This is a genomic window from Arthrobacter sp. Y3221087 (assembly GCF_059089905.1).
Genome location: NZ_JBNHFE010000001.1, coordinates 1,297,818 through 1,412,372 on the forward strand (window position 1 = coordinate 1,297,818; position 114,555 = coordinate 1,412,372).

Below are 114,555 nucleotides of genomic sequence, written 5' to 3' on the forward strand. Positions count from 1 at the left end.
GTCGCCGTATATGCGGGCAACGAGGTTTGCGGAGCGGATTGAGCCCCAGCTCAAGTCCCAGAACCTGGAGTCGCGGCTGCTGCATACCGGAGAGCAGACAGCTACCCCGTTCGGCCCGCTCGAAAGGATTCTGCGTCCCGTCATACGCGACCTGCTGACCGCGCTCGGAAAGTTGAATCCCTCACCGGGGGCCACCGTCCGCCGGCTTGCGCAGGCCGGAATCGGCAAGCCGACCATCGATTTCAGGGCAGAACAACTCCTTTGGGCGGCAGCGGGGTTTGCGGCGGCCCTGGGTTTGACGTTGGTCGGTGCAGCCGCGGGACGGTTCAACGCGCTGTTCGCGGCCTTGGCCGTCCTCGGCAGTGCCATCGGCGGCTTCATGCTGCGGGACTATTGGCTGGGGGTCCAGGTCCGGCGCCGGGAGGCGAAGATGATGGCTGAATTCCCAAGCCTGGCAGAACTCATGGCGCTGGCTGTGGGTGCAGGGGAGAGCGCGACCGGCGCCCTGGACCGGGTCTCCCGGAGCGCCAAGGGCGAACTGGCCAAAGAGTTTTCCAGGATCCTTGCAGAGACGAGGGCCGGCAAGCCACTCGTGCTGGCACTGCAGGAGTTCTCAGCACGAACCGATCTGGCCCCGCTGGTGAGATTCGTAGACGGCATCATTGTGGCGGTTGAACGCGGCACGCCTTTGGCCGATGTGCTTCGCGCCCAGGCACAGGATGTGCGCGATACCGCCAAGCGCGACCTGATGGAGTCCGCCGGCAAGAAGGAAATCGCCATGATGGTGCCCATTGTCAGGCGCTAGTAGTATTCTCGAACTATGGGCACCTATGCCGTCTACGTGAGGCAGTCCGAAGACAAAACCGGCCGTGAGGCGGCGGTTCAGCGGCAAGAGGCCGACTGCCGCCTGATGGCCCAAGCCAAAGGCTGGGACAGCGCGGTTCTTTACGCGGATAATTCGATTAGCGCTACTACCGGGAAGACCCGTCCCGCTTTTGAACGGCTACTGGCGGCTATCGATAGTGGGATGGTTTCCGGCGTCGTGGTCTGGCACCTTGACCGCCTGACGCGGTCGATGAAGGACCTCTCTCGCATCATCGACGCGGGCCAGAAGCACCGCGTGAACATCGCCTGCGTCCATGGCGTCTCCCTTGACCTCGGTGACGCGACCGGCGTGGCGGTTGCTCAGATTCTGACCGCCATCGCCGCCATGGAGACGAAGCACAAAGGCGACCGGCAGAAGGCTGCTAATGCCCAGCGGGCCGGGAAGGGGGAGGCCTTTTGGTCCCGCCGCCCCTTTGGCTATGACCGCACTGAGGCCGGCAAAGTATTCACGGTGCCGGAGGAAGCACAGGCCATCAGGGAAGCGGCCGATATGGTTCTCGGTGGGGCGACCCTGTCAAGCGTCGTGAGGAAGTGGAACACGGCCGGTCTCCGCACAACGGCTGTCAGCCGTGACAAGAAGGACAAGACGGTTGTCCTCAAGGAAGGGGGCCCCTGGGGTGTCACGCAACTCCGTCGGGTTCTCCTGAGTGAACGCTACGCGGGAACGCGGACGTATAACGGGGTGCCGCAGGAGGCTGCCGGGCAGTGGGAGCCAATCCTCGACGAGGAAACGTCCCGCCGGTTGAAGGAAGTCCTGACGGACCCACGCCGCAGGACTGCCCCTGATGATCTCAACTCCAAGTATCTTCTGTCCGGAATCTTGGTCTGCGCCAAATGTGGAGCGAAAATGTTCGCCGCACCCGCACCCATCAAAGCCGGGGGGAAACGCATGGTCTATCGGTGCTTCGGCGGATACTGCATGCAGCGGGACCTGGAGCAGATCAATGCCCTTGTTCAGAGCGTGGTCGTGACCCGGCTCGGGATTCCGGACGCCGCTCGAATCTTCGCTGTCGGGGACACGACGACAGAACTGCGTGTCAAGGCGCAGGATCTGCGGAACCGTAGGGACGGCTTGGCCGCGTTGTTGGCGGAAGGCGTCATGTCTGTTTCGGCTGTGCGTGAGCAGGCCGGAAAGCTGACCAGAGAACTCGGCGAAATAGAGAAACTGATCAGCAGCGCCGAGGGCCTGAATCCGGCCGCCGCACTTATCGGCGCCGACGATGTCGCCAAAGCGTGGTCGGCGTTGCCGCTGGGCACTCAGCGGCAGATCATTCGGACCCTGCTGTCTGTGACCGTGCTGCCCGCAGGCAAAGGGCGCGCATTTGACCCAGAGCAGCTCCAGATTGATTGGCGGTCTGCAGCATGAGCAGCAATGAAGCAGAGCTCGAAGTAGCCCTGCGTCGGCTGACCGAAACGGAAGCCTTTTTCAGCCTCGGCGATGCAGATGCAGGGACCTTCACCTGGCCGAGCGAGCCCACCCCCACGTCCTTGAAATGGCCGGTGGTGACCCTGAAGTGCTCAAGGGGACACGATCTGGGATTTATGAACTTAAGCTTCGATCAAACGTCCCAACGATGGGCAATGCACAGCGACACTGACTTAGAAGCCAGGCCCGGTGGGTTGGGGAACCGCGACTCCCGTCCAATAGTTAGCCTGGTTCGCACCGACTTCTCCTGTAGCACCTGCCAACAAAAGACCGGCAGGGCAGTGAACGCCCGACTGTCTGGGTCCCGCCTGATTTTCCTTTACGCCGAGGCGGTCATCGCCAAAAAGAGTGCCCTTCGGCTGCCATAGGGCTTTGATGCTCTCTGCAAGTGGCGCTATGCTCGTATACGGCGAAATTGATAATATTTCCGCCCCCTGACCTAAGGCAGCGGATCACCCCTTAGGTACGCGCACAGCGCCGGTTCTAGTCGGGCCGTTTCCTTAGATGGAGACGCCCTCATGAACGAGGTCCAACACCACAAGTGCCGTAGGTCGGCATTGTTGAGGTCACGTACCAGCAACGACCCGGAAGTCCTCGACGCCGGACGCGCACTTAGGGCCGCGAAGCTCGCTGCATACGTCGAGAAGGCTGTGTCCGAAGCGCCGCCCCTCACGCCCGAACAGATCGACCGGATTACCGGTCTGCTCCACGCTGGTGTGGTCGGTGGGAAGCAATGACGGCAGAGAAAAGCCGCCCAGCCCTGCAACCTGGGCGGCCATCACGTGAGGTTCTGACGGACCTGCAAGATAGCTATCCCTCCGCTTCTTCGGGTTCTCCAAGTGCCGTCTTCCTCACCGAAAGCGATGTCATCAGCCGCATCGAAGCCAGCGATACGGACTTCCAGGTCTGGCGCAACGGCTACGAGCGTGGCCTCATCGAGGGCGTCCTGCGGCAGAGTTTGAATGACGACGCGCTCGCTGATCTTGCGGCACGGATCGCCATTTCTCGCGTCGAAAACCAGAACGACGTACGAGCGACTATTCGCAACGCCATCAAGATGATTGACGTGCTGGTTGCTCGCGAGGCTCAAGCTAAGGCCGCTGCCCGGTCATCCATGAGGAAGCCCGGTGCCCTATGACGACCAACTGGTTTCCTGGCCAAACTCTCACTGACGACTTGACCAAGTTCATCTCGGAGGGAGAACAGCACCACGGGCAAGTGCGTATGGCGTATCGGTTCGCCGCTGCCTACCGGTCCCACTTCATGTATGTCAAGGGACTCGGCTGGTTCGTTTGGGACGGCAAACGCTGGGCCGAGGACGAGAAGGACGCCGCTAAGAAAGCTGTCCTCGATATCCTGCGGTATGCGTTATCAGAATCTCTTGGAGGCAACAAAGAACTCCGCGCCGACGTCCTCAAGTGCGAATCGTCTGCAGGCGTAGCCGGCGTCCTTAACCTGGCCTCGGCACTCCCTGGGGTGCGTGTCGCTATTGAGGCCCTTGACGCTGACCCCTACCTTCTGAACTGCGCCAACGGCACGCTGGACCTGCGTACCCGTGAACTGCACGCGCACAACCCGGCTGACCGCATCAGCCGCTTAGCACGGGGGGCCTACGAACCTGCTGCAGATCGGACTACTTGGGACTGCTTTTTAGGCACTGTACTGCCCGATGAGCAGGATCGTGCCTACCTGCAGCGGGTGATCGGGCAGAGTGCCTACGGGCGGGTCAGGGAGCATTTGTTCCCCGTCCTGTCCGGCAGCGGCTGCAACGGGAAGGGGACCGCATATGGCGCCATCGCCAACGCCTTGGGTGACTACGCAACCGTCATCAACCCGAACCTCCTTATGGCAGCGGAGCGCGGAGGGGGCGGCCCGGAAATGATGATGCTACGGGGTGCTCGCCTTGTTATTGGTTCCGAGACCGAGGAAGGGAGGCAGCTGGACGCCGCTCTCATGAAGCGGCTAACTGGCGGTGACCAGCTCACAGCGCGCCGGCTCTACCAGGAACCGGTGACATGGACTCCATCCCACCAGCTTCTGTACGTCACGAACCACCTACCCAAGGTCAAGGGCAACGATCCAGCGCTGTGGCGGAGGATACGTGTGATCCGGTTCGACGTAGTGGTGCCTGAAGCTCAGCGGGACCAGACGTTACCAGAGCGGCTTGAGCTTTCGGCTGATGCGATCCTAACGTGGGTCGTGGACGGTTGGTTTGCCTACGAGGACCTCGGCGGCATGCATGAGCCCTGCAGCGTGCAGCGGGCGACAGATTCCTATCAAACGGAATCGGACGCCGTAAAGCGGTTCATCCAGTCCGAATGCGTCACTGCACCTCACGTCTCTGTGATGACCCGGCAACTTTATGGAGAGTGGACACGCTGGGCAGTGAACGATGGGGTCGACATCTTGACCGAACGGGCGTTTGCGAAAGAACTGGACCGGCTGGGATTTGAGGCTCGGCGCACCAACACGGGGGCCTCTCGCGCCGGTATCGCACTCAGGACTGAACAGCCGGGCAACGAGGAGAGGTGACGGAAGTGACGCTACCTTACAAATTCTCTTACGAGCAGACACTTGGGAAGTCTGCAGCAATCCGTCACTACTGTCACTCAACCGGTTTTTTTGAGAATGGAGACGCCAGGTGGACTTATTGAAGAAGCGCAACCGGGGACGTCAACCCCACGAACACAGCCCCGTTTTTTGCACAACAAGGCAACCGGTAGACCGCGCCGTGTACCGCTCTTTCTCCCCGGCATGTCCTGAGGTTGGCGCGCCATGAGGCGGGTTATTAGTGAATCGGGATTTGTTCATGGCGCTAACGGTTATCGCATGGGCTGCGGCTGTGCCAGGTGTACTGAAGCACATCGGGCCCGGTCGGAGGCCTACAAGGCAAAGAAGCGTGGGGAAGGGCATGTAGCGCCTCTGAGGCCCGTACGTGATGCCTGGGATGCCGACAGCGCGAACACCGGCCCGGGCCGGGTAGTGGGGACTTTGGAGGCGAAGGCGGGGGCGGCTGTGGCAGAGATCGGCGTTGCGGGCGCTGAGGCGGAGCTGTTGCGGGAGCAAGCATTGACGGCGGCGAGGCTCGTGGATGACGCTGTCGCTTCCGGGCGTTCGCACCAGGTAGCTCCAGCCAATAGGATTCTGAATGAGGCGCTCGATCGGTTGAAAGCCCTAAAAGAAGGAGCGCGTGCGAAAGCAGATTTTTTTGAGGGTGACGAGTGGCTGAATTCCGTCGCAAAAGGTTTTCCGGGCCAATCAGACTGATATGCTGCCGACAACTAAAAGGGCCGGCTCTTTGTCGCCTGCCGGGTCCGGGCAAATCACTGTCCTCATGGGGTCGCCTCGAAAATGGGTGTCGGCACCAACATTCAAAAGCGTGCCGTGCATGAGAATCACGAGCCGGGGGTAGAAGCTGGCTAATGACGCTTACCGGGTGAAGCTCCCCGCAGAGAACATGAATCCCTTCTTCGCTAACGCGGGTAGGCCTAGCTACGGAGCGGAGACAAGGGAACTTTTGAACCCTCGCTGCAGAGATGGACCAACACACCGATGATTAGGCTGATTGGCACCACTGCCTTGCTGCTGGCCTGTATGCCATCATCGGACTCATGAATGACAACGAGCCATATGTAGTCGCTGGCAGAGATATTGGGCCCTTCGTATCCGACTGGGCTGCTGTTCTCATGTCAGGGGGCGGGGCGTCTAGAGGCCTGCTCGACCACGCTGTTGATGACTCCGACTACTCCTACGGCGGCCTGTTCATGATGGGCCAACATTGCATCACAGGCCACCTCACCTGGCGGTTTCCAACCATCGTCGCAACAGGCTCGATTTGGAGGTAACAGTATCCCTGTTTGGCCTCTGCCGGCACCGCTTTGCCTTGGACGATCTACTGATTCACTGTGTGTTGGAGAAAGGTCCTTCGCGCTGCGTTTCACCGGACAGGTCCTACGGGAAGGGAGACCACGAGTTTGAGACGGGCCCCGTGGTGAGCTTCGTCAGCTCGTCCGAGGACCCCTAACGGGACGATGCGAAGCGTCTATACGGGACACCCCTTACGGGATGTGTGCGGAAGAAATCGTCACTTGGCCTGGCATCAGAGTTGGGGGTTATCCTCCCTCTGGGCCTACCGCGCTATTCAGGCGGGCTGTTTAGCAGTTGTGGTTCACTGCCGGCCGTGGCACCGGGTGGTCCCTGCCACATCTTTATGAAACGTGGCAGGCTCTTGCCGCGTTCTGATTGCGATGACAGGACAGACACCGGCGATGGTGGCTCCTTCCAAAACTGGACCAGGTGACGCTCAACTGGCGACTCCACGACATCATCAAAGGCGGTGTCGCGGCCGGTGGCGTGAAGCCGGACGCGGTATGTGCCCTTCTCCTCGCCCTCAATGGTCCCTACATCCTTCCTGTCCCGGCCTGTGGGCTCGTTGAAGTACGCCTTTCCTTCAGGGAACGTCAGGGACAACTCATGAATGTCCTCCCAGGCAGTGCCGTGAATCTCCGGTCTCTCGCTGAGGACCTCGATAACCAAGTCAACTGGCCCCACAGCGACGCCGGTGTAAATCAGTGGAACCATCAATGGAGTTTCCTGCCTCTCACCACGCATCGCCGCCTGCAGGGCGGCTGCGGGATCTGGAGGAGGAAAGGGCTCCACGACGAAGTCCACGACATGCTCGAATGCCTTGATCACAAACGCTGCTGATTCGATCAAACTGCCACTGCCTCTCATTGGATGTCGACATCAAATGCGTCTGTGCCTGGCGGTCGCTCATTGAGGCACAGGAAAACTTCCTCCGCGTTCCTCATCATCATTCCGGAATCGAACTGACGCACTACCGCGTACCAGAGCAGGGAAGCAAGCGTGAAGATCTGCAAAGTCTTCCATTGTCCGCTCACTCATCCCCCTCGGCAGTGATTGATCTTCGGATCACTATGACACAGCCTGAGCACCCTGTATGTGGCTACAGCGGGTGGCCATCCCTCTCCTGATCGTCCCGGTCCGGGTTCCCCTCGGGAGCTGACCAAGGCCCACGAGCTGGCTCCTGAAGTACGCTGGCAAGGTCCTTTCTGGACAGCTAAATCTTTGGGGGAAGAATCATGGATATCGTCCTGCCGGTCGTTTTCGCGGCTGTCTTTTTTTACGTCCTTTATGGAGTCATCCGGGCGGCGACACGAGACGGCATCATTGCGGCTAAGCAGGTCGAAAGAGATCGCGCTGCCAGTGAAGCCGATTCGCTGGGCCGTAGCTGAACCGTCGCTGTCTCGGTAGAGGATTCCGCAACGGGAAGCTCCGGCCTGTCTTCCGCTGCCCACGGTTGGGGTCAATTCGGGTTATCCACGGCTGGAATTGGGAGCCGGTGGGGTAGCTCCTTGGTCGCCGTAGCGGTGGATAACCCTATTGAATTGTCCCCGGTTGGGGGCAACGGCGCGGTTCTCACGGTGCCATCGGGAACCGCACTGGTTTGAAGCGCAGCAACGGTTTGGAGGGAAGCAAACCGTGAGGTTGCGCTATCCCAGTCGAGGACGGCTCGGGGCCGTCCGTTGATTTCATCAGTGGCGAAGCGGACTTCAGCCTGTTCTACGGTGCTGAGGTCTGCACCCTTACGAAAGTACTGGCGGAGCAGGCCGTTGGCATTCTCGTTCGAAGCACGTTGCCAGGGGCTGGCCGGATCACAGAAGTACACGAGCGTTCCCAGCGCCGCGGTGACTTCGGCGTGCTTGGCCATCTCGGAGCCACGGTCCCAGGTCAAGGTCCTCCGCAGCGTGGCCGGCAGAATCCCCAGGGCCTCAATGAGCTGGTCACGCATGCTATCGGACCTGGTGCCTGGGCGGAGCGCAAAGGCGATGAGGAGCCGGGAAGAGCGTTCCACCAGCGTCACTATCGCTGATTTGTTCCCTTTTCCCATGATGAGGTCGCCTTCCCATGGCCCGCTTCTTCTCTGGTAGCGATGTGGGCTGGGCGGTCACCAATCTTCAGAGCATCAGCCATGTACTGGCGTGGCTTCACCTTGGTCCTAAACCGCGGGCGCCTGCTGAACTTACCCGATCGCAGCAACCGTGCTGACCCGGCTGGAACGGGGCGGATGCTCAGATGGTAAAGCGCACGGTAGACCGTTTCGTGCGCCAAATGCCGGTGCTTCTCTCCTGGAAACCGTTCCTTCAGGGCTCGGCAGACCTGCTGAGGGCTCCACCGCTTCGACAAGCACTCCACGACGTATTGCCGCAACTCGTCATCACCGGCAAGCTTGGTAAGCCTCGGCCGCGGCCTTCTCTTCTGTGCCATTTTCTGGGCGCGGAACGGATGATAGCGACGTGAGTCGGGACGATTCCGAGCTAACTCCCTGCTGATTGTGGACGGTGACCGGCCAAGATCACGAGCGATGGATTGAAGACTCGCCCGAACCAGCAAACGGTCGGCGATGAAAATCCGTTCGTCCTCTGACAAATAGCGGCTGGACACACCTGTCGCAGGAACCGCCTTGCGGGGCCTTGGATCTAAGCCTTGCTGCACCAAGCCCTCCACCCCGTTGCGTCCATGCAACCAGCGATGGCCCGTGTTGGGGTTGATCCCAAGAATCTTGCATGCTGCCCGGTTGAGTGCCCGTCTTTCATGAGCTGAACGTACAAGGGTCTCTTCTCAACCAAGCCCGGAGGCCCCGTTTTCCTCGATCGGCGCGTCGAATTGCGCATGAATCAACGCCACTTTCAGTAGGTGTTGCGACGTTGGTGAGAAACCGCCCCTACAGCGACAGAGGACGAGCTGCTTCTCTTTGCCGTGCTGTTTGTCTTTCAAATGAGCGATACCCCTGGCGTTGACCCCGCGCATTGGGAAGGCGTGGACGCGCACCTGGATTATGCCTTCGCGTACTTCAGAGAGATTGGCGAAAAAGAGGCTGCGCGCAAACTCCGCGAGGACGTAGTGCGACGCAGCCTGCGGGAAGACCCGCCAGCATGGAAGGCGTTGAAACAACGTCAAAATAGCAACCCTGCTCGCCAAGCGCTTCATGACCAGGATATGGCGTCGATGGATCAGCGAAGCATCCGTGCGGCTCTCCTTCTCGACCCTGGGGGCGACTTCGATAGCGAATTGAGAGCATTTCCCCCAACCTGAGCTCCGGCCATACTCATGGACTTGTGAACTTCCCCTCCAAAAGCAGCGGTATTTGACGGCGTTCTGTCGCCGCTATATGGCGCGGCTTCCTAATAGAAGCGCTCATTTCTCCAGACACCGTGCCGAATCGAGCCAGGTGCGCCCGCCGTGGAGGGCGACGATTTCACTTGCCGGACCGTTGAAGAATTTCGTATTGCCCGGGAAGATGTTGTCGCCTTCCGTCTCAAGAAGGACCTGCGTACCCCGTTCGGCAGTAATCACGAATTCATCCTCGACGAAACCAGTCGTGTAACTCAGCTCGACCTTCGGGCAGCTTGCGTTGATGCGGTCGGCCTTGTTGATGTACGGGTGCGACTCCGGGCTATCAATGTCGTACATCTCGGAGACGATCTCAGTGTGGCCGAACTCGTCAGTATGTGGACCTGCAGGCCACTGGCAGGATTCGAACGTCTGGCGCCAGATTGGGACAAAGCGGTCCCCGGCAACCGAATCAGGATTCTCGACCTTTGTGGATTCCGGGTTCGATTTCATCCCGAACCGGTCCATGCAGGTGGCAATCTGGTCCCTCCTGCTCTCATCCCTGGATCCCCAGGACTGAGCGAGGTCGGGGACGATACTGAAGAGGGCAGCGCCCAATGTAGCTGCCGCGGCGATGGCGGCAGGTATCCAAATAGCGCGGTGTTCATGCCACCACGCCCGGGATTCGTCCTGTTTCTGTTTAGCTGCCATGGCGGCACCTTTGTCAGCGCGTGTCTCCTATTATGGGCCGGGTCGCGGTGGTGGAGAAGAGTATTAACCCGCATGGTGCCGAGCTAAGTGAGGCCGGGAAGTAGGCTTGAAAGTCCTTTCACAATCCCAAGAAGAAGCTCGATGCTGTCCCCAAGGTCGTCGTCGGACAGATCCACGGATGTGGGCAAGGTGGTCTGCTTTCGGGTCTCAGTGCCGTCCGGCCTCATCTCCCAGTAGGTCGTTGCTTGCGCAAGTCCACGGTTCGCAAGCCAGTTATCGAAAGTTTTCACGCTGCCGACGCCAGAATAGTCATGCACCGTGAGGCTAGAGTTCCAAACGGGGGCTGTTGGGACGCCGGCATCAAAATAGGCATGAGGCTGCCCGGTGAGTCAGGAAAAGGGGAACAAATGAACAGGGACGAATTAGTGTTCGGCGTGGCGGGCAGCACAGCGACTCCTGCAGTGCCGATCACATTGGTCGAGGCCGGTCTTCGCGAACGCGAGCATTTGCAAGAGTGGGTACTGGCGCATCCGGAGATGCTGGGCACTGATGTTCTAGTTATCACCAGTGAGTTCGGCCGGTGGATGTCCCGGGAGGGGCGCGAAGCCGACCGACTCGACGTGCTGGGCCTCGACGCGGACGGGCGACTGGTCGTCACCGAGTTGAAGCGTGATCAAGCCCCGGACTTCGTCACTCTGCAATCGATCAAATATGCCGCTATGGCATCACGGTTTGAGGTAGAGCAGTTGGCCGACGCTTACCTTAACTTTCATGCGCGGGAAGACGACGCACCCACCACAGCAGAGGAAGCATTAGCCGTCCTTCGAACGCACGCACCCCGTCTCTCCTCGGAAACCCTCCGATCACCACGAATCGTTCTCATCGCTGGAAGTTTCCCAACCACGCTGACATCATCGGTGGTCTGGCTCGGCGAACAAGGGATTGATTTCACCCTGATCCAAGTAGGGGCCTACCGACTCGGAGACAACCACCTGGTGACGGTGTCCCAAGTGTGGCCACCCCCTGAGGCTGAGGATTTCGTCGTGGCACCTTCTCGCGCGGAACGAAGCACGAAGACAACGGTCACTGTGCCCGAGGAAACCTGGACCCTGGACGATCTCAAACGACTCACACGCGGAACAGCAAGTCCAACCATCCTCGCCACCATGGATCTGTGCGCCGCAACACCGGGAGAATGGATAGGTGGTGATCAGGTCATGGAACGCACCGGCCGGGAGAAAAACGCTCACCGCGGGGACTATGGAGGTTTCTCCATTACACTGCGCCGTCGATTCAATCGCAGCAACGCCCCCTATGAGATGAACTACGCCGTCGGCGAAACGCCCCAGCAGTACTATCGCCTTTCGCCGGAGATTGCCGAGATGTGGCAGCGCATACGCCAGCCACATGAGCCCGGCGGCACGTTCGAAGAAGAGTGAGGAAAAATGATGACAATTCCGGGCTTGCGGTTTGCAATCTAACCATTTGGGATGCGCGCACGGCAGGGGACATCAAGCAGTTGAAGGTAACACCCCCTGAGGCCGGACGCGATCCGTGGTGCCACCGGACTTCTCCTCCGAGAGAACGGTCTCGATGCCGGGGCCGCCAAGGCGTCCAACTGCCGGGCGAGGTCTTGCTTCACCGTGTGATACACGGCCTATCCAATTTCTGTGCACAAACCGTACCGCAATTTGTCGCTGTGACAGACCAGAGGCGGGGGTTTTGGAAGAACATACGGGACAAAGAGGTATATCCCGATGTGTGGGGGAGTGTCCTACTAGGACTGTCCCAGTTCTAAGCGGCCTAGCGGCGCTGCCGGGCCGTGGGGTATGAAAATGGGGCCTGGTTGGCTTCCCGGCCCTGGTTTCCTGCGGGCGTCGGGTGCATGATGGCCGTGTCTATCGCGGATGACGCCGGATTTCCTTGGTGCCGAGGTTGAGCTCGCTTCTAAGCGTGGTGTGAAGGACTCCCACGGGAACCGTGGATTGTTGCTTCGAGCACGAGTGCTAGATTCCTGAATTTTTCCCTGTCCTTCCCGCGGTAGGCATTCCGCTGCATGTAGGGAAAGCAGAGCAATGGATATTGTGCACGAGCGCGCCGTCAGCATGGATATTTCCAAGCACGACGCGAAGGTGTGCGTGCGGGTCCCGGGAGGCCAACGGGGCCGGTTCACCTCGACGGTCACACCACCTGGGGCTCAACGACGAATCAGATCCTCCAATTACGGTCTTCCTCGAGGAGCAGCAGGTCACAACGGTGGTGATGGAAGCGACCAGTGACTATTGGAAGCCGTTCTACTATCTGCTGGAATCTTCCCTGCCGGTGATGCTGGTCAATGCCAAGGCTGCCAGGAACATCCCGGGACGCAAGACCGATGTTTCCGACGCGTCGTGGCTGGCCCAGCTCGCCGCCCATGGTTTGTTGAGAGCTTCCTTCGTTCCGCCAGAACCGATCCGGGAGCTGCGGGATCTGACCCGGGCCCGGGCCATTGCCGTGCAGGACAGAACGCGGGAGATCCACCGCCTGGAGAAGTTTCTGGAGGGCAGCGGCATCAAGCTCTCCAGCGTTGTGAGCAACCTAACCGGTGTCTCTTCCCGGGCGATGCTCGAGGCACTCGTTGGCGGAGAACGGGACCCAGAAGTGCTGGCGGAATACGCGCAGAAAAGCATGCGGTCAAAGATCCCAGAGCTGGTCGAAGCGCTCACCGGCAGGTTCGGGGAACACCAAGCGTTCATGATCCGAGTGCACCTGGACCAAATCGATCACCACACCAGCGCCATCGCTGCCTACACCGAGCGCATCCAGATGGCCATTGAGCCCTTTCGTGCAGCCCGACAGGCACTAATTCACAATCCCTGGGGTCTCCATTCTGGTTGCCGACGTCATGATCGCCGAGACTGGCGCGGACATGAACATCTTCCCTACCTCGGCGCACCTGGCCTCATGGGCCGGCGTCTGCCCGGGCTCAAACGAGTCCGCTGGACACATCAAATCCACCAGAACCCGACCGGGCAACATCTATCTGAAGGCGGCACTGGGCACCACTGCGCTGACGGCAGCCCGGCTCAAGGACACGTTCCTCTCCCAGAAATACCGGCGCATTGCTGCGCGCCGGGGTCCAAAGAAGGCCCTAGTCGCGATTGAACGCGTCATTCTGACCGCAGTATGGAACATGCTGACCAACGGCGAGGTCTGCACCGACCCTGGCGCCGACTACTACCTCAAGCGCGATCCTGAACAGGCGAGGAGCCGAGCCGTCCGCCAGCTCAAAACCCTCGGCTACGAGGTCAGTCTCACGCCAGCTGGTGCATAATCTCCTGTTAATTTACGTACTAGGAAGTGGAACGGGGCCGTGCAGCGTTTAGGGCACCTTCATCGGGCAGTTTTGCGGGCGGCTTTACGGGAATTATTGGCCCCGTGCCGACGAGGCTTCCTGAATCAGTGCGCAAAGTGCGTGTGGAGGAGCGGCTAACGGGCGCCTTCGCCGGTGGCTCAGCGGGTATAGTTCCCTCGGTCTTGCCGGTACGGCGGGGCGAGCGAGACTGCCACTATCGGGGCGAAGGCTGCCCCAAACCTGTGGCGCCCTTGTTATTGCCCATGGCGCCGTCTATGTGACTAATGAATTTCCCTATCGTGTTTTCAGCTATCTGCTGCTGATCGTGGCCGTGCCCAATGCCGGATGAAGCCACCAGAGCTTCATCTCCAGCTTCATCGCCCTCGCCGAAAGTAAGAATAATGCTAACGGCATCGTTGCTCGGCGAGGGAGATGGGTCGACTCTCACGTTAGTAGTGGACGGGATTCGGAAGCCTGATGGATTTTGAACCGAACATTCACTGATGTCTTTGAGCAACCCTACCCGCGGTTGTCCTCGGCGGATGTCCGCCACCAAACAGTCTTCATCAGTGAATGTAAGAAAGCGCTCGTCATGGATGGCAGCAAAGCCATTGACCAGGTCACCTGATCGGAAGAGCACGCAACGCATAAGACAGAATGCAGGGGAACTGGCCCGATCATCGACGTCGGGGAAGTATCGGCTGAGACCGTTGAGAAGTTGTTCCACACTTTGCCCGACGGATCCATCATCATCGCTATAGTCTTCCTCCGCGTCGTCTTCCTGGCGCCACTTGTCCATCTGCTCCTGCCACTCGTCCATGAGCGCAGAGGGACTCAACCGGAGGTTGTCTTTGAGCAGCTGCATTTGCTCTGCATGTAGGTCACGTGCTGCTGGGGGCCAGTTCCCGGAGCGTCCAAAGAGGTACTCCATTATGCCCAGTAGCGCGGCAGCATGCTGGTCGTAGCTATCCAGGTCGTTGGGATCTTTGGTGTCTCTGGACAGCCGGCTCAGCCTTTGCCACCGGAATACGAACGGCCGGGACGCGCGCCACAGCCGAATGAGTCTGGCCGTCGGATCCGAGCGCACAAAGCCCTCAATACCGAGATACTCCTCCCGCATGACGTGGGGAAGCTCCCCAAGGTCCTCCCCGGTTGCCAGGGCAAGCACCTCAAGGGAATGCAGCCACTTCTGCCACTTCATAGCCTCCCGAAGACCGCCGTCACTGTACGGGCTAAAGTATGGGAGGTCCCGCGCGATGTTGCACTCCTCTCCTGTGAGGACCTTGATTGAATCAACCATGATAATGAGCACCGTGCCGACGTCGATCTTGCTCATCTCACCGGTATACGGTCGGGCCGATAGAGATGTGGCAGCCTCAGTCAGGACGTCAAGCATTCGCTCGTAGTTCTTGGACTTGGCCGCGCGCTGAAACTTCCTGTAGATCAAGTCATCGAGCATCGCCGGGTTGTCGTCGTCCATCATGCTCCAAGGTTAGAGCCTGATTGCACAGCAAATTCCGACCGCGTCTGATCTATCCTCACCAAGGCGGAAGGATGCGGATTGTCCTTCGCGTCTACCTCTCGTATGAAGTCGAACCATCAGTCGTCCTTGCGGCACTCAGCGGCCAGGAGAACCGGGCCGGTGTTGCAGCCCCAAGGAAGTGGGACGGCCGGTAGCGTGCCCGGTGAACTCCCCAGCAAGCCCATCAGGGCCGCTGACTGCGTAACGGCAGACAGAGAGCTCACCAACCTGGGTTCATCAGCACTTGAAATTCACGAATGGGGAATTGTCGGTTCTTCCGACTTTTCGCTTGTCTCCTGCCCAGCATGGGCGCCTATATAACGAAGAAAGCAACCAAGTGTCGGCTACCAGCGCCATCGCGTCAGCGTCAAAACCCTCAACTCCTGCATGGCGAGATCAAGAAAGCCAACCGATGGGGGACCGGTGGGCTTGCAGTAGACCTCACTCCGACATCGTTGGGGGGTGTCCCCTGTCCGGTTGTTCACAGGCGGCGGTTGAAACGGCCGCTAAGGTTAGGGGGTCTAGACGCGCCGATCGGTACTCCTCTGGTCGACGATGGAGCCAGTAATTTGCCGGACTTCCTGGGCGAGGCAGGCGATCATCTTGCGACGTCCAGATGATGATATCAAGCAGCCGCAGATCAGTTGTTTCTCTTATATCCGGGACGGCAAGGGCGACTTCTTGGCGGATATGGGTGAGTTCTGCTTGTTGATGGCGAAGGATGCTGCGAAGTGCCAGCAAGGTCTGCCGTATGCGCTGCCAGCGCGGTTCCTTCCCGGAACTAAATCCATTCCGCGTAAATCCCATGGCCATTGCAACGTAACCATCAAGAACAGGAACGGCCTCGGGCCTATAGAGGGCAAGTACCTTCGTGATCTTGGGAGCCCAGACTCCGGAGAAGCCAAAGCGGCATAGGAACGCGAGACTGTCCACGCCGCTGTCATCCATATTGGCTAGGTCCATGGCGGGCACTGCCTGCAGCCGCTGCACCAACTCCGACCGCAGATCGTGCGTGAAGCCGGCGATATCCGAGACGGACAGCCGTCCGGCCAGCGTGTCGGCCCATAAAAGTGACCAGGGCGCGAGTTCGTCAAAGTGCCCGAGACCCCGGGCCGTCGCACCGAGCATGTCGTACGTGTGCCATCCGCTCGTAGGTTGCGTGCAGAAAGACACCACACGTGCCACTGCATCGCGGGACGGAACGCAGCCTATGCCGTCTGGCATGCCGGGGGAGAGATCAAGGTAGCCTCTTGTGCTCATTGGTGTCCTTTGGGGTTGTTGGTTGGCGCTACTTTTGGGACAACCTACACGACAGTCAGATTAATCAGGACTAGAACAAGTGAGCTCGACTAATTGCGGCGTAATCGTGAAGCTGCCTTGTCCCTTGTTAGTCCGCTTCCTTTTAACGACGATGAGGGAATGGGATTCCTAGATGGTGCTGCAAATGGTTTGAAGCTTCGCTTGGAGGAACTGGGAGTACCACCCGCAATCGCTTTTTCTGTCGGTCAGGTCGCCTACATTGGGCGAAAGAATCGCCCTCAATGCCCCCACTACTTTTCTTTCCGCCCTCGCAGCAGGACATCGACACCCTCGGCCCGTCAGGCAGTGTCGACCAGTAAAAGCCAGGCGAGGCCGGCACCAGGTGCGTTCCCGGCTCCGGCGCGGGCAGAACCTGGCCCGCGTTCCCGGGAGCGGACAATTACCGTTCGCAGGCGATGCCGTCCTTATCCCCGTCCAGTCCGGGCCGGTAACCTGGCTGGCCGGCGTGAAGAGGCGCAGCGCCTGCTGCTTTGGCCGCAGCGCAGTTCGCGTAGTAGTCGGACACGGGTGGTGCGGGGGCGACCGGGGCCGGGGCAACAGGGACAGGGGCCGGTGCCGGAGGGGGAACAGGAGCGGGCGCAGGGGCAGGAGGCGCAGGTGCTGGTTCCGGCGCAGGAGCCGGTGCCGGGGATGGCTGACTCGTGGGCGCAAGCTGGTCCGGGCAATTCCCGAGGACCCGTGCCATGGCATCGTGCTCTGCCTGGGTAACCCACAGGTTGTAGGTCGCTTTCACCGAGATCTGGCGTGCGACGTATTCGCAGCGGAAGCCCGTGTTGGGCGGCAACCATGTTGCAGCGTCGCCGTCACCCTTTTTCTGATTTGTAGGGCCGTCCGTCGCCTGAAGATTTAGAGGGTCGTTGCCGAAGGTCGTCCTTTGCGCCAGGGTCAGTTGTTGGGCGCCCTTCTGCCACGCGTCCCCCAACGCCACAATGTGATCAATCTGAACAGAAGCGCTCGTTGTGGAACCGCGGACAAACTTGATGCTAGTTCCGGTGTAAGGATCAGCGAGAAGGCCCGTCTGGACCTTACAGGGAACGCTGTTGGTGTACGTCACCTGGGTTAGGTCCCGTTTAAGGATGTCGTTGCGAGTATCGCAACCGTTCCGGTCTACGTCGGCCCAAGCCTGGCCGAACAACTCCCGGTCGTAGCCGGTCTTCGGTGCCCGGCCCTTGATGGGGAGAGTAGCTAACAGTTCAATGGCCTTGGTTCCATACGCAGGCTGTTGCTTTGGTGCCGCGAGCTCATCTCCGCCCATCACAGAGGTGGCGCCGTCTGGATCCAGAGGCGCACCCGTATCTACTGGTGTCGGTGTAGTGGTCGGCGTCGGAGTGGGACTCGGCGCTGCTGTCACCGTGACCGTGACAGTGGCGGCAGGCGACGCTTCCGCAATTGTGTCGGTAGGGGAACTGCATCCGGTTATTAGCCAGACGATAGCAGTCAGGACGCCAACGACGCTGTGGGCGTGCAGGACTGAGGGCATGACGACTCCGGAGAAGTAAATGGAGCACCAATGCTATGACTGGCCGAGGCTAAAAGCTAGGTGAAGCTTGACTTTAGAAACCTCCTTTGCACCTAGTTGGCATGAGGGGACGGGATCTGCAATGGCCGAGCTGATCTGTGTTTGGCGCCACGAAAAACTGCACGTGGGCGGCCACGAAGATGCCCATTGACAGCCAGGAGAACGGCCCATGAGGCCACGAGATCTGCCCAGTTCCCTTACTGTCCTGCCGCTTACTGTCCTGCCGGTCTCAAGCGGCGGGGCCTCTGACTTGCGCAGCCGCTGCGGTGAAAGGGCGGCTGCCCTGCCGGTAACCCATCCCATAGCCTGCGGCCGAACGGCTTGAAGAAAAGTCCGCTCATAGGGGGCCTTCCAGCCAGTTTCGTGAGTACCGTTAACAGTGGGCGTTGCGCGAATTCGATGAACACCACTTTCCGGATCCGGAGCGAACAGAACTAAGGGAACCAATGGGCTGGACAACAGGCGGTGAACGAGCGGCGAGAACTAACGCGAAGACGGCCAAGGCCAATCGCGAACATCAGGAACGCCAGCGCGAGCTCAACCGCAAGAACCAGGCAAGGCAAGCTGACGTCAACTGGGAACGAAAACTCCAGGCCGACTTCGCCGCCCGAAACCAGATCCACAAACTCGCGGCCTTTGACACCGAACGGCAGGAAGCTCTGCGGGAGAACCGCCCACCACGCTTCAGAAGTCCCGAGGATGTGCCGGACCTGCAACCGCCTCCGGAGTTGGTTAAACAGCCGAAAAATCTACCGTGGCTAAAGTGGATCGGCATCATTTTTGTTATGCTGCTGCCGATTAGTCTCGCGCGTACGGCTTTCGGTTGGCTTCCTGAAATCATCTACCTCCCGATCCTGGCGGTAGTGGTAATTACCGAGATCTGGGTGCTGCAGCGCATCCGTGCCAAGGGCGACCCGGAAAAGCTCGCGAGCGCCGAGAAATGGAACCCCAAAAAGATCGCCACGAAGTATCTCGCCTGGGCAACCGGGCGCCGCGCTCCCAGTGCCATGCCGCCGCAGGACCCACAGTCGAACCCAGACAAACCCAGCCAATAGTTTGGTGGCGGCGAAAGCACGGCCGAATGGACGGTTGCCCTCGAACGATGACTCCATCCATGACCGAAGCCGCCAGCAACTGCGATGCCATGGAAAAACCATAAAGGAGGCGGCCCAGATACTCAGTGTTAGCTACTCGTCACTGACTTGGGCCCCTCAGCCGGAATGACGGCCCAGAGAAGTTGCAACTGCGCCTACGTAGCCGCGCGTCTAGCTTTAAAATAGCTTCTGGGGACGCCCGGATTGCCGCAGCAGCCAGCATCAAAGGGTTCAGATAGTACTTCCTTCCCAGTCCCTTCAGGAATCCTTGCAGGGCTTCATTCTTGAGGATCTCTTGGAACTGTCTCCTGCTGGATGCTCCAATGAGCTCGGCAAGGCACTCCAGTTGCCCGCCCGCATATTCGCTGAGGACACCGAAATCCTGCCTTCCTCCGGCGGCTTCTCGAGGGTCCGTAATGCTTCTCCTAGAACTGAAGGGTTCGGCGGTTGGCCCGTAAAGCGTGGGTCATTGACGGTGTGGGCATTAGCCCAGGCTGAACCTAGTAGTTCGTAGGTGCGTGGGTGAGGCCCGCGACTGCCCATGAAGGGCAGCAGCGTGCTGGGAGTTGGAGAAAGAAGGGGCTGTCACAGCGGCCTCCGGTTGACCTAATGGGGCCTGCTGCTGGACTTAGTTGAGCTATAGCGCGGGGTTCACCTGTAGTCAATAGCGACCAGGCATCGTCAGGTCCGGTCGGGCCGCCTGTCAATTACAACTGTTTTTGAGGTCAAAATGGCTTTAAGTCGCCCCGCTTGGGGCCAGCTGTCCCGTATGGCTCGCGCAGAACCCTGACTTCGACCAGCAGGGCCTGGAACCCGGTTACCTGAGAATTTACCCTCGTCGTCTCAATTGCCCCGATAAGGAGCGGCAGTTCCCATGAACTTTCGCCTGGCCTCGGCGATACCGTCGGCGGAATGGATCTCGGCCCATGACTTCTTTCGGTCCGTCTGCAGTTCTTCGGGAACCGTGGGCCGCTTGTAAAGCGGTCTTTCCTTTGGCGCAACAGCAGGTGGCCGTTGCTTTTGCGGCGTGCCCTTCCGCGGATCATTCGGGCCCTCCGGTTTCGCGGGTCCGGCCGTAGTTGTCTGTTTCTTCAGCAGCGGGGCGCTGATCAGGGACCACTTTTCTGGCCTAAGGCAGGAGATGAACATTTGGCCGATCAGTGCATCGCATTCCGGGCAGACGAAAGCGCTGTATTCAGCAGCCTTCTTCTTGCTGCGGCGGAGCTTGATGGTGGCCTTTTGCACGTCGGCGCGGACTGCGTGCATCCAGGTGTCCAGCACCGCATGGACGCCAGCATTGCTCTCGTATCGCTTCGTTCCGACCTCACGTTTGACGTCCAGGGTAGGGACCGACAGGTACTGTCGGCCGGGTGTGGAAGGCTCTGCATCCCAGAGGAGCATAGGGTGCTCGCATCTCCAGCATTCGGACAGGGATGCCCAAATGAAGGGACCGTCCTCGGTGAGGACGGTATGCGCTCCGAAAGCTGCCTCGGGCGCCGCGCTATCCATGCTCATCTCCTGGATGCGCTCATTAATGGCCTCCTGACGGCGCCTGGCCTCATCCCGGAGTCGAGCATCGCGCTCCGCTCTTTTCCTGTGTCGTGCAGCCTGGTCTTCGGGGCTGCCGTGGTTCCAGCTGTGGCCGCGCTGCAGCAGATTGTCCACCAAGGTCCCGAGGGTATCCTCCTCCTGGAAGTCACAAGTGACATCCAGGTCCATCAACTTGCCTGGTTCGGCCGGAATCTCCGAGCTCTTCCCAAAGCCTGTTACGACGAGTGGGACGCGGATCAGGTTGTCCTCCAGCCGGCGGGGCACGATCCAGACGGGGAAGAGGCCATCACCGAAGTAGCGCTGGCTCCGGTGCTGGTACTTCGCTGGGCTTTGCGGTGAGAGCTGAACCTCGAAGGCTACGCGGCGCCGGGAGTCATCGGACTCCGCCAAAACATCGATGATCCATTCCCTAGAATCGTGCGGATGCTCTACGATCGCGTGCCAGCCGTCGACGGCGTTGATCCGGTCCCGCAGTGCTCCTTTCATAGCGAGATGCTGTGGCGACTCCCCGCCGTGGTCCACCTTGCATCCCCTCACACTGAGGTGCGCGAAATACTGGGTCGACTCCCCGCGGGGTTTCGCCACGGCACGGATACCGCAACCTGGCAATATCAGCCGCTTTCGCTCCTCGGAATTCTGCAGCTCCAGCCATGACGCTCTGGACAGGTCGTGGCATCGATTCGCTGGCCGTCGAGCAAGGCAACAAGCAGCATGGTCCCCCTTAGTTTTCAGCTCCTTTGGTGCTGGAAGTGATTTCACCACACAGACCCTCCTGTACGGCAACAGACAGCACAGCAGAGAGCTAAGTGACTAGCGTCAGCAGGTGCGGGTAAATCGCAAAATGCGAATACGTCAGAAGTCCGAGCACCCAACCTGTGACCGATCCCATCGTGCCTTGCACATCTTTTTCACGCGAGGGTTCGGACCACTTTTCGTTCAGCTCCTCGGAAAGGTAGAAAGCAAGCACCAAGGGCCCAAAGATCCAGACCAAGAAGCAGGCACCCTCTGCAAGGAACTTTGCTGTTGCGAGCCACCAAGGCTGGCCAGCGGTGTCGTAATCGAACCAGTGGAGATTGACGGCGAAATCGACAAGGAGCATGAAGCACATGGCAAAGGCCATCGTCCCGAGGAGCCAGGCAAAGGACGTGTTCTGGCGGGGTGCGGCGGGTGCGAAACTAGTGCTTTCCCACGTCCGCCCGGGCGTAGCAGAAGGTGCTGTGTGTAGGGGTGCGCGTTTCAAGCGCACTCCCGCCGCTTCGAGTCGTCGTGCAAGCACACCTTCTGCGACCAGGACAAGAAGGTAAGCCAAGAATGAAGTCGCTGCCCACGGCGTGCTTTTGAACATCCAAATCAGATAGGCAACTAACACAAGAACGAGGATATTTAGCAATGGTTTCAAGTAGTCCCCCTTTGTCCGGCGGGTGCCGTGGAGTACGGCCAGGTACGCCCTAGCGTGGCACTGACGGTACCGGGGAGGTTCCCTTTAAAACAGAACTTCCCGGATTATTAACGAGCCGGTATCGCAGCACGTAGACCGCGTGTTCCGTCACGGCGGTGGTGGTGGTCAGAAACGACCCCCTATTGCCGGCTTTTGAGTGCACGGGACGATTTCGGCCTTGCAAGCAATGTCTGTGGGGTTAAGACCACCAGCTGATTCCGCCGTTGATTTCGTCGAGGTCACCACAATGCTCTCCCACAGGGATGAAACCTTCGCCGCGGGCGCGCATGGTTAAAGCATTCGATGACATCACCCAATTCTGCTGCCAAGGGGTGTCCTTGCCACGCCGATGCAGTTCAAACATGACCGTTCGCTGACTTTGAGGGGAGCCTGGATTTTTTGGTTCCTCAATAGATGCGGATAGGTGCAGCGACTCTTGCCGCGCCGGAGTTATTCAGAATCAGGTTCGATTCGCTTTAGGACTCGAAGCAGTAGATCTGCCAAGAGGATGACTTCGGCAGCCAGAGTAGCGTCGTCATAGCTCACACGGCGGTGGCTAGAAGGATTCTTGAAAAGCCCAATCGCGCCGGCAAAAAGGTTCATTTGAGCTATTGATTCACCCCTATGGAGTGAATTTCTCCAGAGTGGCCCACCCACGCGGAAAGCTTGGTTCATAAGATCGACACCTAGCTTGTCGTCGGGTAGTCCTGCGGTGCGCCGGACAGCAACTTCTACTTCTTTCATCGCCGCGAAGGCCGCTATATCGAAATCGCCGCGTAGGAACTGTGGACGCGCCTGATACTCCAGCTCAGGCACCAGATCCACGTCGAGCCGTTCCACTGCTCGCAGATATGGCAGGCCGATCTCAAGCGCCTCATGTCCGCGGCGCGTGACCATGACTGCATGGGGGCTGGTCTGACTGGGGTCCATAGCAACAAGAACCTTTGAATGAAGCCACTGCCACGCCTCGGTCAGGGCTGCATCTCCTGGTGAGCCGCTACGCAACTCCGTAGCTTCACGCATGAGAAGCATCCAGTTGCGCCAGTCCCGGGTATTAGTGCGAACGGCATCTGCTAAGACTGCCAACCCGAGCTCATCGAGGGAGACAGATGCTAGCTCCGATTCCGTCATATTCCTTATATCCACAGCAACCTCACTATCTAGAGTGAGCACACTGTAGCCGGGAACACAAGAATGCCTAGCGCCAAGATGTATCGCCCCGGATCCAAGATGGTCAATAACGACCGTTAGATGGATGTTTTCTTGCGCCAAAAGGGACTATCCCCGCTACTGCACAGACCGGGCCTCATCTAATCCAAAGCGAGGAGCATTGCGATGGAGAAGATAGCAAGGGCGCCGACCAGGACATACTGACCTGTCCTGAAATCCCTCACTGCCGCACGAAGCCTTCGCACGGCTCCCTGTTTCGTGGGCTGTTCTGACAGGTCCGCGAACTTTGTACCTAGCTTAGCGGGGCCATGCGCGGCTCGAAGTAGGAACCAGAGGCTTACCAGACCGCCTATGGCGGCCACTAAAACCAGCCATCCCGGGGGCACGCCCAACAGAACCGGGAGCTGCGTAAAGGTCGTAGGTTTGGCGTCCTTAATGATCAAGGTCGCGAGAACGGCTGTAAAGATAGAGCCAACACCGTTACGCCAAGCCGCTGCACGATCCCGCACATCTTGGGTTGCTTGTTGCACTTTTTCTATAGAAATCTTGTCATAGTCAGGTTCCGTCGTTCTGAACCTGCGGCTTTGCCTAGAGCCGGAGGGTGGTTCAGGCTTCATCTCGTCCGCCGGAAACAGGTTGTTTTCCGCAGCGGGTGGTTCAGCATCTTTGATTTGGTCTTGAGTCATCGTGCGTTCCCCTTCGCAACATGCCTATCCAAAAAACGGGTTCACCGGGGAGTGCTGTCATGGTTGGGCGTCTAGGCGCGCCGACCTGCCACATCGCACAACGATCGTTTCTGCTTCTGGGATATGAGCTTCAGGATGGCGATCAATGCTTAGTCGCGGACCTGACCAGGCTTGGCCGTAGTACGGCCGACCTTGCGGACATTGTCACAGTGCTGGGTCAGCGGGGGCTAGGCTTCCGTTCCCTGGCTGAACCTTGGCTGGATACGACCAGCGCGTACGGCAAGCTCATCTTTGACATGTTCGCTTCCCTTGCAGAATACGAACGGTCGCGGCTGTCGGAAAGAACGAAGCTGGGCTGGCAGCAGCTAAAGCGCGAGGTCGCCTCGGCGGCCGTCCTCGCTCGATGACGCCAGGAAACTCGAAACGGCCCGGCAGTTGCGCAGCGAAGGAAAGACTTTGAAGGAAACGGCTGAGCGACTCAGCGTCAGCGTTTCATCTTTGACGCGAGCTCCGAGCCGCCCGGACAGATAGTACGTGATGTCACCAACAAGATCCCAAGAGTCGTGAGACGACCTGGGTAACAGTGAGCTTTCACCCTGGCAGCTAATCTGGCCGGTTATACTGCATGCCATCTCCAGCATGTACACAGACAGCCGCAGGGAGGTGGGGCCGCTTGATGATTGACTGGCAAAGGGAGGGTCGACAGTCGGAACGGTGCAGTCAGGCAGGGTAGGATCCATATATGGGAAAGGGGGGTCCGGGGTGAAGCCACGTCGTTTCGCCGTATCTCCTGATGTCCTTATCTGGGCTCGGAATTCTGCTCGTCTCGCGAGTGCGGAAGCCGCTCGACGCATTGGGGTGCCTGAGGCGCGTGTTGAGCAATGGGAGCGCGGCGAGGTTGAACCCACCATTAACCAGCTCCGGCATGCCGCCGAGGCCTATAACCGGCCGTTGGCTGCACTGTTTCTTCCAGCTCCGCTCGAGGAAGAGGCTGTTTTCGACTTGCCGGACTTTCGCCGGCCGGAAGCAGAAGGGGAGGAATCAGCTCCGCTCAGGCGGGCGATCCTACGTGCAAAGAGCCAACAGGAAGCTCTTCAAGACATCAGAGATGAACTCGGGGATGTGGCGCTTCCGCCGCTTCGCATTGTTGAAATTGATCGTAGCGATGCTGAGCACGCTGGCCAGCACCTGCGTGATGATCTCGGTTTTGACGAACTGCCGGCACGTCTATGGTCTCAGCCCGAAGAGCTATTGCGAGAGCTTGTGCGCCGCGTTGAAGAGCGCGGATACCTGGTCATCCAGGTTCAGCGCGTCCCGGTGAGCGAAATGCGAGGTTTTTCGATCGCGGCGGAACTAGCGCCGCTGATCGCTATCAACGGTGCCGATTGGCCTCGGGGCAAAGTATTCACACTGCTGCACGAGCTTGCTCACCTCGGTCTACGACATAGCGGACTGTGCGATCTCAGTCGTCAGTCGTCCGTTCCTGAAGAGAGATTCTGTGACCAGGTCGCCGCAGCCGCTCTGATGCCCAGCCGAACATTTCGATCGATAGCGCAAAGGCTCGCTACCAAGCCAACCTCCTACGCCGACCTTCGAGACCTGTCAGACCGATTTGGGGCAAGCGCTGAAGCCGGCCTTATCAGGATGATCCACCTCAAGTTAGCGACCTGGGATGACTACTCCATGCTGCGCGGGGAATTCCGCTCGGCGTATGACCGGCATAAGCAGGACGAGAAGGATGCTAGATCGGGTAAAGATGCCCCGATCTACTACCAGCTCAAAGTCCGCGATCTCGGTCGTCCATTCATTGTGTCTATGATTCGCGCGCATAACGAAGGCGCACTCAGCTCCAGAGACACTGCCCGCCTGCTTGACGTCTCGTACGACAAGATTCCAAAGCTCATCGAACGAGTCGCTTCAGCGGAGGTTCTCGCGTGACCGCATTGACCTATTCACTCGACACCAGCGCGCTAATCGATGGTGTCGAGCGTTTCTACCCTCGCCGGCATTTCCCGCAGTTGTGGGAGCGTATCGACGCCCTGATCTCAGATGGTCGCCTCCACATCTCTGAGGAAGCATGGGCAGAGGCAGTCGCAGTGGATGCTCCGGTTCGTGAATGGTGCGAGGAAGAAGGCATGGGTCGTGAGCAAAGCATGTATCTTACGACGGCTGCAGTTGCGGCTGTTGCCGGCGAGATTGGCGCAGCCTTCCCCCAGTGGTCGACTCAGGGTGGTAAGAACGGTGCCGACCCGTTCGTAATCGCCGTCGCAGAGGTCGAATCCGGGATGGTCATTTCAGGGGAAACCAACGGTGGCCCTGCCAAGCCTAAAATTCCCTATGTATGTGCTCAGCGCCAAATAGGTCACGGAAAAATCATCGACCTCATTCGTGCCGAGGACTGGATCATAGGATGAGTTTGCACATGCCAGCTGGATCTCTGGGCGGTCTGCGATCCAGGAATTTGGCGTTAGCCTTCAGCTCTGTCCCTGATGCGCCGCCAACCCACAATCCCCATGGAGATTCGCGCAATCCTATGTCTGACGCCGACGAGCACAGGGAAGGCTAAGTGAGCGCTGCGGATGCGCATCATCGATAACATTAATGCGGTGCTCGGCGAAGATCTTAAAGCAGAGATTCGCCCTGGGTCGAAGCTACGTATCGCCGCTTCTACTTTTTCCATCTTCGCCTTCGAAGCGCTCCGAAAGGAGCTAGAACAAGTTTCCGAACTTGATTTCATTTTCACTTCGCCCTCCTTTGTGACAGCCCAAGCCACTGACCGACTACCGAAAGAACGACGACAGTTCTTCATTCCTCAGGCCCGAAGCGGCGAGTCGACCCTGTACGGGTCTGAGTTTGAGATCCGCTTGCGGAACCAAATGACGCAGCGGGCGATCGCTCGGGAATGCGCTGATTGGATCCGCCGTAAAGCCCGGTTCCGGTCGAACAAGACTGGTGCGCCGATGCAACAGTTCGCGGTTACTAACGGCAACGCTGTCTACCAGCCCCTCCAGGGGTTCACGTCGGCTGACCTTGGTTATGAGCGCGGTGATGCCGTTTCCAACTTCGTCACCAAGCTCGACGAGGCCCCAATGACCACGCAGTACGTTCAACTATTCGACCAGATCTGGCATAACGCGGAGCAGCTGACCGACGTGACTGACGCTGTGCGTGAGCACATCGAAAGTGTCTACGTAGAGAACTCCCCGGCACGGATCTATTTCCTGATGCTTTACAACGTCTTCGCGGAATTTCTCGACGAGATCAGCGAAGATGTGTTGCCCAACGATCGTACGGGCTACCAAGACACGAAAATCTGGCAAAGTCTCTACAACTTCCAGCAGGACGCTGCTACGGGGATCATCAACAAGTTGGAGACATACAACGGTTGCATACTTGCTGACAGCGTAGGACTTGGTAAGACCTTTACCGCGCTTGCCGTCATTAAGTACTACGAGTTGCGCAACAAGTCGGTGCTGGTGCTCTGTCCTAAAAAACTCGCTGAGAACTGGACGAACTACAACGCCAACCTCACGACCAACATATTCGCCAGTGATCGCTTCAACTACGACGTACTGGCCCACACCGACCTGTCCCGCACTCGTGGTGAGTCTCTCGGACTGAGGCTCGATCGGATCAATTGGGGCAACTACGACCTAGTCGTTATCGATGAGTCACACAACTTCCGCAACGCGGACTACGCAGAGGAGAAGGAATCACGTTACCAACGGCTCATGCGGCAGGTGATCCGAGAAGGCGTGAAGACAAAGGTGCTGATGCTGTCGGCTACCCCGGTGAACAACCGGTTCAATGACCTGAAGAACCAGCTTCAGCTGGCGTACGAAGGTGAGTCGGATAACCTCGCGCAACAACTGAACCTGTCCACTACGGTTGAAAAGGTTTTCAGCGACGCCCAGCGGGTCTTTAACGAATGGTCCAAGCTTGACCTGGAGAATCGGACGACAGACCGGATTCTCCAGATGCTTGATTTTGACTTCTTCGAACTGCTCGATTCAGTGACAATTGCCAGGTCGCGCAAGCATATCCAGGCGTTCTATGACACTTCCGAATTCGGGGCGTTCCCGGAGAGGTTGGCGCCCAAGTCCGTCCGGGAGCCCCTGACTGATCTTCCGGCGGTCCCGAGCTTTAACGAGATTTTCGAGCAACTCCAGGAACTCACTCTCGCGGTGTACACGCCTTTGGCGTATGTGTTCCCCAGCCGGATCAGCAAGTACGAGGATCTATACAACGTCACCATAGGCAACGCCCGCTCAAATATCGGTCAGAAGGGACGCGAGCAAGGCCTCAAGAAGCTAATGACCGTTAATCTACTCAAGCGACTGGAAAGCTCGGTTGATGCCTTCCGGCTAACAGTCGGCAAGATCGAGGAAACAGTTGACCGTACCCTTGCTCGCATCAGCTCACGGGGGTCCAACTTGAACGATCTGAACGCCGACCTGACCGACCTCGATCTCGACGATGAGGACGATGCCGATGTCGAAGCGCTCTCCTTCGGAGAAAAGATCAAAATTGACTTCGACGATGTCGACATCGAATCTTGGCGCAGAGATCTGTGGAATGACCGCGAAACTCTGCGTGAATTGCTCGATGAGATGCGTAAGGTGCACCCCGACCACGATCTCAAGCTCCAGAAACTCAAGCATTTGATAACTGAAAAGGCGGCCAACCCCATAAACGCCGGCAACCGCAAGGTGCTCGTTTTTTCGGCTTTTGCCGACACTGCTGAATATCTGTACCGCGAACTGGCGCCTGCCCTCGCCAATGCGGGACTGGAAACGGCCCTCATCACAGGCGGTAACGGTGCAAAGACAACTTTGGGTGGCGGATTCGACTTTCAGCAAATAATGTCGCTGTTCTCTCCCCGTTCAAAGCAGCGCCACCTCACAATGCCCGAAGAAACCCGTGAGCTCGACGTGCTTATAGGTACGGACGTCATTAGCGAGGGCCAAAACCTCCAGGACTGCGACTACCTGATTAACTACGACATCCACTGGAACCCTGTTCGAATCATCCAGCGCTTCGGCCGCATCGACCGCATCGGCTCCAAAAACCAATTCATCCAGCTCGTGAACTTCTGGCCAGACATCTCCTTGGACGAGTACATCAACCTCAAGGAACGCGTCGAAAACCGCATGGTCATCGCCGACATCGCCGGCACCGCTGATGACAACGTTCTCACCCTCGAAGACGTTGACGCTGCCTTCCGAAAGGAGCAGCTCCGCAAACTCCAGGATGAAGTCATCGAGCTTGAAGACGTGCGAGCCGGTGTCTCCATAACGGACCTCGGGCTCAACGACTTCCGAATGGACCTTCTCGGCTACATCAAGGAATATGGCGATCTAGCCAGCGCACCTAAGGGCCTCCATGCTGTCATCCCGTCCGACCCAGACAAAGGCCTAAGACCTGGGGTGATATTCGCACTACGCGATGTCAATGGAGACGAGGATATAAACCGCGGAAACCGCCTCCACCCGCACTATCTGGTCTACCTGGACGATGACGGCAACGTTATCGCCGATCACACCGAAGCTAAGCACCTGCTCGATCTACTCCGTGCTGGTTGCCGCCCTTATGACCAACCCGTCGCTGATGTAGCCCAGGCTTTTAACATGGCAACCGGTGATGGCGCGGAAATGGGAAAGTACTCCGAGCTACTAACAGACGCGATCCACTCAATGATTGATGTCGTCGAGGAGCGCGACATCGACAGCCTTTTCACCGGGGGGCCCACTACCGCTCTTACCCAAACCATTTCGGGCCCACAAGACTTCGAACTCATAGCTTTCATCGCCGTTGTTGACCGTAACTTAGCGGAATCGCAGTATGGCTGACCTGCTGTACCACTGGCCAGTCGCAGCCAAGTTCGGTAGTCGCGTTCCTAAAGAAAAGTTCTATGCGCACGGCACCGTCAGACCTGCTGTGCGGGAAGACTTTGTCGCGCAGGTCCAACGTGTCATCTGGGCCTACAAGCTGGCCGAAGCTACCATCAACCTCCCCAGTGACGCCGCGGTTCCAGAGGTACAGGTGTTCCAGATTGACTCCAAGACATGCGACATTTCAGAGCCGGTCTTGGCAGCGATCGATAAAGCCATTCAGTTCCCCATTATTTTCGAGATCCACCGAGGAACGGATGTCAATCGGGAAGTGCGTATGGTGGCGGCCCACAAGCAACTCGGCGGGGGAGCGCCCAAGCTCAGCCCGTACTACTCGACCGCTTGGCAGCCGGCCGACGTCCAACGGCAGCCACTTCCGCCCGCAATCGCCCTGTCTGCCCTTTATACCGCCCTCTTGGCGCCGCTGGTTCCGGTAGCGATGCGGCCAGGCGAGGAAGTGTCGGAGGTCGCCGCCCGCCTAAAGACGGTAGACAAGCTGGAGCGCGAGATCGCGGTGTTACAGCGAAAACTCCGCACCGAACCGCAGCTTAACCGCCGTATAGAGCTACGCCGCACTCTTAAAAAGAAGCAATTAGAACTCGAACAACAGAGGTAATCCGTGGAGAAACTGCGCATGACATCACCCGACCTGACAAAGGCCAATATCAATAAACTTGCAGAACTATTCCCCACGGTTATCACTGAAAGCGCCGATAACGCGGGGAAACTTGTACGTGGCATCGACTTCGACTTGTTGCGGCAGGAACTTGCTGACTACCACGTTGTTGACGGACACAAAGAGCGCTATCAGCTGGATTGGCCCGGCAAGCGCGCCGCGGCGTTCACTGCCAATGCCCCTGTTGCTAAGACCCTCCGACCTGATCGTGAGACGTCCGTCGAATTCGACACCACAAAAAACCTCTTTATCGAGGGTGACAACCTCGATACCCTAAAGCTCCTCCAAGAGTCTTACTTGGGCAAGATCAAGCTCATCTACATCGATCCGCCATATAACACCGGCAATGACTTTGTTTACCCGGATTCATTCGCGCAGAGCACGGAGGACTACCTTCGCGAGTCGGGGCAATCCGACGAGAACGGTGTGCATCTGGTTACCAATGCCGAGTCGAATGGGCGGTATCACTCTGACTGGCTGAGCATGATCTATCCGCGGCTGAAGCTTGCCAGATCGCTCCTAACTGAAGACGGTGCCCTTTTCGTGAGTTGCGATTATCACGAGAGCGGTAATCTACGATCTATTCTGGACGAAGTATTTGGCCGCTCAAACTTCGTCGCGGAATTGATCTGGCAGCACAGCGTACAGCCCAAGGGATATACAGACACGGTGTCCGTGCATCACAACACGATTTTCTGCTATCGCCGCGGCGAGGGATTTGCGCTTCAGCCATTGGAGCGTACTGCGGAACACAACAAAAACTACCGAAACCCGGACAATGACCCGCGCGGTCTATGGAGAGCAGGGGATGTCCGCAACGCACTTTACAGGCCAAACCTTCGTTACCAACTAAAAACCCCAAACGGTAACCTCATCGACCCACCTGAGAATGGTTGGCGTTGGAGCCGGGAGACCATGCAGGCGAAGATCGAAAGCGGCGAGATCGTTTTCAATTCTGATCAAACCTCAATCACTAGAAAGATCTATCTCGATACGCTTGAAGGCCGTGCCGTTGAATCACTGTGGCTAGGCAGTGAAGTTGGCACCACACGAGAAGCGGCAAATGAGGTCAAAAAGCTCTTTGACGGCAAGGCAGTTTTTGACACTCCTAAGCCCACGAGGCTTATCGAACAGCTGCTGTGGATAGCGGGCGTGTCTGACGGAGACGTCGTAATGGACTTTTTTGCCGGGTCAGGGACCACTGCTGATGCAGTCCTTCGTGCCAACGCAAAGGATGGGAAGGATCGATCCTGGATACTCGTGCAAATCCCGGAGCCTCTACCTATCACCAGCGAGGCCTCGAAACAGGGTTATAGCGACATTGCTGAGCTGGCTCGCGAGCGGGTCCGTCGTGCAGGTCTTCGCATCACCGAAGAAGCTGGGCTGACGGCAGAGCACCTAGACACAGGGTTCCGAGCCCTGACAGTAGACACTTCAAATATGGTGGATGTCCTCCGGTCACCCGATGAGACTGAGCAGCTTGCCCTTTCGGACTTTGAGAGCAATATAAAGGCTGATCGGACCAGCGAGGACCTGCTCTTCCAAGTGTTGCTGGACTGGGGGCTCGAACTAACCATGTCAATCAGGATCGAGACGCTTGCCGGCCAGGAGGTTTTCATCGTCGAAGACAGTGCTCTTGTCGCGTGCTTCGATGAACATGTCACTCCAGACCTAATCCGCGCTATGGCCAAGCGCGAACCACTTCGTGCTGTTTTCCGTGACTCCGGCTTTGTGTCCGACGATGCGCGGATCAACGCTGAACAGATCTTTCATGAGATGTCTCCAACGACCGACGTGAAGGCAATCTGATGGGCATGAAGCTCCAATTCAAGGTACAGCCGTACCAAACCGATGCCGTTGACGCTGTAGTTGATGTGTTCGAAGGCCAACCTAGGCACGACGGCATCTCCTACCGGGTTGATCCCGGGCGACACGAAACGGGACAAGAATCCCTATACGCGGATTCGGGCCTCCGCAACGCTGAGGTGGATCTCAGCGAGGCGCAGCTCCTTGAAAACGTCCGCAAGGTACAGCGGTCGCGAAACCTCCCGCTCTCGGCAAAGCTTATCGAGAGCAAAGCCGCTCCAGGAGCTCCTAGCTTAACGGTCGAAATGGAGACAGGAACGGGCAAGACTTATGTCTACATCAAGACCATCATGGAGTTGTACAAGCGCTACGGCTGGTCCAAGTACATCGTCGTCGTTCCTTCGATCGCAATCCGTGAGGGCGTGAAGAAGAGCTTCGATGTAACGGCTGAACATTTTCAGCAGCTGTACGGCACCAAACCACGCTCGTTCATCTATAACTCGTCGCAGCTGCATGAGCTTGAACGGTTCAGTTCGGACGCAGGCGTGCAAGTGATGATTATCAACATCCAAGCCTTTAACGCGACGGGGAAGGATCAGCGACGGATCTACGACGTGCTCGACGACTTCCAGTCCCGAAAGCCCATTGATGTCATCAAGGCTAACCGCCCCATCGTCATCATTGATGAACCACAACGTTTTGGAGAAGAGTTCGACACCAAAACTGGAAAACCGAAGAAGGCGTCCACTTCGATAGGTTCACTCGCGGAGTTCAACGCGCTACTGGTTTTGCGCTACTCGGCGACACACAAGCCACATCACGAGTACACCAAGGTTCTTCGGCTGGACGCGCTCGATGCCTACAACCAGAAGCTGGTCAAAAAGATCTCCGTCCGGGGCATCACCGTAAAGGGTCTAGCCGGTTCGACCGCCTATCTCTACCTGGATGCGGTAGAGGTAGCAAGAGGTGCGAAGCCCCGCTGCCGAATAGAGCTTGAGGTGCAGACCAAAGCCGGTCTAATTAAGCGAGTAGTCAAGCGCCTTGAAGCTGGTGCAAACCTGCACACCGTCTCAAACGGAATCGAAGCCTATAAAGGACTCTTCATCACCGATATCGATGCGAATCGTGACGTGATATCGCTAAGCAATGGTGATGTTGTCGTTGCAGGTCAGTTGGCCGATAGGGACCTAACAGAGGAGACCAAGCGGCGCATCCAGATTCGAGAAGTCATTCGCGCTCACTTAGACAAGGAAAGAGAGCTGTTCATCCAGGGCATCAAGGTGCTCTCCCTATTTTTCATTGATGAGGTCGCCAAATACCGCGACTACGACCGTGCAGACACCTTGGGTGACTACGCCCGTATCTTTGAGGAAGAGTACGGGCGTATCCGGGATGAAGCGCTCGGGGAGCTTTCCATCAACAGCGCGACGGCTGCCTATCAGGAATACCTTCAACGCGATGACGTGCGCGCCATACATGAGGGGTATTTCTCAATTGACAAAAAGACCAAGCGCCAAGTGGACAGCAAGGTAAGCGTCCGCGGTGATGATAAGGGCCAGTCCACAGACACTGACGCCTACGATTTGATTCTGAAAAACAAGGAACGGCTGCTGTCCTTTGTGGAGCCTGTCCGTTTCATCTTCTCTCACTCAGCACTACGCGAGGGGTGGGACAACCCTAATGTTTTCGTCATGGGCATGCTAAAAAAGAGTGACAATACAGTCTCCCGCCGCCAGGAGATCGGTCGCGGCCTGCGCCTAGCGGTGGATCAGCATGGTGAGCGCATGGACAACCCCGTCACCGTGCACGAGATCAATGAACTAACTGTCGTTACCGACGAGGCCTACACTGACTTCGTCGCTGGCCTTCAGAAGGAGATTTCCGAGTCGCTCGCTGCTCGGCCTCGCAAGGCAAGCGTTAAGTTTTTCACGGGCAAAACCATCCAAACGCCGTCTGGTGATCTGGTGGTGCAGGAGGATATTGCGCAGGCCCTGTATAGGTACCTCATCAAAAATGACTACCTCGCTGACGACGACACCATCTCGGAGACCTATAAGCAAGCTAAGGAGAACGGCACACTTGCAGAACCGTCTTCGGACGTGCTCCGCCCGGTTATCGAGTTCCTCATGCCCCTCGTCGATTCCTTGCTTTCTGACGTCGCCGTGATTGGTGAGGACGGGCGGAAAGCGAAGAGAATTCCGCTAAATGAAGAAAACTTCGCGAAGAAGGAATTCCAAGAGCTCTGGGCACGGATTAACCACAAGGCCGTGTACCAAGTTGAGTTCGACTCAGACGAACTGATCTCCAAGTGCATCAAAGAGCTCGACAAGCATCTAAACGTAGCAGCGATGCAATATGTTGTTCAGGCGGGCCAACAGCGCGACTCGTTGCAGGCGGACGATCTCGCGAACGGTGTTGGCTTCAAGGTTTCGACGACTGAAACCCACGTTGAGTCCGTTAGTTCAGGGTCACAAGTCAAGTACGACCTGCTCGGGGAGATCACCGAAAAAACTAAACTCACCCGCCGAACCGTCGCTTCTATCCTGCGAAGCGTTGCACCCGGCACCTTCGCCAAGTTCAGGATTAATCCAGAGCAGTTCATCACCGAGGCTGCACGATTGGTCAACGAGCAGAAGGCAACCGTCATTGTTGAGCACCTGACGTACGACGCGCTGGAGGACCGCTTTGACTCGGCAATCTTCACCGAGAGCCAGACGAAGCAGGATCTTACGCATGCAGGTGGCAAGCTGACTAAACACATATATGACTACGTTGTCACTGACTCCAAGGTTGAGCGGGCATTCGTGGACGAGCTGGACACGAGCAAGGAGGTCGCTGTGTATGCCAAACTCCCACGAGGGTTTTTCATCCCCACCCCCGTCGGTAACTACAACCCGGACTGGGCTATCGCCTTTACGGAAGGTAGCGTAAAGCACGTGTATTTTGTTGCTGAAACTAAGGGATCGCTATCTACGCTGCAGCTGAAGGGCGTCGAAGACGCGAAGATTGAATGCGCCCGTAAGTTCTTCACCACCGTGAACACAAAGAACGGCGAGGACGTCAAGTATGACGTGGTCACGGACTACGGTCAGCTTATGCAGATCGTAGGAATGCCGACGACGACCGGTTGAATGGGTATGTCAACGAGCTCTGCGGCAGGCAAGGCCCTGATTCCACTGCCTTGCTCAAGCCAAAGGCCCAGGCGGGTGCAGGGCTGCAGGAACATCCTCAGTCGCAGCTGCGCTACAGTTCCAGTCGCTCGAGGTGACCTTTGAGTTGTCCTTGGTTGGGGTCAATTCGGGTTATCCACGGCTGGGAATTTGGGACCCGTCGGGGTAGCTCACTTGGCAGTCGTAGCGGTGGATAACCCATAAGGAATTGTCCCCGGCCGTGGGCAACGGCCCGGTAGTCCGTTCCGATGCCGGGCGGCTTATGCCGCGGCCGCGCCAACGTCGGAGATGGCTACGAGCAGCCACTGGTCCGACAACGGGTCGCGGCGCAGCTCGAACGTTCGAAGCACCGAGGTCGAGGTCAGACCCACTTGAAACCTCCAGTTCTCGATGTCCACGAGGTTCCCGATACCGACCGGCGCCCGCTTGGCGGTGTTCCACCAGTCCGAGCGGGTAAACCAGTGCACTGGCTCGGCGGCAACGGCCCAGATCCGGCCGTCATATTTGACGGCCAGGGGAGTGCCGGCCGGGGTGAACCGGACCTGCACCGGTACGTTGAGGGGTTTGTCAGTTGCTGTTCTTGCCACGGGTCCGCTCTCCCAAATTTCTGTTCATCATTTCTTCCTGGCGGGTGACCGCCGAGCTCCACACCCAGGTCCGGTAGGTCACCGGAGCGTCCTTCCATGTCACTTCGGCAGCTTTCGCTGTCCAGGCGAATACTTTCCCGTCCACCAGCTCGACGCAGTTCGGGAACCGGTCCACGCCCTGACCGGGATCCCTGGGATACCCGTTCTTGACCGGGAAGTGCTCGAAGTCGAGCTCTTCCACGGTCAGGCCGATCCGGCCGGCCCGCCGCGCGTACTGCGTCTGCAGGGCTGCAGCTTGCTCGGGTCCGTCACCACAACCCTAGAACATACGTTCGGATAGACACGCCAAATGATGGCGGTCAAGGTTTGACCGCCGCTTCTGATGATGGGGGAGGGGTATGACAAAGGACCCTCGCCGAACGCCGGATCGACTCCCCCCGGTCGTCAATAATGTCGCCCTCCAGTTCACCAAGGGGCTTTGTGCTGTTCGTCAAGCGGTATTGCTCGGGGAATGAACCTCGCTACTCGCACTAGGCTGAGTGACTTTGGAGAAGAACCAAAAATTGCTGGTGTTGGCTAACGGCTTTCTCGCGGCTCTTGCGGCACGCGGCGTCACTCACATCGCCACGGACAACATTGCTTTCGAGGGTCCTTTTCTGTCCGCCTGGCGTAAATGGCAGCCCAGTGTGCAGTCACCTGAGGTACTCCCCAAAATCAAATTCGGCGCCGTGAACCAGCCCCGGAACATCATCTTCCGGGTGGACAGGTCGACGTCGCCGTTTAAGAACTTCCGGTCGGAAGGCATTAACCGGACCCCGCATAATTCCACGCCCGAGGAGTTCCTTGAGGACTGGTGCTCTGAGCTGCCGATCAGACTGGCTAAGCCTGGCCGATCTTTTCTACTGGAAGTGGAAGCTAGGAACACGCGATCAGCTGATCGAAGTTAGCCGCAGGCTTCATGCGGCAGTGTCTTGGGAAGTGGATGGCTCATCGCAATCCGCGGTGTAGGCAGCGACTGCGAACCGCCGGACTGCGAACAAACGCGGCTACACTTCGGTTATGAGGACGGCATGGCATGAACCACGATGAAGAGCTGCGCTGGGTCCGACGCCGCGAGGGGACGCACCGCTCTGGCTCCAGAGAGACCCGCGGCTATGAACGAGACCTCCTTCGCGAAGACGACACTGAAAACCTCCTAGGACCGACCGAATCACGTCCAGCTAATGTCGACGACATTATTAGATCGCACTTGCCCGCCATGCCGCCCCGCCCGACAGTAGCCCAGCAGATCGCTGGCCAGGTCGTCAGCGATCTCCTGGACGTGGTCAGGCCACATATAATGCACGGTGTCGACGTTGCGGTCGACGCAAAGCTCGGCGTTCCCAAATTGGTGAAATGGGCCAAGAGTAAGTCGACGCAACGAAGGGGCGAAGTTCGCAATCAGAGCCCGTCTCCCGGTGCCCGGCTAGAGGTGGTGCCCCCAGAGGCAACTTCGGATATCGATGATGAAGCCGGCACTCTCTGGGTACAAATGCCCAGCGTGACCGCCGAACAATACCAAGCAGCCCTCCGCTCGGTTCGTGAGGCTGAGCAGTACGTGGCACAAGGGAGGCGGTGGCTCGCCAAAGTAGAAGTTCGTGATGGTGCGGAGAGCGCGACGCAGGCGGCCTTGGAGGACCCCGTTTCCTCGATCGTCGAGGCGACACAGAGGCGTGTAGTGGAGCGATTGGACAGAAGTCGCTCCCTCCATGGCGAGTTCATGCTTATCAGGAACCAGAACGCTGACACGCCGCCACGAACGGTCGACGGGCAGTTGTCCTAGCCCCCACTGGGAGCTCCAGGGGTCGCTGCGCCGACCTCGACTACACCCTTGGAAAGACGAGGAGCCAGCAACGTCTTAGGTCCACACCCAGACGGAGAGTTGTCGCGGCCGGCCTTCATGGTTAGGCCAGGCAGCAACTTTTTGATTTCGCCTTTGCGCGGCTGGACCACGCCGCATCGAAGCGACGGGAATTTGGTGAATCCTGGAAGCAGTACATCCCCATCATCCTTGGGATATAGACGTCCGGAATGTTACTCGGACTTTAACTTCAACAGATCCTCGCGGCCTCGTACGGCTGGGCGCCCTTGAACACGAGACCTTCGATGCCCGTGGCGGGCAGATCCCGCAACAGGTCTTCGCCAGTTCCATGTCCCCGGTAATGGGGGAGAGGTTCAATGGCGCGGCCAGTCCCAGGCCAGTTCCTCGAGCAGCTGCCGGCACCCGGTGAACGGCACGCCCCGGGGGTGTCCTGCCCGGCTACGGCCAGGACATCAAAGGCCACGAACGAAGCGGGCAGTTCTGTGGCCAGGGCCGGCAGCGCGGCCCTGGAGGTGACCATGCGCTGCTGCAGCGCGTCGAAGTCCAGCCGGTTCCGATTCCAGATGACGGCTTCGCCGTCCAGGACTACGCCGGGAGGCACCTGCTCCGCGAGAGCTGCAGCTACATCTCCCAGGACTTTCGTTAGTTCTTTCCCCTGCCTGGACCAAAGCGTCACCTGGCGAGCGTCAATATAGGCGGTGGCTCGGCGTGTTAACTGCACTTCGTGTTGGTCATTTGGCAATCTTCGGCGGACAGGCTGGGGTCATGACCAGCTTTCTTCGCAAGAACCAAATCAGGATAGAGGCAATCACGGCTAGTCCCGCCCACCACCAACGCTCCACCGTAGGATTTTGTAGGGCAAGAAAAATGATGTAGGCAACGCCAGCTGTAAATCCGATGGCTTGCGTGGCGAATAGAATAGTGCCCCGCCTGAGTGCCGGATGGATCCAATCCTTCATTGCAGCCATCCTCGGAATCGGTGGACTGGTTGCAGATCCACACATCGCCCTTCGTTCAGCCTGGACACCGGGCTGCTCTCCTTGTCCGTCCCGAGGTTCAACGGAGACGCCCCAACCCTAGTCAACCACCAAAACGAACCTTTGAGCCCGAGTAACCAGTACTCGGGTTTACCCAGAAATGACATCTGTCGTGGATGAGTCAAGCTTTAGGGCCGCAAGATGTTGTGCCAGAAGCTTCATGACCAGGGCTACGGGGCACAGCGAGGGGCAGACTATGTTGAGGAAACGTCGATGCCTATTGTCTTGGTGACGAAGTCCCTCCAGTCGGTGCGATCGAACCACGACTTTTCCGACAGGTGTATCGTCCAGGCCAGGAGTTTAGTTGGCGTGCGGACACGAGATACGGTAATGGCGTATGCATTTCCTTCCGGGTCAGGGTCGCATTCCGTATGCAGGACGCGCCACTGCACCTCGTCCGGCTGACTCATAATGTCGCCGAGGGTTAGCGCTCGCGCACCCACCACAGTTGGTGGGTGCTCCTCCTCCCACTTCTGCTGGGCTATCTCAGCTTGATTGACGGCCGTCATATCCAGGTGGAGGTATCCGGCGCCGTCCGCAACGTTCTCCCGGCAGACATCACAAATCCATGCGAATTCTTGATCCATGTTCATTGCTTCCCCACTTCTGTTCCCCCCAATGGTGGCTGACAGCCTACCCTTTCCCGGCAGAGTGCCCGCTGACTAATTACATGCGAATAGGCGAGCGGCGCGCGGTGCACCCACAGACTAGGGTTCCTCGTCAGCTACTTCACCGGCCGCTATCCGTTCAGAAGTAACTCGGTACGCCCGTTCAATGTAGTCCTCAAGATCTCTGGCAGCGATACGCCATATGCCGCGGCCACCGATCTGCAACGCCCGCAACTCACCGGTCTTTATTAACTGTCGGACGGTTGGGACGCCTACGCACAACTCCTCCGCTACCTGACTGATCGCCAAAAACCTCGGACGCTTCGCCTCCAGATCATCGGTCATGAGGCTACTCAGAACCATCCGCGGTTTGAGCCTCAGGGGACAACGGTAAGTCCATGTACTCGTACAACTCCCGCCATGCGTTATCCAAACGCATCTCCGCTAACAGGACTTCTTCCTTGCCGGCAGCAGCGCCACGCTGCCGCAACTCATAGAGCTCGTTGTACAACTCCTCGACCAGCTCCAAACGTTTTCTAAACTCCATATCCGCCATCGCAAAAGACTAACGGAACAGCCAGCAGACCGGACAGGCCGGTGGTCCATCAGGAGTTCGACCGGTTGCCGGACGTTGAGATCTTCGGCTACCTGCTCGATGGTCAGGAAGCGGCGCTTCTCAACCGTCACTACTTCTCCTGCCTGATGTGCTGCAATTCCCAGCCTTCTGGCACACGCTGATACATGGCCGCCCTGGGCTTCCTCATACGAAAGTGCTTCAACTTCGATGGTCCGCAGTTCCTTGGAGCGAATGACGCCGATGGGTGGACGAGCTAGAGCAGATTGCGGCGGGTCGGTGCTATTCAGGCGGCGCTGGCCCGCGCACCGATGGGCAGGTGACAAAGCCTGGATCCTCGGCCGCTGGTGCCCTTGTGTAGTACTCAGAAGCCGAGTACTGCCTCTGGCCGGGCTGAGTCAGGACTGGCAGGGCGTCGATCTTTACCAAGGCGCTGTGGGCGGCAACGACAAGCATCAAGAAGCCGATTACGGCCAGCAGCAGCCCGAACACCACTACAGTCACTGAGATCGCCCCCAGGCTGCTGTCAAGGCCGCCTGTGGCGAAGTACATTCCAACCGGAGAGCGTCCAGTGAGCTTACCTCGTGGCAACATCCCTCGCCGCAACCAAACGCATAACCAACAGCAACAGGAGACCCGGGCCGGTTCCTGCAAAGGGATTCATCTACCGCCGTTCCTGTACTTTAGATATTTTTCGTCACCGGCATTTCGCTTTTCATTTGGGGGGCCGCTGCTGAGCTGGGCTGCCTCGTTTTGTAAGGGCGTTCGCTGGTGAACGAACTTGTGGCCGTAATCGCGGCCCTCGTCGGGAGTAGTGGGATTGCCAGCATTATTGCTGGTGGCACGGAATTCAGGCGCACCCATAAGGTGCAGTCGCAGATTAAAGAGCTTGATGGCTAGTCTCGATCCTCCGTCGACACCTAAGACTTCAGACCGCCCAGTTAAGGTCACCTCCCTGGGGAGGTGACCTTAGCTGTTTTTATGCCCTCGGCAGAAAGACTCTAAGTGTTGCGCGACAGGGGTGCCACTAGTCTTCGGCGTGCTTCCGCTGACAGTCGTGTTCGCCGTTTTCCCCGGCATCGCGGCCATCAGCCTGGGCTTCTAGTTCTTGAAATCAACACCGGGTGCCTGCCCCGGCCCCGTGACACTGAAAACTGGACTACCGAAAAAGGAAGAGGACGACGGATGAAAAACCTGGGAATGCGCTGCGGGATGTTGCTTCTGGCGCTCGCAGCCGCGCGCCGCCCTGCCACCGACCACCCCGAGCGAGGCGACGTACCTGGCTGGGTGATGATCACGCTGATGTCCGCCGTCCTTGTTGCTGCCCTCCTCGCGCTCGCGGGACCAGCCCTGGAGACAATGTTTAACCAGGCAATGGACAAGGTGGGCAGCTAAAGCACATGACAAAGTCCGGCCGCGGGGCCCTAACGGCCCGCCAGGTACCCGCGCCCAGGGAACAGGGCTCGGCCGTGGTGGACTTTGTCCTGGTGGGTGGACTGCTCACAATGTTTTTCCTCGCCGTCATTCAGCTGACATTGGTTCTGCACGTCCGCAATACCCTCATTGATGCCGCCGCCTCCGGTGCCCGCTACGGGACCCTTGCTGACCGCAGTGCCGCCGACGCTGAAGAGCGCAGCCGCGCCCTCATCGCCACCGCGCTGAACCCGGGCTTTGCCGAACAGGTCAGCACCAGCGAAGTGACCGTCCGGGGCATCCGGACACTGGAAGTGACAGTGCGGGCGCCCATGCCCGTCATTGGCTTGATTGGTCCGCGGGACATGCTGGAGGTGAAAGGCCATGCGGCCCTGCAGCCCTGACGGAATGCGCCGGCTCGAAAACGGCCTGCACGATGTGCTGTTCCCGGGACCGGGGACGGACAACAGAGAGCAAGGGAGTGCCGTAGTTGAGTTCACCTTCCTTGGCCTCCTCCTGATGGTCCCGCTGGTGTATTTCATAATCACCGTGGGACAGATCCAGGGCGGTTCTTTTGCCGTTGTGGGCGCGGCAGACCAAGCCGCCAAAGTCTACGTAGCCCAGCCCGATGCACCCACGGCCCGGACCGCCGCGGAACAGGCCGCGGCCCTGGCACTTGCCGACTTCGGGCACGGCCCTGAACAGGCACAGGTTTCCATCAGCTGTAGCCCTGCCGACTGCCAGGCCCCGGGAACCGCGGTCACCACAACCGTCAGCCTTACCATCCCCTTGCCATTCATCCCCTTCGGTGACGGCCTCCGGCTCTCAGCAACCGAGGTAGAGGCATCGGCAACCCAACTGGTGGGCAGGTTCCGGTGAAAACCAGCAAGTCCAGTGAAGACGGCCAGATGATGGTGATGATCCTCGGGTTCGTTGCCGTGGCCCTGCTGGTCGCAACGGTCGTGATCGGCATCACCGCGGTCTACCTGGAGCACAAACGGCTCCTGTCACTCGCGGATGGTGCCTCCCTCGCGGCAGCAGACAGCTACACCCTCGGCGAAGTCGAGTCACAGGGGGAAAGCCCGTCTGCCATCCTTAACCCGGCCCGCGTCCGGAATGTCGCTGCTGACTTTGTCGCCAGGAGCCCGTCAGCGGAACGTTTTGATGACCTTGCTGTAGCCGGGGCAACGGGATCGCCCGACGGTTCCACCGCCGTCGTGGTCCTCACCGCTGCCGTGCACCCGCCAGTGGTGAACTTCCTGGTCCCCGGCGGCATTCCAATCGAAGCGGCGTCGACGGCGCGCTCCCGGCTGACTCGATGACCTCCGCCCGGCATCCCCACATGGCGTTCAGGGACGGGACAGCACCCGGGCAAGGGCCACGGGACGGATAGCGTAGGCTTAAACGACCATGGCCAATATTGATTTTTCCGCTGAAATCCGCGCGCTCCGCGCCACTTACGCTTCCATTGAACGCGTCACTGACGTTGAGGCACTCAAGGAAGACATCGCCGAACTGAGCGAGCGGGCAGGGGAGCCGGATCTGTGGGACGACCCCGCCGCGGCGCAGAAAATCACCTCCAGATTGTCCCACCGTCAGTCCGAGCTGGAACGCCTCACCAGCCTGGAGTCCCGCATCGACGACCTCGAGGTCCTTGTGGAACTGGGCCAGGACGAGGACGATGCCGACTCCATGGGAGAAGCGGCCACGGAACTGGAATCCATCCGCAAGGCCCTCAAGGAACTCGAAGTCGTGACACTGCTGTCCGGCGAATACGACGAGCGCGAGGCCGTCGTCTCCATCCGCGCGGGAGCCGGCGGCGTGGATGCCGCCGACTTTGCCGAAATGCTGCTCCGGATGTACCTCCGCTGGGCCGAGCGCCACGGATACCCCACCACCGTCATGGACACGTCCTACGCGGAAGAAGCCGGACTGAAGTCGGCAACCTTCGAAGTAAAGGCACCCTATGCCTTTGGCACGCTCAGCGTCGAGGCCGGGACCCACCGCCTGGTCCGGATCAGCCCGTTCGACAACCAGGGCCGGCGGCAGACCTCCTTCGCGGCGGTGGAGGTTATTCCGCTGATCGAACAGACTGACTCCATTGAAATCCCGGACAACGAAATCCGTGTTGACGTCTTTCGGTCTTCCGGCCCGGGCGGCCAGTCCGTGAACACCACGGACTCGGCAGTGCGCCTCACACACATCCCTACGGGCACCGTGGTGTCCATGCAGAACGAAAAGTCGCAGCTGCAGAACCGTGCGGCGGCCATGCGCGTCCTGCAGTCCAGGCTGCTCCTCCTCAAGAAGGAACAGGAAGACGCCGAAAAGAAGGCACTGGCCGGCGACGTCAAGGCCTCCTGGGGCGACCAGATGCGCTCCTACGTCCTCAACCCGTATCAGATGGTCAAGGACCTCCGGACCGAACACGAAGTCGGCAACACGTCGGCTGTGTTCGACGGCGAGATCGATGACTTCATCGACGCCGGAATCCGCTGGCGCACAGACAACCGCAACGCCGCGAAGTAACGGTGCCTCGGGCCCCGCCTACCAAGGATCCAGCGACACGCCCCCTGAAAACGATGTAATGCGCGGGCCTTCCTGCGTATAGTCGAGGGGCCGGGGCCCTATTTCCCCAACAGAAACCCGTGCACCGGCTGCAGAACTGGGCTGCATTCGTAAGGATCGGCCATGCCCTGCAGGGTACTTAGGGCCATGATCCGATTCGAAAATGTCACCAAGGTCTACGACCAGAAAGCCCGGCCTGCGCTGGACTCGGTCAACCTTGAGATTGACCGCGGCGAATTCGCCTTCCTCGTCGGCGCATCAGGCTCCGGCAAATCCACGTTCCTCCGCCTGGTGTTGAAGGAAGACCGTGCCACCTCCGGCGCCGTCTACGTCGCCGGGCAGAACGTGGCCAAGATTTCCAGTTGGCGGGTACCGCGGCTCCGGCGCGGCATTGGCGTCGTCTTCCAGGACTTCCGGCTCCTGCCCCAAAAGAACGTGTTCGCCAACGTGGCGTTTGCCATGCAGGTCATCGGCAAGAGCCGCAGCGTTATCCGGGACACCGTTCCCGAGGTGCTCAAGACCGTGGGGCTGGAGGGCAAGGAACACCGCATGCCCCACGAGCTCTCCGGCGGCGAGCAGCAGCGCGTGGCCATTGCCCGCGCCGTCGTCAACCGGCCCGGAATCCTCCTCGCCGACGAGCCCACCGGAAACCTCGACCCCACCACGTCCATGGGCATCATGGGCGTCCTGGACAAGATCAACCAGAACGGCACCACCGTGGTGATGGCCACCCACGACGACGACATCGTCAACGAGATGCGCAAACGCGTGGTGGAACTCAAGAACGGAGTGGTCATCCGTGACGAGGCCAAGGCCCTGTACACCTCAATGATCCCCGTCGTGGGACAGTCACGCAGGCTCAAGGACGCCAGCGGCAGGGAAGAACCCGGCGCCGGCCTGCCGGGCGACGGACGCGAAGGCGGGGCGCAGCGATGAGGCTCGCGTTCATCCTCTCCGAGATCGGCAGCGGCCTGCGGCGCAACCTGTCCATGGTGGTCTCCGTCATCCTGGTCACCTTCGTGTCGCTGACGTTCGTGGGCGCCGCCGGCATGCTGCAGATGCAGATCAACCAGATGAAGGGCTACTGGTACGACAAAGTCCAGGTGGCCATCTTCCTCTGCAGTGAAGGTTCGACGGCGGCCGGTTGCGCGGGCGGGCCCGTCACCCCGGAACAGCAGGAGAGCCTGAACAGCCTCCTGGAGTCACCGGCGGTTGCGCAGTACATCAACGACTTCCAGTACGAGTCCAAGGAAGAGGCCTACAAGCACTTCAAGGACCAGTTCTCCAACTCGCCCATTGTGGACTCCGTGACCCCGGACCAGCTGCCGGCGTCGTTCCGGATCAACATGAAGGACCCGGAGAAGTACCAGATCATCAGCGAAACCTTCTCGTCCCAGCCGGGCGTGGAAACGGTCATCGACCAGCGCCAGCTCCTGGAGCGCCTGTTCTCGGTAATGAACGGCGCCTCCCTGGTGGCTGTCAGCATCGCCGGTGTCATGATCGTCTGCGCCATCCTCCTCATCGCCACCACCATCCGGCTTTCCGCGTTCAGCCGGCGCCGGGAGACGGGCATCATGCGGCTGGTGGGCGCCTCGAAGACGGTCATCCAGTTGCCCTTCATCCTGGAGGGCGTCATCGCCGCCGTAATCGGTGCGGCCCTGGCCTCCGGAACGTTGTGGGCCGTTGCCCACTTCTTCCTGGGCGAATACATGTCCGAGCAATACCCGGATACTGCGTTCATCTCGTCCGGGCAAACCCTGATTCTCGCTCCTGCCCTGCTAATCCTTGGCGGATCCTTGGCTGGAATTTCGTCTCTCTTGACCTTGCGCCGATACCTTCGCGTCTAGGTATGCAAACCAAACAAGGAATGCCCATGAATCCAACTGATCAGACGTCCCACCGCTCCCTCCAGAGGGCGCGCGGCAGGGCGCGCCGGACAGGTGTCCTCAGCGGCGTGCTTGCCGTGGTTCTCGCCGCAGGACTGGCATCGTCCACGCCTGCGGCTTTCGCCGACGAGCTTGAAGATCGCCAGAAAGCCCTTGAGGCCGAAGCGGCACGGGTCCAGCAGTCCCTGGAGTTCGTGGATTCGCGCATTGCGAAGGCGGCGAGTGACCTGGTCATTTACCAGGGCCAGCTGCCCGGCGCCCAGCAGGCCCTCCTTGAAGCGCAGGGCCGTGTGGCCAGTGCAGTCAAAGAGGTGGAAGCCCTCTCGGCGCGGGTCGATATGGCGCAGCAGAACAAGGCGAAGATCACCCAGCAGCTGGAGACAGACAAGCAGAAGATTGCCGATACCAAGAAGCTCATCGGGCAGATTGCCACGCAGGCCTACAAGTCCGGAGGCGTGCCGTCCAACCTGTCCCTGTTCTTCGGTTCCAATAACGGCGGCAGCCTGACCGAGACCATGGATTTGGCGGACCAGGCCATGCGCAGCCAGAACGCCGCAATGGACAAGCTCTCGCAGCAGAGCGCATCGAACGTCAACTCGGAAGCCCGCCTGCAGGCCGTGGAGGCGGAGATCAAGGACCTCAAGGCCAAAGCTGACGCCGCCCTCGAGCGGGAGAAGGCAGCGCGCGACGAAGCCGAGGCCAAAAAGGCGCAGGTGGACCAGCTCATTGCTGACACTGTCCGCCTTGACGCCGAACTTCAGGCCGCCAAGCCGGGGATCCAGTCGCAGCTGGCAAACGTGCAGGCGAGCCAGAACGCCGTTGCCGCCGAAATCCAGGAACGTGACCGGAGGCTCCGCGAAGCCTGGGAAGCCGAGCAGCGGAGGAAAGCCGAAGCCGCTGCCGCAGCAGCTGCAGCTGCTGCTGCGGCGGCAGCTGCAGCCAAGGGGCAGGCGCCCCCGCCGCCCCCGCCGGTGCAGTCGTTCATGCCGCCGGTGGGATCGCCGTCGGCATTCGGACTACGCCACCCCTTTAACGGTGGTGTTCCCATCACCTCCGGCTTCGGCTGGCGGGCGACGCCTCCCGGAACCATCGACTTCTATGGCCAGGGCGGCTACCTGCATACCGGTATCGACTTCGGTGCGGCCTGCGGTACGCCGGTTTATGCCGCAGCGGCAGGCGAAGTCTTCGGCTCGGGCTGGAGCTCCGCGGACGGCGGTGGATGGCGGGTGAAGATCTCCCATGGATTGGTGGAGGGCAACACCCTGAACACCATCTACTACCACAACGCAAGCATTGTGGTGTCGAACGGCCAGCGGGTTTCCCAGGGACAACTGATTGCCTACTCCGGCAACACCGGCAACTCAACCGGCTGCCACTCCCACTTTGAAACCTGGCTTAACGGCTCCGCCGTCGACCCAATGGGACTGCTGTAGCCGCATCGCGGCCCTGCCGTAAACTGGTATGACTCCGCGCCGGACCGGCCCGGAGGACATCGGACCTGAAAACTGAGGAGCTTTCCCGTGCCTAAAGAAAGTGGCCGTAAAGTGGTGGCCACAAACCGGAAGGCCCGGCATGACTACCACGTGCTGGACACCTACGAGGCTGGCATCGCGCTCATGGGAACTGAAGTGAAGTCCCTGCGCGAAGGACACGCTTCGATGGTGGATGGTTTCTGCACGTTCTACAACGACGAGCTGTGGATGGAAGCCATCCACATCCCCGAATACAACCAGGGCAGCTGGACCAACCATGCCGCACGGCGGCGCCGGAAGCTGCTGCTGCACCGCGAGGAGCTCATCAAGATCTCCCACAAGGTGCGCGAATCGGGCTACACCATTGTGCCGCTGCAGCTGTATTTCGTGGACGGCCGCGCCAAGGTGGAGATCGGTGTGGCGCGGGGCAAGCGTGAGTATGACAAGCGCCAGACGCTGCGCGAACAGCAGGACAACCGGGAGGCGCAGCGGGAAATGCGGGAACGCAACCGGCGCAAGTAGGAATGAATCCCGGAGAACGTGCGTTACTATAGATAGTCCGGTGGGTATGCCCGCCGGTTTGGTAACAAAATATGGGGATGATCGGTTTCGACGGTGTTTGTCGCGACAGGTGAAGCGGGCCGAGGATGCAGAATTATCTCGTTAACGCTTTCTGCAAAACAATAAGTGCCAAACAAACGCGCACTGACTTCGCTCTTGCTGCCTAAGCAGTAAGACAGTCCGTCAGCCCGGGGGTGCTATCGCCCCGGTTCCTGGCGTCATTTAGATAGCCACTGCTGTTTGCTCCCGTCATCGGAGTAAACGGGACTCTTAGATGACTGGGCCCGGATCAGCCAGCTGTTTGCAGCATGGCTGGGGCCGAGAAAATCCGACGCAAACTGCGCCCGGAGAAGCCCTGACAACACGACATCGGACGGGGGTTCAATTCCCCCCATCTCCACCAAAAAAGCCCCGGATTTCCGGGGCTTTTTTAGTACCCTTTCGCGTAGGACGCCAGTGGGGGCGCCCTGACACCCCAGTCCTCGGACCGGGGTGTTTTTCGTTGCCTGGGCTATGGCCGCTGCCCGTTCACCCACGGCGTAGCCTGCACGGGACTAGGAGGCCGCCGCCGCTCGTTGTGATCGGTAAGGCCCGGGTTAGGCATTGGAGGTCCGGGCGGGCACAACCAGGAGGTGCGCCGTGGACCAGGCGCGGGAACCGGTCTTCGCCGACGACGGCGAGGTGCTGGATTCATATTCACAGACAGTCATGCGCGTTGCGGCGGCCGTCACCCCACACGTGGCGGCGATTGAGATGACGGCACGGCGGCGCAACGGCAGGATGCGCATGGGGGCCGGATCCGCAGTCCTCTTTACTCAGGACGGCTATCTCCTGACCAACTCCCACGTGGTGGCCGGGACGGAGAGGGGCCATGCGGTCTTTGCTGACGGCAGCCGGATGGAGCTTGAACTGGTGGGCAGCGATCCCTTGTCCGATCTCGCCGTGGTCCATGGCAGGCGTCCGAAGGTTCCGCCCGCTGAATTCGGGGCCGCGGAAACCCTGCGCGTGGGACAACTTGTTGTGGCGGTGGGAAACCCGCTGGGCCTTGCGGGCTCTGTCACGGCGGGGGTCGTGAGCGGCCTCGGCCGTGCCATTCCGGTGTGGTCGGGTAATAACCGCAGGGTCATCGAGGATGTCATCCAGACGGACGCGGCACTGAACCCCGGTAACTCGGGCGGTGCCCTCGCCGATACCCACAGCAGGATTGTGGGCATCAATACGGCAGTGGCGGGCGCAGGGCTGGGGTTGGCGGTTCCGATCAACGCGACCACGCGGCGGATCATCTCCGCTCTGCTTTCCGACGGGCGGGTCCGGCGCGCCTACCTGGGCCTGGTCAGCACTCCCATCCGGCTGAACCCCAGCACAGTGATCAGGACGGGCCAGCGGGAAGGGCTGCGGATCGTGGAGGTGCTGCCCGGCTCACCGGCTGACAGGGCGGGCCTGGCAGCGGGAGACATCCTCCTTACGGCGGGCGGCCGGCCCGTCAGCAATGCCGAAAGCCTGCAGCGGCTGCTCTTTGCCGACGCGATCGGCCAGCCGCTGGATCTCGCGGTACTGCGGGACGGTGCCGAGAGCCATCTGGTGGCCGTGCCGGACGAAATGACCAGCAACGGCAACTGAGCCGGAGACAGGTCCCGCGTCAGCGCCCCGTATCCGGCGCCGCCACGTCGGCGATGCCCACGAAACGCGTCCCGACGCCGTCGAACTCGCTCCGGACGAACCCAGGAGCGGCAGGCGGCACGTTCGCGGGTGAATGATGATGGCAGACAACGTACGTGAAGTCCGGCCACCATTTCTTGGGACGCGCCGCCTCCTCGTAGCCGCAGACTGCACACTCAAGGTGGACCCACACCGGCCGCTTGCCTGTCCGGTTGGCGCGGGACTGGACCAGCCAAGGCGGCGGGTTATCCAGGATCGCACCCAGTTCGGCCTCTGTCATCCATTTGGGAAGGCCATGGCGCTGGGCCATTTCCAGCGGCACATCCAGGGCAATTGCCGCGTCACGTCTGCTAATCATCACAGTCCACCATACGGGAGCCATCCAAATCAGGACCGAGCCCCGGTGGGGCCGGGCGCCCAAGCGGGCTGCACGACTAGGCAGTCAGCGCAATGCCGGCAGCAGCCGCGGCAAATCCGAGCACCAGGTTACCGGCGATATTGAGGGCTGCCGCGCCGGCGCGCGACTCCGCGAAGAGCCGTACGGTGGCCGTGGTCCAGGAACTGAAGGTGGTCAACCCGCCCGCCAGGCCGGCGGACAGCCCGGCCTCCCATTCAGGACCCAGGCCAAGCCCCGGTGCCGCTCCGTGGGACAACCCGATGATGAAGCACCCCGCCACATTCACCAGCAACGTGGCCCACGGCCAGTGCAGTTTTTGGTTTCCGCTGCCGGTCCGGATGCTGCGGGTGGAGCTGTGGTGTGCGAACCAGCTGTCCACGGCAAAGCGCAGGAGTGCCCCTATCACGCCGAAGACGCCCACCAGGACGGCGCCGATCATTGCCGGCCGCCGGGAACAGCGTCCACTGGTTGTAGGCTGAGCCGCTTGCCCAGCCGCCACCCCGCTCCTGCGGCAGCCAGGCCCAGAAGCAGCGACACTGCCAGATAGGCGATCCACACCGGGTGTTGGCCCGCCCGGGCCAGCTGGTCTACGGCGAACACCACGGCGGAGAACGTGGTGAAGGAGCCAAGCAGTCCGGGTCCCAGTCCGGCGCGAAGCCAGAACGCAGTCCGCGGCCGGGCCATCCAGGCAGTGGTCAGCGCGGCCAGGACAAAGCTGCCGGCAACGTTGATGCACAGTGTTGCCCACGGCACCGACGCGGACTGCTCGGGGAACGCCAGCGTCAGGCCGTACCGGAGTTCGCTGCCAACCAGGCCGCCGACGGCAACAGCCAGCCATGCCCGCCAGACGGGCGCCGGTCCCACGTCAGCTGTCTCCCAGCAGGCAGCCTGGATGGGGATGGTCGCTGTGGACCCAGAGGGCTGAGGTGATCTCGTCCGCCAGGTCATAATCCCTGGTCCGCCCGGAGTTCCGGATCCGCACCATCAGGGCACCGCCGAACGGCCGGCGTCCCACCACCTCTACCTCGGCGTCAAGGTCGATCTCCTCGGCGGACAGATAGCGGAGCAGGTCCGGGTTATCGTCGCTGATCCGCGTGATCCTGCCGGTGTGGCCCTTATCCAGCTCGCCCATCAGATGCGCCCTGGGCATCAGCACCTTGCCGTCCGCCGTGGGAATAGGATCCCCGTGCGGGTCCCGGCTGGGATCGCCGAGCTTCGCGGCGACGCGCTCAATGAAAGTGTCTGACACTGCGTGCTCGAGCAGTTCGGCCTCGTCGTGGACCTCATCCCAGCTGTATCCAAGCTGCTGGACCAGGTAGGTTTCGATCAGCCGGTGGCGCCGCACCATGGACAAGGCAAGCCGCAGTCCCGCGTCCGTAAGGGTAATGGCGCTGTACGGCTTGTGGTCAACAAGGCCCTGGTCCTTGAGCTTGCGGACCATTTCCGACACCGACGAATTGGCCACGCCCAGCCTTTGGGCCAGCTGCGAGGACGTGATGGGCTTGTCCTGCCATTCGGTGAAAGAGTAGATGACCTTGACGTAGTCCTCGATGGAGGAGGAGGGCGCGCTGGTCTTCACAGAACCAAGCCTACCGGGTGGCCAGGGAGCGCGGCGGGACCGCTCATACTTTGACGGCCCGCCACGACAACGTCAGGTACGGCAGCCCGATGTCCTCGTCCGGGGCATGTCCCAGGTGCTCATGCAGGTACCAGTCAAGGTTGGCGAGGACCTTGGCCCGGGTGGCATCACCTGCCCGGAGGTAATAGCTGCGCGATTTGGTCAGATCGATCAGGTCCTCGGTGCTGACGGTGTCCTGCCAGTGCGTCACGTGGCTTTCCAGCTTGCCGAATTCCGGGCCCATCACCGGCCGGTGGCCGGGCTTGTAGACGTCCCCGGCGTGCATGATCCGTGAGAGCCGGTGCACCCAGGGGACGGTGGTGTCCAGTTGGTTCCAGACAAGCCCGAGTGTGCCGTGCGGACGCAGGACGCGTGCCAGTTCGGTGCTCGCGGCGAGGGGATCGCACCAGTGCCAGGCCTGGGCAACGGTGACGACGTCGAAGGCGGACGACGGCAGGGCGGTGGCCTCAGCGGTTCCCAGGACCGCGGTGGCGCCGGGATAGTGTGCCTTCAGCTGGTCCAGCATGTCGGCGGAGGGGTCGACGGCGGTGACGGCCAGTCCGCGTTCCAACAGGAGTTCAGTAAACTTGCCGGTCCCTGCCCCGGCGTCAAGCGCATCCCTGGCGCCCGCGGGGATGAGCCAATCGGCAGAGTCAGCGGGATAACCGGGCCGGACCCGCTGGTAGTGCCTGCCGCCCTGCTGGAAGCTCTTGCCCAGCTCCCGGCGCCGCCCGTGATCCAGCTTTGGGCCACCCCGAACCACGTGCGGCCTCCTTCAGTCAATGCCCTGCGGTACCTTCCGAATTTACCGCATCTGCCGGATGGGTCAGTCGTCGGTGCAGGGAGCAGCGCCGGCGGTGCCCGGCGTGTTCGGGGCCCAGTGCGGGTAGGTGCGGGTGTCATTGGCGGGAACCCACCGCCCTGCGTCCACCACGTAGTCCCAGCCGAGCCCGTCGCGGCGCAGCTTGGCGATGCCGGCCAGGAGCCGCTGGGCATCCTCCAGCCGGGAACCGACGCCGAAGCTGGCGCGGAGCGAACCCGAAGGCAGGCCCAGCCGCTTCAGCAGGGGATGTGCGCAGAAGCGTCCGTCACGCAGGCCCACGCCGTGCTCGGCCGACAGGTAAGCAGCCACGAGGCCGGCGTCGTAGCCCTCAACCGAGAAGTTGACCACGCCGATGGTATCGGTGTCCGGGTTGGTGTCCTTGAAGATCTGGTGCACCGTGACGCCGTCGATCTCCTGGAGGCCCTCCACCAGGAAGGAACGGATGGCGGATTCGTGGGCGTGCCAGCGTTCCTGGTCCAGGCCCGCGATGACCTGGGTGGCCTTGGCCAGGGTGGCGGCACCCAGGACGTTGGGGGAGCCGCCCTCGTGCCGGGCCGGGCCGGAGGCCCAGCTGACGCCGTCGAGCCTGGCCTCCTTGACCGCGCCGCCGCCGGCGAGGTGCGGGGTTCCGGCGTCGAGCCAGTCCGGCCGACCCACCAGGACGCCTGCGCCGAAGGGCGCGTACAGCTTGTGGCCGGAGAAGGCGACGTAATCGACGTCGTCCGCGCTGATGTTGATGCGGCGGTGCGGCGCCAGCTGGGCCGCGTCCACCACAATGCGGGCCCCGTGCTGGTGGGCCAGGGCGGCAAGGGCGCGGACCGGGAGGATTTCGCCGGTGACGTTGGAGGCGCCGGTGATGGCCAGCAGGCTGACGCCGCCCTGTTCCAGCTCGGCGCGGACGGCGTCGATGGTTCCCGCGATGGTGTCGGCGGCAACAATGCTGCGGTGGGGAACGCCCTGCCACGGCAGCAGGTTGGCGTGGTGCTCAATGTCCAGGTACAGGACGTCGCCGGCGGACTGGCCGTCGTTGAGGGGCAGGCAGCCGGCCAGCAGGTTGAGCGAGTCCGTGGTGTTCCGCGTGAAGATGACGGAGTCGTTCGGGCGGCCGCCCACAAAGTCGCGGACGATGCTGCGGGCGTTTTCGTAGACCGAGGTGCTGATTTGGGACGCGTAGCCGGCACCGCGGTGGACACTCGCATAGAAAGGCAGGATCTCGTTGAGGTAGGCGGACACCACCGAGAGGGCGGGGGCGGAGGCGCCATAGTCAAGGTTGGCGTAGCGGATGTGGCCGCCGGAAATCAGCGGTGCCTGGATTTCCGCGCCGGTGACGGCGGCGAGCGGCCGGCCGGCCAGTGACTGGCGTTCGTCAAACACGGAATCAGCGGTGATGGCGGCGTTGGGGGAGACGGTGGCTGTTGTCACAGAGACCTCACTTCAAAACAGGACTCCGCTAGCAAGGGAATCCGCGCTTGCCGCATCCGCTCCGGACCGGCCTGGTCGTCACCCGGGGCACCCCACCGCGAATGGAGGGTTGCCGGCCAGCAAACCGGGGTTTTGCGCTGGCACTCGTGACCTGGTTAAGAGCGTAGAACATGGGGCGGCCAGGATTGAAGCCGGCGCAATTGTTAAGGCCTTTGTTACGTGGGAATGGAAAACAGGCTTTTCGGCGAAGAAGACGACGGCGGACACCTCCTTCTGGAGGTATCCGCCGTCTTTTGTTCGGTTGCAGGGGGCTTCAGAGTAGGTCGTCCAGGCCCGGGTTCAGCCGCTGCAGCACTTCGGAGTGCAGGATCGAATTGGTGGCCAGGGCGTTACCGCCGAACGGGCCGTCCTCACCCTCCAAAGAGGTGAAGCGTCCGCCGGCCTCCACTACGATCGGCACCAGGGCCGCCATGTCGTAAAGGTTCAGTTCCGGCTCGCACGCGATGTCCACCGAGCCCTCGGCCACCATGCAGTAGGACCAGAAATCACCGTAGGCGCGGGTCCGCCATACCGATTCGGTAAGGCCCAGGAACTCGTCCAGGTTTCCCCGTTCCTTCCACCCGGAGAGGCTTGAATAGGACAGCGAGGCGTCGGACAGGCTGGAAACGTTGGAGACCCGGAGCCGGGTGGCTGCGGCAAGCGAACGCCCCATGTAGGCGCCCATGCCCTTGGCGGCCCACCAGCGCTTGCCCAGGGCGGGGGCGCTCACGACGCCGACAACCGGCTCGCCCTCGTCCACGAGGGCGATCAGGGTGGCCCACACGGGGACGCCACGGACGAAGTTCTTGGTTCCGTCGATGGGGTCGATGATCCAGCGGCGCGAACCGTGGCCGGTACTGCCGAACTCCTCACCGAGCACTGCGTCCCGCGGGCGGGAGCGGGAGAGCTGGCCGCGGATGGCTTCCTCGGCGGCCTTGTCCGCGTCGGTGACCGGCGTCAGGTCGGGCTTGGTCTCCACATGGAGGTCCAGTGCCTTGAAGCGGCTCATGGTCTGGTCGTCCACGGAGTCGGCCAGGACATGGGCCAGGCGCAGGTCATCGTTGTAGCTCGAAGCGGGTTGGATCATGGTTCCAAACTACCGTCTGCAGGCTGTTCTGCTGGGAGATCGGCTTTGTCAGTTGACGCTGCCGAGCTCCTTTGCCTCCTGAGCTTCCTCCCGTGGATCCGCTCCGAGCAACCGGCGCAAGGACGCCAGCCGAGCCTCTCCGGTCGGGCCCGCGTGACCTTCCGCCACCCAAGCATCCAGGCCGCAGTTAACGGCAGTTGCCGTGTGCTTGCAGCCGCGTTCGCAGGCGTCGGTGCCGGGGGAGAGGTCCGGGAAGGACCGCAGGATCCGGTCCGGGTCCACATGCGCCAGGCCAAAGGAGCGGATGCCGGGGGTGTCGATGATCCAGCTGCCCGGCGGTGCGTCAACCAGCCGCAGGGCCAGTGCTGACGATGACGTGTGCCGGCCCCTGCCGGTGACCGCGTTGACGCCGCCGGTGGCACGTTCGGCTCCCGTGAGCGCGTTGACCATTGTTGACTTGCCGACGCCGGAGTGTCCCAGCATGACGGTGACCTTGCCGTCCAGGTAGGACCGCAGCGCGGCAACAGCGGCGCTGTCCAGCCGGGCGGACAGGCCGTCGTCCGAGCGGGCATCGATGCCGGACGCCGCAAGATCGGCGGTCCGGCTGATGATCACGGGAAGGTCGAGGTGAGTGTAGTTGGACAGGAGCTCCGCCGGATCCTTGACGTCCGCCTTGGTGACCAGCAGGATCGGGTCGATGCCGGCGTCGTAGGCCGCGACGAGCGCGCGGTCGATGAAGCCTGTGCGGGGTTCCGGGTTGGCGGCGGCCACCACGATCACCAGCTGGTCGGCGTTGGCCACCACGGCCCGCTCCACTGGGTCAGTATCGTCAGCGCTGCGCCGCAGGAGCGTCTTCCGGTCCTGGATCCTGACCAGCCGGGCCAGGGTATGAGGGTCGCCGGAAACGTCCCCCACGAGGGAAACGAAGTCGCCCGCCACAACGGGGGAGCGGCGGAGTTCGCGGGCCCGGGCGGCGATAACTGTACGCTCGTCAGCGGAGTCCTCGCCCACCACGGCGGTGTACCGCCCCCGGTCAACGGTGATGATCCGCCCGGTCACGGCGTCGTCGTGGCTGGGGCGGTCCTTGGTGCGGGGCCTGGACCCCTTCTTGTTGGGCCGGATCCGGACATCCGATTCGTCCCAGGAATCAGTACGCCTTGCCACCGCTAACCTTCCGCCCCGGTGCGGGCCTCCTGCTGCGGGGCACCGCCCTGGGCGAGCATGTCCGCCCAGAGCCGGGGAAAGTCGGGCATGGTCTTTGCCGTGGTGGCGATGTCCTCCACCTGCACTCCTTCCACCGCGAGGCCCAGGATTGCCCCTGCAGTGGCCATGCGGTGGTCGGCGTAGCTATGCACGACGCCGGCGTGCAGCGGGGCAGGGCGGATCACTAGGCCGTCGCTGGTTTCCTCGGCGTCGCCGCCCAGGCGGTTTATTTCCGTAACCAGCGCGGCGAGCCGGTCCGTTTCATGCCCGCGCAGGTGGGCTATCCCGGTGAGCCGGGACGGCCCCGACGCAAGGGCGCACAGGGCCGCTACCGTAGGTGCCAGTTCGCTGGTGTCGGCGAAGTGGGCACCCTTGATTTCGGGGCCGCCCGTGACCGTGAGGACGCCGTCCTCAAGTGTCACTGTCGCGCCCATCTCGGTGAGGATGCTGCGCCACAGGTCACCCACCTGCTGCGTCTGCTCCGGCCAGCCGGGAATCCGGACGGTCCCGCCTGAAGCCAGCGCCGCCGCGAGGAAGGGGCCGGCGTTGGACAGGTCCTGCTCGATCCGCTGGTCGAAAGCGCGGATGGGGCCAGGTGAGACAACCCAGTGGTTGGGCACCGAGTCATCCACCTGGACCCCGGCGCCGCGGAGGACCGCAACTGTCATGTTGATGTGGTCCAGGCTGGGCACTGGTTTGCCCACGTGCTCAAGATGCAGGCCCTCGGTGAACCGCGCCCCCACCAGCAGCAGCGCGGAGACGAACTGGGAGGACGCGCTGGCATCGATCACCAGGTGCCCGCCGCGGACCTCCCCGCTGCCTTCCACCACGAACGGAAGCGACGACGGCGTGCCCCCATCCTCAGCGGATACCGCAACCCCCAGCGCCCTCAGCGCCTCGATAATGGTCCCCATCGGACGCTTGCGAGCGTGCGGGTCGCCGTCGAACACGCTGGCACCGTTGCGCAGCGCCGCGAGCGGCGGAACGAAACGCATGACCGTGCCGGCGAGGCCGCAGTCAATCCTGGTGAGCGGCTGCGCCGCATCCTGCCCCAGCGGGACCACTTCGAGGTCCGGCCCGAACGCGCCATCGCCCGGCACTTCCGTGATGGTGGCACCGAGCTGGCGGAGCGCCTCGACCATCAGGGCGGAGTCGCGGGAGTGCAGGGGTGCACGCAGGCGTGACGGTCCGTCGGCCAGCGCGGCGAGGACGAGGTACCTGTTGGTCAGGGACTTCGAACCGGGAACCGTGAGAGTGGCGTTAACGGGCCGCGAAGCGAACGGTGCGGGCCAGTGGGGGACAGGAGCTCCGGAATCGTCCCGGGTGGCGGCTGCAGCGGTCATTCGTGCTTATGCCCCCGTGGCCTGTTCAACGGCGCGCCGGACGGCTTTGTCCGCCTTGGCCAGCTTCTTGTTGGTGGTCCTCCGGGCGTCCGAGGCGAGGTGCGAGGCACCCTTGCGGGCATCGGCCGCCAGGTGCTCGGCGCGCCAGGCCAGGCCCGGCTTGCCGGCCGTGTCCACGGAGGCGAGCAGTGCCCCGCCGCTTAGGGACAGGTTCTTCAGCAGCTGGTTGCGGCGCGTTTCGCGGCCCTCCTTGCTGCTGATGTCCGCGCTGCGCCACTCCACGAAGGTATTCAGCAGGGAGATGACGGTGAGCAGGGTGGCCGAGAGCCTGGAGAACTTGCCCAGCCCGAAGAGTACGCCGGCGCCCACCTGGGTCCCGCCGATCACACGGGCCAGCATTTTCTCGTCCGCCTGGAACGGCAGGGACGCCGCAGCCTTGCGGAGCAGGGGGGAGAGCTGCTGCGCCGTGTCGTCGGTGTTCTTGAGCTTATCCACTCCGGCAAGGACAAAGCTGGAGGCCAGCATGGGGCGGGCGAGCGTGCGTACAAAGGGCATGGATTTCCTCCTGGATGGACGAACCGCGTCTTCGGCGGGGAGTCCGTTCTAGTCTTGCACTTTTGGGGAATATTTGCCTGCGACCGGGGGTTATGGCAAAGGCGGGTCGGCAAGGGCGGCCGCTATTCGAATCATGAAATTGATGTTCCACGACATACAGAGCGGAGCTGGGCCTTGAGGCAGGTGTTGGACGGAGTGGAAGCAGTGGGCCCGTTGGCTGTTGGCCTGGTGGATGAGGATGCCTCCGGGTATGGCTCGCCGCGCGCGCGGAGCCTGACAGTAGACTTGAAGGCAATGAGCACCCTGGATCCGGCCGTCTCGGCCATGTATGAGGCTTCGAACAGCGACGTGAAGGGCACGCCCGGTGCGGCGCCCGTCTCCGCATCGGCTGGTGCCCCCGAACCAGGGGCCGACACCACGGAAACGCTGGTGGACGTCTCGACGGAAACCCCTGAACAGCGGCGCGTCCGCTTCGAGCGTGATGCCATGCAGTACGTGGACCAGCTGTATTCGGCGGCGATGCGGATGGCCCGGAATCCCTCGGATGCCGAAGACCTCGTCCAGGAGGCCTATACGAAGGCCTTTTCGGCATTCCATCAGTACAAGCCGGGAACCAACCTCAAGGCGTGGTTGTACCGCATCCTGACCAATACGTACATCAACCTGTACCGCAAGCGGCAGCGCGAACCGCTCCAGTCCAATTCGGACACGATCGAGGACTGGCAGTTGGCGCGGGCCGAATCACACACCTCCAGCGGGCTCCGTTCCGCTGAGGCAGAGGCGCTGGACCACCTCCCGGATTCCGACGTCAAGCGCGCGCTCCAGGACATTCCGGAAGAATTCCGCCTTGCGGTGTACTTCGCGGACGTCGAAGGCTTCGCGTACAAGGAAATCTCAGACATCATGAACACGCCCATCGGCACGGTGATGTCCCGGCTCCACCGCGGCCGGCGAATGTTGCGGGACATGCTGGCGGAATACGCCGCCGAGCGCGGATTCAAATCGGCCGCGGATGCACAGGACACGGCTGCAAGCACACAACAGGAGAGCAGGAAATGAGCGACTGCCAGGGATTGGGCGATTGCGACGACACCCGGATGCAACGCATCTACGAATACCTCGATGGTGCGTTGACCCGTGAAGACATCACGGAGATCAAGAACCACCTGGATGACTGCCCGGAGTGCACGGAGCAGTACGACCTCGAGTGCGTCATCCGGAACATGGTCAAACGCTCCTGCACCGAAGCTGCACCGGACAACCTGAAGAACGCCATCCTGGACCGGATCCACTCCATCCGCACGGTGGAGGCATAGGGCCCATACGCACGCCCGGACAGCTGCAGTAGAAACAAAGGACCCCGGAAGCCGATTGGCTTCCGGGGTCCTTTGCTTGAACCGTAGTCCCTGGCATTTGCCTAGGTGTTGGGGCGCTTCCCGTGGTTCGCGCCGCCACGCTTACGGTCACGACGCTTGCGTGCACGCTTGCTCATAGCTGGCCTCCTTACTGTCGGTACTCAAAAGAGCTGCCCTCAAGTCTCCCACAACATCAGTGCGCCCGCGAACCGGGAGCGCCCGCATGACCTGCGATTCGGCGCTGCCTGCCGGCGCCTACGGCTTCAGCGAGTTCCGGACGGCGATGCGGGCCTGCTCCAGCACTGTGCGCATGGTCTCCAGGGTGACAGGGCCCAGGGGCTGGCTCCGGGCGTGCAGCCGGAGTTCGGTGCGGAGATCGTCCCGGAACTCCTGGAGCATCAGCTCGGCCTCCTTCAGGGACCGTGATCCTTCCGGCGGCACCCTGCCGCCGGGAACCCGGAAGTCCGTTGCGTGGGCGGCTGTGCGGGCCGCCTCGGCCGTGGCCGCCAGGTCCGCCCTGAGGCCGCGCATGTTGCTGCGGATGTCCTCCCGCAGGCCGTCGGCCAGCCTCCGCACTGAGGCCGAGATGTCGTTCTCCACCCCGGCCAGCTCGTCCCTCCGCCGGTTCAGCTCCGCGAGTCCTGCAGCGGTGATGTGGTAGTTGGTGCGGCGGCCGGCCGATTCCGTGGCCACCAGGCCCTCTTCCTCCAGCTTTCCCAAACGGGGATAGATGGTGCCGGCACTGGGGGAATACGTCCCGCCAAACCGGTCCTTCAGGGCCTTGATGAGTTCGTAGCCGTGTTTAGGGCCGGATTCGAGGAGTGCAAGCAGGTAGAGGCGCAGTGCACCGTGCGCGAATACCGGGGGCATCAGTGCCCCGTTTCCGCATTTCCGGCATTCGAGCTGTGGAAGATGGAGGTCTTCCCGGAAACCGAGTTTGTCCGGACCAGCATCAACTGCTCGTCCGGTCCTGCAATGGTCTCAACCTTCCCGCCCACGGACGTGTAGTGCCGGTTGCCGATGACCACGGCGCCGCTGGCAGACTTGGCAACAATGTCCACACCGACGTCGTGGGGCAACCGGATGGTGACGTCGCCGGAGACTGAGTTGGCCACGAAGTCGTTGGCGAAGCCGTGCAGGTCGAAGGTCAGGTCACCGCTGACGGTGTTGGCGCGAATGTTCGTGAAGTGGCCGGACGCCGTCACTTCGCCGGAAACACTCTTTGCGGTCAGGACGCCGGTATGGTGGCGGGCAGTCACTTCGCCGCTGACGGTGTTGACGTGGAGTTCCCCGACTGTGCCGTCCGCCATGACCGATCCGGATACCGTGTTGAGCCGGGTGTGCCCGGATACTCCGGACACCAGGCCGTCGCCGCTGACGATGCCGGCCTCGACCTCCACGTTCCCGGGAACGGCGATGCTGATCACTGCGGAATTTTCGCTGTTGTGGCTGACTGCTCCCATCAGATTCTTGAACCAGCCCTGGGGGCCGTGCAGCTGGTGGCGCACTTCAAGGCGGCCGTGGTTGACGGACACCTCGACTGGATCACCGTGGACGTCGGATATTTCGATCCGGGTGACGGGCTCCTGGTGGACCACAACATCGAACCTGCCTTGGACCATGCCCAGCTTCAGGGACGTCACGCCGTCCACATCGATGGTCTGCGGGCTGCTGACGGACCAGTTCTGCTCAGACATGGGAACCTCCGAAGGCGATATATCGTGTACAGATCACGCTACCTCTGGCTGTGGAGCACGTCAAGATATATCGCGAACTGCTAGGCGGGGGCGTCCATTCCCAGCCACTGGAACCAGCCGCGGTGCAACACCAGCCACGCCATGAGGCCATACCCTGCCTGGCCGGGCGTTCCGGCGTTGGCAGCCAGGTCCTGCCGCCACTGCTCGTGGTTCAGGAGCGGGGAGAAGGTATCAACGTAGAGGTGCTTGCGCCGCGTGGTGACGTCCGCGAATGCCGTGTTCAGCTCGTCCAGCCGGCGGTTCTGGGCAGGATCGAGGGTGGGCGGCGGACCCACGACGAACACTTCGATCCGGTTCTGCGAGGCCGAGTCCAGGATGTTCGCCAGGTTCAGCCTGCTGCGCGCGGTGGAGAGGCCGAATTCGATGTCGCGGCCGGAGAGGCCAATCACCAGGCGGTTCTCGGTGTGGCTGCTGAACCTCCGTCCGGCCTCCTCCAGCCACCGGGCGGCCAGGCCCTCGGTGCCTTCCTGCGGGCAGGGGAGGGCGTAGCTTTCCAGGAGCAAGCCGTCCTGGGGAGTGCGGGCCAGGACACGGCCCAGCCAGCCGAGCGCCCGGGGATCTCCGAGTCCGGCCAGCAGTTCATCTCCTACAGCCGCAATGCGCAGCTTCCTGTCTTCCACACGATCCTCTTTACGTCGTTCCCTGGCCGCTGCCACCGTTGGTGCAAGGGGGCGGCGCTGTCCATCCATTAAACAGAACTGCCCGGCCGGAGTCTGGGATTTCGACGTCCGGCCGGGCAGCCTCAGTGCTTACTTGCGTGCAAATGCCTGCTTCAGGAGCACGTCCTGCTCCGCGGCGTGCCGCTTCATGGAGCCGGCGGCCGTGGAGGCAGACGCAGGACGCGAGACCAGGCGGATCCGGCGGTCCAAGGCGTCCGGCAGGTTCAGGCCGATGAACGGCCACGGACCCTGGTTGGCGGGCTCGTCCTGGGCCCAGACAACCTCGGCGTTCGGGTACTTGGCAAGCTCAGCCGCGATCTCGGCGTGCGGCAGCGGGTAGAGCTGCTCGACGCGCACGATGGCCGTGGTCTTGTCGCCGGTCTTCTGCCGGGTGGAGAGCAGATCGTAGTACAGGCGGCCGGAGACCAGCAGGACGCGCTCGACGGCGTCCGCGGCCAGCTGCTCATGCTCACCAATGACCGGGCGGAAGGTGCCGCTGGTGAAGTCCTCGACGGACGACGCGGCAGCCTTCAGGCGCAGGAGCTGCTTGGGCGTGAAGATGATCAGCGGCTTCCGCGGCCGGCTGTACGCCTGCCGGCGCAGCAGGTGGAAGTGCGAAGCGGCCGTGGTGGGGTTGGCCACGACCATGTTCTCTTCGGCACACAGCTGCAGGAACCGCTCAATCCTGGCGGAGGAGTGGTCGGGGCCCTGGCCTTCGTAGCCGTGCGGAAGCATCAGTACCAGCGAGGACCGCTGGCCCCACTTCTGCTCGGCAGAGGAGATGAACTCGTCGATGATGGTCTGGGCGCCGTTCACGAAGTCGCCGAACTGGGCCTCCCAGAGGACCAACGCGTCCGGCCGCTCCACCGAGTAGCCGTACTCGAAGCCCATGGCCGCGTATTCGGACAGCAGGGAATCGTAGATCCACAGCTTGGCCTGGTTGTCCGAGAGGTTGCCCAGGGGGAGCCATTCCTGGCCATTGGCGCGGTCGTGGAACACGGCGTGCCGCTGGACGAAGGTGCCGCGGCGGGAGTCCTGGCCGGCGAGGCGCACGGGCACGCCTTCCATGATCAGGGAGCCAAACGCCGCGATCTCGCCGAAGCCCCAGTCGATGCCGCCTTCGCGGGACATCTGCTCACGCTTTTCGAGCAGCTGCTTGAGCTTGGCATGGACCGTGAAGCCCTCTGGGATCTCGATGTGGGCCTTGCCGATGCGGGCCAGGGTGTCCGCCGAAATTGCCGTGGCTACCGGCGTGTTGGCATCGGCGTCGGACTGCTGGGCAATGGGCCGCTCGATATCGGAGACAGCAGCGGAATCGGCCGTCACGATCGGGATCGGGGAGGTCTGGGCTGCGTGGGTCTCCGCGAAGACGCGCTCCAGCCGCTCCTGGTAGTCGCGGAGCAGCTGCTCTGCTTCTTCCTCGGTGATGTCGCCACGGCCGATCAGCGACTCGGTGTACAGCTTGCGGACGGAGCGCTTGGCCTCAATCAGGTTGTACATCAGCGGCTGGGTCATCGAGGGGTCGTCGCCCTCGTTGTGCCCGCGGCGGCGGTAGCACACCATGTCGATGACAACGTCCTTGTGGAAGCGCTGCCGGAACTCATAGGCGAGCTGGCCGATGCGGACCACAGCCTCGGGATCGTCACCGTTCACGTGGAACACTGGCGCCTGGATCATCTTCGCGACGTCGGTGGAGTACGTGGACGAGCGCGAGGAGGACGGGGCGGTAGTGAAGCCCACCTGGTTGTTGACCACGATGTGGATGGTTCCACCGGTGCGGTAGCCGCGCAGCTGGGACAGGTTGAGGGTTTCGGCAACCACGCCCTGGCCGGCGAAGGCGGCGTCGCCGTGCACCACGATGGGCAGCACGGGGAAGGACTCACCCTGGTCCAGCCGGTCCTGCTTGGCCCGGACGATGCCCTCAAGCACGGGGTCCACGGCCTCGAGGTGGGACGGGTTGGCGGCCAGGTAGACCTTGGTCTCCTTGCCGGTATCCGAGGTGAACGTGCCTTCGGTGCCCAGGTGGTACTTGACGTCACCGGAACCCTGGACCGAGCGGGGATCCTGGGTGCCCTCAAACTCGCGGAACACCTGTGCGTAGGTCTTGCCGGCAATGTTGGTGAGGACGTTCAGGCGGCCGCGGTGGGCCATGCCGATGGCAACTTCATCCAGGCCGTCGTCGGCGGCGTCCGACATGATGGCGTCCAGCAGCGGAATCAGCGACTCGCCGCCTTCGAGGGAGAAGCGCTTCTGGCCCACGAACTTGGTCTGCAGGAACGTTTCGAAAGCCTCGGCAGCGTTCAGCTTGGAAACGATGCGCAGCTGCTCTTCACGGCTCGGCTTCGAGTAGGGGTGCTCCAGCTGGTCCTGGAACCACTTGCGCTCGGCGGGCTCCTGGATGTGCATGTATTCGATGCCGGTGGTGCGGCAGTACGCGTCGCGCAGGACGCCCAGGATGTCGCGGAACTTGAGCGTCGGCTTGCCGCCGAAGCCGCCGGTGGGCCATTCGCGGTCCAGGTCCCACAGGGTTAGGCCGTAGGTCAGCACGTCCAGGTCGGGGTGCTTGCGCTGCACGTACTCAAGCGGATCGGTGTCCGCCATCAGGTGTCCACGGACGCGGTAGGAGTGGATCAGCTGCTGGATACGGGCAACCTTGTTGATCTCGTCGGCCGGGTCCACCTGCTTGTCGGCGCTCCAGCGGACGGGCTCGTAGGGGATGCGCAGGGCTTCGAAAATCTCGTCGTAGAAGTTCTGGGCACCCAGCAGGAGCTGGTGGACAAGCTTGAGGAACTCACCGCTGCCGGCACCCTGGATGACGCGGTGGTCGTACGTCGAGGTAAGGGTAAGGACCTTGCTGATGGCGTTGTGGGCAATGATCTTCTCGCTGGCACCCTGGAACTCGGCAGGGTAGTCAAGGGCGCCGACGCCGATGATGGCGGCCTGGCCCTTGGAGAGGCGGGGCACCGAGTGGACGGTGCCGATGCCGCCGGGGTTGGTCAGCGAAACCGTGGTGCCCTGGTGGTCCTCGGCGGTGAGCTTGCCGTTGCGGGCGCGCTTGATCAGATCCTCGTAGGTGTGCCAGAACTCGGCAAAGTTGAGGGTCTCAGCCTTTTTGATGTTCGGAACCATCAGCAGGCGGGTGCCATCCGGCTTGGGCATGTCGATGGCGATGCCGAAGTTGACGTGGGCCGGCTGGACTGCTGAAGGCTTGCCGTCCACCTCGTCGTAGTACACGTTCATCGAGGGGAACTGGGACAGCGCCCGGATGACGGCATAACCGATGAGGTGCGTGAAGGAGACCTTGCCGCCACGGGCGCGGGCGAGGTTGGAGTTGATGACCACGCGGTTGTCGATCAGCAGCTTGGCGGGAATGGCCCGGACGCTGGTGGCGGTGGGCACCTCAAGACTGGTGACCATGTTGGTGGCTATGGCCTTGGCCGGTCCGCGGAGGACGGAAACAACGTCTTCTTCAGGGGCGGTGGGAGCCTTGACGTTCTTGGGCAGCTGGGCCGGAATCGGCTGTGATCCGGAAGCGGACTCAGTCTTCTTGCCGCCGTCACGGGCCACGGTGGCGGGAGCCTTTTTAACGGGCGCGGGCGCCGGTGCGGCAGCCGGCGCGGCCGGGGGAGTGGCCGGTGCTGCTGCCGGCGACGGTGCCGGAGCCGCAGGAGCCGCGTTCACAACTGGCATTTCCCGGGTAGGAGGATGGGCAGTGGCCTGCCGCGAATTTCCGTTGGAAGAAGAACTGCTGCCCGAGTCGAACGATTCAAACAGCGGCCACCACTTGGCATCCACAGCGTTCTTGTCCTGCTGGTACTGCTCGTACAGTTCGTCAACGAGCCACTCGTTTCCGCCAAATTCCTCTGGTAGACGGTGGCTTGGCTGCTCTGGCACTTGAAATACGCCTCTTCCATGAGTTTGATTTCTCTCCGGCCCCACGGTGCGTCAACACTACGTTCGAACCAGTCTCTGCGTCCTCTGAACCCAGACCTTTGCAAGTCTAGTAACCATGTTGTGCTTACTGCCAATAAGGGTGACCCAAATCATGAAGTGACGCGGGAACGGCCAAATATGGCGGCCGGAAGCGTGTGAACAAGGGGTTTTAGGGGTATGCCGTTACGGCGCTTCCGGGCCGTGCCCGGAGCGCCGGGAGGCTGGAGGCGTACCTGTAGACTGAAGTCCTTATGGACAGTAAATCTAGGTGCCGGCCTGGGGGCTGTCAGCGGAGCGCGAAGCACTGCGCCGCGCAGTCCACCCGCAGGGCCGGCAAACCCCGAACACGCGCCCATCACCCGCAGGCGGTCCCTTCGGCCGCCGCCCGCCAGGAAAGAGGCTCGGCCTCCGCCGACCATCCTCCGCCGGGCAGATATCCCGGTTACCCCGCACGCCCGTGCGCAGTACAGGCGGGATGCTGAATGGAATGGCTCTTCCTTGCCGCAGGCCTGCTGCTGATTGCGGGTACCGGCTTCTTCGTAGCCGTTGAGTTTTCCCTCATTGCACTTGACCAGCCGACGGTCCAGCGCGCCGTGGACGACGGCGACGCGGGCGCGGTCCCGCTGCTCGCCTGTCTTAAGTCCCTGTCAACGCAGCTCTCCAGCTGCCAGCTGGGCATTACACTCACAACGCTCCTCACCGGATACGTGATGGAGCCATCAGTGGGGCAACTCCTGGAAGCCCCGCTGGCCGCCGTCGGACTTCCCGACGTCGCCGTCGCCTCCATCTCGCTGGTCCTGGCCATGGTGATCGCCACCCTGCTCTCAATGCTGCTGGGGGAATTGGTTCCCAAGAACATGGCTATTGCCCTGTCCTTCCGGGTGGGCAAGGCCCTTGCCCGGCCCCAGCTGGTCTTCACCGCGGTTTTCAAGCCTGCCATCGTGCTGCTGAACGGCTTCTCCAACCGGGTGCTCCACGTGTTCGGCCTGGAAGCGAAGGAAGAAATCTCGGGCGCACGCACCCCGGCAGAGCTTGCCTCGCTGGTCCGCCGTTCGGCGGCCATGGGAACGCTCGACGCCGGGACGGCCAACTTCATCGCCCGTACCCTTAACTTCTCCTCCAGGACGGCCGCGGACGTGATGACGCCCCGCATCCGGGTGGAGACGATCGACGCCGACCAGCCCGTCGCCGACATTGTCGCCGCCGCCCGCCGGACCGGTTACTCCCGGTTCCCGGTTATTGGCGACTCCGCGGACGATATCCGCGGCCTGGTCCATGTCAAGAAAGCCGTGGCCGTTCCGTGGGAGCGCCGGCAGAACCTTGAGGCCGGTGCCATTATGACGGAGGTGCTGCGGGTTCCGGAGACCATCCACCTGGATGCCCTGCTGGCCGAACTTCGCGAAGGAAACCTGCAACTCGCCGTCGTCCTGGATGAATACGGAGGAACCGCCGGTATCGCCACGCTCGAGGATCTTGTGGAAGAAATTGTCGGTGAAGTGGCGGACGAGCATGACAAGGTCCGCCCCGGCCTGCTGCAAAGCGCTTCCGGTGACTGGTATTTCCCGGGCCTGCTGCGGCCGGACGAGCTGTCGGAACAGATCCCGGGACTGACAGTGCCTGACGAGGCTGCCTACGAGACTGTGGGCGGCTACGTCATGAGCATGCTGGGCCGGATCGGCGCGGTGGGAGACACCGTGCCGGTGGGCGGCGGAACACTGAGCGTCACGCGAATGGACGGCCGCCGGATCGACCGCATCTGCTTCCGGCCGGTTGCACCGGATGACGTGGCCGGGGACACCAACGACGGGAACGGCCGATGAGCGACTGGGCAGGAATTGTGTGGCTCGGGGTCCTGCTGCTTGGCAACGCCTTCTTCGTGGGCGCCGAATTCGCCGTGATGTCGGCCCGCCGGAGCCAGATCGAGCCGTTGGCGGAGGCCGGTTCCAAGCGCGCGCAGACAACGCTGAAGGCGATGGAGAATGTTTCGCTGATGCTGGCATGCGCCCAACTGGGTATCACTGTATGTTCGCTGCTGATCCTCCTGGTGGCGGAACCCGCCATCCACCACCTGCTGGCTGTCCCGCTGGAATCCCTGGGCCTGCCCATCGAGGTGGCCGATGTGGCCGCGTTCGCCGTGGCGCTGATGCTTGTCACGTTCCTGCACGTGACTTTCGGCGAGATGGTCCCGAAGAACATTTCGGTGTCCGTTGCGGACAAGGCCGCACTGCTTCTCGCGCCGCCGCTGGTGTTCATTTCCCGGCTCGTCAACCCGGTGATTTCGGTCCTTAACTGGTCGGCAAACCACATCCTCAAGCTGCTGCGGATCGAGCCCAAGGATGAAGTCAACTCCTCGTTCACCCTGGAGGAGGTCCAGTCGATCGTCCAGGAATCCACCCGTCATGGCCTGGTGGACGACGACGCCGGCCTGATCACCGGCGCGCTTGAATTCTCGGAACATACCGCCGGGGACATCATGGTCCCGCTGGAGAACCTGGTGATGCTGAAGGCTCCTACCACTCCAGTGGAGTTTGAAAAGGCAGTCAGCCGTACCGGATTTTCCCGCTTCCCGATGCTGGATGACGAGGACATGCTCTATGGCTACCTCCATGTGAAGGACGTCCTGTCCATCCCGGAACCGGCATATGGGTTTCCGATCGCCGAGAGCCGGATCCGGTCGCTGGCCAACCTGGCATTGGATGACGAGATTGAAAAGGCGATGTCCGTCATGCAGCGCACGGGCTCGCACTTGGCCCGCGTCATTGGACCGGACGGCAAGACGCAGGGCGTGCTGTTCCTCGAAGATGTCATCGAGCAGCTGGTGGGCGAGATCCGGGACGCCACCCAGGCCACCGGCATCCGCCGTCTGGGCCACCCGAACGGAGGCTGACCGGCCTGGCCCTTCCCGCCACTGGCGGGAAGGGCCGTCCCGGCCGTGGCCTAGATAGGAATGATTCCTATTAGGTATAGACTTGAGGGGTTGTTCTTCCCTCCCCAGTGAACCGAGGTCTTTCCGTGCGCCGTTCCGCAGCCGCCCGTTCGTCAGTCGCCGCCCTCGCCGGGTTGGGACTCCTGCTGACCGCCTGCAGCCCGCAGGTGCAGCCCTCGTCGGACTCCGCCGACGGCATCAACATCGTGGCATCGACGAACGTGTACGGCGATATCGCAAAGACCATCGGTGGAGACAAGGTCAGCGTCACCGCCATCATCAGCAAGACCAGCCAGGACCCGCACTCCTACGAGGCGACCGCGCAGGACCGGCTGGCGGTGTCCAAAGCGGACCTCGTCATCGAGAACGGCGGGGGCTACGACGATTTCCTCCACACTCTCGCCGAGGACAGCAACCTCGACGGCGGCAAGGTGCTCAACGCCGTCGAACTCTCCGGACTGGCCCATCCCGAGGAGGAGGAAGCGTCCGCCGGCGCGTCCGCGCCGGAATCTGAACCGGCGGATGCGCACGACCATGGCGAATTGAACGAGCACGTCTGGTACAGCCTGCACGCCATGGAGCAGTTGGCCGGCGACATCGCCGCGAAGCTCTCGGAACTGGACCCTGCTTCGGCGCAGACATTCCAGACCAATGCCGAAAACTTCACCTCCACCCTCGAAGGCCTGCACGGAAGGCTGGATTCCGTGAAGGGTGCTGCTGCCGGGGCGCCGGTGGCAGTGACCGAGCCGGTTCCGCTCTACCTGCTGGAGGACGCCGGGCTGGTTAACGCAACGCCTGAGGACTACACTGCTGCGATCGAGGAAGGCTCAGACGTGCCGCCGGCCGTGCTCAAGGCCGCAACCGACCTCGTAGCCTCCAAGTCGGTCAGCTTCCTCGCCTACAACCAGCAGACCGAGGGGCCGCAGACGGAAGCCTTGAAAAAGGCAGCCGAGACCGCAGGAGTTCCCGTGGTGGATTTCAACGAAACCCTGCCTGAGGGCAAGACGTACCTGCAGTGGATGACGGAGAATGTGGACAACATCAGCAAAGTTCTGGAGAGCAAATAGTTGAAGCCCGTCGTCAGCCTCACCGGAGCGTCCCTGAAATTTGGCAAGCGGGCGCTCTGGGAGGATTTGGACCTGGACATCAAGCCCGGCGAATTCTTTGCCGTGCTTGGTCCGAACGGAAGCGGCAAGACCAGCTTCCTCAAGGTCCTGCTCGGCCTGCAGGACCTGCACCAGGGACGGATTGCACTGGGCGGCCGGCCCGTTGAGCGCGGCAGCCGCCTGATTGGCTACATCCCCCAGCAGAAATCGTTTGCCCCGGACACTCCCATGCGGGCCAGGGATTTGGTAGGGCTCGGGGTGGACGGCCACCGCTGGGGACTGAGGCTGTCCCCAGCCAAGGCAAACCGCAGGATTGACGAGCTCCTTGACCTCGTGGGCGCCAGCGATTATGCAAAGGTGCCCGTGGGGCAGCTGTCCGGCGGCGAGCAGCAGCGGCTCCGGGTTGCCCAGGCGCTGGCCACCGATCCCCAGGTCCTTCTCTGCGACGAACCGCTGCTGTCCCTGGACCTGCACCACCAGCAGGCTGTGAGCGCCTTAATCAACAGGCAGTGTCGCGACCGGAACAGCGCCGTTGTGTTCGTAACCCATGAGATCAACCCCATTATCGACTACGTGGACCGGGTGTTGTACCTGGCCGGCGGGCGGTTCAAGGTGGGGACGCCGGAGGAAGTCATGACCACCGAAGTCCTCTCCGATCTCTACGGCAGCCACGTCGAGGTGATCCACGCCAACGGCCGGATCGTGGTGGTGGGGCTTCCGGATGCCACCACCCATCACCATGCCGAGTCCCATGCCCTGGCGGGGGAGGCCGCCTGATGGACGCAGACAGTATCCTGGCGGCAATCTTCAACTTCGAGAACTACGGCGAGCTGTTGGTCCTGGTTCAAAACTCGATCTGGGCGGGCGCCGTCCTGGGCCTCCTCGGCGGCCTGGTGGGCACCTTCGTCATGAAGAGGGACCTGGCCTTCGCCGTCCACGGCATTTCTGAACTGTCCTTTGCCGGGGCGGCCTTCGCCCTGCTGATCGGCGCCGACATTGTGTTCGGGTCACTCGTCGGGTCCGTTGCGGCGGCACTCCTCCTCGGCCTGATGGGGGTCAAGGCCCGGGACAAGAACTCCACCATCGGCGTCCTCATGCCGTTCGGCCTGGGCCTGGGCATCCTGTTCCTGTCCCTGTACGAGGGCCGCGCAGCCAACAAGTTCGGCCTGCTCACCGGGCAGATCGTCTCGGTGGATACGGTCCAGCTCACGGCCCTCGCCGGAACGGCGCTGGTTGTGATGGTGGCGCTGGTGGCCATCTGGCGGCCGCTGAACTTCGCCAGCCTGGACCCCGAACTCGCCGAGGCCCGCGGTGTTCCCGTCCGCCGGCTGGGCATCGTCTTCATGATCCTGCTGGGTATCAGCGTTGCCCTGTCCATCCAGGTGGTGGGGGCCCTCCTGGTGCTTGCCCTGCTCATCACCCCCGCGGCAGCCGCCTTGCGGGTGACGTCATCGCCGGTGGCCGTGGTGGTGTTGAGCGTAGTTTTTGCCGTTACTGCCACAGTGGGCGGCATCCTGCTGGCACTGGGCGGCCGCATCCCGATCAGCCCTTACGTCACCACGTTGTCCTTCATTATCTACGTGGTATGCCGTGCCATCGGCTCCGTCAGGGCCGGCAAGGGAATCAACGGCAGGGTCCTGCAGGCGCAGTAACCGTCGGCGGTTACTGCCTGCTACAGCTTGCCTGCAGCCTTCAGGGCCGTGCATTCCGGGCAGAGACCAAAGATTTCCACCGTGTGGGCCACCTCGCTGAAGCCATGCTCCGCGGCGGTGTGCGCTGCCCAGGTTTCGACGGCGGGTGCCTCCACCTCCACGGCTTTGCCGCAGTTCCGGCACAGCAGGTGGTGATGGTGGCCGGTAACGGCGCAGCGACGGTAGACCGCTTCGCCCTCACCGTTGCGCAGGACGTCCACCAGGCCTTCATCGGCAAGCGACTGGAGTATCCGGTAGGCCGTGGCGAGTGAAACGGACACGCCCTGGTTCTGCAGGATCCGGTACAGCTCCTGGGTGCTGACGAAGTCGTCCAGCTCATCCAGGGCGGCACTGACGGCCCGGCGCTGCTTGGTGACGCGCTGTTCCTTGCCGCCCGTTGCCGGGGAGGGCGTAGTGGAATCAACCTTGGCGCCGAGCGGCATGGATGGACTCGCTTCCTTGGGGATCATGGCAAAGATCAAGATTACCAGCCAAGCCCTCGTGGACACCGTTCCGGACAGGACCCTAGGCTGGCGCTATGAAGCTGACGAAATACACCCACGCCTGCGTCCGCCTCGAAAAGGACAGCCGGGTGCTGGTCCTGGATCCCGGCAACTTCTCCGAAACCGGGCAGGCGCTGGCAGGGGCCGAAGCCGTGTTGATCACGCACGAGCACGCCGACCATGTCGACGTTCCCGCTGTTGTGGAGGCACTCCGAAGCGCCACGGACCTGGCGCTTTACGCCCCGGCCGGGGTAGCTGACCATCTCAGGACCGAAGTTCCGGAAGCAACGGCCCGGATTAACGCGGTGGAACCCGGAATGTCGCTGGATGTGGCGGGCTTCGCGGTGCGCAGCTTCGGTGGCCAGCACGCCCTGATCCATCCCCAGATCCCGGTGGTGCCGAATATCGGCTACCTCATTGATGACAACGTCTACCATCCGGGAGATTCGTTCATCGTTCCGGACGGCATCAGCGTCAAGACCCTGCTGGTTCCGCTGCATGCGCCCTGGAGCAAGTCGGCGGAAGTAGTGGACTTCGTCGTCAGCATACGGGCGCCCCGCGCGTTCCAGATCCACGACGGGCTCCTCAATGACAACGGCCTGAAGATTGTGGAGGGCCACGTCAAAAGGATCGGCGCCAAGTACGGGACCGAGTACAGCCACCTGCGCGCCGGGGAGTCCGTGTACATCTAGGGGACGTCCGGGTCCCACCGTCCTGTATCGAAGAAAGTCCGGATCGCTGCTTCATAGGGCGCGGGGTCCAGGCCCTGCGCTGCCAGCCAGTCCTGGTTGTAGTAGTTGCCCGCATAGCGTTCCCCGCCGTCGCACATCAGCGTGACAATGCTGCCCTTCCGGCCTTCGGCGATCATGCCGGCGATGGTCTGCCAGACACCCCAGAGATTGGTACCGGTAGAAGGGCCGGAGTGGAGTCCTGCAAGGACGGAAAGGTGGCGCATGGCTGCCACGGATGCGGCGTCGGGGACCTGGACCATGCGGTCGATGACGGACGGCACAAAACTGGGCTCCAGCCGCGGCCGTCCAATTCCCTCGATCCGGGACGGCAGGCCCGCCGGCACGGCGTCATTCCCGCCGCGCCACCCCGGATAGAACGCAGAGTTTTCGGGATCAACCACCAGCAGTCGGGTGGGGTGGCTGTGGTAGCGCAGGTAGCGGCCAATCGTGGCACTCGTTCCGCCGGTCCCGGCACCCACCACAATCCAGTCCGGAACCGGATGCTCCTCCAGCTGGAGCTGCCCGAAAATCGACTCCGCGATGTTGTTGTTGCCGCGCCAGTCCGTGGCCCGCTCCGCATAGGTGAACTGGTCCATGTAATGCCCGTTGCAGGTGGACGCAACCTCTTCGGCTGCGGCATACACATCCGAGGCGTGCTCAACCAGCAGGCACGACCCGCCGAACTGCTCGATCAGGTCGATCTTCTCCCGGCTCGTGGTCCGCGCCATGACAGCGATGAACGGCAGTCCCAGCAGCTGGGCAAAATACGCCTCGGAGACGGCGGTGCTGCCGCTGGACGCCTCCACGATGGTGGTGTCCGCCCTGATCCAGCCGTTGACCAGGCCGAAGAGGAACAGCGAGCGCGCCAGCCGGTGCTTCAGGCTGCCGGACCGGTGCGTCGATTCATCCTTCAGGTACAGCTGGACGCCCCAGTGTTCAGGCAGCGGCACGGAGTAGAGGTGGGTGTCCGCCGAACGGTTGTTTTCCGCCCGGATGGTGCGGATGGCATGGTCTGCCCAGTCCCGGTCTGACCCCCCGCGGCCTGCCCAGTCCGTGTCCCTGCCGTTGCCGCCGTCCTCAATCTTCACCAATCCAGCCTACCCGCGGGCGGACCGGTGGCGGCTTAGAGTGGAACCGATGGTTCGACCACCCCGAAGGAGCCCGATGAACCCCCTGATGGACGTGACCACGCTGAGCAACCGTATTGCGGCCGGGCGGCGCACAGTGCTGCTGGATGTCCGCTGGGTGCTGGGCGACCCGCTGGGGCATGAGCACTACCTCGGCGGGCACCTGCCGGGGGCCGTCTTCGTGGACCTTGCCACTGAGCTTGCCGCGCCGCCCGTTCCGGCGCGGGGACGGCACCCACTGCCGGCGCCGGAGGACTTCCAGGCTGCGGCGCGCGGCTGGGGGATCAACAATGGCGACGTCGTGGTCGCCTACGACGACACTGCCAATATGGCTGCCGCGAGGGCTTGGTGGATGTTAAGGAACGCCGGGCTTCGGGAGGTTTACCTGCTCGACGGCGGCCTGGCCGCCTGGCGTGCCGAAGGCCTTGCGGTGGAGCAGGGCCCGGTGGTGGCTGAGCCCGGAAATGTGGTGCTTGCGGACGGCGGAATGCCCGGGCTCGACGCCGGTGCTGCCGCCGCCTGGCCGGACAGCGGAGTGTTGCTCGATGCCCGCGCGGGGGAGCGGTACCGCGGCGAGGTGGAGCCCGTCGACCCCCGGGCAGGCCACATCCCCGGGGCGGTGAGCGCCCCGACGTCGGACAACGTGGACGGAAACGGACGCTTCCTTCCCGCTGGCGAGCTGCGAAGCAGGTTCGAGGCGCTGGGCGTGCGGGATGGGATGCCGGTTGCTGTCTATTGCGGTTCAGGGGTGACCGCGGCGCACGAGGTGGCGGCTCTGGAAGTGGCAGGGTTTAGTGCGGCGCTGTACGCCGGCTCATTCTCCGAGTGGTCCAATAATGCGCAGCTGCCCGTGGCCACCGGTGCTGATCCCGGCGGCGGATCTTTCCCGGCTGGAAAGTTGGCTGGCCGCAACGGTAGCGTCTGACTATGAGCCCAGGACGTCCCGTACCGCCGCCCCTTGCCACGCCAATCCTGCCGTACGCCGGCGCCGGCACCCTTGCCGCTGCGTGCGGTGCCGTGTCCCCTGACAGCGGGCTTGTCCCGCTGACCGTGGCCCGGCGCGCGCCCAAGCCGGACGACGTCGAAATTGCCATTGAGTTCTGCGGCCTGTGCCACTCGGATGTGCACGCGGCCCGCGGGGAGTGGGGCGGGCAGACTTATCCGCTGGTGCCCGGCCACGAGATCGTGGGAACCGTAAGCCGGGTGGGCTCGGCCGTCACCGGTCTTGCCGTGGGCGAGCGGGTGGGCGTCGGCTGCATCGTGGATTCGTGCCGCGAGTGCGAAAGCTGCCTGGACGGCCTGGAGCAGTACTGCGAAAAAGGTATGATCGGCACCTACGGTGCCATCGACCGCCGGAATGGTGACGCCGTCACCCAGGGTGGCTATGCGACCTCCATCGTGGTGGACCACCGCTACGTGGTCCGCGTGCCCACGTCACTGGACCCGGCCGCCGTCGCGCCTTTGCTCTGTGCCGGGATCACCACGTTCTCCCCATTGCGGCACTTCGACGTCGAAGAGGGCGATGTTGTGGGCGTGGTGGGCTTGGGCGGGCTGGGGCACATGGCGGTCAAGCTGGCCAAAGCCATGGGTGCCCGGGTAGTGGTGTTCACAACGTCGGAATCCAAGGTGGCCGCCGCGTTGGAACTGGGAGCTGATGAGGTTGTCCTGTCCCGGGACGAGGATGCGATGGCCGCCGCGAACCGCACCATCGACGTCATCATCGACACGGTTGCCGCCCCGCACGATCTCAACCCCCTGTTCCGCACCCTGCGCGTAAACGGTGCGCTGTTCCAGCTGGGCCTGCCATCCGAGGCCATGCCCCCGGTGAACCCGCGCGCCCTCATCCGCCGCCGCGTCGCGTACGCCGGCTCGCTGATCGGCGGGATCTCCGAAACGCAGGAGATGCTGGACTTCTGCGCCGAGCACGGCGTGGTTGCCGATATCGAGATGGTCGGCGCCGGCCAACTCAACGAAGCTTATGACCGTATGGTCGCAGGAGATGTGAAGTACCGGTTCGTGCTGGATACCAGCACCTTGCAGGCACCCGCCAAGGAGGCAGACGCATGAGCACGCTCTTTACCAGGATCCTCAACGGCGAAATACCCGGCCGGTTCGTCTGGCGGGAGGACGACGTGTCCGCCTTCCTCACCACCGGGCCGCTGGCCGATGGGCATACCCTTGTGGTCCCCACCGAAGAAGTGGACCGCTGGACGGACGCGTCACCCGAGACCCTGGCACGGGTGATGGAGGTGGCCCGCCGGATCGGTGCCGTCCAGGTCGACATTTTCGACGCCCCGCGGGCCGGGCTCATCGTGGCGGGCTATGAGATCAACCACTTGCACGTGCATGTGTGGCCGTCACGCAGCATGGCGGACTTCAACTTCGCTTCCGCGGACCACAATCCTGATCCCGCCGTCCTGGATGCCAACGCGGAGAAACTGCGCCGCGGGCTGCGGGAGGCCGGCTGGGGCGAGTTCGTTCCCGCCAGTTAACCCACAAAGATGTCCCGGCCCGCACCGGGACATCTTTGTTTGAAGGTCGTCAGGCCGGCGCCAAGGCCTTGTTGAGTACCGTGCGGATGCGCTTTTCGGACACCGAGTAGGCCGTTCCAAGTTCGACGGCGAAAAGGCTCACCCGCAGCTCCTCGATCATCCAGCGAACCTGGGCCAACTCGCGGCCGGCGCGCCGTCCGGGGAGCAGCGCCGCCACGGCATCGTCGTACTCGTCCTCCAGCCGCTGCACCACCGCCATGTTCAGTGCGTCCCGCTGCACGTTGCCCGGCAACCGTTCAAGCCGCTTCTCGATGGCAGTGAGGTAGCGCGGCAGCTGGCTGAGCTGGGCGTAGCCCGTGCGTGCCACAAAACCGGGGTAGACCAGTTGCTCCAGCTGGCTCTTGATGTCGTTAAGCGCACTGATCAGGGCCAGGCTGGTGGTTCCCTTCAGCTGCTTTTCGATGCGCCGGGTGGCGGCCAGGATGCGTTCCACCACCGCGGTCACGCTGAACACGGTGTCGATCAATTCCGCCCGCACCACTTCGTAGAGGGCATCGAAGGCCTGCCTGTCCCAGGGCAGTTCTGCTGGAGTGAGCTTGTCGATGGCCGCGAGGGCGCAGTCTGCAATCAGTGCGGACACCGAGCCGTGCGGGTTCTGGCTGAACGTCAGTTTCTCCGTGTTGCTCAGGTGCTCCAGCACATAGCGGTCCGGCGACGGAACCCGCAGGGCCAGCATCCTGATCACGCCGCCGCGCGTGGCATCGAGCTGTTCCTCCGGTGTCTGGAAGACCCGCAGCGAGACGGAGGTGCCCTGGTCCACGAGTGCGGGGTACCCGGTGACCGTGTGTCCCTTCACCATGCTGCTGACTTCCCGCGGAAGGGCCCCGAAGTTCCATTCCGTCAGGCCGTCCTGTTCCACAAAGCCGACAGGCGCGGAAGCCGGACCTCCCTTGCCCGATGAGGGCAGCCCGGGCGTGCCGCCGTCGTCCGTCTTGCCTCTGCCCGGTCCCTTGCCCCCGGCAGTGGTGTTATTGGGACCAGTCGTCGCGGGGGTGGCGCCCAGTGACTCCGCAATTGCGCGCCGGGTCGCGGGTGCAAGCCGTTCCTGGAGGGCTGCAAGGTCCTTGCCTTCCTCCAGGACCTTGCCCTTGCTGTCCACCACCTTGAAGCTGACGCGCAGGTGCGGGGGCACGGCGTCCCAGTTCCATGACCCAGGCGGGATTATGGCGCCGCGGATCCGCCGAAGGGCCAGCTCCAGTGAGGGTTCCAGCTCGTCGTTGGCGGGATCGAAGTCCGATTCCAGGACGGCGACTGCCTGCCGGGCAACGTCCGGTGCCGGGACGAAGTTCTTCCGGATCTGCTTGGGCAGCGACTTGATCAACGCGGTGACAAGTTCCACGCGCTGGCCCGGAATCAGCCAGCGGAACGGGGCGTCGTCCAGTTGGTTGAGGAAAAGGACGGGCACTTCCGCCGTGACGCCGTCGGACGGGTTGGGCGGGGACCCCGGGGCCACAGGATGGAACTCATAGCTCAGCGGCAGCTCAAAACCCTTGTGCAGCCAGGTCCTGGGGAAGGCGGACTCGTCCAGGTCATCCGCGTCATCGCTCAGGAGGAGCGACTTATCGTAGTCCAGCAGGTCCGGGTTCTGTCTCCGGGCCTCTTTCCACCATTTGTCGAAGTGGCGCTCGGACACCACGTCCGGGCCAATCCGGGCATCGTAGAACTCGAACAGCGTCTCATCATCCACCAGCAGGTCCCGGCGGCGCATCCTGGCCTCGAGCTCCTCCACCTCCTGCAGGAGCGCACGATTGCGGTGGAAGAACTTATGGTGCGTGCGCCAGTCGCCTTCTACCAGTGCGTGCCGGATGAAGAGCTCGCGGGCAACCACCGGATCCACCCGGCCGTAATTGATGCGCCGCTGGGCGATGATGGGCACGCCGTAAAGTGTGACCTTCTCGTAGGCCATGACCGCACCCTGGCGGGTGGACCAGTGCGGCTCACTGTAGGTGCGCTTCACCAGCTCCGGGGCCACCTGTTCTGCCCAGACGGGATCGAATTTGGCAGCCACCCGTGCCCAAAGCCTGCTGGTCTCCACGAGTTCGGCGGCCATCACGAAGGTGGGGGCCTTCTTGAACAGGGCGGAACCGGGGAAGATTGCGAACCGGCTGCCGCGGGCGCCGGCATACTCGCGCTTGCGCTCATCGAGGATGCCGATATGGCTCAGGAGCCCGGACAGCAGGCTGATGTGGATCCCGTCATGGTTGCCCACCGGGTCCGCCAGGCGCTTGTTGTCCAGGCTGATGCCGAGCGGACGCGCCAGCTGGCGCAGCTGGGCGAAGAGGTCCTGCCACTCGCGCACCCGCAGGTAGTTGATGAACTCGCTGCGGCACAGGCGGCGGAACGCGGACGAGGACAGCTCCTGCTGCTTCTCCTGCAGGTAGTTCCAGAGGTTCAGGTAACCGGTGAAGTCCGAGTTCTCGTCTTTGAACCGGTTGTGTTTCTCCGCCGCCAGCTGCTGCTTGTCCGTGGGACGCTCGCGGGGGTCCTGGATGGTGAGCGCCGCCGCCAGGATCATGACTTCCCGGACACAGTTGCGCTTGCCCGCCTCCACGATCATTCGGCCCAGCCGGGGGTCCACGGGCAGCTGGGCTAGTTTCTGCCCGACGGCGGTGAGGCCGCTGCCGCTCCTGCCGTTACCTTCCGCGTTCTGCGGCTTCGGGGCAGCCAGGGCGCCGAGTTCGCGGAGCAGCGTGACGCCGTCGTTAATCGCCCGTGTTTCGGGAGGCTCGACGAACGGGAAGTCCTCCACGTCCTTGGGCCCGCGGGCCACGCCCATGGCGGTCATCTGCAGGATGACCGCGGCGAGGTTGGTCCGCAGGATCTCCGGATCCGTGAACCGCGGCCGGGACCCAAAGTCTTCCTCCGAATACAGGCGGATGGCAATACCGTCCGAAACACGGCCGCAACGCCCGGACCGCTGGTTAGCCGATGCCTGCGAGACGCGTTCGATGGGCAGCCGCTGGACCTTGGTGCGGTGCGAATACCGGGAGATGCGGGCCGTTCCGGTGTCAATGACGTACTTGATGCCGGGCACGGTAAGCGACGTCTCCGCCACGTTGGTGGCGAGCACGATCCGGCGCTTGCTGCCCGGGTGGAAGACCTTGTGCTGTTCCTGCAGGCTTAGGCGCGCGAAGAGCGGGAGCACTTCCGTGCCTGCAAGCCGGCGGTTGGACTGGATGCGGGGCTGCAGCGCCTCGGCCGCGTCGCGGATCTCGCGCTCGCCGGAGAAGAAGACCAGGATGTCCCCGGGCGCCTCGTTGGCCAGCTCGTCGACGGCGTCGCACACGGCATCCAGCGGGTCGCGGTCCTCCTCGAGTTCGTCGTCGGAGGCCTCTTCGTCGTCCGCCCTGGGCTGGGTCAGGGGGCGGTAGCGGATTTCCACCGGGTAGGTGCGGCCCGACACCTCGATGATGGGCGCGGGCTCTTCCTCAGTGCCGAAGTGGTTGGCGAAGCGCTCGGGGTCGATGGTGGCCGAGGTGATGATGACCTTCAGGTCCGGGCGCTGCGGCAGAATCCGTTTGAGGTAACCGAGGATGAAGTCGATGTTGAGGCTGCGCTCGTGGGCCTCGTCAATGATGATGGCGTTGTACTTGCGGAGCAGTTTGTCCCGCTGGATTTCGGCCAGCAGGATGCCGTCCGTCATCAGCTTCACCTTGGTTGCCTTGCTGACCTCGCCGGTGAAGCGGACCTGGAAACCAACTTCCTGGCCAATCTCGACGCGGAGCTCCTCGGCAATGCGCTCGGCCACCGTGCGCGCTGCCAGCCGGCGGGGCTGGGTGTGGCCGATCAGCCCGTTCTCGCCGAGGCCGAGCTCCAGGCACATCTTGGGAATCTGGGTGGTCTTTCCGGAGCCGGTCTCGCCGGCAATGATGGTCACCTGGTTGGCGGCAATGGCCGCCATCAGGTCCTCGCGGCGCTCGGAGACCGGCAGCTCGGCGGGATAGGAGATATGCAAAGTCATGGCTGCAGACAGTCTACTGCGGCGGGGCCGGGACCCCCGGTTCGACTGCCTGCGGCGTTCTTTGCGGTACGGGCTTGCTAGAAGATGCGGAGCGTATAGCTGGTGCTGGGAAGGTCCAGGGCGGACCATTCCTCATGGGAGCTCACGGGAGGGGTGTGGCCCCGTCCGTCGCGCAGGAGCGCTGCGATGGTTGCTGCAGCGAGGAGGAGGAGCAGGATGACGGTGATGGCTGCGAAGATTTCCATGGCTCCATGCTTCTCTTCACGGCACTTACTCACCAGTGGCAGAAATGCCCAAAAAGCTAAACTTCCTGCCACAATGGAAGCATGCTGAAATCGGTAGCGGTGATTGTGGTTCCCAACTTTTCGATCTTCGAATTCGGGACGGCCTGCGAGGTGTTCGGGATCGACAGGTCAGCCCGGGGCGGTGGAGTCCCCGCCTTTGATTTCCGGGTCTGCACGCCCGAGCCGGGCAACGTTCCCATGAAGTCGGGGTTGTCCATGAACGTTAGCCACGGACTGGAAGCCACCGAAGACGCAGACCTGGTGATCATGGCTCCCTTCGGGCGGGACCAGGAGATGCCGGAGCCTGTGCTCGCTGCCCTCCGCGCCGCTGACGCCAGGGGCGCGTGGGTTCTATCGATCTGCTCGGGAGCATTCGCGCTGGCACGCGCAGGCCTGCTGGACGGCCGCCGCTGCACAACCCACTGGCATTACTCCCGTGACCTGGCCGAGGCGTACCCGGACGTGCAGGTGGATGAGAATGTCCTCTATGTGCAGGACGGCAATATCATTTCCTCTGCCGGAACCGCCGCCGGGATCGACGCCTGCCTGCACCTGGTACGGCTGGAGCTCGGGGCCAACGTTGCCGCCGCGATTGCCCGTGACATGGTGGTTCCGCCACACCGCGACGGCGGCCAGGCCCAGTTCATCGACCGGCCCATGCCCGCCTGCGGCTCGGCGCCCATGGAAGAGCTGCTGCGGTGGATGGTGCAGAGCCTGGACCGTGAGCATACGGTCAACGAGTTGGCAGCCCGGGTTCACATGTCGCCCAGGACCTTTGCCAGGAAGTTCCGCTCCGAAACGGGTGCCACACCGGCGGCCTGGCTCAACTCCCAGCGGGTACTCCGGGCCCAGGAGTTGCTGGAATCGACCGATCTGAACATCGATGAGATTGCCCGGGAAGCCGGGTTTGGCCATCCGGTCCTGCTGCGGCACCATTTCGCCAAGGTCCTCGACACCAGCCCGCAGTCCTACCGTCGGGCATTCCGGGGGCAGCTGGCCGAGGCGGGCTAGCTACAGCCCGCGATCTGGTTTGAGTGTTGCCCGGGCCTGGCCTGGGCGGCCTATTCCTTGCTGCCCGGGATATTTGTGCCCTGCCCACTCCCGGGCTCCTGGGCTGCTGCACGGGTCCGCTCCACGAGCACGCGCCAAGGTCCGGTCACTGCCCGTTCAGGCAGGGCCGCCCGCCTGTCCCCGGCCCGGATTGAATAGATGAACCGGTCAGGCTGGTTCCCGGCGAACTGTTCGGCCGCAGCCCGCGGTGTCCGGGGAACGGCATCCCACGGACAGGCTTCCACGATCGGCTCCCACTGGTTGATTGCCGTTTCAGAGCGCGCATCGACGGTCCACACCCGCGTCATCGCGGCAATCCCACCTGTGCGTTCCACGCTGATTTTCATGGCCTGGTTCCTGGGCTTCCACGCAGCCTGGCGGCTTAAAGTCCGGCAACCAGGCATCCCTTAAAGCTTGACCTTCACAGTTTCCCACGCCTGCCGCACGGCGTCATGCTCTTGTGAGCCGGAACCGAAGAGCTCCACGGCGGCAGCGGCGGTGGCCCGCGCGAAGACGCTGAAGGTGGCTGTGGCAGGCAGGGATCCGCCCGTCAGGGTTTCGTACCAGATGCGGCCGGGGGAGTCCCAAGCGTTCCCGCCCAGGGATTCCGCTACCAGGTAGAAGGCGCGGTTTGGAATACCAGAATTGATGTGGACCCCGCCGTTGTCCGCGCTGGTCCTGACATAGGAGTCCATGGAGTCCGGCTGCGGGTCCTTACCCAGCACATCGTCGTCGTACGCCGTTCCGGGAGCCTTCATGGAGCGCAGGGCACTTCCTTCCACCTCGGCGGTGAAAAGCCCCTCGCCGATCAGCCAACTGGCCTCGGCCGCGGACTGGTTTTTCACGTACTGTTCCACGAGGGCGCCGAAAACATCTGACATCGATTCGTTCAGGGCGCCGGCCTGGTTCCGGTAAGCGAGGGCGGCGGAGTGCTGGGTTACTCCATGGGCGAGTTCATGGCCGATGACGCTCAAGGATGCCGTAAAACGCTCGAAAACTTCGCCATCGCCGTCGCCGAAGACCATCTGGCTGCCGTCCCAGAAAGCGTTGTCATAGAGCTTGCCGAAATGCACGGTTGCATCCAGCCGCATTCCCTGGCCGTCGATGGAGTTGCGGCCGAAAACGTCGGCATAAAGGCGGTGGGTGTGTCCCAGTCCGTCGTAGGCTTCATCGGTTGCGGCATCCCCCGTCCCGGGTTCGCCCTCCTTGCGCACCAGCCTTCCCGGCAGGGTCTCCGAACCGTCGGCATCGTAGATGGTCCGGTTGGACGGCCCTGGCTTCGCCAGGCGCACGCCAGAAGGAAGATCGGGCATGGCCTGGGTCCGGGACGCCTGGAATGAGCCGACGTGGCCAAGGGCCTCCCTGGCGGCACGGGCAGCCGCAGAATACTGCGGAGCATCCTGCCGGGCCAGCCGCCGCAGCAGGTAGGGCGGGACGATGGAACAGTACGGAACGTGCATGGCGTACCCCCTCAACTAGGTCAATTCAGACTACGAGGGGGCTCTGACAATCGGGGCAGCACACGCGGTACGGGCCGTTTCTCGCGGGTGGCGGTAGCACGCAGAAGCACGACGACGGCCGACCGGCTTTGTTGGTTATCGCCGCCTTGAGCGGGATGCACGAAGAATGTCACAGCCCCGCACGATGATGTGGGTATGGAAAACGGCACGTTGACGGCAGCGGAGATGGCAGGCATTCATGCCTCTGTCGCGGCCCTCGACGCGTTGTTCCTTGAAGATGCGCAGCTGCGAAATCCCGTCGACGGCGAAGGGACAAACGTCTTGCAGCGTGCCTATGAACTCCGCCTGGAACGGCTGGGCCAGCTGGCGAGGCTCGAAGCCCAGGTCGCTGCATTGAAGCTCCGGGACGCCGCCGAATCGGTTGAGCTTCAGGATGCGATGACTCCGCCGGACGCTCCGGTTCAGGCACGGATCTTTCAGGAGATCTCGACCATTGAGGAGATCGCAGGGGTCCTGACCATCAGTTCAGGCGCGGCAGGGGCGTTCGTCACCCAGGCCCGACAGGTCTGCTCTCTCCCTTCCGTGTACGGGGCGTTGTCCACCGGGGCCCTCTCCTGGCAGCAGGCCAAAATCATCGCCGACGAAACCGAGGCCCTGGACCATCCCGCCGCCGTGGCTTTGGCGGATCATTTCCTGGACCCGGATGCACCGAACCCGGCCCGGGGCTGCCCCGCCACCGGGCTCGTGCCGTCCCGGCTGCGGGCCAAGGTCAGGGCTTGGCGGGAACGCCACCACCCCGAGTCGATCCAGAAACGCCACGCGAAGTCCGTGGCCGACCGGCGGGTCGAGTTCCACCGGGACCGTGACGGGATGGCCTGGATCGCCGCGTACCTCCCTGCAGATACCGCCACAGGAATCTGGAACAGGGCAAGGGCTACCGCGCGCGGCCTGCAGGGACCCACCGAAATCCGCACCCTGCCGCAGCTCTGCGCCGATATCGTCGCCAACCGCCTCCTCGCGCCCGCCCAGTCCGGCGGCGGGGACGCGGCCTGTCCCACCGAATCTGGCAGCGCCAGCGAACAGATCCCGAACGACTTCATCGGGCTCGCAACGCTTGAAGGGTCCGACGAACCGGCAGCAGTCCTTGGCATCCCCGAAGACCTCACCGCGATCCTGCACCGCAATGACGGCACCAGCAAGGACTTGGCAACCACGCTTATTGCGGTCGACCCGGGGGTTGGGAAGGTACCGGTGCCGCGGGCGGATGTGCTTGTCACTGTCCCGGCGTTGGCGATGTTCGGCGTGACGGACGAACCGGCCATCCTCGACGGGTACGGCCCGATCCCGGCGTCCATGGCCCGCAAACTCCTCGTCGACGGAGCGAGTTCCTTCACCCGCGTCCTCGTCGACCCGCGGGACGGTGCACCGCTGGAAATCGGCCGCACCAGCTACCGGCTCACCAAAGCCATGAAACAAGCGCTCCGGCTCCGGGACGGCAAATGCACCTTTCCCGGCTGCAACAACAACTCCCCGGATAACGACACCGACCACCTTCAAGCCTGGCAACACGGCGGAACCACCGGCATCAGCAACCTGGCACAACTCTGCCCAAAACATCACCGGCTCAAGCACAACAGCGGCTGGACACCAACGGAAGCAACAAGAAACGAACCACCCGGCTGGACCTCACCCACCGGCCGCCACTACGCCAGCGAACGTCCAGGCTGGGAACCACCACAGCTGCCGCCCGACCTGGCTGCCCTGCTGAATGACGGTACAGCACCTAAGGACTTCGAAATGCATGAGACCTACGAGGACTTGGTGTGTCCGCCGTGGTTGGAATGGGGTGACGTCGAAATTACAGACGCGGACGTGCCGGACCCGGACATCGTTGATGACGCTGGCTTCCCGGATGATCCTGAATTGCTCGGATACGATCCAGCCAAAGATCGGTTCCCGGACTGGCTGCTGCGGCTTGAGGCCGAGGAAGCAGCGTTAAGCCACCAGTAATAATCACGAACTTACCCGGGCAAAAGTAAAGTGGTGCCCGCTGCGAGCTTGCCCGGAAAAACAAACTGGAAAACGAAAGCGGCCCGGTCAGTGACCGGGCCGCTTCTGATGGTGCCCTCGATAGGATTCGAACCTACGACCTTCTGCTCCGGAGGCAGACGCTCTATCCCCTGAGCTACGAGGGCAATCCGGATTTCCTGCCGTTCCCGGCGGGACGTCCTAGAGCTTAGCAGGAAGGTGGGCTCCAAGGGAAAACCTGTCCTGCTCCGGCGTTGCTAACAGGCGAGGAGCACATGGAACCGTGGCCTCAGTACCCGGAGAACGAGTCAACGTGCACCCGCCGGGCCCCTGCTTTCCGTGCGGCACGGCGTAGTGAGGCAACGCTGGCGGGCGGGCCGGAGACATACACTTCACGGCTGCCAATGTCCGGAACAAGCGCCCTCAATCCCTCGGGGTCCAGCCGGGGTGTTCCGGCCGGAACAGCGCCAAATTCCGGCGGGGGTTCCGAACCGTCCGCGAGGCGTACCAGGACCCTGATGCCCGCAGCACGAAGTTCGTCAGCATAGGCGATCTCGTTGGCGCTCCTGGCCAGTAGGAGGAAGACGGCGTCACGTTCCCGGAGCCCTTCCGACCTCAAGTGTGAGAGGAAAGGTGTGATCCCGATGCCGGCGGCAATGAGCAGTACAGGTCTGCGGGGGTCGCGGGGGAGGACAAAGTCACCGCCCACCGAGGTGGCCGTCACCTCGTCGCCGGGCTTCAGCCCCAGGAGCACCTTCTTGGCCGCGGACAAAGGCTCGGCGGTCCGGACGCCAAATCTCACGAGGCCTTCCGCAGGCGAACCTGTCAGGCTAAACACCCGCCGTCGTCCTTTCCCGTCAGACTTGGCGTGCGGCAGGTCGAGCTCCATGTACTGCCCCGGAAGGAAGCGCACCGGCCTGGCCGGCTCGAACGAAAATTCCGTGGTGCTCGGGGTCAGCCTCCGGCTTCCTGCGAACCGCAGCTTCACACCGCCCCGCTGGCCCACCAGGAAGGCAAGGAAGTTGCCCAGCAGCAGCGCCGCCTCGGGGGAATTCGCGATGAATCCGAGATTGTAGGGGACCGCAAAGACAACGCCGACGACGGCGGCCAGCGCCAGCTGCTGCCACCGCCGCGGCGGAAGCGTCAGGGGCTCGGTCAGCATGAACCCGACAAAGAAGAGCACCGGCCGTTGCGCCAGGGCCTGGTAGATGCCCATCCCGGCAGTCAAGCCGGCCCTGAGCAGCTCAAAGGTGATGATGCCCGTCGCCACGATGGTGAACACCGAGGCCATCAGGACTTTCCTGGTGCGGTAAAGGACCAGCAGCACGCCCGGGACCAGTAGCCACAGCATGGCAGGCGTCGCTGCCCACCAGGTGGCGATATTGAGCCCGGTAAGGCCGGCGACGAAGGCTCCCGCGGCAGCGGGGTTGAAGATGTGCCGGCCGCGCCAGGCAAGGGCGTATTTGGACGCCGACGCCAGCACACATGCCAGGGCGACCCCCGCTACGTCCAACGGCTGGAAGGAAGGCCAGAAAAGGAAGTAGAGCAGCAGCCCGGTGATCAGTGACGATTCCGAGTGCGGCCGTACCCGGAACAGCGCCGCCAGGGCCCGGTTGGAGGCGTAGGTCAGGGCAAGGCACAAGGCCAGGTGGGCCAGCATCTCCGGGATTCCGAAAGTCAGCCAGCCCAGGACCTCAAGCAGCAGGCTGTACACGGCAAGGGCTGCCAGTACCAGGAGGATGAGCCGGTACATGGTGAACCTGCCAAGCAGGGTATCCATCCGTCCGGTGGCAGATGCGGCAGAACCGGCATGAGGGGTTCCGACAGGGCTCATGTGAACAGTGTCCCTTCAAATTCTTCGGAGTAGCCCGCACTGCCGTCCGAATACACCGTCAGCCAGGAGAAATCGAACGATTCCTGGAGGTGCGCGCCGGGAACAAAGAAGAGCGCCGTGGCCAGCGCGTCGGCAAGGACGGCTGTCTCCGCCAGGGCCCAGGTGGCGACGGCGGTCTGGACGGGCTTGCCGGTGGTTCCGTCCAGCACGTGGTGCAGTCCGTCACCCCAGGCCCGCCGGTTGGCAGCGGAAGCGCACAGTGCGCGCCCTGCCAGTTGGACCACCCCAATGGCCTGGTCCGGATTGTAGGGATGCTCCAAAGCCACCGCTACGGGGGACGGGCCGCGTGCCAGGAGATCTCCGCTGCCGTCGACGACGAACGCATCAACGCCCGCCGATTCCAGTTCGGCCCCCAGCAGATCCACCAGCAGCCCCTTCCCGGCGGCGCCGACATCCAGTACCACGGGAGCATTGGTGGTGATGGATGTTCCGTTCCATTCCAGGACGTCGTCCCAGGCTGGAGCGGGCAGCGGGGAACCGGCCGGCTGCAGCGAGTACACAGCGTCATAACCGAGCCGCTCGAGGCTTGCGCCGATCAGGGGAGTCATGGTCCCGCCAGAGATCTCGTAGAGGGTCCGGTACAGCTCCCCGAGTTGTCCGGCCTCGTCCGGAAAGCTATAGCGGCCCGGTGTCCGTGCCATGGCACTCACCAGGGAATCGCTGCGGAAACGGGACCAGTCGGCGTCGAATTTTTCAACCCTGGCCAGGATGCGCTCCGTCAGGGACGGCCCCAGCGGAACGGACGACGAAATTTCCCAGTGCGTCCCGATGCCCTCGAACGATATGCCCTCCACGTCCCCTCCCGGCACCGCCTACCGGGCTTCCGACTTGATCTGTTCCACTGCCTGGTTGAAGCCGCCGCTGGTGAGTGAAGAGCCGGCCACCTTCGAAACATTGAGCTCGTCGATGTTCTTGCCCACTACTTGCGCCGCGATGCCGCCGGCAAACTCGCCCTGGAATTTGCGGGTGTTGGGGTTGGAGGGATGCTGGGTGATCTGGACGTCCTTCACCGTGCCCGAAGCGAGGGTGAGCTGGACGCCCACGGTCTCGGTGCCGTTGGGCGAGACGTAGTTTCCGTCCGCGCTGTAGGTGCCGTCCTTGTACGTGGAGCCGCTGCCGGCGAGGGAGGACGCGTTCGGTGATGGCGCAGCAGTGGTTTCGGCTGCGTTTCCACCGGTGGAGGCAGGAGCGGTTTCGGTAGCGGACGGCGCACAGCCTGTCACGGTTCCCGCGAGGGAGAGGCCGGCAATACCGGCATAAACGCTCTTGCGCACGGTGGGTCTCATAAGGCTCTCGTTTCGTCATAGGGATCACGGAGTTCAAGCGGTGGTTACGCTGTTGTCAACGCTGAATCCAGCCTATTGGTTCAACCCTGTGCCGTCGTCGGGTTTTTCCTTGTGGCCGTCCTGTGTAAGGCGGCCCCCGCACAATACGCAGAATTCTTTGCTGTCACTGGCCCCCGGTAGGCTAGAGGGGTGACTCCCGAAGAACTCTCCCTCGCCATATCCGCCTGCCTGAAAGACGCCGTTGCCGCCGGTGACATCGCCCTTTCAGCATCAGCTGTGCCTGATGAGGTGCGCGTGGAGCGACCCAAGAACCGGGAACACGGCGACTGGGCAACCAACATCGCCCTGCAGCTGGCCAAGCAGGCTGGCACGAACCCGCGGGAATTCGCCACTATCCTTAGTGCCCGGCTGAAATCGATCGACGGCGTCTCGGCCGTGGACATTGCCGGCCCCGGGTTCCTGAACATCACCGTTGATGCTGCCACCGCCGGCGCCCTCGCCAAGGTGATTGTTGAAGCGGGCAAGCAGTATGGAACCAATTCCGCGCTCGCCGGCCACACCGTGAACATGGAGTTCGTTTCGGCCAACCCCACCGGCCCCCTCCACATCGGCCACACCCGCTGGGCCGCCCTGGGCGATTCCATCGCGCGCGTGCTCCGGGCATCGGGCGCGGACGTCACGGCCGAGTACTACATCAACGACGCCGGCTCCCAGATGAACACCTTCGCCAAGTCTGTCTACTCGCGGCTTCACGGCCTCCCGGTGCCTGAGGGCGGGTATCCGGGCCAGTACATCGCCGACCTCGGCCATGAGGTGCTCACCGCGCATCCGGATATCCGCGAACTCACCGAAGTTGCCGCGCTTCCCGTCATCCGCGCCGCCGCGTACCAGGCACAGATGAAGGACATCAAGGCCACCCTCGCGGACTTCGGCGTCGAGTTTGACGTCTTCTTCTCGGAGCAGGAACTGCACGACGCCGGCGCTATCGAAAGTGCCGTGGCGCGCCTTCGCGAGCAGGGCCACGTGTTCGACGACGGCGATGCCGTCTGGCTGCGGACCACGGACTTCGGCGACGACAAGGACCGGGTGATGATCCGCGCCAACGGCGAGCCCACCTACTTTGCCGCCGACGCCGCGTACTACCTCTCGAAGAAGGACCGCGGCTTTACCGAAAAGATTTACCTCCTTGGCGCCGACCACCACGGCTACATCAACCGGCTGAAGGCGATCGCCGCGGCGGCCGGCGACGATCCCGATAAGAACATAGAGGTGCTGATCGGCCAGCTGGTGTCCGTCAACGGGGCCAAGCTCTCCAAGCGTGCCGGCAACATCATCGAGCTCAAGGACCTGATCGACTGGCTGGGCAAGGACGCCGTGCGTTATTCGCTGGCCCGCTTCCCGGCAGATTCGCCGCTGACCCTTGACCCCGAGCTGCTGAAGAAGCACAGCAACGAAAACCCGGTGTTCTACGTCCAGTACGCCCACGCACGCTCACGCGGCGCAGCACGGAACGCCGTGGCCGCGGGAGTGGAGCGCACGGTGGACGGTGAAGACCGCTTCAACGCCTCGCTGCTGGACCACCCTACGGAAAACGAGCTGCTTTCATACCTGGGCAGCTACCCCTCGGTGGTGGCCAAGGCCGCGGAACTGCGCGAACCGCACCGCGTGGCGCGCCACCTGGAGATCATCGCCGGCGCCTACCACCGCTGGTATGACGCCTGCCGCATGGCACCCATGGGCGACGACCCCGTGACCGATGTCAACCGCACCCGGCTGTGGCTCAACGATGCCACCAGCCAGGTGCTGGCCAACGGCCTGGACCTGCTTGGCGTTTCCGCGCCGGAACGGATGTAAGCACCATGACCTTGAAAGCTGAAGGAACATTGCAGACCGGAAACACCGGATCCCCGCTGGCACCTGGGTGGCTGGCCGTTCCGGCCGACCTCAATGCCTTGCAGGAACCGATGTGGGCCGGCAGCGTGGAACGGAACGACGCCGGGTCCCTCACCCTTGGAGGCGTCACGGTCCAGGAACTGAAAGAACAGTTCGGCACGCCCCTGTTCGTGATGGACGAGGCGGACTTCCGTGCCCGGGCGCGTGCGTTCAAGGACTCCTTTGATGCCGCTTTCGCGGACATCTGCGGCGGCGTGGATGTCTACTACGCCGGAAAGTCCTTCCTCTGCACCGCGGTGGTGAAGTGGGTTGAGGAAGAAGGCCTCCGGCTGGATACCGCGTCAGGCGGCGAACTGGCTGTCGCTGCCCGCGCAGGCATCGCAGGGGAGCGGGTGGCGCTGCACGGCAACAACAAGTCCGACGCCGAGATCAACCGTGCCCTGGACATGGGACTTGGACGCATCGTGGTGGACAGCCTGGATGAACTGGTCCGGGTGGGCGATATTGCCCGGGCCCGCGGGGAACAGGCAAAGGTGATGCTGCGGCTCACGCCAGGCGTCCACGCCCACACCCATGAATTCATCGCCACGGCCCATGAGGACCAGAAGTTCGGCCTCTCCATGGCGGCGGACACCACCGACCAGGTTGGCCTGTCCGCGGCGGAGGAAGCGGTGGCTGCCGCCTCGGCCCACCCCGGCATCGAACTCCTGGGCCTGCACTGCCACATCGGCTCGCAGATCTTTGAGCCGGACGGCTTCGCCCTGGCCGCGGAGAAACTGCTGCGCTTCCTGGCAGCCATGCAGGAAAAGTACTCCATCGTCATGCCCGAGCTTGACCTCGGCGGCGGCTACGGCATCGCCTACACCCCGGTGGACACCCCCCGCCCCGCAGCCGAGATCGCGGAAGCCATGGCCGCCGTCGTGCGTTCCACCTGCGCGGAACTGGGTATCGCTTCGCCGCGCATATCGATTGAGCCCGGCCGCGCCATCGTGGGCAGCACCACCTTCACGCTCTACGAAGTGGGGACGCTGAAGACCGTGCGCGTCGACGCTCCGGCCGCTTCCGCCGCAGGTGAGGACGGTAACAACGTTACGTATCCGCGCCGCTATGTGTCAGTGGACGGCGGCATGAGCGACAACGCCCGTCCAGTGCTCTACGACGCGGATTACTCAGCGATTCTGGCCTCGCGGACCTCCGCGGCAGCGCCGCAGCTGTCCCGCGTAGTGGGCAAACATTGCGAGAGCGGCGACATAGTTGTTAGAGATGTATATCTGCCCGAGGACGTGGCAGCCGGTGATCTGCTTGCTGTACCGGGAACCGGCGCCTACTGCTGGGCCCTCTCAAGCAACTACAACTATCTGGCCCGGCCGGGCGTTGTCGCGGTGCGCGACGGATCTGCCCGGCTGATTGTCCGCGGGGAAACCGAAGAAGATCTGCTGAACCGCGACATGGGAGCCTGAAGTGACGGAAATGCGAACCCTGAAAGTGGCCCTGCTGGGCTGTGGCAACGTTGGGGCCCAGGTTGCGCGGATCCTGATTGAGGACGCCGACGCCCTTGCTGCCCGCACCGGAGCACGCCTGGAGCTCAGCGGCATCGCCGTGCGCAACCTGGGCACCAAGCGGGACGTTGAGCTGCCGCAGGAACTGTTCACCACGGATGCCGAAACCCTGGTCAAGGATGCCGACCTGGTGATCGAGCTGATGGGCGGGATTGAGCCTGCCCGCACGCTGATCCTTTCGGCGCTGAGCAACGGCGCCTGCGTGGTCACCGGCAACAAGGCACTGCTGGCCCAGGACGGGCCCACTCTGTACGAGGAAGCGGACAAGGCCGGCGTCCAGCTGTCCTATGAGGCCGCCGTCGCCGGTGCCATCCCCATCCTGCGGCCCATCCGTGACAGCCTCTCCGGCGACCGGATCACCCGCGTGCTGGGCATCGTCAACGGCACCACCAATTTCATCCTCGACCAGATGGATTCCACGGGTGCCCAGTTCGCCGACGCCCTCGCCGAAGCCCAGCGCCTCGGCTACGCCGAAGCGGATCCCACTGCCGACGTCGAGGGCCATGACGCCGCCGCCAAAGCCGCCATCCTGGCCACGCTGTCCTTCCACACCCGGTTTGCCCTGGAAAACGTCCATTGCGAAGGCATCACCAAAGTCAGCGCCGCGGACATCGCCGCGGCCAAGGACGCCGGCTTCGTCATCAAGCTCCTTGCCATTGCCGAGAAGCTGACGGACGCGGACGGCGGCGAGGGAGTCTCCGTCCGCGTCCACCCCACGCTCCTGCCCCGCGAACACCCGCTGGCCGCCGTCCGCGGCGCGTTCAACGCCGTCTTCATTGAGGCAGAAAACGCAGGCGAGCTGATGTTCTACGGCCAGGGCGCAGGCGGTACCCCCACGGCCTCCGCCGTGCTGGGCGACCTCGTCTCCGCGGCGCGGCGCCTGGTCCTGGGCGGACCGCAGCGCACCGAGACCACCACCGGCCACGTTCCGGCGCTGCCCATCGACGCCGCCGTGACCAGCTACTACATCGGGCTCGATGTCGCAGACCAGCCCGGGGTCCTGGCCAGGATCGCGCAGATCTTTGCCGAAAATGGCGTCTCCATCGAAATCATGCGGCAGACCATCCACCGCGACGCGGAGTCTAACGTGGAGTCCGCCGAACTGCGGATCGTCACCCACCGCGCGTCAGAGGCCGCCCTCGCGGCCACCGTCGAGGCCGTGAAGGGCCTGGACGTGATCAATTCAGTTACATCCGTTCTGCGGGTAGAAGGAGTCTAAGTGGCTCACCAATGGCGCGGCGTTATCCGCGAATACGCTGACCGTTTGCCCGTTACGGAGTCCACCCGGGTCATCACCCTCGGCGAGGGCGGCACCCCGCTGGTCCACGCGCAGAAGCTGTCCGAACTCACCGGCTCCGAGGTGTACCTCAAGGTGGAGGGCATGAACCCCACCGGCTCCTTCAAGGACCGCGGCATGACCATGGCCATGACGGCCGCTGTCGAATCCGGTGCCCAGGCTGTCGTCTGCGCCTCCACGGGCAACACCTCCGCCTCCGCTGCCGCGTACGCCACCGCAGCCGGCCTGAAGTGTGCCGTGCTGGTGCCCGAAGGCAAGATCTCCATGGGCAAACTCAGCCAGGCCATCGCGCACGGTGCCACGCTGCTCCAGGTGGACGGCAACTTCGACAACTGCCTGGATATCGCGCGCAAACTGGGGGAATCCTACCCGGTGTTCCTGGTGAACTCGGTCAACCCCGCCCGCATCCAGGGCCAGAAGACCGGCGCGTTCGAAATCGTCGATGCGCTGGGCGATGCCCCGGACATCCATGTGCTTCCCGTGGGCAACGCCGGCAACATCACCGCCTACTGGAAGGGCTACAAGGAGTACTCCGCTCCGTTCGAGTCGAAAACTGCCGGCACGCTTCCCGCCGTCGCCACCAAGACCCCCGCCATGTGGGGCTTCCAGGCCGCTGGTGCCGCGCCCTTCGTTGCGGGCCATCCCATCACCGAACCGGACACCATCGCCACCGCCATCCGGATCGGCAACCCCGCCTCCTGGGACGGTGCCATCGGTGCCCGTGACGAATCCGGCGGGCTCATCGGTGCTGTTACCGACGAGGAAATCCTGAACGCCCACCGCTGGCTGTCCTCCCGCGAAGGCGTGTTCGTGGAGCCCGGCTCCGCTGCTGGCGTCGCGGGCCTGCTCAAGAAGCACGCCGCCGGCGAAGTTCCCGCCGGGAAGACCATCGTCATCACCGTCACCGGGCACGGCCTCAAGGACCCGCAGTGGGCCCTGCGCACCGAAGACGGCAGCGACGTGCAGCCCGTCAAGGTGTCCAATGACGTCGTGACCGTTGCCGCTGAACTGGGACTGGAAGAAAAATAACCTTGGACACCACCTCGCAGGCCGCCGTCGGACTGCAACTCATCGAGGCCGGCCAGCGCGTCACCGTCCGGGTTCCCGCCACCTCAGCGAACCTCGGTCCCGGCTACGACAGCCTGGGCCTCGCGCTGGCGCTGCATGACACGTTGACCGTGGAAAGCCTCGACACGGACGAACTCGTGTTCGACCTTCGCGGCGAAGGCGCCGACACCCTGCCGCGTGATGCCAGCCACCTGGTGATCCGCGCCATGGATGCGGCCTTCGAGCGGCTGGGTTTCCGCCACGGGGGCCTCAAGGTGACGGCGGAGAACGTCAACCCGCACGGGCGCGGCCTCGGCTCTTCGGCCTCCGCCGTAGTGGCTGCGGTCTCCGCGGCCAACGCCATGGTTCCGGCCGGCAGCCGACGCGGACAGGACTGGATCCTCCAGCTCACGAGTGAGCTGGAGGGGCACCCGGACAACGTCGCTCCCGCGATATTCGGCGGACTGGCGCTGTCGTGGCAGGACAGTGACCAGTACAGCAGCACCAACGCCACCGTGGCCCGATCAGTGATCCCCATCGTGGCGGTTCCGGACTTTGAACTGTCCACCGAGGCGGCCCGCGCGTTGCTCCCGGCAAGCGTGGGCCACCACGCCGCAGCCATGAACTCCGGCCGCGCGGCCCTGCTGATCCACGCCCTCACTCAAAAGCCGGAATTCCTGCTGGCGGGCACCGAGGATTATCTGCATCAGAGCTACCGGGCGGAAGCCATGCGGCCAAGCGCCGCGCTGATCACAGCACTTCGCGCAGCCGGCCATGCAGCGGTGGTCTCCGGTGCCGGGCCCACCGTCCTGGTCCTCGCAAATGGTGAAGTGGAAGCCGCCAAAGCCCTCACGTTCATTGACTCGTATACCGCGGCCAACACGCCGGATGTAGCCTGGCGCGTACTGAAGCTCGCAGTGGACGTTGAAGGTGCTAAGGTGGACATGCACCGGCGGTAATTCCGCCTATCTGATCTGCTCCTGCATTCAATTGCTATTTGATCTCCTACTGCGAATGCATTCCGGTGCCACCTGCTTGGTCTGACGCAGGAACCTGCAGCATCCAACTGCCCCTGAAAGCGTCAGCCCGGCGTTCCGCCATGGGCGGAGCGCAAGGTGAATCAGTATCCGGCCCTGCTGGCCGAAATCCAACCGGCAAGGCCGAAATCCCGGCTGCAGATCTGAACTGCAGCCCAGATCAAATCATCGCGTCCAGCTCCCAGTCTGGACGCCGTCGAGGGGGAAGGATCCTTCGTGACCGAAACCACTGAGCTGTCACCAGCTGTGGAACTATCTTCAGCCGCCGAATTGCCGGCAGCACCCGCCAAGAGCAGCGGCCTTGCCGGCCTTAAGCTCGCCCAGCTGCAGGCCCTCGCCAGCCAGTTGGGTATCTCCGGCGGTTCCCGCATGCGCAAGGGGGACCTGGTGACGGCGATCTCCGCCCATCGCGCCGGCACCCCCACCACGAAGGCGCCGGCCAAGGCTGCCGACAAGGCCACCGCGGTCACGGCTGCTCCCGCTGCCGACGCGCCTGCGGCCGCACCGGAAACCGCGGATGCCCCTGCCGCTGAAGCCCCGCGCACCCGTGGCCGTGGCCGCAGCCGCCGGGCAGTCAGCGACGGCGTGATTGCCCCGGCAGCACCTGAAACAGTTGCCGAGGCACCTGCTGCAGCCGCTCCGGTGGAAGCTCCTGCCGCGCCGGAAGCCGCTGAATCGGAAGCCGCACCCGAGCGCCGCCAGCCGCGCACCCGCAACCGCCGCCGCGGCGAAGCTGCCGGGGCCGCGCAGGAAGCCCCCGCCGAGGCTCCGGCCGAGCAGGCCGCACCGGAACAGGCTCCCGTGGAGCAGCGCACATCTGAGCGCGCCGAAGCCCCCGCCGCCGACTCCGTCGAAGCCGGCCAGCGCACAGACCGCCGTGAGGGCCGCACGCGCGGCGGGCGGGACACCGCAGGACGCGACTCCGACGGCGGCCGCGACAACGCAGGCAGCCGCGAGGCCGGCCAGCGCGAAGGCGCCCGCGACAACCGCCGTGACGACAGCGACGATACCGACGGCGGCAGCCGCAGGAACCGCCGCAACCGCCGCGACCGGAACGACCGCAATGACCGCTCCGGCGGCCAGGACCGCGACAGCTCCCGCAACGACCGCTTCCGCGACCGCAACGACCGCCGCCGCGGACGCTCCCAGGGCCCCGACGTCGACGAAGTCGAAATTACCGAGGACGATGTCCTGCTGCCCGTCGCCGGCATCCTGGACGTTTTGGAGAACTACGCCTTCATCCGTACCTCCGGCTACCTGCCCGGCCCGAACGACGTCTACGTTTCCCTGGCCCAGGTCAAGAAGTACAACCTGCGCAAGGGCGACGCCGTCGTTGGTGCCATCCGTGCACCCCGCGACGGCGAGGACCGCAGCCAGCAGTCCAACCGCCAGAAATTCAACGCCCTGGTCCGCGTCACCTCCGTGAACGGCAAGACAGCAGAAGAACTCAAGGACCGCGTCGAATTCGCCAAGCTGGTTCCGCTGTACCCGTCCGAGCGGCTGCGCCTCGAGACCGATCCCAAGAAGATCGGTCCCCGCGTCATCGACCTCGTGGCACCCATCGGCAAGGGCCAGCGCGGCCTGATCGTCTCCCCGCCCAAGGCCGGAAAGACGCTCATCCTGCAGTCCATCGCGAACGCCATCACCACCAACAACCCTGAGGTCCACCTCATGATGGTGCTGGTTGACGAACGCCCCGAAGAAGTCACGGACATGCAGCGCACCGTCAAGGGCGAGGTCATTGCCTCCACCTTCGACCGCCCCGCCGATGACCACACCACCGTGGCCGAACTTTCCATCGAACGCGCCAAGCGCCTGGTGGAAATGGGCATGGACGTGGTGGTCCTGCTGGACTCCATGACCCGCCTGGGCCGTGCCTACAACCTGGCAGCACCGGCCTCGGGCCGCATCCTGTCCGGTGGTGTGGACTCCGCGGCCCTGTACCCGCCCAAGCGCTTCTTCGGTGCCGCCCGCAACATCGAAAACGGCGGTTCGCTCACCATCCTGGCCACCGCCCTCGTGGAGACCGGATCCAAGATGGACGAGGTCATCTTCGAAGAGTTCAAGGGCACCGGCAACATGGAACTCCGCCTGTCCCGCCAGCTGGCGGACAAGCGCATCTTCCCCGCCGTGGACGTCAACGCGTCCGGTACCCGCCGCGAGGAGAACCTGCTCTCGCCGGAAGAAGTGAAGATCATGTGGAAGCTGCGCCGCGTCCTCTCCGGACTCGAGACCCAGCAGAGCCTTGAACTGCTCACCAACAAGATCCGGGAAACCCAGAGCAACGTCGAGTTCCTCATGCAGGTCCAGAAGACGACGCTTGGTGCGAAGTCGGATAACGACAAGTAGCTGAGCCAGGGGTGGGGCCGTCGCATATTTTTGCCGGCCCCGCCCCTTCGCGTTGCGGCTGATTCTGCTGCCCCGGTGCTGACGCCGCACAGATTTTTCCGCCCCCGCCCCTACGCTGGGAGGCTTCCGATCTTCAATCGTTAGCCTCCCAGCTCCGGCAGGCCCGATAAGAGAGACGACGAGGGCCCCGACCTGAGCTTGCGAAGGTTGGGAGTCGTCGAACGCTCCCGGGGCGGAAAAATCTGCGCGGCTTTGTCGTTAAGCCCGCCAGCCGCGGTCACGTGTGTGTTTGTTACTAGACTTGTACAAGTCGAAAGAGGTTTATAGATGTTTGAGTCCGTACAGGGCCTGCTTGATGAGCATGATTCCATCCAGGCGCAGCTGGGGGATCCTGCTGTTTATGCTGACCAGCGGCTTGCCCGGAAGCTCGGGCGGCGCTCGGCTCAGCTGAATGGCATTGTTGAGGCCTACCACCGGTGGGAGGCCATCCGCGACGACCTTGCCGCCGCCAAGGAGATGGCTGCCGAGGATCCCGAGTTTGCTGCCGAGGTGCCCGAGCTTGAGGCTTCGCTGGAGGCTGCTGCTGCGAAGCTCCGCCGGCTGCTCATCCCGCGCGATCCCGACGACGCCCGCAACGTGATCCTCGAGGTCAAGGGCGGTGAAGGCGGCGATGAAGCCGCGCTGTTCGCCGGCGACCTCCTGCGCATGTACACCCGCTACGCCGAGTCGCGCGGCTGGAAGACCGAAATCATCTCTGCCACCGAGTCGGACCTCGGCGGCTACAAGGACGTCCAGGTAGCCGTCAAGGGCAACTCGAACGATCCCGCCGAGGGCGTGTACGCCCGGCTCAAGTTCGAAGGCGGCGTACACCGCGTGCAGCGCGTTCCCGTTACCGAATCCCAGGGCCGTATCCACACGTCCGCCGCCGGCGTCCTGGTCCTGCCGGAAGTCGATGAGCCCGAGGAGCTCGAGATCAACCAGAACGACCTCAAAATCGACGTGTACCGCTCGTCCGGCCCCGGCGGACAGTCCGTGAACACCACGGATTCCGCCGTCCGCATCACCCACCTGCCCACGGGCATCGTCGTGGCCATGCAGAACGAGAAGTCGCAGCTGCAGAACCGCGAAGCCGGCATGCGGGTCCTCCGCGCCCGCATCCTGGCCCACCAGCAGGAGCAGATCGACGCCGCCAACTCCGAACAGCGGAAGTCGCAGATCCGCACCATGGACCGCTCGGAGCGCATCCGCACCTACAACTATCCGGAGAACCGCATCGCGGACCACCGCACCGGCTACAAGGCGTACAACCTGGACCAGGTCATGAACGGCGACCTGGAGCCCGTCATCCAGTCCGCCATCGAGATGGACGAGCAGGCGCGCCTGGACGCGCTGAACGATTAGCTCCTGCCGGGTATGACCAACGAGCCGGGCCAGTCCCTCGCTGCAGCAGTCAGTGAGGCAACTGCCATCCTTCGCGACGCCGGTGTCCCCAGCCCGCGCGTCGATGCCGAACTGCTGGCCGACCACCTCCTGAAGGTGGGTCTGGGCCGGCTTCGCGCCCTGATGCTGGGCGATGCGCCAGCCCCCGACGGCTACGCAGAGCTGGTGGCGGAGCGGGCCGGCCGGGTCCCCCTGCAGCACATCACCGGGGTGGCGCATTTCCGCTACCTCGAGCTGGCGGTGGGTCCCGGCGTGTTCATTCCGCGGCCGGAGACGGAGTCCGTGGCCCAGCTCGTCATCGACCACGCCAAGGGGATGCCGTCGCCCCGCATCGTGGACCTCGGCACCGGATCCGGCGCCATCGCCGGATCGATCGCTTATGAGGTCCCCGGCGCGGAGGTGCACGCCGTGGAATTCAGCCCCCTGGCGCATGCCTGGGCGGCAAAGAACCTGGCGCCCCTGGGCGTCCACCTGGTGCTGGGGGACCTGCGTACGGCACTGCCGGAGCTTAACGGAACCTTCGACGTCGTGGTTTCGAACCCGCCCTACATCCCTGCAGAGGCCATCCCTAACGAGCCCGAAGTTGCGCTTCACGACCCTCCGGAAGCACTCTACGGCGGGGGAGCGGACGGCATGGAACTTCCGACGGCGGCAGCGGCCTCGGCTGCCCGGCTGCTGCAGCCAGGCGGCTTCTTCGTCATCGAGCACGCAGAGGTCCAGGCCGGTTGGATTGCTTCGATGATGGGCCGCGCGGGAACGTGGCGCAACATCACCACGCATGTGGACCTGAACCAGAAGGAGCGCGCCACCAGCGCCGTGCTCGCGGACCAGCACCACCCGGAATGAAAGAATAGGCCAGTGACCACAACCTATGACTGCACCGTTGACGACCAGCGCGCCCAGGGGCTGGAGCATGCCCAGCGCGCCATCAGCGAAAAAAGGTGCGTGGTGTTTCCCACGGACACTGTGTACGGCATCGCGGCCGACGCCTTCTCACCGCAGGCCGTTACCATGCTCCTGGTATCCAAGGGACGCAGCCGCACCATGCCGCCGCCCGTCCTGATCCCGCGCATCAATGCCCTGGACGGCCTGGCCACGGATGTTTCCGCTGACGCCCGGAAGCTCGCCGAGGCGTTCTGGCCCGGCGGCCTGACCTTGATCCTGCACGCGCAGCCGTCCCTGGACTGGGATCTCGGCGAAACCAAGGGAACTGTCGCACTGCGGATGCCCGCGGACGACATCGCCCAGGAACTGCTGACCCTCACCGGGCCGCTTGCCGTCTCCTCGGCCAACCGCACCGGCCACGCGCCGGCGCAGACCGCCGCGGCCGCCCGCGAGCAGTTGGCCGACTCTGTGGAGGTCTACCTGGAAGGCGGCTTCCGCCCTGCCGAGGGTGAAGCTGCGGTGGCCTCGACCATCGTGGACGCCACCGGGCCGCGTCTCCGGGTAGTCCGCAACGGCGCCGTCAGCCTGGACCAGCTCCGCGAACACGTGCCCGGCGTTCTTGGACTCGGCGAGATTCCCATGGCGGAGGAGGATCCGGCTGCTGAGGAGCCTGCTGGCGCGGTGCCCGCTGTGGTGCCCGCTGATGCCGTGCCCGTGGGGGAGGAACGCATCGAAGATGTGCCCGCGGCCGCAGGCTCCTCCGCCGTAGTTCCCGCACCCGGCGGTTCCCCGGCACAGGGCCAGGCTGCTCCGGACCAGAGCCAGCAGCCTTGACGACCCTGGAACGCCAGCAGATCCCGTTCCTGGAGGTTGATGCGACCCCGCTGCGGGTTCCCGAACTGGTGGAAGCGCTCAGCCGCTATATCCAGGACGGATCCACCCGGACGGTCCTTGGCCACAACCTGCACAGCGTCACCCTGACGCTGTCCGACGACGGCTTCCGCTCCCTGTACGAGCGCAGCGACGTGGTGCTCCTTGACGGTGCCCCGGTGCTGTGGCTGTGGGGGAGGACCGGGAATGCCGAGGGCCCGGTCATGGACTACCGACTGGGCTCAACCGACTGGCTTCCCGCCCTGGACCAGGTGCGGGGACTGGAGCGGATAGCCGTCGTGGGAGCCGGCGCCGAGGCGAATGCGGGTGCGGTAGCGAGGCTGAAGGCCATTGTTCCCGGCGCGCACGTGGCCGGACTCCCGGGAGAGAACTGGAACCCCGGCCTCGAAGATGCCGCCGTTCAATGGCTGCACCGCCAGCAGCCGCAGCTGGTCCTGCTGGGGCTTGGCATGCCGCTGCAGGAACAAGTCCTCCAGCGCCGGCTGGAATCGCTGCCGCCCGCTGTGTATTGCGCCGTGGGCGGTGCCATTGAGCAGCTCGCGGGTGTCCAGAAGCTGGCTCCCCGCTGGCTTGGCCGCCTTGGCCTCGAATGGGCCTGGCGCCTCCTCCTGCATCCCCGGCGCGTCGCTTACCGGGTCTTCGGCGAGCCGTGGGTCCTCTTGTGGCTCCTGGCCGGCAGGCGGCTGCGTAGGAAGTAAAGGCCGCAGGAACTTCAGCCGCGGCCTAGAACTTCTGGTCCTCCAGGGGCGCAAAGCCCTTGCCCCGCAGGCCCTTGCTGAACGATGAGGCCCAGCCCAGGAACCCTGCCAGGTCCCGTCGCTGCAGGAAGTAGCCCGCGTACCCGCCCACATCGGCCACCAGCGAACGGACGCGGAAGTAGCGCCGGATCAGGTACCCGCGGTTGCGGTAGTAGTAGTACCGCTTGAACGCATTCTCGGGAACGATGACGTGCCAGCGGGCGCCATAGACATGCTGGGTCTCGGAAAAGGCATGGGGATGCGTAATGGCCGTGGTGGTCACGGTCCCGAAGCGGATCCCGGCCTTCCGGAGGCGGATGGTGAAGTCAACCTCGTCGCCGCGGATGAAGAGGCGCATGTCGGGCAGGCCCACCTTGAAGAAGACGTCGGAACGGATCAGCGCGCCGTTGAAGAAATGCCCGTCGTTGGGCAGGAACCCCAGCTTTTCAACCTCGGCCCTGCTGTGGGTGACTTTTCCGTCCAGGCGGAAGAAGAAGGACAGCCGGTCCGGATGCCCCGGGGCCGTCACCAGCGGGACCACCGCTTCAAGGTCACGCGCCTCCGCCTCCCGCAGCAGGGTGGCGAGGCATTCGGGATCCGCAGGTTCGGCGTCGTCATCCATCATCCAGATCCACCTGGCGCCGCTGGCCACTGCCTTGAGCGCGGCCAGCGCGAAGCCGCCTGCTCCGCCCAAGTTGGCCTCCGACCTGACGTAGTCCACATTTTCGTGCCGGCCGGCGACCTCATGCGCCGGCTCCGTTCCGCTGTCCACCAGGCAGATGGTGTCCACCGCCGCCGTCTGCGCGTTGATCGAATCCAGCAGCACAGCCAGTTCCTTCGGGCGGTTGAAGGTGACGGCGGCAACTGCAATGCGGGGGGTCATGAAGGGTCCTTTCAGCATGGCTGTCAGGGAGTTCCCCGCTCGTAATGCGCCGTGTGGCGCGGAGCCATGAAGCCGGTGGCGCTAGTATCTTTGACTAGAGTCCACTGTAATACAGCCCTGTAAGGCACTGCGTGTCAGCCATTTCGCACTGCCTGCTGCGCGCTCGGCGACGGAGAAGTTTCATTTATCGAAGAACAGATTCCCTGCCAGTGAGCCCACCCGCCGGGGTACAGCCGCCAACGCTGCTCCGCTGCATTTCCACTCCAGTTGAAACGGCCACCACCCCATGATCATGTACCTGCTCATGGGGCTGACTGCTGCCGTCGTGTCCTATGCCGCGACCTGGGGTGCCCGCGTGGTGGGCCACCGGCTCGAACTGCACCTGCCCATCCGCAGCCGCGACGTGCATTCAACCCCCGTCACGAGGCTCGGGGGAGTCGCAATCTTCCTGGGCGTGATGGTGGCGCTGATCGTTGCGAGCCAGTCCTTCTTCGTCAAGGACATCTACCGGAACAACTTCTCGCCGTGGGGCGTCCTTGCCGGCGCTGCCGTGATCGTCCTCGTGGGCGTCGCGGACGACCTGCTGGACATCCGGTGGTGGGTGAAGCTCATCGGCCAGAGTGCCGCCGCCCTGACCGTGGCGGTCTGGGGCGTCCAGATGACCATCGTGCCCTGGGTGCCGGAACCCATCTACTTGGAGAACGAAACCATCCGGGTGGTGCTCACCGCGGGACTGATCGTCACCACCATGAACGCCTTCAACTTCATTGACGGCCTGGACGGGCTGGCCGCCGGCGTGGCCATCATCGGCGGCACCGCGTTCTTCTTTACCGCGTACTGGGTGCACCGCAACGCCGTCCTCCTGGACTATTCGGACCTTGCCACCCTCATCACCGCAGTCCTGGTAGGCAGCTGCCTGGGCTTCCTGCCGCACAACTGGTTCCCCTCGAAAATCTTCATGGGGGACTCCGGCGCCATGCTGATCGGGCTGCTCATGGCCTCCGCGGGTGTGGTCTCCACCGGCCAGATCACCAGCGGGCTTTACGACCGGGCCAACGGTATCTCCACCGTGATTCCCATCCTGCTGCCGTTTGCCGTCCTGTTCCTGCCGCTGCTGGACCTGGGCCTTGCGGTGGTCCGCAGGACCGCGCGCGGCCGGTCGCCGTGGTCCGCCGACCGGGGCCACCTGCACCACAAGCTCATGGACATCGGCTACTCGCACCGCACTGCCGTAGTCCTGATGTACCTGTGGACCGGCGTGCTGTCCTTCGGGGGACTGGCTTTTGCCATCTTCCCGTGGCAGATCGTCCTCGCCGTGGACCTCTTCGCCACCCTGGTGATGGGCCTCGTCACCGCATGGCCCTACCTCGCGCGCCGTAACGAGGAAACTGCGGCGTAACGCCGGTGCGTAAACATTTCTATCTCATGTAGAATTTAGGGGCAGCCAAAGCTGCCCCTCCACCCCGCCTTGTGGCTTGCTGCCGCTTGGTACCGACGATTGGGATCGCATGACCTCCAACGCCGAGTCCGGACCTGCGTCCGGCAAAGGACACGTTGGTGCTTCGGGTCCCACCCGGTCCCTCTGGCTTCATCTCCTGAAGCTCGGTTCCGCCGCCGCGGCAGCAGGACTGGTGCTGTGCGCCGGGGCCGCTGCGCTGCTGGACGGCACCAACGGTGCTGTTTCCGGCGTGCTGGGCGGACTGCTGGTGATGCTGTTCTTTGGAATCAGCCTCCTGGTGGGCCATTTCGTGGGACGCAGCAATCCTTCCGGAGCCATCGGCGTGTTCGTGGCAACGTACTTCATCAAGGTGGTGGGCTTCGCCGCCGTCCTGTTTGTGGTCGGCGCCCCGCAATGGCTGCATGGCCGCTGGTTCGTCGCAGGTGCTGTGACAGCCGTCGTTCTCTGGCAGGCTGCCGAAATCCATGGTTTCAGCAGAGCCCGGCTGCAGATCTACAACGATCCAGAACCTAAGGAGGCCTCCGATGCGTGACCCGAAGAAGTCCGGAAAAACCTCCCGCGTTAACCCCGCATCCGGCGGTTCCGCCCCCGGTGTATCGGGCGACAACTCCGACGGCGGATACAACGCCGGAATGGCCGTCTTTAGCTACATCATTGGCGGAATCATCGTCTGGAGTTTGATAGGGTGGGGACTGGATTATCTGTGGGGAACGCGCTGGATTGTGCTCGCAGGCGCTCTGCTTGGAGCCGTCGGAGGTTTTTACCTTTCCCACATGCATGGCCTCACCAGTTCTCGCAAAAATGCTGGGGAGCGTCCTGCTGCCAGCGGGCCGTCCACGGACGGCGACACTAATGCCAAATAATTTCACAGGGGGAACAGCAGGCCGTCAGGCTGCCGGTCCCCGCCCAACGCCCAATGATGGACACTGCAGAGAGGAAACGCGTTGATCGCGCTTGCGCTCCCGGCCCAAGATTCAGGAGAGTTCGCTCCTCCTGGTATTAACGAAATGCATTTGCCGGCAATCCTGCCGTGGGGTGCCGCAGAAGGATTCTCCAAGCAGATGCTGCTGGTCCTCCTCTCTGTCGCCATTATCGCCACCTTCTTCGTGCTGGCCGCACGCAAGCAGCAGCTGGTACCCGGCAAGCTCCAGTTCGCCGGCGAAGCCGCCTACGGCTTTGTCCGCAACGGAATCGCCAAGGACATCATCGGCGGCAGGGACTTCATCAAGTACGTCCCGCTGCTGTTCAGCCTCTTCTTCTTCATCCTGGTGAACAACATCTACGGCGCCATCCCGCTGATCCAGCTCCCCACGTTCTCGCACGTCGGCGGCGCTTACGTGCTGGCCGGCCTCGTCTACTTCACCTGGATCGCCATCGGCGTCAAGAAGAACGGCCTGCGCTACTTCAAGCTGGCCACCGTGCCGTCCGGCGTTCCGTGGTTCATCCTTCCGATCGTGATCCCGATCGAGATCATCTCCAACTTCCTGGTCCGGCCCGTCACGCACAGCCTCCGTCTGTTCGCCACGATGCTCGCAGGACACCTCATCGTGATGATTGCCGGCTCCGGCATCGAATACCTGGTCATGCAGGAGAACATCCTGCTCAAGGGAACCTCGGTCCTGGTCCTGGCAGGCGCGATCGCCATGTACATGCTCGAGGCCCTGATCATGGTCCTGCAGGCCTACGTCTTTACCCTGCTGACCGCGATCTACATCGAAGGCGCGCTGCACGCCGACAGCCACTAGGCACTGCCGCCGGCCCAACGCCGGCAGGCACACACAGACTTCCCCTTCGCGGGGATGAAGCAACCCAAACAACCTGCCACTGAAGTGGCATCTTGAAAGGAAGAAAAATGGAAGGCAATCTCAACCTCGTAGGTTACGGTCTGTCCGCAATCGGCGGTGGTATCGGTGTTGGCCTCGTATTCGCTGCCTACATCAATGGCGTTGCTCGCCAGCCGGAAGCACAGCGCGTGCTGCAGCCGATCGCATTCCTCGGCCTTGCGCTGACCGAAGCCCTCGCCATCCTCGGCCTGGTCTTCGCCTTCGTTCTCTAGTCCTGGAACGAAGCGAACTTACAGAACCGAGTAGAAAAGGACGGGTGAAAAATGAATCAGCTGATCATCTCAGCCGCCACTGAGGGCGAAGTCAACCCCCTGGTTCCCAACGTCTGGGAAATGGGCGTTGTCCTCGTGGGCTTTGCCATCCTCATGTTCATCGTGGTCAAGTTCGTTGTCCCGATGTTCGAAAAGACCTTCGCCGAGCGTGCCGAGGCCATCGAAGGCGGCATTGCAAAGGCTGAAAAGGCCCAGGCTGAGGCGTCCGCTGCACTCGAAGAGTACAAGCAGCAGCTGACCGACGCCCGCGCCGAAGCCAACCGCATCCGTGAGGAAGCCCGCGCAGAAGGTGCCCAGATCCTCGCGGATCTCAAGGAGAAGGCAGCTGCAGAGTCTGCCCGCATCACCGCGCAGGCCCACGCACAGATCGAATCCGAGCGCCAGGCGGCTGTTGTGTCGCTGCGCTCTGAGGTGGGCACCCTGGCCACCACCCTTGCCGGGCGCATCGTTGGCGAATCGCTCAACGACGATGAGCGCGCAGCACGGGTCGTGGACCGTTTCCTGGCAGATCTGGAGACCCAGAACGCAGGTGCAGCTAAGTAATGGCAGGCGTATCGAGCGAATCGCTGGCAACAGCCCTGGCCGCGTTGGAAGCCAAGCTTCCCACCGCGTCGCTGCAGCTGGCAAAGGAACTCTTCGGAATCCTGGGAATGGTGGACAGCTCGGCTGGCTTGCGCCGCGCCCTGACTGACCCGTCCCGCTCCGGTGACGAAAAGTCGGCGCTGGTCAGGCAGCTGGTTGGCGGAAAAGTCTCCGCTGATGCTGCAGAGATCGCGGGCGAATTGGCCAGTTCACGCTGGGCATCGGCGCGCGACATCGGCGATGCACTCGAGACTCTTGCCGCAACGGTGGTCATCTCCGTTGCTGAAAACAAGTCGGCCGTTTCTGCCTCCGGAATCACTGGCCTGGAAGAACTGGAGAACGATCTGTTCTCCTTCAACCAGGCTGTTGCCTCCAGCCACGAGGTACAACGTGCTCTGTCCGAACCACAGGCCAGTGCAGCCGCCAAGGCTGCCCTTGCCGCGAAGCTGGTCCCCGGCGCCAGTGAGGAAGCAAAAGTCCTCATTACGCAGGCCGTCTCCCAGCCCCGCGGCATCAAGCCCACCCGGCTTGTGGAACGGTTCGCCGAGCTGGCGGCCAAACGGCAGCAGCGCTGGATTGCAACGGTCAGCGTGACCCGTCCTTTGACGCAGACGCAGCTGGAACGCCTTCGGGCGGGCCTGAATGCCCTGTATGGGCGGGAACTGAAGATCAACGTCAATGTTGATCCAGCACTCATTGGCGGAATCCGCGTCCAGGTGGGTGACGAAGTGCTCGACGCTTCGGTCATCACCAGGCTGGGCGAGCTGCAACGCCAGCTGGCCGGCTAGCCGGACAAGCACAACCAAACTGATAGAAACCCCGGTCACCTTACGGTGATCACAAAACAGGAGAGCAGGGACTGCAGATGGCCGAATTGACCATCAACGCCGACGACGTCCGTATTGCGCTGAACGAGTTCGCGGCGTCCTACGAACCCGGAAACGCAGAGCGCGTAGAGGTCGGCCGCGTAACCACCGCTAGTGACGGCATCGCCCGTGTTGAGGGCCTCCCCTCGGTCATGGCGAATGAGCTGCTGCGCTTCGAGGACGGGACCCTGGGCCTCGCCCAGAACCTCGACGTCCGTGAGATCGGCGTCATCGTCCTCGGCGACTTCACCGGCATCGAAGAAGGCCAGGAAGTCCACCGCACCGGACAGGTTCTGTCCGTGCCCGTGGGCGACGCCTTCCTCGGCCGCGTAGTGGACCCGCTGGGCGTGCCCATCGATGACCTCGGCGAGATCAAGGCCGAGACCACCCGTGCCCTGGAGCTCCAGGCTCCCGGTGTCACCCAGCGCAAGTCGGTGCACGAGCCGATGCAGACCGGACTCAAGGCAATCGACGCCATGATTCCGATCGGCCGCGGCCAGCGCCAGCTGATCATTGGTGACCGCCAGACCGGCAAGTCCGCCATCGCGATCGACACCATCATCAACCAGAAGGCGAACTGGGCTTCCGGCGATGTGACGAAGCAGGTTCGCTGCATCTACGTGGCAATCGGCCAGAAGGCGTCCACCATCGCCGCCATCCGCCAGACCCTTGAGGACAACGGCGCGCTGGAGTACACCACCATCGTGGCGTCCCCTGCTTCCGACCCCGCAGGCTTCAAGTACCTGGCACCGTACGCCGGCTCGGCCATCGGCCAGCACTGGATGTACGGCGGCAAGCACGTCCTCATCGTGTTCGATGACCTGTCCAAGCAGGCCGAGGCCTACCGTGCAGTGTCACTGCTGCTGCGCCGCCCGCCGGGACGCGAAGCCTACCCGGGCGACGTCTTCTACCTGCACTCCCGCCTGCTGGAACGCTGCGCGAAGCTGTCCGACGAACTGGGTGCCGGCTCCATGACGGGCCTGCCGCTGATCGAGACCAAGGCGAACGACGTTTCCGCCTACATCCCGACCAACGTCATCTCCATCACCGACGGCCAGATCTTCCTCCAGTCTGACCTCTTCAACGCCAACCAGCGTCCCGCTGTTGACGTGGGTGTCTCCGTGTCCCGCGTGGGCGGTGCCGCACAGGTCAAGTCGATGAAGAAGGTCTCCGGCACCTTGAAGCTGGACCTGGCCCAGTACCGCGACATGCAGGCATTCGCCATGTTCGCCTCGGACCTGGACGCCGCATCCCGCCAGCAGCTGACCCGTGGTGCCCGCCTGATGGAACTGCTCAAGCAGGGCCAGTACTCGCCGTTCCCGGTCGAGAACCAGGTTGTCTCCATCTGGGCCGGAACCAACGGTTACCTGGATGACGTTCCGGTTGAGGACATCAGCCGCTTCGAACGCGACTTCCTGGACCACCTGGGCCGAAAGTCCTCGATCCTCACCACGCTGGCCCAGACCAACGTGCTGGACGACGACACCGTTGCAGCTCTGAAGTCCGCAATTGTGGACTTCAAGAAGGGCTTCTTCGGTGAAGGCGACAACCACCTGGTGGGCGCCGGCCACGAGGAACACGACGCCATCTCCGAGGGCGACGTTGACCAGGAAAAGATCGTCAAGCAGAAGCGCTAGTTCCGCTCACCGGGTGTGCCGGGCCTCAGGGTCCGGCACACCCGGTTTACGGAATGTTAGGAAAGGATAAGTATGGGAGCCCAGATCCGGGTCTACCGCCAGAAGATCAGCTCGACCACGTCGATGCGCAAGATCTTCAAGGCGATGGAACTGATCGCTACCTCGCGCATCGGTAAGGCCCGGGCGCGCGTAGCAGCTTCACTGCCTTACGCGAACGCGATCACGCGCGCCGTTTCTGCTGTCGCAAGCCAAAGCGAAATCGACCACCCGCTGACCACCGAGCCGGAGCAGATCCGCCGTGCCGCAGTCCTGGTAATCACCTCGGACCGTGGCCTTGCAGGATCCTACTCCGCCAGTGTCCTCAAGCAGGCGGAAGGTCTCAACGAGCTTCTCCACGCTGAAGGCAAGGAAGTCAAAACCTACCTCGTGGGCCGGAAGGCACAGGCCTACTTCGACTTCAGGAACCGCCAGTACGCGCGGGTCTGGACCGGAGGAACCGACGCGCCCGAGTTCGGCACCGCCCGTGAAATCGGCGACGCGCTGCTGGCCGATTTCGCCGCAGACTTCGAGGACGGTGGCGTGGACGAGATTCACGTCGTCTACACGCGCTTCAAGTCGATGGTGAGCCAGGAACCCACGGTCATCCGGCTGCTGCCCCTGGAGGTAGTGGAAGAGGAAGCCGCCTCCGAGTCGGACCTGCTGCCGCTGTACGAATTTGAGCCGGAGACGGAGCGGGTTCTTGACGCACTGTTGCCGCGTTACATCGAATCGCGCCTGTTCGCAGCCATGCTGCAGGCCGCGGCGTCCGAACTGGCTGCCCGCCAGCGCGCGATGAAGTCGGCAGGGGACAACGCCACGGACCTGATCAAGAAGTACACGCGTCTGCGCAACACGGCCCGCCAGGCCGAGATTACGCAGGAGCTCTCCGAGATTGTTGCCGGCGCCGACGCCCTTGCGTCGTAACCCGGCCACGGTTCCGCTGAACCTGCACCACCACAGATAAACTTAACCCCACGCCATCTACTGAGTGAAGTGAGAGAGATGACTGCCACTGCTACCGAAAACGTAGCCGCAACGACCGGTGCCACCGGCCGCATTGCGCGCGTCATCGGCCCGGTTGTCGACGTCGAATTCCCGGCTGACGCAATCCCGTCGATCTATAACGCACTCACCACCGAGATTACTCTCAACGGTGAGACCAAGACCATCACGTTCGAGACGTCCCAGCACCTGGGTGACAACCTCGTCCGCGCCATCTCCCTGCAGGCAACCGACGGCCTGGTCCGCGGCACGTCCGTGGTGGACAGCGGCGCACCGATCTCCGTGCCCGTCGGCGACGGCGTCAAGGGCCACATCTTCAACGTCCTGGGCCAGCCCCTGGATGTTGCCGAGTCGGAATTGGAAATCAGCGAACGCTGGCCCATCCACCGCAAGGCTCCTTCCTTCGCCTCGCTTGAAGGCCAGACCGAAATGCTGGAAACCGGCATCAAGGTGATTGACCTTCTCACCCCGTACATCAAGGGTGGAAAGATCGGCCTCTTCGGCGGCGCCGGCGTGGGCAAGACCGTCCTGATCCAGGAAATGATCACCCGTGTTGCCCGCAACTTCGGTGGTACCTCGGTATTCGCCGGTGTTGGTGAGCGTACCCGTGAAGGTAACGACCTCTGGGTCGAAATGGAAGAGGCCGGCGTTCTGAAGGACACCGCCCTTGTGTTCGGCCAGATGGACGAGCCGCCGGGAACGCGTCTGCGCGTGGCCCTGTCCGCCCTGACCATGGCGGAATACTTCCGCGATGTCCAGAAGCAGGACGTGCTGCTCTTCATCGACAATATCTTCCGCTTCACCCAGGCCGGTTCCGAGGTTTCCACGCTTCTGGGCCGTATGCCGTCCGCCGTGGGCTACCAGCCCAACCTGGCTGATGAGATGGGCCTCCTGCAGGAGCGCATTACCTCCACCAAGGGCCACTCCATCACCTCGATGCAGGCCATCTACGTTCCCGCAGATGACTACACCGACCCGGCGCCGGCAACCACCTTCGCCCACCTCGACGCGACCACGGAACTTTCCCGTGAAATCGCATCCCGTGGTCTTTACCCGGCTGTTGACCCGCTGACGTCCACTTCCCGAATCCTGGATCCCCAGTACATCGGCCAGGACCACTACAACACGGCTGTCCGTGTCAAGCAGATCCTGCAGAAGAACAAGGAACTCCAGGACATCATCGCCATCCTCGGCGTTGACGAACTGTCGGAAGAGGACAAGATCGTCGTGTCCCGTGCACGCCGCATCCAGCAGTTCCTGTCACAGAACACCTACACCGCCAAGCAGTTCACCGGCGTCGAGGGCTCCACGGTTTCCATCAAGGACACTGTTGAAGGCTTCGCAGCCATCTGCGACGGCGAGCTCGACCACATCGCAGAGCAGGCGTTCTTCAACGTCGGCGGCCTCGATGACGTTGAGCGCCAGTGGGCCAAGATCCAGGAACAGACCAAGTAACATGGCTGAGCTACAGGTTGAGATTGTCGCAGCGGACCACTTCGTGTGGTCCGGAGCGGCCAAGATGGTCAAGGCCCGCACCAGCGATGGTGAAATCGGAATCCTGCCCGGCCACTCGCCCCTGCTGGCGATCCTGGCCGAAGGTGAGCTGGCCATCCAGCCGGTGTCCGGTGACCGTATCGCAGTAGCTGTCGACGGCGGGTTCTTCTCCGTGGACAACAACCGCGTGGTTATTGTTGCTGACAACGCCCACCTGGGTGAGTCGGCTACCGCTGGGATTCGCTAGCATCACCTTGATGGACGCATCTAGTCTTCCGTTCATCGCACTGGCAACCGCTTTTGGATTGCTGATCTTTGCACTGTGCCTTTCGGGGGTACGCCGCTTCAGCCTGCGGCGTGCCCTCGGCACGGTGGACGCCTCCATCTGCATGGCTGGAAACAGCTGGCAGATGGGGGTTTGTCGTTATCAGGACAACGACCTTGAGTGGTTTCGGCTGCTCTCGCTTAGCGTCCGGCCCAAACACAAGTTCAAGCGGCACTCGCTTGAACTCCTGGGCCGCCGCAAGCCCACTGAGGCCGAGGCCGTCAAGGTCCAGCCCGACGTCGTGATCGTTGAACTGCGCTATGAAGGCCAGGACCTCCGGCTCGCCATGAAGTTCGACGCCTACACTGGCCTCTCCTCGTGGCTGGAGGCCGGACCGGTCATCGGCGTGGGGACCTGGCGCTAGCCGGCGTGGACTGGTTCTTCGACGCCAGGCTGATTGACGGCCCCCTGTACTGGGCAGCCCTCGTCCTGGGTGCCGCCGGGGCCGGCTACCTCCTGCTGCCGCCCCCTTCGTCCCAGACCGGACGCCGCTGGATCTTCCGCATCATCGCGGCCGCGGCTGCCGCCTTTGCCCTGGTGGCCACTGTCCACTGGGCTCTCATCAACGTTTTCACCGTCTTCCCCGAGAACATCCCGGACACCGTCCTGCTCTGGGTGGTGCCCGCCGTCGCCGCCGTGCTCCTGGGCCTGATGCGCCTTCCGCATACCAGTTGGCCGCGCCGCGGGACCGCCATCCTGGCCGCACTCCTGGTGGTCGCGCTGTCTTCGGTGCAGATCAACGCCTACTTCGGCCTGAACAGGACTGTCAGCGACCTTTTGGGAACAACCCTGTCGCGGATTCCTACCCTTGAAGCCGGGCTGATGCGCCAGCCCGGCCAGCCTGACGGCGCGATCCTAGACGGCTGGAGCCCGCAGGGGGAACTTCCGGCCGGGGGAGCCCTTCGCAGGGCCTCCATTCCCGGAACCCTGTCCGGGATGGACACGCGGGAAGCCTACATCTATATGCCGCCCGCGTACTTCGCCCCCAACCGCCCGGCGCTTCCGGTCCTGGTCCTGATCGCGGGCCAGCCGGGCGGCCCGGCGGACTGGCTGACGGGCGGGACCATCCAGGCCCACATGGACTCCTACGCCGCAGCACACGGCGGGGTGGCGCCGGTTGTGGTGATTCCCGACCCCAATGGTTCCCAGTCGGCCAACACCATGTGCATGGACAGCCGGATTGCCCGTGCGGATACCTACCTCACCAAGGATGTCACCGGGTGGATCAGCTCCACGCTCGTGGTGGACACCAACCACAGCCGCTGGGCAACGGGCGGTTTCTCGTTCGGCGGCACCTGCGCGCTGCAACTGGCCACGCGGCACCCGGAACTCTTCCCTGCGGCACTGGCATTCTCCGCGGAAGCCGAACCGGCCATCGCCAAGGAACGGCAGAAAACCATCGACGCCGCCTTCCCCGGTAATCCCGAGGCCTTCAACCGGCAGACGCCGCTGGCCATCATGCAGCAGCAAAGGTTCGAAGGCAGCGGCCTCTACCTGACGGCCGGACAGAACGATCCAGAGTTCGTGGGGTACCTGCGGACGCTGGCGGCCGCAGCGGAAAAGGCAGGTTTCACGGTACGGGCCTACGAGGTGGAAAACACCGGCCATTCCTGGGACACGTCATCGCGGCGGATTGCGGATGCCCTGGATTTCCTCATGGACAGATGGGGGCTTCGGCGGTGAGCTCCGGGAGGGAGGTCCGCACCGCAACACTGGCGTGGGACACCGTGATCCGGCCAGCACTGGCCCGTGCCGCCGGCGAGCTGCGGTCCGTGCCGTTCAGCCTGTGCGTCCTTGCGGTGTTCCTCACTACCGGCGCACTAACAGGCAGCTTCGTGGCGGGGCCTCCGGAGCACCTGCTGGAACTGGCCGGCGTGAGCGGGCCCGGTCTCCGTGACGGCAACTGGTGGCAGCTCTTCACCAGCCTCTTTTTCGCCACCAACCCCTTGGCGTACCTGGCAGCGTCACTGATGATCATCGTGCTGCTGGGGCTTGCGGAGCGGAAACTGGGGTCCCGGGCAGCGGCCGCCCTGCTGTTCGGAGGCCAGTTTGCCGCGGTGACACTATTCCTGCTCATCACCCAGCTGGCTGCGTACGGCGGAGACGGATGGCTGGACCAAATGGCGGACGACATCCTGATCGGGCCCTACGGTCCGGTCCTTGCTGCAGGGCTGGCCGGCAGTGCACGGCTGCCGGTGCTGTGGCAGCGGCGGCTACGGACGGCCGTGATCTCCGTTTCGCTCCTGCTGGTCCTGTACGTGGGGCACGCCGAAACGGTCATCGGCCTGCTTGGCGCCCTCCTCGGCCTCCTGGCTGGCTGGTGGATCCAGGGCGACCAGGGCCACCTGCACCGGCACCGGTCAACGGGCCGGGAGGCGAGGAACCTCCTGGCACTGACCGTCGCCGTCTTCGCTGTCGGACCTATCCTCACCGGAATAGCGCGTGCGCCCACCGGGCCGCTGGCACTGCTGCGCGACGTGGTGCTGAACCCGATGCCCACACTCAGCCAGCTCGCACTGAACTGCGGGGCAACCGTTGAGGCCTCCTGCCTGGAAGCGGGACGTGCAGGATTCGCAGGCCCGTTCGGGCTGGCCCTGGCCGTTGTGCCGGTCCTCCTGCTGCTGATCTGTGCCGACGGCATGCGCCGGGGCCGGAGGCTGGCACTGAACAT

At 62.8% G+C, this 114,555-nt stretch carries 111 protein-coding genes, 1 tRNA gene, 1 other RNA gene, 2 pseudogenes and 1 riboswitch (2 of these 116 running past the window's edge); of the genes and pseudogenes, 70 read left to right on the plus strand and 45 right to left on the minus strand.

What is annotated here, in order from left to right:
• The 7 genes from AC5RUO_RS06145 to AC5RUO_RS06175 all read left to right on the plus strand — a co-directional run.
• Window positions 1–805: the 3' portion of a type II secretion system F family protein gene (locus AC5RUO_RS06145; protein WP_494103063.1), read on the plus strand. It extends 74 nt beyond the left edge of the window; only the last 805 of its 879 coding nucleotides appear in the window; its start codon lies beyond the left edge, outside the window; it ends in the stop codon at window positions 803–805.
• Window positions 806–820: 15 nt separating this feature from the next.
• Window positions 821–2,251 (plus strand): recombinase family protein, encoded by a 1,431-nt coding sequence (locus tag AC5RUO_RS06150; RefSeq protein WP_494103064.1) that lies wholly within the window; start codon window positions 821–823, stop codon window positions 2,249–2,251.
• Window positions 2,248–2,679, plus strand: coding sequence for a hypothetical protein (locus AC5RUO_RS06155; protein WP_494103065.1), 432 nt, complete (start codon window positions 2,248–2,250; stop codon window positions 2,677–2,679). The genes AC5RUO_RS06150 and AC5RUO_RS06155 overlap by 4 nt, the downstream gene beginning before the upstream one ends.
• 192 nt (window positions 2,680–2,871) lie before the next feature.
• Window positions 2,872–3,048 carry a hypothetical protein gene (locus AC5RUO_RS06160; protein WP_494103066.1) on the plus strand — a complete coding sequence of 59 codons (177 nt, stop codon included), beginning with the start codon at window positions 2,872–2,874 and terminating at the stop codon, window positions 3,046–3,048.
• Window positions 3,045–3,449 (plus strand): hypothetical protein, encoded by a 405-nt coding sequence (locus tag AC5RUO_RS06165; RefSeq protein WP_494103067.1) that lies wholly within the window; start codon window positions 3,045–3,047, stop codon window positions 3,447–3,449. Before AC5RUO_RS06160 ends, AC5RUO_RS06165 begins: the two co-directional genes overlap by 4 nt.
• Before the next feature lie 38 nt (window positions 3,450–3,487).
• Window positions 3,488–4,843: a DNA primase family protein gene (locus tag AC5RUO_RS06170; protein WP_494103068.1), complete on the plus strand. Its 1,356-nt coding sequence runs from the start codon at window positions 3,488–3,490 to the stop codon at window positions 4,841–4,843.
• A gap of 483 nt (window positions 4,844–5,326) precedes the next feature.
• Window positions 5,327–5,578: a hypothetical protein gene (locus AC5RUO_RS06175; RefSeq protein ID WP_494103069.1), complete on the plus strand. Its 252-nt coding sequence runs from the start codon at window positions 5,327–5,329 to the stop codon at window positions 5,576–5,578.
• 870 nt (window positions 5,579–6,448) lie between these two features.
• Here AC5RUO_RS06175 and AC5RUO_RS06180 read toward each other — a convergent pair.
• Window positions 6,449–7,027: a hypothetical protein gene (locus tag AC5RUO_RS06180; RefSeq protein ID WP_494103070.1), complete on the minus strand. Its 579-nt coding sequence runs from the start codon at window positions 7,025–7,027 to the stop codon at window positions 6,449–6,451.
• 386 nt (window positions 7,028–7,413) lie between these two features.
• Here AC5RUO_RS06180 and AC5RUO_RS06185 point away from each other — a divergent pair, with 386 nt between their 5' ends.
• Window positions 7,414–7,566: a hypothetical protein gene (locus AC5RUO_RS06185; protein ID WP_494103071.1), complete on the plus strand. Its 153-nt coding sequence runs from the start codon at window positions 7,414–7,416 to the stop codon at window positions 7,564–7,566.
• Between the two features lie 71 nt (window positions 7,567–7,637).
• Here AC5RUO_RS06185 and AC5RUO_RS06190 read toward each other — a convergent pair.
• The 3 genes and pseudogenes from AC5RUO_RS06190 to AC5RUO_RS06200 form a co-directional block, all read right to left on the minus strand.
• A pseudogene (locus AC5RUO_RS06190) lies at window positions 7,638–8,839 on the minus strand (IS30 family transposase).
• A 114-nt stretch (window positions 8,840–8,953) separates the two neighbouring features.
• Window positions 8,954–9,322: a hypothetical protein gene (locus tag AC5RUO_RS06195; protein WP_494103072.1), complete on the minus strand. Its 369-nt coding sequence runs from the start codon at window positions 9,320–9,322 to the stop codon at window positions 8,954–8,956.
• Window positions 9,323–9,529: 207 nt separating this feature from the next.
• Window positions 9,530–10,156 carry a hypothetical protein gene (locus AC5RUO_RS06200; protein ID WP_494103073.1) on the minus strand — a complete coding sequence of 209 codons (627 nt, stop codon included), beginning with the start codon at window positions 10,154–10,156 and terminating at the stop codon, window positions 9,530–9,532.
• Window positions 10,157–10,563: 407 nt separating this feature from the next.
• Between AC5RUO_RS06200 and AC5RUO_RS06205 the strand changes: the two genes are divergently transcribed.
• Window positions 10,564–11,595, plus strand: coding sequence for a hypothetical protein (locus AC5RUO_RS06205; RefSeq protein WP_494103074.1), 1,032 nt, complete (start codon window positions 10,564–10,566; stop codon window positions 11,593–11,595).
• A 636-nt stretch (window positions 11,596–12,231) separates the two neighbouring features.
• Window positions 12,232–13,469 (plus strand): annotated as a pseudogene (locus tag AC5RUO_RS06210) (IS110 family RNA-guided transposase).
• 235 nt (window positions 13,470–13,704) lie between these two features.
• Here the strand turns inward: AC5RUO_RS06210 and AC5RUO_RS06215 are convergent.
• Complete coding sequence (locus AC5RUO_RS06215) at window positions 13,705–14,973, minus strand: hypothetical protein (protein WP_494103075.1); 1,269 nt, start codon at window positions 14,971–14,973, stop codon at window positions 13,705–13,707.
• 71 nt (window positions 14,974–15,044) lie between these two features.
• Here AC5RUO_RS06215 and AC5RUO_RS06220 point away from each other — a divergent pair, with 71 nt between their 5' ends.
• On the plus strand, window positions 15,045–15,167 hold the full coding sequence (locus tag AC5RUO_RS06220; protein WP_494103076.1) for a hypothetical protein: 123 nt from the start codon (window positions 15,045–15,047) through the stop codon (window positions 15,165–15,167).
• Window positions 15,168–15,453: 286 nt separating this feature from the next.
• On the opposite strand, the gene AC5RUO_RS06225 is transcribed toward AC5RUO_RS06220, so the two are convergent.
• Window positions 15,454–16,272, minus strand: a complete 819-nt coding sequence (locus tag AC5RUO_RS06225; RefSeq protein ID WP_494103077.1) for a DUF6308 family protein — start codon at window positions 16,270–16,272, stop codon at window positions 15,454–15,456.
• Between the two features lie 439 nt (window positions 16,273–16,711).
• Entirely contained in the window at window positions 16,712–17,812 is a 1,101-nt protein-coding gene (locus tag AC5RUO_RS06230) for a GmrSD restriction endonuclease domain-containing protein (protein WP_494103078.1), read from the minus strand.
• 485 nt (window positions 17,813–18,297) lie between these two features.
• Between AC5RUO_RS06230 and AC5RUO_RS06235 the strand changes: the two genes are divergently transcribed.
• Window positions 18,298–18,906, plus strand: a complete 609-nt coding sequence (locus tag AC5RUO_RS06235) for a hypothetical protein (RefSeq protein WP_494103079.1) — start codon at window positions 18,298–18,300, stop codon at window positions 18,904–18,906.
• 882 nt (window positions 18,907–19,788) lie between these two features.
• Here AC5RUO_RS06235 and AC5RUO_RS06240 read toward each other — a convergent pair.
• The 5 genes from AC5RUO_RS06240 to AC5RUO_RS06260 form a co-directional block, all read right to left on the minus strand.
• Window positions 19,789–21,258, minus strand: coding sequence for a competence protein CoiA family protein (locus tag AC5RUO_RS06240; protein ID WP_494103080.1), 1,470 nt, complete (start codon window positions 21,256–21,258; stop codon window positions 19,789–19,791).
• Window positions 21,259–21,298: 40 nt separating this feature from the next.
• Entirely contained in the window at window positions 21,299–21,895 is a 597-nt protein-coding gene (locus AC5RUO_RS06245) for a hypothetical protein (RefSeq protein ID WP_494103081.1), read from the minus strand.
• A 238-nt stretch (window positions 21,896–22,133) separates the two neighbouring features.
• A complete protein-coding gene (locus AC5RUO_RS06250; protein ID WP_494103082.1) occupies window positions 22,134–22,298 on the minus strand; it encodes a hypothetical protein in 165 nt (54 codons plus the stop codon).
• Window positions 22,299–22,384: 86 nt separating this feature from the next.
• Window positions 22,385–23,065: a TIGR02391 family protein gene (locus AC5RUO_RS06255; RefSeq protein WP_494103083.1), complete on the minus strand. Its 681-nt coding sequence runs from the start codon at window positions 23,063–23,065 to the stop codon at window positions 22,385–22,387.
• A 179-nt stretch (window positions 23,066–23,244) separates the two neighbouring features.
• Window positions 23,245–23,790: a hypothetical protein gene (locus AC5RUO_RS06260; protein ID WP_494103084.1), complete on the minus strand. Its 546-nt coding sequence runs from the start codon at window positions 23,788–23,790 to the stop codon at window positions 23,245–23,247.
• 59 nt (window positions 23,791–23,849) lie between these two features.
• On the opposite strand from AC5RUO_RS06260, the gene AC5RUO_RS06265 reads away from it, so the two are divergent.
• The 8 genes from AC5RUO_RS06265 to AC5RUO_RS06300 all read left to right on the plus strand — a co-directional run bounded on the left by AC5RUO_RS06265 (window position 23,850) and on the right by AC5RUO_RS06300 (window position 35,294).
• The gene (locus tag AC5RUO_RS06265) at window positions 23,850–24,197 is read left to right on the plus strand and encodes a recombinase family protein (protein WP_494103386.1); all 348 of its coding nucleotides are present in this window, start codon (window positions 23,850–23,852) and stop codon (window positions 24,195–24,197) included.
• Between the two features lie 28 nt (window positions 24,198–24,225).
• A complete protein-coding gene (locus tag AC5RUO_RS06270; protein WP_494103085.1) occupies window positions 24,226–24,321 on the plus strand; it encodes a hypothetical protein in 96 nt (31 codons plus the stop codon).
• Between the two features lie 231 nt (window positions 24,322–24,552).
• Window positions 24,553–25,728, plus strand: coding sequence for an ImmA/IrrE family metallo-endopeptidase (locus AC5RUO_RS06275; protein WP_494103086.1), 1,176 nt, complete (start codon window positions 24,553–24,555; stop codon window positions 25,726–25,728).
• Complete coding sequence (locus AC5RUO_RS06280) at window positions 25,725–26,204, plus strand: DUF4411 family protein (protein ID WP_494103087.1); 480 nt, start codon at window positions 25,725–25,727, stop codon at window positions 26,202–26,204. Before AC5RUO_RS06275 ends, AC5RUO_RS06280 begins: the two co-directional genes overlap by 4 nt.
• Before the next feature lie 165 nt (window positions 26,205–26,369).
• Window positions 26,370–29,639 (plus strand): helicase-related protein, encoded by a 3,270-nt coding sequence (locus tag AC5RUO_RS06285; protein WP_494103088.1) that lies wholly within the window; start codon window positions 26,370–26,372, stop codon window positions 29,637–29,639.
• Complete coding sequence (locus AC5RUO_RS06290; protein ID WP_494103089.1) at window positions 29,632–30,297, plus strand: DUF4391 domain-containing protein; 666 nt, start codon at window positions 29,632–29,634, stop codon at window positions 30,295–30,297. Before AC5RUO_RS06285 ends, AC5RUO_RS06290 begins: the two co-directional genes overlap by 8 nt.
• A gap of 18 nt (window positions 30,298–30,315) precedes the next feature.
• On the plus strand, window positions 30,316–32,166 hold the full coding sequence (locus AC5RUO_RS06295; protein WP_494103090.1) for a site-specific DNA-methyltransferase: 1,851 nt from the start codon (window positions 30,316–30,318) through the stop codon (window positions 32,164–32,166).
• The gene (locus AC5RUO_RS06300; protein WP_494103091.1) at window positions 32,166–35,294 is read left to right on the plus strand and encodes a type III restriction-modification system endonuclease; all 3,129 of its coding nucleotides are present in this window, start codon (window positions 32,166–32,168) and stop codon (window positions 35,292–35,294) included. Before AC5RUO_RS06295 ends, AC5RUO_RS06300 begins: the two co-directional genes overlap by 1 nt.
• Window positions 35,295–35,593: 299 nt before the next feature.
• On the opposite strand, the gene AC5RUO_RS06305 is transcribed toward AC5RUO_RS06300, so the two are convergent.
• The gene (locus AC5RUO_RS06305) at window positions 35,594–35,920 is read right to left on the minus strand and encodes a hypothetical protein (protein ID WP_494103092.1); all 327 of its coding nucleotides are present in this window, start codon (window positions 35,918–35,920) and stop codon (window positions 35,594–35,596) included.
• Window positions 35,901–36,161, minus strand: a complete 261-nt coding sequence (locus tag AC5RUO_RS06310) for a hypothetical protein (RefSeq protein ID WP_494103093.1) — start codon at window positions 36,159–36,161, stop codon at window positions 35,901–35,903. The genes AC5RUO_RS06305 and AC5RUO_RS06310 overlap by 20 nt, the downstream gene beginning before the upstream one ends.
• Before the next feature lie 298 nt (window positions 36,162–36,459).
• On the opposite strand from AC5RUO_RS06310, the gene AC5RUO_RS06315 reads away from it, so the two are divergent.
• Window positions 36,460–36,867: a hypothetical protein gene (locus AC5RUO_RS06315; protein ID WP_494103094.1), complete on the plus strand. Its 408-nt coding sequence runs from the start codon at window positions 36,460–36,462 to the stop codon at window positions 36,865–36,867.
• A 128-nt stretch (window positions 36,868–36,995) separates the two neighbouring features.
• Window positions 36,996–37,742: a hypothetical protein gene (locus AC5RUO_RS06320; protein WP_494103095.1), complete on the plus strand. Its 747-nt coding sequence runs from the start codon at window positions 36,996–36,998 to the stop codon at window positions 37,740–37,742.
• A 268-nt stretch (window positions 37,743–38,010) separates the two neighbouring features.
• Here AC5RUO_RS06320 and AC5RUO_RS06325 read toward each other — a convergent pair whose 3' ends face one another.
• From AC5RUO_RS06325 to AC5RUO_RS06345, 5 genes are all read right to left on the minus strand, one after another.
• Entirely contained in the window at window positions 38,011–38,502 is a 492-nt protein-coding gene (locus AC5RUO_RS06325; RefSeq protein ID WP_494103096.1) for an ATP-dependent DNA ligase, read from the minus strand.
• A gap of 10 nt (window positions 38,503–38,512) precedes the next feature.
• A complete protein-coding gene (locus tag AC5RUO_RS06330) occupies window positions 38,513–38,740 on the minus strand; it encodes a hypothetical protein (RefSeq protein ID WP_494103097.1) in 228 nt (75 codons plus the stop codon).
• A 272-nt stretch (window positions 38,741–39,012) separates the two neighbouring features.
• Window positions 39,013–39,405: a hypothetical protein gene (locus AC5RUO_RS06335; protein WP_494103098.1), complete on the minus strand. Its 393-nt coding sequence runs from the start codon at window positions 39,403–39,405 to the stop codon at window positions 39,013–39,015.
• 120 nt (window positions 39,406–39,525) lie between these two features.
• Entirely contained in the window at window positions 39,526–39,771 is a 246-nt protein-coding gene (locus AC5RUO_RS06340) for a helix-turn-helix domain-containing protein (protein WP_494103099.1), read from the minus strand.
• Between the two features lie 4 nt (window positions 39,772–39,775).
• A complete protein-coding gene (locus AC5RUO_RS06345; protein WP_494103100.1) occupies window positions 39,776–39,982 on the minus strand; it encodes a hypothetical protein in 207 nt (68 codons plus the stop codon).
• Window positions 39,983–41,185: 1,203 nt separating this feature from the next.
• Between AC5RUO_RS06345 and AC5RUO_RS06350 the strand changes: the two genes are divergently transcribed.
• The 11 genes from AC5RUO_RS06350 (at window position 41,186) to AC5RUO_RS06400 (ending at window position 49,517) form a co-directional block, all read left to right on the plus strand.
• A complete protein-coding gene (locus tag AC5RUO_RS06350) occupies window positions 41,186–41,395 on the plus strand; it encodes a hypothetical protein (RefSeq protein ID WP_009356857.1) in 210 nt (69 codons plus the stop codon).
• A gap of 5 nt (window positions 41,396–41,400) precedes the next feature.
• A complete protein-coding gene (locus tag AC5RUO_RS06355; protein ID WP_494008689.1) occupies window positions 41,401–41,817 on the plus strand; it encodes a TadE/TadG family type IV pilus assembly protein in 417 nt (138 codons plus the stop codon).
• Window positions 41,798–42,292: a hypothetical protein gene (locus AC5RUO_RS06360; protein ID WP_494103101.1), complete on the plus strand. Its 495-nt coding sequence runs from the start codon at window positions 41,798–41,800 to the stop codon at window positions 42,290–42,292. Before AC5RUO_RS06355 ends, AC5RUO_RS06360 begins: the two co-directional genes overlap by 20 nt.
• A gap of 29 nt (window positions 42,293–42,321) precedes the next feature.
• The gene (locus AC5RUO_RS06365) at window positions 42,322–42,735 is read left to right on the plus strand and encodes a pilus assembly protein TadG-related protein (RefSeq protein WP_494103387.1); all 414 of its coding nucleotides are present in this window, start codon (window positions 42,322–42,324) and stop codon (window positions 42,733–42,735) included.
• Between the two features lie 88 nt (window positions 42,736–42,823).
• A complete protein-coding gene (gene prfB, locus AC5RUO_RS06370) occupies window positions 42,824–43,939 on the plus strand; it encodes a peptide chain release factor 2 (protein ID WP_494103102.1) in 1,116 nt (371 codons plus the stop codon).
• A 186-nt stretch (window positions 43,940–44,125) separates the two neighbouring features.
• Window positions 44,126–44,914 carry a cell division ATP-binding protein FtsE gene (gene ftsE / locus AC5RUO_RS06375; protein ID WP_494103103.1) on the plus strand — a complete coding sequence of 263 codons (789 nt, stop codon included), beginning with the start codon at window positions 44,126–44,128 and terminating at the stop codon, window positions 44,912–44,914.
• Window positions 44,911–45,825, plus strand: coding sequence for a permease-like cell division protein FtsX (gene ftsX, locus AC5RUO_RS06380; RefSeq protein WP_494008685.1), 915 nt, complete (start codon window positions 44,911–44,913; stop codon window positions 45,823–45,825). The genes ftsE and ftsX overlap by 4 nt, the downstream gene beginning before the upstream one ends.
• Before the next feature lie 26 nt (window positions 45,826–45,851).
• Entirely contained in the window at window positions 45,852–47,297 is a 1,446-nt protein-coding gene (locus tag AC5RUO_RS06385; protein WP_494103104.1) for a peptidoglycan DD-metalloendopeptidase family protein, read from the plus strand.
• A gap of 87 nt (window positions 47,298–47,384) precedes the next feature.
• Window positions 47,385–47,858 (plus strand): SsrA-binding protein SmpB, encoded by a 474-nt coding sequence (smpB, locus tag AC5RUO_RS06390; protein WP_494008683.1) that lies wholly within the window; start codon window positions 47,385–47,387, stop codon window positions 47,856–47,858.
• Window positions 47,859–47,931: 73 nt separating this feature from the next.
• Window positions 47,932–48,300: a transfer-messenger RNA gene (ssrA, locus tag AC5RUO_RS06395) on the plus strand.
• A 236-nt stretch (window positions 48,301–48,536) separates the two neighbouring features.
• Entirely contained in the window at window positions 48,537–49,517 is a 981-nt protein-coding gene (locus tag AC5RUO_RS06400) for a S1C family serine protease (protein WP_494008682.1), read from the plus strand.
• Window positions 49,518–49,536: 19 nt separating this feature from the next.
• Here the strand turns inward: AC5RUO_RS06400 and AC5RUO_RS06405 are convergent, their stop codons facing one another.
• The 10 genes from AC5RUO_RS06405 to AC5RUO_RS06450 form a co-directional block, all read right to left on the minus strand.
• Window positions 49,537–49,914, minus strand: a complete 378-nt coding sequence (locus tag AC5RUO_RS06405) for a hypothetical protein (protein WP_494008681.1) — start codon at window positions 49,912–49,914, stop codon at window positions 49,537–49,539.
• A 76-nt stretch (window positions 49,915–49,990) separates the two neighbouring features.
• Complete coding sequence (locus AC5RUO_RS06410) at window positions 49,991–50,392, minus strand: fluoride efflux transporter FluC (RefSeq protein ID WP_494103105.1); 402 nt, start codon at window positions 50,390–50,392, stop codon at window positions 49,991–49,993.
• Window positions 50,389–50,817: a fluoride efflux transporter FluC gene (locus AC5RUO_RS06415; protein WP_494103106.1), complete on the minus strand. Its 429-nt coding sequence runs from the start codon at window positions 50,815–50,817 to the stop codon at window positions 50,389–50,391. Before AC5RUO_RS06415 ends, AC5RUO_RS06410 begins: the two co-directional genes overlap by 4 nt.
• A gap of 1 nt (window position 50,818) precedes the next feature.
• Window positions 50,819–51,532: a metal-dependent transcriptional regulator gene (locus AC5RUO_RS06420; protein WP_494008678.1), complete on the minus strand. Its 714-nt coding sequence runs from the start codon at window positions 51,530–51,532 to the stop codon at window positions 50,819–50,821.
• Between the two features lie 43 nt (window positions 51,533–51,575).
• The gene (locus AC5RUO_RS06425) at window positions 51,576–52,334 is read right to left on the minus strand and encodes a class I SAM-dependent methyltransferase (protein ID WP_494103107.1); all 759 of its coding nucleotides are present in this window, start codon (window positions 52,332–52,334) and stop codon (window positions 51,576–51,578) included.
• A gap of 63 nt (window positions 52,335–52,397) precedes the next feature.
• Window positions 52,398–53,816, minus strand: a complete 1,419-nt coding sequence (locus AC5RUO_RS06430) for an aminotransferase class V-fold PLP-dependent enzyme (protein WP_494103108.1) — start codon at window positions 53,814–53,816, stop codon at window positions 52,398–52,400.
• Window positions 53,817–53,854: 38 nt separating this feature from the next.
• Window positions 53,855–53,968, minus strand: a riboswitch (SAM riboswitch).
• A gap of 161 nt (window positions 53,969–54,129) precedes the next feature.
• Window positions 54,130–54,942, minus strand: coding sequence for a histidinol-phosphatase (hisN, locus tag AC5RUO_RS06435; protein WP_009356872.1), 813 nt, complete (start codon window positions 54,940–54,942; stop codon window positions 54,130–54,132).
• Window positions 54,943–54,990: 48 nt separating this feature from the next.
• Window positions 54,991–56,106, minus strand: coding sequence for a ribosome small subunit-dependent GTPase A (gene rsgA / locus AC5RUO_RS06440; protein WP_494008675.1), 1,116 nt, complete (start codon window positions 56,104–56,106; stop codon window positions 54,991–54,993).
• 2 nt (window positions 56,107–56,108) lie between these two features.
• Complete coding sequence (gene aroA / locus AC5RUO_RS06445) at window positions 56,109–57,488, minus strand: 3-phosphoshikimate 1-carboxyvinyltransferase (RefSeq protein WP_494103109.1); 1,380 nt, start codon at window positions 57,486–57,488, stop codon at window positions 56,109–56,111.
• A 6-nt stretch (window positions 57,489–57,494) separates the two neighbouring features.
• Window positions 57,495–58,043 (minus strand): DoxX family protein, encoded by a 549-nt coding sequence (locus AC5RUO_RS06450; RefSeq protein WP_009356875.1) that lies wholly within the window; start codon window positions 58,041–58,043, stop codon window positions 57,495–57,497.
• 294 nt (window positions 58,044–58,337) lie between these two features.
• Here AC5RUO_RS06450 and AC5RUO_RS06455 point away from each other — a divergent pair, with 294 nt between their 5' ends.
• A complete protein-coding gene (locus AC5RUO_RS06455; protein ID WP_494008673.1) occupies window positions 58,338–59,102 on the plus strand; it encodes a sigma-70 family RNA polymerase sigma factor in 765 nt (254 codons plus the stop codon).
• Window positions 59,099–59,359, plus strand: coding sequence for a mycothiol system anti-sigma-R factor (gene rsrA, locus AC5RUO_RS06460; RefSeq protein ID WP_009356877.1), 261 nt, complete (start codon window positions 59,099–59,101; stop codon window positions 59,357–59,359). Before AC5RUO_RS06455 ends, rsrA begins: the two co-directional genes overlap by 4 nt.
• A 101-nt stretch (window positions 59,360–59,460) precedes the next feature.
• Here the strand turns inward: rsrA and AC5RUO_RS06465 are convergent, their stop codons facing one another.
• The 5 genes from AC5RUO_RS06465 to AC5RUO_RS06485 form a co-directional block, all read right to left on the minus strand.
• On the minus strand, window positions 59,461–59,535 hold the full coding sequence (locus tag AC5RUO_RS06465) for a 50S ribosomal protein bL37 (protein WP_369299106.1): 75 nt from the start codon (window positions 59,533–59,535) through the stop codon (window positions 59,461–59,463).
• 118 nt (window positions 59,536–59,653) lie between these two features.
• Window positions 59,654–60,268 carry a PadR family transcriptional regulator gene (locus tag AC5RUO_RS06470; RefSeq protein ID WP_494008671.1) on the minus strand — a complete coding sequence of 205 codons (615 nt, stop codon included), beginning with the start codon at window positions 60,266–60,268 and terminating at the stop codon, window positions 59,654–59,656.
• Window positions 60,268–61,095 (minus strand): DUF4097 family beta strand repeat-containing protein, encoded by an 828-nt coding sequence (locus AC5RUO_RS06475; RefSeq protein ID WP_494103110.1) that lies wholly within the window; start codon window positions 61,093–61,095, stop codon window positions 60,268–60,270. Before AC5RUO_RS06475 ends, AC5RUO_RS06470 begins: the two co-directional genes overlap by 1 nt.
• An 80-nt stretch (window positions 61,096–61,175) precedes the next feature.
• Window positions 61,176–61,775 (minus strand): GDSL-type esterase/lipase family protein, encoded by a 600-nt coding sequence (locus tag AC5RUO_RS06480; RefSeq protein WP_494008669.1) that lies wholly within the window; start codon window positions 61,773–61,775, stop codon window positions 61,176–61,178.
• A gap of 129 nt (window positions 61,776–61,904) precedes the next feature.
• Entirely contained in the window at window positions 61,905–65,708 is a 3,804-nt protein-coding gene (locus AC5RUO_RS06485) for a multifunctional oxoglutarate decarboxylase/oxoglutarate dehydrogenase thiamine pyrophosphate-binding subunit/dihydrolipoyllysine-residue succinyltransferase subunit (RefSeq protein ID WP_494008668.1), read from the minus strand.
• A gap of 521 nt (window positions 65,709–66,229) precedes the next feature.
• Between AC5RUO_RS06485 and AC5RUO_RS06490 the strand changes: the two genes are divergently transcribed.
• The 5 genes from AC5RUO_RS06490 (at window position 66,230) to AC5RUO_RS06510 (ending at window position 71,431) form a co-directional block, all read left to right on the plus strand.
• Window positions 66,230–67,567 (plus strand): hemolysin family protein, encoded by a 1,338-nt coding sequence (locus tag AC5RUO_RS06490; protein WP_494008667.1) that lies wholly within the window; start codon window positions 66,230–66,232, stop codon window positions 67,565–67,567.
• Window positions 67,564–68,634 carry a hemolysin family protein gene (locus AC5RUO_RS06495; protein ID WP_494008666.1) on the plus strand — a complete coding sequence of 357 codons (1,071 nt, stop codon included), beginning with the start codon at window positions 67,564–67,566 and terminating at the stop codon, window positions 68,632–68,634. Before AC5RUO_RS06490 ends, AC5RUO_RS06495 begins: the two co-directional genes overlap by 4 nt.
• A 125-nt stretch (window positions 68,635–68,759) precedes the next feature.
• Window positions 68,760–69,740, plus strand: a complete 981-nt coding sequence (locus AC5RUO_RS06500) for a metal ABC transporter solute-binding protein, Zn/Mn family (protein ID WP_494103111.1) — start codon at window positions 68,760–68,762, stop codon at window positions 69,738–69,740.
• Complete coding sequence (locus AC5RUO_RS06505) at window positions 69,741–70,556, plus strand: metal ABC transporter ATP-binding protein (RefSeq protein ID WP_494103112.1); 816 nt, start codon at window positions 69,741–69,743, stop codon at window positions 70,554–70,556. It begins immediately after the preceding gene.
• On the plus strand, window positions 70,556–71,431 hold the full coding sequence (locus tag AC5RUO_RS06510) for a metal ABC transporter permease (RefSeq protein ID WP_494008663.1): 876 nt from the start codon (window positions 70,556–70,558) through the stop codon (window positions 71,429–71,431). The genes AC5RUO_RS06505 and AC5RUO_RS06510 overlap by 1 nt, the downstream gene beginning before the upstream one ends.
• A gap of 20 nt (window positions 71,432–71,451) precedes the next feature.
• Here the strand turns inward: AC5RUO_RS06510 and AC5RUO_RS06515 are convergent, their stop codons facing one another.
• Window positions 71,452–71,913, minus strand: coding sequence for a Fur family transcriptional regulator (locus AC5RUO_RS06515; protein ID WP_494008990.1), 462 nt, complete (start codon window positions 71,911–71,913; stop codon window positions 71,452–71,454).
• Between the two features lie 95 nt (window positions 71,914–72,008).
• Here AC5RUO_RS06515 and AC5RUO_RS06520 point away from each other — a divergent pair, with 95 nt between their 5' ends.
• Entirely contained in the window at window positions 72,009–72,665 is a 657-nt protein-coding gene (locus tag AC5RUO_RS06520; protein WP_494008662.1) for an MBL fold metallo-hydrolase, read from the plus strand.
• Here the strand turns inward: AC5RUO_RS06520 and AC5RUO_RS06525 are convergent.
• Window positions 72,662–73,792 carry a PLP-dependent cysteine synthase family protein gene (locus AC5RUO_RS06525; RefSeq protein ID WP_494103113.1) on the minus strand — a complete coding sequence of 377 codons (1,131 nt, stop codon included), beginning with the start codon at window positions 73,790–73,792 and terminating at the stop codon, window positions 72,662–72,664. The genes AC5RUO_RS06520 and AC5RUO_RS06525 overlap by 4 nt on opposite strands.
• 76 nt (window positions 73,793–73,868) lie before the next feature.
• Between AC5RUO_RS06525 and AC5RUO_RS06530 the strand changes: the two genes are divergently transcribed.
• Genes AC5RUO_RS06530 through AC5RUO_RS06540 form a run of 3 tightly spaced genes read left to right on the plus strand, consistent with a single transcriptional unit; the run spans window position 73,869 to window position 76,323 of the window.
• On the plus strand, window positions 73,869–74,756 hold the full coding sequence (locus AC5RUO_RS06530; protein WP_494103114.1) for a sulfurtransferase: 888 nt from the start codon (window positions 73,869–73,871) through the stop codon (window positions 74,754–74,756).
• A 2-nt stretch (window positions 74,757–74,758) separates the two neighbouring features.
• On the plus strand, window positions 74,759–75,898 hold the full coding sequence (locus tag AC5RUO_RS06535) for an NAD(P)-dependent alcohol dehydrogenase (RefSeq protein ID WP_494103115.1): 1,140 nt from the start codon (window positions 74,759–74,761) through the stop codon (window positions 75,896–75,898).
• Entirely contained in the window at window positions 75,895–76,323 is a 429-nt protein-coding gene (locus AC5RUO_RS06540) for an HIT family protein (RefSeq protein ID WP_494008658.1), read from the plus strand. Before AC5RUO_RS06535 ends, AC5RUO_RS06540 begins: the two co-directional genes overlap by 4 nt.
• A 49-nt stretch (window positions 76,324–76,372) precedes the next feature.
• On the opposite strand, the gene hrpA is transcribed toward AC5RUO_RS06540, so the two are convergent.
• Complete coding sequence (hrpA, locus tag AC5RUO_RS06545) at window positions 76,373–80,344, minus strand: ATP-dependent RNA helicase HrpA (RefSeq protein WP_494103116.1); 3,972 nt, start codon at window positions 80,342–80,344, stop codon at window positions 76,373–76,375.
• A 77-nt stretch (window positions 80,345–80,421) separates the two neighbouring features.
• The gene (locus AC5RUO_RS06550) at window positions 80,422–80,589 is read right to left on the minus strand and encodes a hypothetical protein (protein ID WP_494008656.1); all 168 of its coding nucleotides are present in this window, start codon (window positions 80,587–80,589) and stop codon (window positions 80,422–80,424) included.
• Window positions 80,590–80,670: 81 nt separating this feature from the next.
• On the opposite strand from AC5RUO_RS06550, the gene AC5RUO_RS06555 reads away from it, so the two are divergent.
• Window positions 80,671–81,639 (plus strand): GlxA family transcriptional regulator, encoded by a 969-nt coding sequence (locus tag AC5RUO_RS06555; RefSeq protein ID WP_494008655.1) that lies wholly within the window; start codon window positions 80,671–80,673, stop codon window positions 81,637–81,639.
• 50 nt (window positions 81,640–81,689) lie between these two features.
• On the opposite strand, the gene AC5RUO_RS06560 is transcribed toward AC5RUO_RS06555, so the two are convergent.
• Window positions 81,690–82,025, minus strand: coding sequence for a protealysin inhibitor emfourin (locus AC5RUO_RS06560; RefSeq protein WP_494008654.1), 336 nt, complete (start codon window positions 82,023–82,025; stop codon window positions 81,690–81,692).
• A 60-nt stretch (window positions 82,026–82,085) separates the two neighbouring features.
• The gene (locus tag AC5RUO_RS06565; protein WP_494008653.1) at window positions 82,086–83,138 is read right to left on the minus strand and encodes a M4 family metallopeptidase; all 1,053 of its coding nucleotides are present in this window, start codon (window positions 83,136–83,138) and stop codon (window positions 82,086–82,088) included.
• A gap of 195 nt (window positions 83,139–83,333) precedes the next feature.
• Here AC5RUO_RS06565 and AC5RUO_RS06570 point away from each other — a divergent pair, with 195 nt between their 5' ends.
• Window positions 83,334–85,148 carry an HNH endonuclease signature motif containing protein gene (locus AC5RUO_RS06570; protein ID WP_494008652.1) on the plus strand — a complete coding sequence of 605 codons (1,815 nt, stop codon included), beginning with the start codon at window positions 83,334–83,336 and terminating at the stop codon, window positions 85,146–85,148.
• 109 nt (window positions 85,149–85,257) lie between these two features.
• Here AC5RUO_RS06570 and AC5RUO_RS06575 read toward each other — a convergent pair.
• The 4 genes from AC5RUO_RS06575 to AC5RUO_RS06590 form a co-directional block, all read right to left on the minus strand.
• Window positions 85,258–85,333: transfer RNA gene (locus tag AC5RUO_RS06575), tRNA-Arg, on the minus strand.
• 122 nt (window positions 85,334–85,455) lie between these two features.
• On the minus strand, window positions 85,456–87,000 hold the full coding sequence (locus AC5RUO_RS06580) for a ferredoxin--NADP reductase (protein WP_494008651.1): 1,545 nt from the start codon (window positions 86,998–87,000) through the stop codon (window positions 85,456–85,458).
• Window positions 86,997–87,869 carry an FAD:protein FMN transferase gene (locus AC5RUO_RS06585; RefSeq protein ID WP_494103117.1) on the minus strand — a complete coding sequence of 291 codons (873 nt, stop codon included), beginning with the start codon at window positions 87,867–87,869 and terminating at the stop codon, window positions 86,997–86,999. Before AC5RUO_RS06585 ends, AC5RUO_RS06580 begins: the two co-directional genes overlap by 4 nt.
• Before the next feature lie 3 nt (window positions 87,870–87,872).
• Window positions 87,873–88,346, minus strand: a complete 474-nt coding sequence (locus AC5RUO_RS06590) for an FMN-binding protein (protein ID WP_494103118.1) — start codon at window positions 88,344–88,346, stop codon at window positions 87,873–87,875.
• A gap of 189 nt (window positions 88,347–88,535) precedes the next feature.
• Between AC5RUO_RS06590 and argS the strand changes: the two genes are divergently transcribed.
• The 10 genes from argS (at window position 88,536) to AC5RUO_RS06640 (ending at window position 101,442) form a co-directional block, all read left to right on the plus strand.
• Window positions 88,536–90,200, plus strand: coding sequence for an arginine--tRNA ligase (argS, locus tag AC5RUO_RS06595; protein WP_494008648.1), 1,665 nt, complete (start codon window positions 88,536–88,538; stop codon window positions 90,198–90,200).
• 5 nt (window positions 90,201–90,205) lie between these two features.
• The gene (gene lysA, locus AC5RUO_RS06600; protein WP_494008647.1) at window positions 90,206–91,699 is read left to right on the plus strand and encodes a diaminopimelate decarboxylase; all 1,494 of its coding nucleotides are present in this window, start codon (window positions 90,206–90,208) and stop codon (window positions 91,697–91,699) included.
• A gap of 1 nt (window position 91,700) precedes the next feature.
• Window positions 91,701–93,017, plus strand: a complete 1,317-nt coding sequence (locus AC5RUO_RS06605; protein ID WP_494008646.1) for a homoserine dehydrogenase — start codon at window positions 91,701–91,703, stop codon at window positions 93,015–93,017.
• Window positions 93,018–94,124 carry a threonine synthase gene (gene thrC, locus AC5RUO_RS06610; protein ID WP_494008645.1) on the plus strand — a complete coding sequence of 369 codons (1,107 nt, stop codon included), beginning with the start codon at window positions 93,018–93,020 and terminating at the stop codon, window positions 94,122–94,124.
• Window positions 94,125–94,126: 2 nt separating this feature from the next.
• The gene (gene thrB, locus AC5RUO_RS06615; RefSeq protein WP_494103119.1) at window positions 94,127–95,101 is read left to right on the plus strand and encodes a homoserine kinase; all 975 of its coding nucleotides are present in this window, start codon (window positions 94,127–94,129) and stop codon (window positions 95,099–95,101) included.
• A 294-nt stretch (window positions 95,102–95,395) separates the two neighbouring features.
• Window positions 95,396–97,528: a transcription termination factor Rho gene (rho, locus tag AC5RUO_RS06620; protein ID WP_494103120.1), complete on the plus strand. Its 2,133-nt coding sequence runs from the start codon at window positions 95,396–95,398 to the stop codon at window positions 97,526–97,528.
• A 327-nt stretch (window positions 97,529–97,855) separates the two neighbouring features.
• A complete protein-coding gene (gene prfA / locus AC5RUO_RS06625; protein ID WP_494008642.1) occupies window positions 97,856–98,929 on the plus strand; it encodes a peptide chain release factor 1 in 1,074 nt (357 codons plus the stop codon).
• Between the two features lie 12 nt (window positions 98,930–98,941).
• A complete protein-coding gene (gene prmC, locus AC5RUO_RS06630) occupies window positions 98,942–99,814 on the plus strand; it encodes a peptide chain release factor N(5)-glutamine methyltransferase (RefSeq protein WP_494008641.1) in 873 nt (290 codons plus the stop codon).
• 12 nt (window positions 99,815–99,826) lie between these two features.
• Window positions 99,827–100,687 carry an L-threonylcarbamoyladenylate synthase gene (locus AC5RUO_RS06635; protein ID WP_494103121.1) on the plus strand — a complete coding sequence of 287 codons (861 nt, stop codon included), beginning with the start codon at window positions 99,827–99,829 and terminating at the stop codon, window positions 100,685–100,687.
• Entirely contained in the window at window positions 100,684–101,442 is a 759-nt protein-coding gene (locus tag AC5RUO_RS06640) for a WecB/TagA/CpsF family glycosyltransferase (RefSeq protein WP_494008639.1), read from the plus strand. The genes AC5RUO_RS06635 and AC5RUO_RS06640 overlap by 4 nt, the downstream gene beginning before the upstream one ends.
• A gap of 25 nt (window positions 101,443–101,467) precedes the next feature.
• On the opposite strand, the gene AC5RUO_RS06645 is transcribed toward AC5RUO_RS06640, so the two are convergent.
• Complete coding sequence (locus AC5RUO_RS06645; RefSeq protein ID WP_494008638.1) at window positions 101,468–102,364, minus strand: glycosyltransferase; 897 nt, start codon at window positions 102,362–102,364, stop codon at window positions 101,468–101,470.
• Between the two features lie 286 nt (window positions 102,365–102,650).
• On the opposite strand from AC5RUO_RS06645, the gene AC5RUO_RS06650 reads away from it, so the two are divergent.
• The 14 genes from AC5RUO_RS06650 to AC5RUO_RS06715 all read left to right on the plus strand — a co-directional run.
• Window positions 102,651–103,763, plus strand: coding sequence for an MraY family glycosyltransferase (locus tag AC5RUO_RS06650; RefSeq protein WP_494008637.1), 1,113 nt, complete (start codon window positions 102,651–102,653; stop codon window positions 103,761–103,763).
• A 109-nt stretch (window positions 103,764–103,872) separates the two neighbouring features.
• Window positions 103,873–104,355 carry a Cg1360 family ATP-synthase-associated protein gene (locus AC5RUO_RS06655; protein WP_493975830.1) on the plus strand — a complete coding sequence of 161 codons (483 nt, stop codon included), beginning with the start codon at window positions 103,873–103,875 and terminating at the stop codon, window positions 104,353–104,355.
• Entirely contained in the window at window positions 104,348–104,686 is a 339-nt protein-coding gene (locus tag AC5RUO_RS06660) for an AtpZ/AtpI family protein (RefSeq protein WP_493975829.1), read from the plus strand. Before AC5RUO_RS06655 ends, AC5RUO_RS06660 begins: the two co-directional genes overlap by 8 nt.
• 81 nt (window positions 104,687–104,767) lie before the next feature.
• The gene (gene atpB / locus AC5RUO_RS06665) at window positions 104,768–105,568 is read left to right on the plus strand and encodes a F0F1 ATP synthase subunit A (RefSeq protein WP_035751787.1); all 801 of its coding nucleotides are present in this window, start codon (window positions 104,768–104,770) and stop codon (window positions 105,566–105,568) included.
• Between the two features lie 107 nt (window positions 105,569–105,675).
• Window positions 105,676–105,879 (plus strand): ATP synthase F0 subunit C, encoded by a 204-nt coding sequence (atpE, locus tag AC5RUO_RS06670; protein WP_009356484.1) that lies wholly within the window; start codon window positions 105,676–105,678, stop codon window positions 105,877–105,879.
• A 51-nt stretch (window positions 105,880–105,930) separates the two neighbouring features.
• Complete coding sequence (locus tag AC5RUO_RS06675) at window positions 105,931–106,482, plus strand: F0F1 ATP synthase subunit B (protein ID WP_050054630.1); 552 nt, start codon at window positions 105,931–105,933, stop codon at window positions 106,480–106,482.
• Window positions 106,482–107,309, plus strand: coding sequence for a F0F1 ATP synthase subunit delta (locus AC5RUO_RS06680; RefSeq protein WP_494008636.1), 828 nt, complete (start codon window positions 106,482–106,484; stop codon window positions 107,307–107,309). The genes AC5RUO_RS06675 and AC5RUO_RS06680 overlap by 1 nt, the downstream gene beginning before the upstream one ends.
• A 77-nt stretch (window positions 107,310–107,386) precedes the next feature.
• On the plus strand, window positions 107,387–109,024 hold the full coding sequence (atpA, locus tag AC5RUO_RS06685; protein WP_493975827.1) for a F0F1 ATP synthase subunit alpha: 1,638 nt from the start codon (window positions 107,387–107,389) through the stop codon (window positions 109,022–109,024).
• A gap of 72 nt (window positions 109,025–109,096) precedes the next feature.
• The gene (locus tag AC5RUO_RS06690) at window positions 109,097–109,987 is read left to right on the plus strand and encodes a F0F1 ATP synthase subunit gamma (protein WP_493975826.1); all 891 of its coding nucleotides are present in this window, start codon (window positions 109,097–109,099) and stop codon (window positions 109,985–109,987) included.
• A gap of 78 nt (window positions 109,988–110,065) precedes the next feature.
• The gene (gene atpD / locus AC5RUO_RS06695) at window positions 110,066–111,520 is read left to right on the plus strand and encodes a F0F1 ATP synthase subunit beta (protein ID WP_493975825.1); all 1,455 of its coding nucleotides are present in this window, start codon (window positions 110,066–110,068) and stop codon (window positions 111,518–111,520) included.
• A gap of 1 nt (window position 111,521) precedes the next feature.
• On the plus strand, window positions 111,522–111,806 hold the full coding sequence (locus AC5RUO_RS06700) for a F0F1 ATP synthase subunit epsilon (protein WP_493975824.1): 285 nt from the start codon (window positions 111,522–111,524) through the stop codon (window positions 111,804–111,806).
• Between the two features lie 10 nt (window positions 111,807–111,816).
• A complete protein-coding gene (locus AC5RUO_RS06705; protein ID WP_494103122.1) occupies window positions 111,817–112,248 on the plus strand; it encodes a DUF2550 domain-containing protein in 432 nt (143 codons plus the stop codon).
• 5 nt (window positions 112,249–112,253) lie between these two features.
• Window positions 112,254–113,567 (plus strand): alpha/beta hydrolase, encoded by a 1,314-nt coding sequence (locus tag AC5RUO_RS06710; protein ID WP_494008634.1) that lies wholly within the window; start codon window positions 112,254–112,256, stop codon window positions 113,565–113,567.
• Window positions 113,549–114,555, plus strand: the 5' portion of a protein-coding gene (locus AC5RUO_RS06715) for a bifunctional lysylphosphatidylglycerol flippase/synthetase MprF (protein ID WP_494103123.1). 1,549 nt of this gene lie beyond the right edge of the window; only the first 1,007 of its 2,556 coding nucleotides appear in the window; the start codon lies at window positions 113,549–113,551; the stop codon falls past the right edge of the window. The genes AC5RUO_RS06710 and AC5RUO_RS06715 overlap by 19 nt, the downstream gene beginning before the upstream one ends.

Coding starts and splice junctions, on each gene's coding strand:
- AC5RUO_RS06655 (WP_493975830.1), top strand. CDS start 103,873: ATGACCTCCAACGCCGAGTCCGGACCTGCGTCCGGCAAAGGACACGTT.
- AC5RUO_RS06675 (WP_050054630.1), top strand. CDS start 105,931: ATGAATCAGCTGATCATCTCAGCCGCCACTGAGGGCGAAGTCAACCCC.
- AC5RUO_RS06255 (WP_494103083.1), bottom strand. CDS start 23,065: ATGACGGAATCGGAGCTAGCATCTGTCTCCCTCGATGAGCTCGGGTTG.
- AC5RUO_RS06250 (WP_494103082.1), bottom strand. CDS start 22,298: ATGTTTGAACTGCATCGGCGTGGCAAGGACACCCCTTGGCAGCAGAAT.
- hisN (WP_009356872.1), bottom strand. CDS start 54,942: ATGATCCAACCCGCTTCGAGCTACAACGATGACCTGCGCCTGGCCCAT.
- AC5RUO_RS06705 (WP_494103122.1), top strand. CDS start 111,817: ATGGACGCATCTAGTCTTCCGTTCATCGCACTGGCAACCGCTTTTGGA.
- rsrA (WP_009356877.1), top strand. CDS start 59,099: ATGAGCGACTGCCAGGGATTGGGCGATTGCGACGACACCCGGATGCAA.
- AC5RUO_RS06455 (WP_494008673.1), top strand. CDS start 58,338: ATGAGCACCCTGGATCCGGCCGTCTCGGCCATGTATGAGGCTTCGAAC.
- AC5RUO_RS06560 (WP_494008654.1), bottom strand. CDS start 82,025: ATGAAAATCAGCGTGGAACGCACAGGTGGGATTGCCGCGATGACGCGG.
- AC5RUO_RS06365 (WP_494103387.1), top strand. CDS start 42,322: ATGATGGTGATGATCCTCGGGTTCGTTGCCGTGGCCCTGCTGGTCGCA.
- AC5RUO_RS06410 (WP_494103105.1), bottom strand. CDS start 50,392: ATGATCGGCGCCGTCCTGGTGGGCGTCTTCGGCGTGATAGGGGCACTC.
- AC5RUO_RS06650 (WP_494008637.1), top strand. CDS start 102,651: ATGATCATGTACCTGCTCATGGGGCTGACTGCTGCCGTCGTGTCCTAT.
- AC5RUO_RS06345 (WP_494103100.1), bottom strand. CDS start 39,982: ATGGCGGATATGGAGTTTAGAAAACGTTTGGAGCTGGTCGAGGAGTTG.
- AC5RUO_RS06235 (WP_494103079.1), top strand. CDS start 18,298: ATGGGCTGGACAACAGGCGGTGAACGAGCGGCGAGAACTAACGCGAAG.
- aroA (WP_494103109.1), bottom strand. CDS start 57,488: ATGACCGCTGCAGCCGCCACCCGGGACGATTCCGGAGCTCCTGTCCCC.
- AC5RUO_RS06495 (WP_494008666.1), top strand. CDS start 67,564: ATGAGCGACTGGGCAGGAATTGTGTGGCTCGGGGTCCTGCTGCTTGGC.
- AC5RUO_RS06515 (WP_494008990.1), bottom strand. CDS start 71,913: ATGCCGCTCGGCGCCAAGGTTGATTCCACTACGCCCTCCCCGGCAACG.
- AC5RUO_RS06205 (WP_494103074.1), top strand. CDS start 10,564: ATGAACAGGGACGAATTAGTGTTCGGCGTGGCGGGCAGCACAGCGACT.
- AC5RUO_RS06330 (WP_494103097.1), bottom strand. CDS start 38,740: ATGAAGGATTGGATCCATCCGGCACTCAGGCGGGGCACTATTCTATTC.
- AC5RUO_RS06470 (WP_494008671.1), bottom strand. CDS start 60,268: ATGCCCCCGGTATTCGCGCACGGTGCACTGCGCCTCTACCTGCTTGCA.
- AC5RUO_RS06680 (WP_494008636.1), top strand. CDS start 106,482: ATGGCAGGCGTATCGAGCGAATCGCTGGCAACAGCCCTGGCCGCGTTG.
- AC5RUO_RS06300 (WP_494103091.1), top strand. CDS start 32,166: ATGGGCATGAAGCTCCAATTCAAGGTACAGCCGTACCAAACCGATGCC.
- AC5RUO_RS06340 (WP_494103099.1), bottom strand. CDS start 39,771: ATGACCGATGATCTGGAGGCGAAGCGTCCGAGGTTTTTGGCGATCAGT.
- AC5RUO_RS06230 (WP_494103078.1), bottom strand. CDS start 17,812: ATGCCCTCAGTCCTGCACGCCCACAGCGTCGTTGGCGTCCTGACTGCT.
- AC5RUO_RS06490 (WP_494008667.1), top strand. CDS start 66,230: ATGGAATGGCTCTTCCTTGCCGCAGGCCTGCTGCTGATTGCGGGTACC.
- AC5RUO_RS06155 (WP_494103065.1), top strand. CDS start 2,248: ATGAGCAGCAATGAAGCAGAGCTCGAAGTAGCCCTGCGTCGGCTGACC.
- AC5RUO_RS06590 (WP_494103118.1), bottom strand. CDS start 88,346: ATGAGACCCACCGTGCGCAAGAGCGTTTATGCCGGTATTGCCGGCCTC.
- AC5RUO_RS06520 (WP_494008662.1), top strand. CDS start 72,009: ATGAAGCTGACGAAATACACCCACGCCTGCGTCCGCCTCGAAAAGGAC.
- AC5RUO_RS06320 (WP_494103095.1), top strand. CDS start 36,996: ATGAACCACGATGAAGAGCTGCGCTGGGTCCGACGCCGCGAGGGGACG.
- lysA (WP_494008647.1), top strand. CDS start 90,206: ATGACCTTGAAAGCTGAAGGAACATTGCAGACCGGAAACACCGGATCC.
- AC5RUO_RS06565 (WP_494008653.1), bottom strand. CDS start 83,138: ATGCACGTTCCGTACTGTTCCATCGTCCCGCCCTACCTGCTGCGGCGG.
- AC5RUO_RS06555 (WP_494008655.1), top strand. CDS start 80,671: ATGCTGAAATCGGTAGCGGTGATTGTGGTTCCCAACTTTTCGATCTTC.
- AC5RUO_RS06290 (WP_494103089.1), top strand. CDS start 29,632: ATGGCTGACCTGCTGTACCACTGGCCAGTCGCAGCCAAGTTCGGTAGT.
- AC5RUO_RS06700 (WP_493975824.1), top strand. CDS start 111,522: ATGGCTGAGCTACAGGTTGAGATTGTCGCAGCGGACCACTTCGTGTGG.
- AC5RUO_RS06350 (WP_009356857.1), top strand. CDS start 41,186: ATGAAAAACCTGGGAATGCGCTGCGGGATGTTGCTTCTGGCGCTCGCA.
- AC5RUO_RS06660 (WP_493975829.1), top strand. CDS start 104,348: ATGCGTGACCCGAAGAAGTCCGGAAAAACCTCCCGCGTTAACCCCGCA.
- atpE (WP_009356484.1), top strand. CDS start 105,676: ATGGAAGGCAATCTCAACCTCGTAGGTTACGGTCTGTCCGCAATCGGC.
- AC5RUO_RS06450 (WP_009356875.1), bottom strand. CDS start 58,043: ATGCCCTTTGTACGCACGCTCGCCCGCCCCATGCTGGCCTCCAGCTTT.
- AC5RUO_RS06220 (WP_494103076.1), top strand. CDS start 15,045: ATGCGGATTGTCCTTCGCGTCTACCTCTCGTATGAAGTCGAACCATCA.
- AC5RUO_RS06510 (WP_494008663.1), top strand. CDS start 70,556: ATGGACGCAGACAGTATCCTGGCGGCAATCTTCAACTTCGAGAACTAC.
- ftsE (WP_494103103.1), top strand. CDS start 44,126: ATGATCCGATTCGAAAATGTCACCAAGGTCTACGACCAGAAAGCCCGG.
- atpD (WP_493975825.1), top strand. CDS start 110,066: ATGACTGCCACTGCTACCGAAAACGTAGCCGCAACGACCGGTGCCACC.
- prfA (WP_494008642.1), top strand. CDS start 97,856: ATGTTTGAGTCCGTACAGGGCCTGCTTGATGAGCATGATTCCATCCAG.
- AC5RUO_RS06200 (WP_494103073.1), bottom strand. CDS start 10,156: ATGGCAGCTAAACAGAAACAGGACGAATCCCGGGCGTGGTGGCATGAA.
- AC5RUO_RS06535 (WP_494103115.1), top strand. CDS start 74,759: ATGAGCCCAGGACGTCCCGTACCGCCGCCCCTTGCCACGCCAATCCTG.
- AC5RUO_RS06570 (WP_494008652.1), top strand. CDS start 83,334: ATGGAAAACGGCACGTTGACGGCAGCGGAGATGGCAGGCATTCATGCC.
- AC5RUO_RS06215 (WP_494103075.1), bottom strand. CDS start 14,973: ATGATGGACGACGACAACCCGGCGATGCTCGATGACTTGATCTACAGG.
- AC5RUO_RS06690 (WP_493975826.1), top strand. CDS start 109,097: ATGGGAGCCCAGATCCGGGTCTACCGCCAGAAGATCAGCTCGACCACG.
- AC5RUO_RS06150 (WP_494103064.1), top strand. CDS start 821: ATGGGCACCTATGCCGTCTACGTGAGGCAGTCCGAAGACAAAACCGGC.
- prmC (WP_494008641.1), top strand. CDS start 98,942: ATGACCAACGAGCCGGGCCAGTCCCTCGCTGCAGCAGTCAGTGAGGCA.
- AC5RUO_RS06225 (WP_494103077.1), bottom strand. CDS start 16,272: ATGAGCACAAGAGGCTACCTTGATCTCTCCCCCGGCATGCCAGACGGC.
- AC5RUO_RS06360 (WP_494103101.1), top strand. CDS start 41,798: ATGCGGCCCTGCAGCCCTGACGGAATGCGCCGGCTCGAAAACGGCCTG.
- AC5RUO_RS06405 (WP_494008681.1), bottom strand. CDS start 49,914: ATGATTAGCAGACGTGACGCGGCAATTGCCCTGGATGTGCCGCTGGAA.
- AC5RUO_RS06285 (WP_494103088.1), top strand. CDS start 26,370: ATGCGCATCATCGATAACATTAATGCGGTGCTCGGCGAAGATCTTAAA.
- ftsX (WP_494008685.1), top strand. CDS start 44,911: ATGAGGCTCGCGTTCATCCTCTCCGAGATCGGCAGCGGCCTGCGGCGC.
- AC5RUO_RS06335 (WP_494103098.1), bottom strand. CDS start 39,405: ATGGATCAAGAATTCGCATGGATTTGTGATGTCTGCCGGGAGAACGTT.
- AC5RUO_RS06185 (WP_494103071.1), top strand. CDS start 7,414: ATGGATATCGTCCTGCCGGTCGTTTTCGCGGCTGTCTTTTTTTACGTC.
- AC5RUO_RS06165 (WP_494103067.1), top strand. CDS start 3,045: ATGACGGCAGAGAAAAGCCGCCCAGCCCTGCAACCTGGGCGGCCATCA.
- AC5RUO_RS06530 (WP_494103114.1), top strand. CDS start 73,869: ATGAACCCCCTGATGGACGTGACCACGCTGAGCAACCGTATTGCGGCC.
- AC5RUO_RS06475 (WP_494103110.1), bottom strand. CDS start 61,095: ATGTCTGAGCAGAACTGGTCCGTCAGCAGCCCGCAGACCATCGATGTG.
- AC5RUO_RS06645 (WP_494008638.1), bottom strand. CDS start 102,364: ATGACCCCCCGCATTGCAGTTGCCGCCGTCACCTTCAACCGCCCGAAG.
- AC5RUO_RS06260 (WP_494103084.1), bottom strand. CDS start 23,790: ATGACTCAAGACCAAATCAAAGATGCTGAACCACCCGCTGCGGAAAAC.
- AC5RUO_RS06580 (WP_494008651.1), bottom strand. CDS start 87,000: ATGAGCCCTGTCGGAACCCCTCATGCCGGTTCTGCCGCATCTGCCACC.
- AC5RUO_RS06355 (WP_494008689.1), top strand. CDS start 41,401: ATGACAAAGTCCGGCCGCGGGGCCCTAACGGCCCGCCAGGTACCCGCG.
- AC5RUO_RS06295 (WP_494103090.1), top strand. CDS start 30,316: ATGACATCACCCGACCTGACAAAGGCCAATATCAATAAACTTGCAGAA.
- AC5RUO_RS06550 (WP_494008656.1), bottom strand. CDS start 80,589: ATGGAAATCTTCGCAGCCATCACCGTCATCCTGCTCCTCCTCCTCGCT.
- AC5RUO_RS06385 (WP_494103104.1), top strand. CDS start 45,852: ATGAATCCAACTGATCAGACGTCCCACCGCTCCCTCCAGAGGGCGCGC.
- prfB (WP_494103102.1), top strand. CDS start 42,824: ATGGCCAATATTGATTTTTCCGCTGAAATCCGCGCGCTCCGCGCCACT.
- atpA (WP_493975827.1), top strand. CDS start 107,387: ATGGCCGAATTGACCATCAACGCCGACGACGTCCGTATTGCGCTGAAC.
- hrpA (WP_494103116.1), bottom strand. CDS start 80,344: ATGACTTTGCATATCTCCTATCCCGCCGAGCTGCCGGTCTCCGAGCGC.
- AC5RUO_RS06265 (WP_494103386.1), top strand. CDS start 23,850: ATGGTTGGGCGTCTAGGCGCGCCGACCTGCCACATCGCACAACGATCG.
- AC5RUO_RS06195 (WP_494103072.1), bottom strand. CDS start 9,322: ATGAAGCGCTTGGCGAGCAGGGTTGCTATTTTGACGTTGTTTCAACGC.
- AC5RUO_RS06540 (WP_494008658.1), top strand. CDS start 75,895: ATGAGCACGCTCTTTACCAGGATCCTCAACGGCGAAATACCCGGCCGG.